A 115111-nucleotide genomic window follows, 5' to 3' on the forward strand; every position below is an offset into this window, starting at 1 on the left:
CCTTGCACTCCTCCCAAAGCAGATTTCACCTTGAGCGAGAGCGACACTATCCCGGTCGAATACGCCCTGTCCATGCTTTAACGTCACAGAAACGTGCATTGCGACCGTTGGTGCAATGCCTACGAACGATTATGTGATTGACGTATCTTGGAAGAAATGATCAATACAGAAAATTCAGATCATGGCCGTCTCCACTTGGAGAGCGTTTTTTAACGGTGCGTGGTCTTTGCTTTCCTAAACTTCCAGCGTGCCGCCCCCGCCGTGCGACAGTTCATCGCGCTGGCGGCTGATCAGCTTTCGGCAAACTTGTGCTGTCTATTGGGTTTCTGTGATGGAAAAGAATCTGTTTCGGTTTATCTGGCAGTACAGTTCGAGACAGCAACTGTTCATCCTCCTGATCACCATTCTGTCCTATCCCATCAGCTATGTGCTTCTGGAACTGCCCAAGCTGATCGTCAATGATGCCATTGAAGGGGATAATTTTCCTCGTGAGATCTCCGGCTTCGAGTTTGATCAGGTTTCTTATCTTGGTCTGCTGGCCTTTGCTTTTCTGGCTCTCGTGGTTCTGTCCAACGGCCTCAAGCTTTATCTGAACGTCTATAAGGGGCGGTTGGGTGAGCGCATGTTGCGCCGACTGCGCTTTGATCTGTTTCAGCGCGTGCTGCGTTTCCGCCTGCCGCATTTCAAGAAGATCAGTTCCAGCGAAATCATTCCGATGCTGACCTCGGAAGTTGAGGACGTTGGCACCTTCGTGGGAGAAGCCATCGCCTTGCCTGCCTATCAGGGCGGCATGCTTGTCGTGCAGATCGGCTTTATCTTCATGCAGAACCCGTGGTTGGGTCTGGCGGCGATTTCGTCTTATCCGGTGCAGGGTTATGTCATCCCGAAATTGCAAAGACAGGTCGTTCGCCTGTCGCGCGAGCGGGTGAAGAATGTGCGGTTGATCGCGGATAAGGTCGGCGAAAGCATCAATGGCATTTCCGAGATCCACGCCAATGACACCAGTGCCTGGCGATTCGGCAGAGGTATCCAGTCGCCTCTATACCAACTTCAAGATTCGCTATGAAATCTTCAACCGGAAGTATTTCATCAAGTTCTTGAACAACTTCATGAACCAGTTGACGCCGTTTCTGTTTTATCTGATCGGCGGCTATCTGGTGATTGAAGGCAACATGAGCATCGGGGCCTTGCTGGCCGTTGTGGCTGCCTACAAGGACTTGGCGGGGCCTTGGAAAGAGCTGCTGGCTTATTATCAGGCCGTTGCCGATGTCGATGTGAAGTACCAGACCGTCGTTGAAAATTTTGATCCGCCCGATCTTTATCCGCGCGATCGATTGGTTCGTGATGAAGATGTCGAATTGTCGGGCGATCTGAAGATTACGGATGTCTCCTTTTCCGGCGGGGCGGCCGGGCAGGATGTTTTCGATCTGTCCCTGGAGGTGCCGCAAGGCACAAGTCTCGCGGTCGTTGGACCGGATGGGTCTGGCCGCAGCGAGGTCTTGCAACTTGCCGCCGGACTTCTGTCCCCCGTCAGCGGTCGCGTTGAGGTGGGGGGGCACGATCTGGAACAAATGGCGGCATCCACCATTGGGCGCCAGATCGCCTACGTCAGCGCCGATGTACATATCTGGAGCGGCACCATCCGCGACAATCTCTATTACGGCCTGCGGCATCGCCCGCTGATGCCGCCCGAACGTAACGCCGAGCAACTGGCTGAATTTGAACGTCAGGTGCGGGAGGCTGAAATTACAGAGAATCCGGCCTATGATCTGGCGGCGATATGGGACGACCATAAGCAGGCCGGGCTGGAAGACAACGCGGCTTTGGATCGACGGGCACTCGACTTGTTGAATAAGCTGGGCCTGGAAGCGGACATCTATCGTCTCGGCTTGCAGTCGCATTTTGACCCGTCTATGCACGCGGACTTTGTCGATCAGATCCTGCAGGTGCGGGCCGAACTGAAGGAGCGCATTGCCGCCAGTGATGAACTGGCCGATCTGGTGGAACTCTGGGATATCAAACGCTTCAATGCCAGCGCCAGTCTGGCAGAAAATCTGTTCTTCGCGGTGCGCACCGACCCGGAGATGCCGCCGGAAGTGATCCTGGAGTTGGAGGAGGTACGAAGCTTCCTTCATGAAAGTGGTTTTGAGCGTAAACTCGAAGAAATCGGTCTCAAGATCGCGGAAACGATGATCGAGCTGTTCGCCAACTTGAGTTCGGACAGTGCGCTGCTGGGGACGTATTCCTTCCTGTCGCAGGACGAATTACCGGAATTTGAGCGTATTGTGCGTGTGGCACGTGATGTTCATGCAGCCAAGCGCAAGAAGCGCCGTCTGTCGAGTTCGCAGCGCGCCGATCTGGATCGCTTGATCCTTCTTGCCTTCCGGCTTGTGCCAGCACGGCATCGTCTGGGCGTGTTTGAGGATGGCTTTGAGGACGAAGTCGTTGAAGCCAGACCGGTTTTCCACGAAAAGGTTGTGAGCAAGTCGGAGTATTTCGACGCCATTGATCCGGACGTTTTTCTGGCGTCTCTGTCGATCGAAGACAATCTCCTGTTCGGACGTCCGCGCGTTGACCGTCGGGATGCACGACGGCGCATTGATGCTCTTGTCCGATCCGTGGTCGAGGAACGCAATTTGCGCGCGCCGGTTGTGCATGCGGGCTTCGGATACCATGTAGGAGTGGCAGGATCGCGCCTTTCAGGTACGCAAAAGCGCAAATTGGCGCTTGTTCGCGCCTTGTTGAAAAACGCTGCCATTACCATCATTGACGAAATCGGCGCGACCCCGAGCAGCGAGGACAAGGCGCTGCGCGAGTTCTTGCGTAAAGAACTTCATGGCAAGATGTTCCTGATCGGAACAACATTTGACTCGGTTGCCGCGGAATATGATTGTAAAATCAAGCTGGATCAGGGGCGTGTAAATCAAGAGTCTTCGTAAGGTCTCTTGAGCTTAGCCTGCCAAGATGTTTACTTGTCTATAAAAATAAAGATGGGGCCGTAACAAACGGACACTTTGGCTGTTGCTCAGGGAGGTTGATGTGAGTCTGGAAAAGGAAGTCGAAGCTCTCAGACGAGTGCCGCTGTTTCGTGGCATCGATCAGACCAAGCTGCGCCTGCTCGCCTTTATCAGCGAACGCATGACGTACCGGCCCGGCGAAAGGCTGTGTGCTCAGGGTGAGGAAGGAGACTGCGCCTTCATCATCCTTGATGGGGAGGCGGATGTTCAGATCAATACGCCGGACGGGGACCGTGATGTTGCGCACGTCGGGCATGGATCAATCGTCGGGGAGATCGCCATTCTGTGCGACGTGCCACGAACGGCAAGCGTGATCGCTGCCAGTGACATGGATGTATTGATGGTCTCTAAAGACGATTTTTTGAAGATGCTGAAAGAGTTCCCGGATATGTCGCTTGATGTTATGCGTACGCTGGCATTACGATTGGAACATACGACAAGTGATCTTGTTGCGATGCAATCCAAAGTGCCTTCTTAAGAGGTGAGTGTGAGTTCGACGTTTTCCCTTCGCTGTTGGGGTGTTCGCGGGTCGATACCGACCCCGGGGCCAGACACCCTGCAATATGGGGGCGAGACGACCTGCTTTGAAATTCGAGCGGGCGATCAACTTCTTATTGTTGATTGTGGCTCGGGTGTGCGCCGGTTGGGCAAGCAATTGTTTCAGCAAGGCCCGCAGGCCATGGACATTCTTTTCACCCACACGCATCTCGATCACATCTGTGGTCTGCCCTTCTTCAAGCCTGGATATGACCCCGAGTTTGATGTTGTGGCGTGGGCCGGGCATTTTCAGGACAACGCCTGCCTGTCACAGATTGTCGCCAAGATCATGTGTCCGCCGGTGTTTCCTGTTGCCGCAGAAACCTTGAAAGCCATCAAGTTCAAGCCGTTTGTGGCCGAGCAGGAATTTCCCAAAGATTTTGGTGATCTGCGCGTCAGCACGGTGCGCCTCAATCATCCAGGGGGCGCTTGTGGGTATCGCTTTGATTATCAGGGCCATTCCATATGCATCATTACGGATCACGAACATGGCGACCCGCATATTGATGCCAAGGTAGAGGCCTTTGTTCAGGATGCGGACGTGATGTTTTATGATGCCATGTTCACCGAGGGCGAATATGCCAGCCATTTTCGGGGTTGGGGTCATTCAACCTGGGAGAAGGCGATAGATCTGGCGCGCAAGACAAACGTCAAGGATTTACAGCTCTGCCATCACGGCCCTTATCGCACGGATGTCGAGCTGGACCAGATCGCGCGGGAAATATCTGCGGTTCTGCCTATTGCGCATGTGGCGCATGAGGGGCTTTTTCTTTCCTTTGGAGACGATGCCGAAGGTTGATCGTCGTATCGTCTTGGCGCCGGTCCGAAAGAGGGTCTCGAAGCCTGAGAAGGTCAGGAGCTGTCTACGGACCCGATCTTTTAACGGACTTTGAATGAACCTATCGCCCCGGGCTGTTGCTGTATCGATCCTCTCCTTGTTGAAGGCGGTTTTGCCGACCAAGGTGTCCACCCGGCTGCTTCCGGAGATTGAAAAGAACGAGGTGCGCGCCGAGCGTCTGATCGGTTGGGTGCAGCTTTTCATCATCGCCTGCTTTCAGGTTCTCTATATTCTGGTGCCCTCCAGTATCGATATGATTGGCTATGACGTCATCCCTTCGGTGCTGTCGGTGTATTTCGTCTTCACCCTGTTTCGGCTGGTGTTGTCCTACCGGATCATGCTGCCGGGCTGGTTCGTCTACCTGTCGATTGTCGTCGACATTTCCCTGCTGCTGTTTCTGATTTTCTCGCTCAAGCTCAACAGCCTTGGGCCGGAAGCGCTGTATCTGAAGACCCCCATTTTGCTCAATGTCTTCATCTTCATTTCCATCCGGGCGCTGCGCTTTGACCCCAAATACGTGATCGTCTGCGGCTTTCTGGCGACATTGGCATGGGGCGTCGTCATCGTCTATTCCATCACCGCGCCGTTCAATCCGCAATCGGCTGCTGAGGCCGGGGCCATTCTGTCTGCCAATCGCCTGTTGGTCAGCGTCGAGATCCACAAGGTCGCGGTGCTGGTGATGGTGACTGTTGTTCTTTCGCTGGTGCTCATGCGGGCGCGCAAGACGCTGTTTGAGGCGCTGGAAAGTCAGGCGGAAAAGACAGAGCTTGAGAGGTTCTTTGCACCTGAGGCCGCGCGCTCGATCACCAGTGCCGTGAGTGGTATGGCGCCGGGCGAGGCGGTCAGTCGCGATGTGGCGGTGCTTTACGTTGATATTCGCGGCTTCACGCGGACCAGTGAAGGTATTGAACCAACGAAGGTGCTGCGCATTCTGACACTTTATCAGGATCTTCTGGTGCGCACTGTTCAGCGGTGGGGCGGTCGGGTCGACAAGTTTCTCGGCGACGGCGCGCTGATTACATTTGGTGCCCTTTCAACTTCGCCAAGTTATGCAGCAGATTGCATGGCGGCAGTCTGCGAAATTCTGGAGGAAATTGAAAAGAGTGGTGACAAATTTCGGGCGGAAGGTTGGCCGGGTGCCTTTCGCGTGGGCGCTGCCGTTGCCACTGGAACAGTGTTGGTGGGAACGGTTGGGGGCGGTGGTCGTCTGGAATTCACCGTCATCGGCGCTGCCGTCAACAGAGCATCAAAGCTTGAGAAAGCCAACAAGCAGGAAAAAAGTCGTTTCGTGACAGATCCGCACAGTCTGCATGTGGCTCAGGATCAGGTCGCGAGCTTGAGCCAGCGTTCGCACGTCGAGCACTTGGCCCAAGATATGGATGACGTCGATGAACGCGGCGTTTTTCAAGAGGTCGATGACGAGGAGGGGCGCATGGCCAAGGGACATGCGACAGACCCACAGGCGCTCGCCCAAGCGCTTGAGACCTTGTCCCGATGCTTGCTTCGCCGCGATGGATGTAGCGTCGAAGGGCTTGGCAAAGATTTGTCGCTGCTGGTTCTGCCGTAGACGACCGGCTTTCCGCATTTTCCGCATTGCAAGGTGCTTGAGGCACAGACCCGTAAATGCGCTTCAAATTGCCAGGGCGATGGTTGTCTTGCGTCGCGACCTGCTGCCTGCGACGTACCTTGCCGGATCTGCTGCCTTCCATTTGCACGGCATTGCCGCCTCATCGAAAGCCGGCCTGAAACACTTTCCGTGTTGCGAGCATCGCTTGCCGATTTTCGGGTGTGGGAGATCTGTGTTGACAGTGTAAAACGAACGTTTTACATGTCGACTATGGATATCAAGACACGTCTCATTTCTGTCGCCGAGGGTCTCTTTGACCAAAACGGCTTCAACGCCACCGGCATGGACCGCCTGACGCAGGCTGCGGATCTTTCAAGCCGGACACTCTACAAACATGTCGGCAGCAAGACCGGTCTTATGGTGGAGGTGCTGAAAGCGCGTGAAAAGCGGTTCTTCGTCCAACTCGACGTCAACAGCATCGATGAAGCCTTTGTCGCGCTTGAGGACTGGATCCGGATCGAGGGGGCACGTGGCTGCTTGTTCCTGCGTACCCACAGCGAAACCGGTGGGGAAATACCCGAGATCTCGGAGCCCGTTCTGGCGCATAAAGAAACCATGCGGCTGCGTATCGAGGCTCTCGTGGCACGGGAAATGGGGGGCAAGACCACAGGGATGTGAGCGAACAGGTTCTTATTCTGTTTGAAGGAGCGATTGCGGCGGCGATTTACCGCGGACCGGCAGCAGCGGCGAGTGCCCGCCGAGCCGTTGCGGTTCTCATTGCCCAGGCAAGGGACGTGCCCTCATGAGCCCGGCGGTGCGTCTTGGAGCGGTCGGCTTTGCACTGATCGCGACCTGTTATGGTCTGGCTCGATTTGCCTTTGGTCTGTTTCTGCCGCAAATCGATGCGGACCTGGGGCTTGGCTCCAGCCTTTCCGGTGTTATTTCCGGCGGGTCCTTTGTAGGCTATTGTCTGGCCATTGTTCTCTCAGCCTATCTGACCGAGCATGTTGGCCCCCGCGTTGTTGCTGTTACTGCGGCGCTGGTGGCTGCGATTGGCATGCTGGGCATTGCCGTTGCACCAACCTCTCTCTGGCTTGCCGTTTCGGTGCTGGTTGCCGGCTCAAGCACCGGACTGGTATCTCCTCCGATGGCCGCGGCCATCGCCGTCACCGTTGCGCGGTCGCGGCAAGATGCGACCAACACCTTCATCAATGCCGGAACAAGCGCAGGGGTGGTGATCTCCGGGCCTTTCGCGTTGATCATTGGTGGACAGTGGCGACTGGCATTTGCGGTCTTCGCAGGCGTTGCGTTGTGCCTCGCCGGTTGGGCATTGCGCAGCCTGCCGGGCGCCAAACCGGATCGCGCCATACCTTCACAAGAGCGCGGCAATTTCACTTGGAGCCTGGCCCTTGTTCGCCTTGGTGGGGCGGCCTTTTTCATGGGGGGGCCAGCACGGCGCTTTGGTCGTTTGGCGGCAAGCTGGTGACATTGCACCTTGGTTGGGGACCGACAGGCTCCGGCTTGTTGTGGGTGATGATCGGCGTCGGGGGCGTTGGTGGTGCATGGGCCGGGCTGCTGGCTTCCCGTTACGGAATAGACCGCGTCCACCGGATCTTCCTTGGTATCATGGCTGCCAGCCTGTTGATCGTTGGAGCTGGGTGGTCGCCATCGGCTCTGGTTCTGGCTGGTGGCCTTCTGTTTGGAGGGGCCTACGTCATGTTGAGCGGCATCTATCTGGTCTGGGGCATTTCTGCCTTGCCACAAAGACCAGCCACCGGCTTGATGGTTGCCTTCCTGAGCATTGCGGTCGGACAGGCTGCGGGAGCGCCTCTGTTCGGGCTGCTTTTGAGCGATGTGGGGGCCGGAGCCGCTGTGGTGATCTTCACCTGTATCGGCCTGCTTGCCGGGGGAATACCGTCACAAAGGCGGGCCATGCTGACAGCCTGACACCAGTGCCTTTCGGGGCCTCAAACAAGCCCGCAGAAACGATGAAGGCCGCGCTCCTTCTTGGAGAGCGGCCTTCATGTCTTTATCAAAGGCACGTCGGCCTTTTCACGTCACGTTGTTACATGCGCGACAGCAGAGCCGGGGTCGGCCAGCCATCGGCAGGCATCCCGAGCTTCTCCTGCATGGCCTGCACGGCGTTGCGGGTGCCGGATCCAAGAATGCCGTCGATCTCACCAACGTCATGGCCTTGTGCTTCCAGCTTGCGCTGCAACTGCTTCATCTGGCTATCGCTCAAACCTGTGTCGGGATGACCGGCATCATAGACTGGAGCACCGGCCAAACGGGTCGCCAGATAGGCGGCCGTCGTGGTGTAGATGAAGGATTTGTTCCATTCCAGATAGACGCCATAGTTTGGATAGGCGAGGAAGGCCGGTCCATGACGGCCCTGCGGCAGGATGATCGAGGCTGGCAGGTTGCTGGCGATCTTGCCGAAGCGGGATCGCACGCCAAGGCGGGCCCAATCGGCACCACTCTTGGTGTGGTCGAGGCCCGTTTGAGCCCAAGGCAGATTGGAGGGAACCTTGACCTCTTGCAGCCACGGCTGTCCGGCTTTCCAGCCCAAATGCTTGATGAAGGCTGCCGCCGTCACGATTGCATCAGGAGAGCTGGTTTTCAGATGCACATGGCCATCGCCGTCGCCATCACGGCCCCAGGCGACAATATCTTTCGGCAACATCTGAACCTGACCGATTTCACCAGCCCATGCACCCGTTGTCTGGGTGGGATCAAGATCGCCGTGCTGCACCATTTCAAGGGCTGCCATCAACTGCGGGCGGAACAAGTCCGGACGACGGCAGTCATGCGACAGCGTGACCAGGGCGTTGATGGTGTTGAAATCACCCTGTACGGCGCCGAAATCGGTTTCCAGCGCCCAGAAGGCAGTGATGACAGGAGCCGGGACACCGTATTGCGACCGGGCTCGTTTGAAGACACTGGCGTATTTCGCCATGTTCGCCTTGCCGTGGCTCATTCTGTAGTTGGAAATGACACGCTTGGAAAAGGTCAGAAAGTCCAGTTTGAACACGCCCTGCGCCCTGTCCATCGACAGCACTTTACGATCAATCTGGGCATGGGCCAGCGCGCGATCTGCGGCACTTGCGGAAACGCCCATGGCAACCGCATCTCTTTTGACGCCTTGCAGAAACTGGTTGAGGTTGCCGCCACAGGCGGGGGCGGCGATGCCGGAGGCGGTCGAGGCCGCCAGTCCAAACAAGGCAAGGCTCGCGGATAGGGTGAGTGCTCGCAGCATGATGTCTCTCTTGGTCTCCAAGAATGTGCCTTACGGGAACAGGGTCTGTGACCCTGTGGTTGGCTCAGTTGAAAGCCACCAGTGCAGACAGGTCAAGCCTTGATACGGTTGTCGTTGACGCAAGGCCCGGCCTGTCACCGGGAAACACAAGATAAACGTCCCTTCGAGTGAAAGGGCTCATGAGGATTAACAAACAAGGGCGTGGCCGGTGAGGGGGCGAACGAGACAAACGACAGGGGACACCTTCGCTCGCAACCGGCCACGCCAAGGAGGGGCTGGTCAGAGCGCTGCGACAGGCTCTTCCTGCAATTGCTTCATCACGTCGGCGGCGATCTCAAACGACTTCAGGCGGGCTTTGGGATCGTGGATCTGGCCAGTCAGGATGACTTCATCCGGCTTGTAGCGTGTCAGAAGGTCACTGAGCTGATCCTTGACAGTCTCGGGAGACCCAACGGCAGTCACGGACAGCGCCTGCTCGACCCCCGCCAATTGCTGCGGCGGGAAATGCTGCTCAAGGTCTGTCATCGGGGCAGGCAACTTGCCCGGATTGCCACTGCGCAGCTTGAGGAAGGCCTGCTGCATGCTGGTGCGCAAATACGCCCCCATCTGGTCGCTTTCCGCAGCAAAAACGTTGATCGCCAGCATGAAATGCGGCTTCTGCAAATGTTCGGAGGGGCGGAAATAATGCCGGTAGATCTGAAGAGCATTTTCAAGTTCTGCCGGAGCAAAATGCGACGCAAACGCATAAGGCAAGCCGAAGTGCGCAGCCATCTGAGCACCGTAGGTGCTGGATCCCAAAACCCACACAGGCACCTTGGTACCCGCACCCGGCACTGCAATGAGCCGAGTACCCGGGGCCGGGTCTCCGAGGAAGCCAATCAACTCCATGACGTCTTGAGGGAAGTTGTCGGAATTGTTCAGCGTGCGGCGCAGGGCGCGGGCGGTCAACTGATCAGACCCCGGCGCACGTCCAAGGCCCAGATCAATGCGGTCAGGAAAAAGCTCCGCCAGCGTGCCGAATTGTTCTGCGATCACATAAGGCGAATGGTTGGGCAACATGACCCCGCCAGAGCCGATGCGCATGGTCTTGGTGGCAGCGGCCACCTGGCCAATCAGCACAGCGGTCGCCGCGCTGGCAATGCCGGACATGTTGTGATGTTCCGCCAGCCAGTAGCGCTTGTAGCCCCACTCCTCGGCATGGCGGGCCAGATCAATGGTATTGTGCAAGGCGTCGCGTACAGTGCTGCCCTCGGCGACCGGGGCCAGATCTAGAACGGAAAACGGAATCATGGCTGTTTCTCGTCTGCTCTCGTGTGGGACCCGTCTTGTCAAAGCAAGCGGGCAGTCTATCTTGAAACCAAAATAGGAATGCCCAGTCCAAAAAAGAACCCTTGAGAACACACGCGACCTTGTTTTTTGTCGAAGAAGGCCCAATATCGGCAGATATCCGTCATTTAATAAGGTTGGTTCATGCCCCTTCAGGTCGCAAAATCAGGCCCCGGACGCCCCAGATCCTTCAATGCGGAGGAGGTGCTTGGCGCTGCGCTCAATCTGTTTTGGGAGCAGGGCTTCGAAGCGACCTCGGTGGAAGATCTTACCCGAGTGATGGGGGTGTCCCGGTCCAGTTTCTATGCTGCCTTTAGCTCGAAACACGGGGTGCTGGTTGCAGCCCTTTCGCATTATTCTCAAGAGGCGCTGACCCGTCTTTTCCAGATTGCCCAACGACCGCGTGAAAGTGCGCTCGATGCCATTGTGCGTGCCATTGCGCTACCGGACGGGGATGAACCGCGTGGGTGCCTGCTGGTGAACTGTATTACAGAGCTTGCGCCCCATCATGAGGATATTGCCAAGATCGGCCGCAAGCACATCGAGCAAATGGAAACGATCATCGCGGCTGTCCCGGCGCCTGAAGCCCCTGATCAGGCGCGCGAAGTGGCGCGCGCGCTGACGGCGCTCGCCATTGGCTGTTTGACCCTGCGCAAGTCGGGTCTGCCGGACGCCCATGTCGAGGATGCGCTGTCACAAGCGCGTGTCTTGATTTCCGGTTTCCACGATCACACCTCTTAAAGCAATCGCGGACCTTGAGAGCGCTTCGTGTCGCGCAGGGTTGAATGTCGCAAGGCAATCTTTATTTAAATCTGGACTGACCGGTCCGAAATTGAAAAGGAATATCTGATGAGTACAGAAAAGCTGTTTGGCCCGATCAAGGTGGGCGATCTGGATCTGAGCAATCGCATCGTCATGGCACCGCTGACCCGAAACCGGGCTCGAGCGGAAGATGATGCGCCCATCGACATGCATGTCGAATATTATGCGCAGCGTGCCGACGCTGGTCTGATCATCACTGAAGCCTCACAGATTTCGCCGCAGGGCAAAGGCTATCGCCTGGACGCCGGGCATCTATTCCGACGCCCAGATCGAAGGCTGGAAGAAGGTGACTGATGCGGTTCACGCCAAGGGCGGCAAAATTGTCATCCAGCTCTGGCATGTCGGTCGTATCTCGCATCCTTCTTTGCAGATCGATAATGCTTTGCCGGTTGCGCCGTCCGCAATTGCAGCCGCGTCAAAGACTTTTGACGGCACCACTTTTGTCGATACGCCGACACCGCGCGCGCTTGAGCTCGGTGAACTTCCGGGCATTGTCGAAGACTATCGCAAGGCAGCGGCCAATGCCATCAAGGCAGGGTTCGACGGCGTAGAAGTTCATGCCGCCAATGGTTATCTGATTGACCAGTTTCTGCGTGATGGGTCCAACACGCGCGACGATGCCTATGGCGGCTCGATCGAGAACCGCTCACGGTTCCTGCGCGAAGTGCTGACTGCTGTTGTCGGTGAAATCGGCGCAGGCAAGACGGGCATTCGCTTGAGCCCGTTCTCCAATGCCAACGCCATCAGCGACAGCGATCCGGTGACGCTGTTCTCTCAGGTTGTCGATATGATCAATGACTTCAATCTGGCGTATATGCATCTGGTCGAAGGCCAGACTGGCGGATCGCGTGATTTGCCTGAGGGGGCAAGCCTCGATGATCTCTATGCACGCTTCGAAGGCGCTCATATGGGCAACAACGGCTATGACCGTGCGATGGCCATTTCTGCGGTTGAAGATGGCAAGCTGGATCTGGTCGCGTTCGGGCGTCCGTTCATCGCCAATCCGGATCTGGTGACACGCCTGAAGAAAGGGGCGCATTTGAACGAGGTGAATCCCGATACGCTTTATGGCGGTGGCCGTGAAGGGTACACGGACTATCCGACGCTGGAAGACGAAGCCACAGGTGTTGGTGGAACGCCGGGCGTTCGCGACTGATCAAAGCGCGTTCGCACCTTGGAAAACCTATCGGCGTAGCAGGAAACGGCTGCGCCGATCCTGTATTCGGTAGCGGGATGCGCCATTGTAGGCTGGGAAAAATTCACCAACCGTACCGGGGCGTACTGTTTTGAACCGTTCTGGTCTTTCGTTCTTTCGCAAAAGCTGACACAACAGAGGCAGAACGCTGGTTGCTGAGGAGAGTGACCAGTCTGGAGGACCTGTTGAGGTTGACGTTGCACGTCAGGACGGCAGCCCTTGTATCAGGATAAGAAGCCAAGAGGACGCAGAAAATGCCCCCGTATCGCTCTCGAACATCGACCCACGGCCGTAACATGGCGGGCGCGCGCGGCCTTTGGCGCGCCACCGGCATGCAGGACGATGATTTCGGCAAGCCGATCATCGCGATTGCCAACTCTTTCACGCAGTTCGTGCCGGGGCACGTCCATCTCAAGGACCTGGGCCAGCTCGTCGCGCGCGAAGTTGAAAAGGCTGGCGGTGTCGCCAAGGAATTCAACACCATTGCTGTAGACGATGGCATTGCCATGGGCCACGATGGCATGTTGTATTCTCTGCCGTCGCGCGAGATCATTGCCGATTCAGTCGAGTATATGGTCAATGGCCACTGCGCCGATGCGCTGGTCTGTATCTCCAACTGTGACAAGATCACGCCGGGCATGCTGAACGCGGCCATGCGCCTGAACATTCCGGTCGTCTTTGTGTCCGGTGGTCCGATGGAAGCAGGCAAGGTGGTGCTGGAAAATGGTGTCGCCAAGGCCGTCGATCTGGTGGATGCCATGGTTGCTGCTGCCGACGACAGCTTTTCAGATGCTGATGTCTTGCAGATGGAGCAGAACGCTTGCCCGACCTGTGGCTCCTGCTCGGGTATGTTTACCGCCAATTCGATGAACTGTCTGACGGAAGCGCTGGGCCTGTCGTTGCCAGGCAATGGTTCGACACTGGCCACCCACGCCGACCGCAAGCGTCTCTTTGTGGAAGCCGGGCATCTGATTGTCGATCTGGCCAAGCGCTACTACGAGCAGGACGATGAAAGCGCGCTGCCGCGCAACATTGCCACGTTCAGCGCCTTCCAGAACGCCATGACACTGGACATCTCCATGGGCGGTTCCACCAACACGGTGTTGCACCTGTTGGCGGCCTCGCATGAAGGCGAAGTCGGCTTCACCCAGGAGCACATCGACAAATTGTCACGTCAGGTGCCGGTGCTCTGCAAGGTCGCTCCGGCAATTGAAAATGTGCATATGGAAGACGTTCACCGGGCGGGGGGCATCTTCGGTATTCTAGGCGAACTGGACCGCGCAGGCCTGCTCGACAACACAGTGCCCACGGTCCATTCCAAGACGCTGAAGGAAGGTCTTTCCCGCTGGGATATCAAGCAGACCAATTCTGAAAGCGTGCAAACCTTCTTCCGCGCCGCTCCCGGTGGTGTGCGCACGCAGGAAGCTTTCAGTCAGGATCGTCGTTGGGACGAGCTTGATCTTGACCGCGAAAAAGGGGTTATCCGCTCCAAGGATCATGCCTATTCGCAGGATGGTGAGCCTGGCGGTTCTTTTCGGCAACATCGCCGAGGACGGCTGTATCGTGAAAACGGCCGGTGTCGATGATTCGATCCTGACCTTTTCCGGCCCGGCACGCATCTTCGAAAGTCAGGACAGTGCGGTCTCTGCGGTCTTGACCGGCAAGATCAAGGAAGGCGATGTCGTCCTGATCCGCTATGAGGGTCCGCGCGGCGGCCCGGGAATGCAGGAAATGCTCTATCCGACGAGCTATCTGAAGTCCAAGGGGCTCGGCAAGGTCTGTGCTCTGGTGACGGATGGTCGCTTCTCCGGTGGCTCGTCCGGCCTGTCGATCGGCCATGTTTCCCCTGAGGCGGCTGAAGGTGGTGCCATTGCACTGGTTGAGGAAGGCGATACGATCGTCATCGACATTCCCAACCGTGTCATGAAAGTAGACTTGCCGGATTCAGAACTTGCAGCGCGCCGTCTGGCGATGGAAGAGCGTGGCGAGGCGGCTTGGAAGCCGACAGAAAAGCGCAAGCGCAAGGTGTCGAAGGCGCTGAAAGCCTATGCTGCCTTGACCACATCAGCCTCCAAGGGCGCTGTCCGTCATATCGATTGATGCGAGCTCTGACGAACTTATGAAACACATGAAAAGGCGTGCCATCTGGTGCGCCTTTTTCTTTGGTGCAGCGTGGGAAAGTGTGATCAGGCGGCTGCCGGGGTTGGCAATGCATGAAAAATCGGTGATTGGAAACACGTTCGATCATGGTGCCCAATGTGCGTCTTTTCTTTGCGATATGGAGACAGACACTTGCAACTTCAGATGAAACGTGTCGGCGACAAGGCCGTGCTTTATGTCATGGCGGTTGATGCTGAGTATGGTGAAAAGCTGCGCGCGATGATTACTCCATTGATGACGGGCATTGGCCCCGTCGAAGCGGCTGTGGTTCTGTCAGCGGCGTTGTCACGTCTGGAGGCGCAAGGGTGCAAGCCTGATCTGGTGGTGTCTCTTGGTTCCGCCGGATCTGCGCGTCTTGAGCAGACGGAAGTCTATCAGGCGACGTCCCTCAGCTACCGGGATATGGATGCCAGTCCGCTGGGCTTTGAAAAGGGTCAGACGCCTCTGCTTGATCTGCCTGTCGTTGTGCCGTTGCCCCTGCGCATTACAGGCGTTGCCGAGGCCAGTCTCTCGACGGGCGGCAATATCGTGTCCGGTGCTGCTTATGATGCTATTGAAGCCGATATGGTGGACATGGAGAGTTTCGCGGTATTGCGCGCTTGTACCTTGCACGACGTCCCCATGATTGGTCTGCGTGGAATTTCCGATGGCAAGGAAGAGTTGAAGCACGTGGACGACTGGCGCGAATATCTTCACGTCGTCGATGAAAAACTTGCCGACGCCCTGATGCATCTGGAACGGGCTCTGCTCGACGGTGTGATCTGAGCTTGGCTGTTTTGCCTTTCTTGCAGCAAAACGAAAAGCGGGGCAGGTGTAACGCAGACCTGTCAGCGTTTTTAGCGTTGGCGCGTTGCCTGTCGGGTGGTGCGCACGCGTTGGCGAAATCTGGATCGTCTGATGGGCATTTGCCGTGCATCCTCATCGGCCAGCCATGCCAGGATCAGCAGAAACAGAATGAATGGCTGGGGCAATCCGCCCAGTGGTGACGTCGTGCCACCACAGCGTGAGGACATTTGCCGTCCCGATGCACGGTCACGCGATGCGGACATCATCGTCAAACTCCTGAAATCATATAAGTGAACAGGCCTTTGAACAGAAGGACGCCCGTGCCGGACGTTTGTGACACCGCTATCGCTTCCCCTTGTGCTTTCGGGCCGGATAACGCTCCTGTCGGGACTGGGACAAGCTCGCGTTATGGCGGCTTGCCCGCCGGATCAGGCGGCGAAAGGTCGGACATTCCATATGCGATGGGGCCTTGCAGTCGGCTACGTGACGTAGCGTGTCGCGCAGGACTGTCATGTCCTGAATTTGCCGGTCCAACTCATCGGCCCGTGCATGAAGGTCCGACCGGCGCAGATCCGGTTGGCCGTCCGGGGCAAACATGCGGGCAATCTCAGCAAGCGAGAAACCGGCCGTTCGGCCCAGCGAGATCAGTCGGAGTTGCAGCACCACGCTAGGCTCAAACTGGCGCCTCAGCCCATGGCGGGCAACTGAAGAGATCAGGTCGATCTCGTCGTAGTAGCGCAAGGTCGAAGTCGGTATTCCGAGTTTCTCCGAAACCTCGCCAATATCGAGCAGCTTCATGCTTGACCTCAAGTTGGCTTGAATTCGTAGCATGCTCCCTGACCGTGATTACGGAAAGGGAAAACCCAATGACATCTATCAATCCATCGGCAAAGGCTGTGTCTGATCCCATAAATGAGCCTCTACGCCACACATTGGGTTCAACGCCACACCAAAAGAAACCGGCCTTGCTGTGTCTGTCTCTGGCGATGCTTCTGGCATCGCTGGGAACAAGCATTGCGAATATTGCACTGCCTGCGCTGGCTCAAGCCTTCGGGGCGTCCTTTAGCGACGTCAAATGGGTCGTCGTGTCGTATCTGGCAGCCTTGACGGTCTGCACGGTTCTCACCGGGCGACTTGGAGACCGCTTTGGCAAGCGTCGAATGTTGATGGTCGGGCTTGCGGTGTTTTCTCTTGCCTCTGTGGTATGTGGTGTTGCGGCAGGGCTTTGGCTGTTGGTGGCCGCAAGAGCAATGCAGGGCGCCGGGGCTGCCTTCCTGATGACGCTGTCGATTGCGATCTTGCGTGACACGTCGGATGAAGAGCGTCTGGGACGCGCCATGGGATGGCTCGGCACCACGTCTGCTTTCGGAACGGCGCTGGGTCCATCATTGGGCGGCCTCCTGATCTCCTGGCTGGACTGGCGTGCCGTGTTCCTGGTTCTTGTGCCGCTTGGCGCAGGGGTCTTGGTGCTTGCAGGCTGGGCATTGCCACCACCCATGTTGCTCGGTGCAAACGGCAAGCCGCCAATGCTGCGTGTCTCGTCACTTGCCGTGGTGCGACAATCCGGCATTTCTACACGTTTGATCTGCAATCTTCTGGTCGCTACGGTGATGATGAGCACCTTGATCGTCGGCCCGTTTTTTCTTGCTCTGTCGTTTGGGCTGAAGGAGGCAATGGTCGGGCTGGTGATGACTGTTGGTCCGGTGATTTCGATTTTTAGCGGAGTGCCGTCCGGATGGCTTGTCGATCGCATAGGTGCAACAAAGGTCGTGCTTTTAGGGCTTCTGGCTCTGGCCATCGGATCTTTTGCACTCTGTGTTTTGCCACAGTCATTAGGGCTTGCTGGCTTCATCGGTGCTATCGCGCTTCTCACAGCCTGGCTATCAATTGTTTCAGGCCGCAAACACCACCAGTGTCATGAAGTCTGGGGCATCGGAGTGTCGAGGGACCCTGTCCGGACTGCTCGGTCTGTCCCGCAATCTGGGGCTGATGCTGGGAGCTTCGGTGATGGGAATGGTCTTTGCTTTCGGTGGTGGCAATGCCATGACAGCGACACCCGGCTCTGTGGCAGAGGGAATGCAATTGACGTTTCTTGTTGCGGGCTGTGCGATGCTGGTCGCCTTGGCGCTAATGGCGCGGAAAGTTCTGAGGCCGCCACCCGATCATGCCTGAGGCGCGAGTTTCTGCTCTGATGCGGGAACGCCGGGCGCAAAAATACCCTGCCCAACACAAGGTCGGGCAGGGTGCGAGGCCGTAGGGGAATGGCCTTTGGAGGAAAGCAAGAAAAACGGGTTATATTATGAACTGGGCGCGTCTGCTTTGGTTGCATTGTTGTTTGTGTCGTCGGTGTAGACGGTGGTTTCCACTGACATGCCTGGCACCAGTCGTTCAAAGGCTTGCTGGTTGGGGTCGATGGAAATGCGCACCGGAACACGCTGTGGCACCTTGGTAAAGTTGCCCGTCGCATTGTCGGCCTTGATGGCGGAGAACTGCGAGCCGGTGGCTGGCGAGAATCGTTCGATGCGCCCGGTGAAGCGTAGGCCGTTGAGTGCATCCACGGTGAAGGTTACTTTTTGACCGGTCTTCATGTGGCCGAGCTTGGTTTCCTTGTAGTTGGCAACCACCCATATGTTGACGGGCACCAGCGATGTCAGATGTGTTCCCGGTGACACATATTGGCCAAGCTGAACGCCAACAGACCCCAGAATGCCATCACGCGGCGCGGTGATCTCGGTGTTGTCCAGATTGATTTGCGCCAGTTTGAGTGCGGCCTGCGCCGATTCTACCTTGGCTCGCAGGGTTTCCTTCGTCGAGGTCAGCGAAATGACATTCTGCTTGGCCACATCGATCGCCGCCTTGGCGGCATTGACGGTTGCCTGCGCCTGATCCAGCGTTGATTTGCGCTGATCCCGGTCACTTTCGCTCATGACGCCTTTTGTAACGAGCGTGTTGATGCGTTTCCAATTGGTTTGAGCAACTTTGAATGCGGCGGCTGCTTTCTCAAGATCGGCGTTGCGTGCCTCGACCTGGGCCTTGGCGGTTTCGCGCTGGTTGGCCAGATTGTCGAGAGCTGCATTGGCAGAATCAAGCGCTGCCTTGGCCTGCGCAACCTTCTGGGCGTAGATCCGGTCATCGACCTTGGCGATCAACTGACCTTTTTTGACCTTCTGATAGTCCTGCACAGGAACTTTGACGATATAGCCTGAAACTTGCGGACTCAATGCTGTCACGTGACCCTGGATATAAGCGTCTGAGGTTTGTTGTGAGCCGGTGTGAAAGGGCGGCAGATCCCAGGCACTGAACACAAGGACAATACCTGCAATCCCGATGAGGGAGGCGACAATGGTCACCGTAGCTCTGATGTGTTTGGTCATGGGGGCTCCTCAGGTACGGGGTTGTTGCGATGGTGCAGCAACCGGACCTGACTCTTTTTCGTCTTTGGAACGGGTGTTGATCACGAAGTGAATGAGCGCACTGGCGCTCATGTAGACAATTGCGCCTAGGGAAATGAGACAGATCGTGAAGGCTGCGTCATTGTAGGCGAGAACGTTGGCTTGGGTTCGGATCTGGGCGGCCAGAAGCTGAAGGCCTTCTGCCTGCAGAAAGGACTTGTCAGTGGTTTGTCCGGCATAGGTCGCTGCATATTGTTGCACCCGCAAAGCCACGGCGGGGTCGGTCAACTGCGCTCCTTGCGTTAACTGGACCGAATGGAACTGCTCACGTAACTTGACGAAGCTGCCGTACAAGCCGCTACCCATGATGGCACCCATGCGTTGGGTTGTCAGAAATACGATGATGAAGTTCAAGATGTACTTGGGGCCACGAGGAACCACCATCATGAAGCCGCGGATCAGGATGGGCGGGAGAAAAATGCCGCTGGCAAAGGCCATCGTGAACTGGCTGTAGATGACATTGATTGGCCGCGTCTGGGCAGTGGCGTGGCTGTCCGCCCAGGTAGCGCCTGCGATCAAAAGTAGTGCCAGCAGATGGATCGCGGTTTCCCGCTTCGGATCGGCAATGAAAAGATTGGCGATGATGCCGATGATGGCTCCTAGAAGCATGGCAAGATAGTAGGGTGCCATTTGCTCGGTTCTCAGGCCAAGGGTGAAGAACATCATGCGCATGCCATAGGTCTGCTCGGACGTGAGCATACGAAAGCAGGTGAGTACCAATGCCATATTGAGGATTGGTCGCGAGGTGAACCAGGTCACATCGAAAAGCTGCTCTTCACGATGTGCTTCGAGAATGCAGAAGGCACACAGGCTGAGAATCCCGGCAATGGTAACCCAGCCGAGCCACGGCGCATCTGTCCACCAATAGAGCCTGCCCATGCCGAACAGCACGACGAAGCATCCGAGCCCCGCAGCCAGCAGACCGTAGGACAGGAGATCCATGGGAAATAGCATCCGCATCCGTTGGATGGGGCCAAGAGGCAGAAGATAAATTGCTGCGCCGCAGATCATTGCAAGCCCGGCTTCGGTAAGGAACATGGCATGCCAGCCGCCGGTATTCAGCAGGATGGGACTGACAAGCCCGGCCACGGCTGTTGGCATCGAGATGATGCCAAAGGCAATGGGGAGCCCGACCTTCAGGCGTTTGGGAGGCGGCAGCGCGTCGAACATGTAGAGAATCGACAGGGACGTCATGGATGAGGCGGCCAGTCCTGCAAAGAAGCGAGTGACCAGCGCACTTTCCACGTTATAGGCCCAAAGCTGGGTGAGGGATGCCAAAATGAACACGACGATGGACACTTCGGCAAAGTTGCGCAGGCCATATTGAACGCGCAATTTGTAAAGCAGGATCGTGAAGCTGACATTCGGGATCATGTAAGCCACAGTCAGCCAGCCGACGCCCTGATAGGTGGCACTCAAGGCACCCGCGAGATCTCGTGAATTGACGGATACAATGCTGAGGCCGAACCCCTGCGTCAGGCCTATGGTGACGGATGCTGCGATGTAGCAGGCTGCTAACCAGGCCGGACGCGGAATATAGGTCATGGCTCCGGGAGGTGGGCTTGGTGGTGCCTCGGCCTCGGCCTCGGCCTTGTCGCCTGTCTCCGCGTCTGACCCTGAACTGGATGCCTGATCGTTGGAATGTCTATCTGCCTGCGACGCTTCCTGTCTGTCAGCTGGCTTTTCATCTGGCATTGTCAGGCCATTTTGAGCTGTCTGTGGTGCCTTCGTGTCGGCGGGGTCCAGCGTTGTTTGGCGGGCACTTTTCTGATGGGCGGGGGTCTCTGTCTCAGTCATCAAAGCCTCCCGTCATCATCGACAAGGCATTTTTCGATACGGTGCCGAGTACGTCGACGGTTTTTTGCAGTTCAGCGTCCGTGATGCCGGAGAAAATCTCGGCGCGCAGCTCGGCTCCAAGCGTGGCCGCGATTTCTGCCTGTTCGTGTCCATAAGACGTCAGTCTTATGACCTTCGAGCGACGATCATTGGGATCGGGCATGCGTTCCACAAGGTCCAGTTCGGCCATGCGGTCGAGCAGACGCACCAGCGTTGGCTGTTCCAGCTCCAACTCACAGGCCAGTTCCTTTTGCGACATTTCGCCGTTGCGCCACAGGCGCAGAAGCGCCCGCGCCCGCGGATAGGTCAGGCCGATCTTGGTCACCCTTGCATTGAAAAGGGTTCTCATCCGCCGACCTACGGCCGTGAGCTCTTCAAGAAGCTGCGAGGAGATGTCGAAACGTTTATCCATAGGACCATATTAATTAGTGCGCTAAGTATTTTCTCCTGAAATAGATAGGGCACTACCTAAAAAGATACAAGTCTCTTTTTCGATCTAAAAACGCACATCAGGATCCCACTTGTGAGGTGCTTTCGCAAACCTGCTAGGAATGCCGTGGTTGGATGTGCGAGGGGACAAGCTGTGGTCGATGCCTGCGGCACCAAGCGAAAAAAAGCCACCGGAACAGGGCCGGTGGCTGTGTGAATTTCAGGGAAGAGAGAGGCTACTTCTCTGAGGCGGCTTTTTCCATTTCTTCCTTGGTCATGGCTGCAACGATGCCGCCATTCGACAGAGTGAATTGATCTGCAGGAATGACCAGCGACTTGGATCCGATCCCCAAAACACCGCCAACTTCAGCGGTGATGCTGACCACCTGTTTGTTATCGTCCAACTTGACCTTGGCGACACTGCCGATGTTCTCACCGTCCAGATCCATGATGTTCTGGCCGATCAGGTCTTCCGGTTTGATCACCGGCTTTACCTTGGGGGGATTGTTGCCCTCGACGATCGTGTTTGTGCCCGTGGCGCCGCGCTGTGCCGAAACATCGTTCTTGTTGGTCTTGGTATCTGCATCGCGCGCCGGGCCGTCGGCGTTTTTGACCTCGCCGGGTTTTGCTTGTGCAGTCCCGTTGGTGTCGGTCGCACTGCCCGCAGCGAATGCGGTGCTGGATCCGGCAAGAAGGGTCGACATGATCGCCGCAGCAACAAGGCGGGTGGTGACTGTCAGAGGCTTGCGCATTGTCTCGTCTCCTAGGGGTCTCCCGTCAGGCATTCCACCGGACATGATCCGCTGTGCCTGGACCGAGACCTGTTCGTTTGAGCAAAGGTCATTGTCAGGAAAATGCGTCAGGACAAGCGGAGTTGCATGACGGCTATGTCGCAGTGCGGCATGATGCTCACGTAAAAGAAAGGGCGAGCCTCGCGGCCCGCCCTTGAACAAGTGGTCTCATGATAATGTGTCGAAAGGTCGATCAGGCCGTTTTGGCCAGACGACGAACCTTCACCAGATGCGACACAACATTTTCGATAATCTTGTGCCCGGCATCCTGATTGAGCGACATGATGCTTTCCGGGTGGAACTGCACGGCAGCGATGGCTTCGTGCTTGTGCTCGATGGCCATGATGACGCCGTCCGCGGTTTCAGCCGTGATGCGGAAATCTTTCGGCAATTTGTCCTTGCGGGCATAAAGAGAGTGATAGCGCCCGATCACGGCAGGGGTTTCGATCCCGTCAAACAGCATGGAATTGCCCTCGATGCTGATCTCTGATGGCTTGCCGTGGACGGGCACGTCCAACTGGCCCAATTCGCCGCCAAAGCTTTCGGTTAGAGCCTGAAGGCCTAGACAAACACCGAAGATCGGCAATTCGCGTGAGCGAGCTCTGCCGATAGTGGCATCGCAATCGAAGTCTTTCGGGTTACCGGGACCGGGAGAAAGAACCACCAGATCCGGGTTCACGTCATGAAACACATGATCGGCCACCGGCGTGCGATATGTCACCACTTCCGCGCCGGTCTGGCGGAAATAGTTGGCCAGCGTATGCACAAAACTGTCTTCATGGTCGACAAGCAAGATCTTCAGACCAGCGTCAGAGCTTGGCTGCTTCCTGCGCCTTGATTTCCTTGTTGGCCAGTCCAGCTTCACGCACGGCAGCACGCATGGCTTCGGCCTTCAATTCGGTCTCTGCTTCTTCATCTTCGGGCACACTGTCGTAAAGCAGTGTTGCACCGGCACGAATTTGCGCCACACCGTCCTTGATGCGCACGGTGCGCAGGGTCAGGCCGGTGTTCATGTCGCCGTTGAACTGCATGGCACCGATGGCGCCGCCATGCCAGGCGCGTGGGCTCTTCTCATTGCTCTCGATGAATTCCATTGCCCAGCGTTTTGGCGCGCCAGTCACCGTGACGGCCCATGTGTGCGACAGGAATGCATCCAGTGCATCCATGTCATCGCGCAGGATACCCTCGATATGGTCAACCGTATGAATGAGGCGCGAGTACATCTCGATCTGTCGCCGCCCGATGACCCGCACGGAGCCGGGCACACAAACGCGGCTCTTGTCGTTGCGGTCCACATCGGAACACATCGTCAATTCGGCTTCATCCTTCTTGGAATTCAGCAGAATGCGGATCTGGTTTTCGTCCTCAATGGCATTCTTGCCACGGCGGATGGTGCCGGAGATCGGACAGGTCTCGACCCGGCGACCGCCGGTGACACGGACATACATCTCAGGGGATGCGCCGACCAGGTACTCGTCGTTGCCCAGATTGAAGAAGAAGGAATAGGGCGACGGGTTGATCTGCTGCAAGCGTCGCGACACCGCTGAGGGCGGATTGGGGCAGGGCTCGTAGAACGTCTGGCCCGGCACGACCTCAAACAGATCTCCCCGGCGAAAAGACTCTTTCGCTTTGTCCACCAGCTTCGCATATTCGCCGTGCTCATGATCCCCGCGGCCGGGTGCGTCGGTGGCAGGTACATACTCTGCGCTCTCACCAGTGCGTGGCAGGCCGCTGGTCGTCTTGCCGTCGACCGCGAAATCATATTCAAGCACATAGGCATTCTTGCCGTGGTGGTCGACGATGAGGATTTCATCCGGCAGATACAGCACCATATCGCGCTGGTCGGCGGGACGCTCCAGCTTCAGGTCAATCGGCTCGAACTGGAAGGCAATGTCGTAGCCGAAGGTGCCGTAAAGCCCAAGATGTTCGTCGTCTATGGCGAAGAGATCCTTCAGCGCACGGATAACTGAGAACGTTGACGCCTGACGCGAGCGATCTTCTTCGCGCACCTGTCCATCCGGCAACTTGACCGAAAGCTCAATGGCCCTCTCCGTCGCTTCAAACAGCGCGACATGGGGATGGTCTTTCAGGCAGGCGACAATCGTGGGCAGCAGCACAAGGCCGCGATCATTCAAAACCCGGATGCGCACGCGGCGATCTGTCGCCTCCAGCATCAGCGGTGGATTGACCAGCGCCATATCCCAGCGGGTGTAACGCCCCGGATATTCATAGGAAGAGGACAGCACAGCGCCACGCTCCCGATCCAGCCGGTCGATCCAGTCGCTGGTACCGGATTCATAGTTGGAAGCGCGTGAGGTGCGCGAGATGGTGATCCCGCTTTTCGTCTGGAACGTCTGGTCTGCCAAGGAGGGCATCTGCTTCATCTTCCCTTGTACGCATATCGGCCAACACGACACCGTAAATAGACCAAAGGCCGCCTGCGGTGTCCCGCGGCGGCCTTTGGTCTTTCAGTCCATCAAAACACGAAAGGGCATTGGCCGCCGATCAAGCGTCCCGCCACCACCAGTTTTGATGCATGTTCTTTTTCATGCGTCTTCCTTACCGGAACTCTCAAGGCGAGGCAAATAGTTTTGCGTCGAGGGGCGCTATCGCTTTGTCCTGTCTGACTGAACATTCGAACACAGTGTTCAATGAGGTGAGACAAAGAGCAGTTTAACCTCTCGCCTGAAGCGCTTAGATTAGCCGCAACAGTTGAACAGGCCGATTGGTCGGAAAAGTTTTCAGAAAGATGTGCGGGACGATGAGCAACCAACTTGAACTTGGCATGGATACCTTCGGCGATGTGACCGTCGACGCGGCAGGCAAGCGCCAGTCCGAAGCGCAGGTGCTGCGTGACATGCTGGAGCAGGCGGTGCTGGCCGATGAACTGGGCATCGACTTCATCGGAATTGGCGAGCATCACCGCGATGATTTTGCCGTGACTGCCCCAGAAATCCTGTTGGCGGCGATTGCTGCAAGGACCAACCGCATCAAGCTGGGAACGTCGGTCACCGTGTTGAGCTCGGACGACCCGATCCGTCTGTTCGAGCGATTTTCCACCCTGCATGCGCTGTCCAGCGGGCGGGCGGAGATCACGGTCGGGCGCGGCTCATTTACCGAGAGCTTTCCATTGTTTGGCTATGATCTCAGCCAATATGAAGTGTTGTTCGAGGAAAAGCTGGGTCTGCTGCGTGAGACTTTGAAGTCGGAGAAGGTTACCTGGTCGGGTCAATTGCGTCCGCCGCTGAAAAATCAGGCCTTGTTTCCGCGTGTTGAGGGCAACCCGATCACGTGTTGGGTGGGCGTGGGGGGCAGCCCGGAATCGGTGGTGCGCGTCGTCAAGCATGATCTGCAAATGATGTTGGCAATCATTGGCGGCGATCCAGATCGCTTCAAGCCGTTTGTCGACCTGTATCATCGCGCCTGTGATCAGATGGGCCGAGCTCATAAGCCGCTCGGTGTGCATTCGCCAGGTCATATTGGGGAAAGCGATCAGAGCGCCCGTGAAGAACTGTGGGAGCACTACCGGGCTTTCCACGACCGGCTTGGCCGCGAACGGGGCTGGGGTCCAATGACGCAGCAGGCGTTTGAAAACGAAATTCGTCATGGTTCGCTGTATGTCGGGTCACCTGAGACTGTGGCGCGCAAGATTGCCAAGACAGCGACATCGCTGGGGCTTTCGCGGTTCGACCTCAAATATGCCAATGGAACAGTGCCTCATGCCAACTTGATGAACAGCATTAAGCTTTACGCCACCGAGGTGAAGCCGATGGTGCTGGACATGCTGAAATAGGTCTGTGGCCATGGGCAGTGGATCTGCCACGTAAATGCGTGCAGGTCGCGCGGTATCTTTGAAGCGCGGCCTGTGTGTGTACACCCGTCTTGATTTTCGGCGCCCGATTATGCTTTTCACAACAGTTGTGAGATAACGTCGCCGTGAAATTCGGGACAGGTTGCCAGCGGTAGGGACTGATTAAAATATGGACCATTTTGATCTCATCGTGATCGGGAGTGGCCCGGCAGGGCGCCGTGCGGCTGTTCAGGCGGCCAAGCTTGGACGTGATGTGCTGGTTGTCGAAAAAGGACGTCGTGTTGGAGGCGTCTCTGTTCATACCGGAACCATCCCCTCGAAGACCTTGCGCGAAACTGCGCTCAACCTGTCTGGCTGGCGTGAACGTGGCTTTTATGGTCGCGCCTATCGCGTCAAGCAGGACATTTCCGCCGACGATCTGCGCGCCCGCCTGCACATTACTCTGGATCATGAAATCGAGGTTCTTGAGCATCAGTTTGCCCGCAATAAGGTGGTTACAGTGCGCGGCGAAGCATCTTTTTCCGATCCGCATACGCTCAAGGTCAAAGGCGATGCAGGGGAAGAACTGACGTTCACAGGCGACAGCTTTCTGATCGCTGTCGGCACCCGGCCATTCCGGCCTGAGTATGTGCCGTTTGATGGGGAATATGTTCTCGACAGTGATGATATTCTTGAACTGGCCGATCTGCCGCGTTCCATCGCCGTGATCGGCGCCGGGGTCATTGGCGTCGAATATGCCACGATCTTTTCCGCTCTCGATGTCCATGTGACGCTGGTCGAACCACGCAACAGTATGCTGGATTTCATCGACAGCGAATTGGTGGCCGATTTCACTCACGAACTGCGCGATCGGGGTGTTGCCCTGCGGTTTGGCGAGAAGGTCGACAAGATCACCAAGCACGGACCGGGGCAGTGTGAAATCGTGCTGGAAAATGGCCGGTCTGTGCGCTCCAATGTGGTGCTGTTTGCGGCAGGCCGCATGGGTTCGACGGACTCTCTCAATCTGGAAGCCTGTGGGCTTTCCGTCGATCATCGCGGGCGCATTTCCGTTGATCCGAAGACCTTCCGCACCGAGGTGGATCACATCTTTGCCGCTGGCGACGTTATCGGTTTTCCGAGCCTTGCGTCCACGTCAATGGAGCAGGGGCGCATTGCCGCCTGCCATGCGCTGGGCGAAAAGGCTCAGTTGCCGCCGGAGTATTTCCCTTATGGCATTTATGCCGTCCCGGAAATTTCCACCGTTGGTATGAGCGAGGAAGAAGTGAAAGAGCGTGGCATTCCTTATGAATGCGGCGTTGCCCGGTTCCGTGAAACATCACGTGGCCATATCATGGGCCTCAACAACGGCATGCTGAAGATGATCTTTTCGCTGAAGACGCGCCGTTTACTGGGCTGCCACATCGTTGGCGAAAACGCGACAGAACTGATCCACATCGGGCAGGCCGTGCTGAATTTGAAGGGAACACTGGACTATTTTGTTCAAAATACCTTCAACTACCCAACGCTTGCCGAAGCCTATAAGATTGCCGCCCTCGACGCCTGGAACCGCATGCCACGGTAATATCGTGAATTTCCAGATTTCAATGATCTTACTAAAAGGATTTAGAGGCGCTGGCGGAGAGGTTTCGTCCTCGGGTAGACGTTTCAAACTGCGGTGAAGTTTATGAAAACCATCGGTATTCTCTACATAGCAACGGGCAAATATATTGATTTCTGGCCGGGCTTTTTTGAAAGTTGCGAAACGTATTTTTTAGACAAGTCGGACTTCAGGAAGGAATATTTTGTCTTTACCGATGCCGATGAGGTGGCGTTTGAAGACAATGACCGTGTGCATCGTATTGGTCAGCCGCCATTGGGGTGGCCCTACATCACCCTACATCGCTTCAAAATCTTCCAGAAAGCACGGGCATCTCTGGAGCAGGTAGATTTCATCTATTTTTTCAACGCCAATATGGAGTTTGTCGCTCCCGTCGGCGAAGAATTGCTGCCAGATGTGGACAAGCCCCTCGTTTGCGTGACGCACCCCGCTTACCACGACAAACCTAGAGAGGAGTTCACATATGAGCGCAATCCTAAGTCTCTCGCCTATATCGGTGATACCGAGGGCATCTCATATTATATGGGTGGCCTCAATGGTGGTGCGCGGCTTGCTTACCTCGAGTTGATCGATGAGCTAGAACGTCGTGTGGATGAAGACGAGGCGAACGGTATCATTGCCGTTTGGCATGATGAATCTCATTTGAACCGCTATGTGTCCGAAAATCCATCAAGCGTGAAAGTGCTCTCGCCAGCCTACGGCTACGTTGAAAAATGGAAGCTCCCATTCGAGCAAAAGATTATCATCCGTGACAAACGCCGCTATGGTGGTCATGCGTTTCTGCGTGGCCAATCAAAAGACGCTAAGCCGGCAAAACAAAGATTTTTGTCGAATGTGAAATCATTTTTAAGAAAAGTGAATATTATTTTTAAATGATTTTATCATTTTATTGAATATTTTATCAATTTAAAGTATATTTTGAGAAATATATAATTAATATTTCTTCCGAAAATGCGATTAAAATGATTTTCTACTTTTGAATATTTGAAAATTCCTTTTATTTCTGAGATATTAGATCGAACTCTAGAAGGGTGTAATTCTGTGTCCTTAAGGGCAATTATCGATTGCTTTCGCAAATTGCGATCTACAATCGCCATATATGGTTTTTCTTGTCCATATTCTGACAATATTTTAATGAAATCTTTCAGTCGTCTCGTTTTTGAAGCGAAAGTGACTGTCTGTTTTTGCATTTGATTTGGGTGGTGTCGAATAGAAGTGAGCTCTTCATCAACAAAGTCGAAACGGGAAGACTTTGCAATTCTTAACCAGTAATCCCAGTCCGTGCCAATGCTCAAATCTTCACGGAAGAAACCTGCTCGGTTTATCGCATTTCTTGTAACAAGAACCGCTGACGCAGAGCCTGTTATATAATTTGCTCTTAATAAACCTTCAAATATATCTCCAGATAGAAACGGCCTAGACGTTTCCTTTGGCTGAAAAAGATTTCCATTTTCGTCGATATGGCTGCAATCGCAATAGATAGCATCGACTTCACCGTTTAGTTTCTCAAATAAACCTACTTGTTTTTCTATTTTGTAGGGGGCCCAAATGTCATCGCTATCAAGAAATGCGACGAAATGAGCTGTTGAATGTCGTAAGCCAAGATTTCTGGCTCCGCCTTCCCCTACATGAGAAGTGCGGATTAGCTTGACTCGATCTTCGTTTTTAAAAACCTGAGAAACAATGATTGCAGAAGAATCTGATGAAGCATCGTCAATAACGTAAATATTTTCTATTTTATATGTTTGGTTTAGGACCGACCGTATCGCTGTTGAAATGTATTTTTCAGTGTTGTGAAGCGGTATTATTACATCAACCGTGAGCGGATTTTCTTTTTTTGCTTTCTCCATGAGTGTTGGCCTATGCGAATGAACTATTGAAAAAGCCATATGTTTTTTCAATACCGTCTTCTAATGAGGTATTTGGCGCCCAGCCCATGGCTTTGAGGCGATCAGCACTCATCAGTTTGCGAGGTGTGCCGTCGGGTTTTGACAGATCATGAACGATTTCGCCCTTGAAACCGACGACCTTGCAGACAAGTTTCGTCAGATCGAGGATCGAGATGTCTTCGCCACTGCCAACGTTGACGTGTTCTGGCGCAGAGTGATGCTTCAGCAAATACACCAGCGCGTCGGCGCAGTCGTCGACATAGAGGAATTCGCGCAGAGGTGACCCCGTGCCCCAGACGGTCATTTGCGTGTCGCCGCGTTGCTTGGCTTCATGGGCCTTGCGGATCAGGGCGGGTAGGACGTGGCTGGAGGCGAGATCGAAGTTGTCTCCGGGGCCATAAAGATTGGTGGGCATGGCGGAAATATAATCGCAGCCGTATTGCTTGCGATAGGCCTGCGTCATCTTGATGCCCGCGATCTTGGCGATGGCATACCACTCATTGGTCGGCTCCAGGGGGCCGGTCAGCAAGGCATCTTCCCGGATCGGCTGTTCTGCGAGCTTCGGATAAATGCAGGAGGAGCCGAGGAACAGAAGCTTCTCGATGTCATTTTGACGCGAGGCTTCGATGATGTTGGCCTCGATCATCAGGTTTTCATACAAAAATTCCGCCGGCCGCGTGTCATTGGCCAGAATGCCGCCCACCTTCGCTGCAGCCAGGATCACCGCATCCGGGCGCTGCTTTGCAATCCAGTGTGCGGTGTCTGCCTGATTACACAGATCCACCTCAGAACGGGTACAGGTCAGAACCTCACAATTTTCGCTCCGCAGCCGTCGCACCAGCGCTGAGCCAACGAGACCGCGGTGACCGGCAACCCAAATGCGCTTGCCCTCAAGAGAGTAGGGGGACATCTCAGACTCCCTTTTCGATCGGCGCAGTCTGCATGATTTTCAGATCTGCGCGCACCATTTCGCTAACGAGATCCTTCAGGTCTGTTTCATGTGACCAGCCAAGTTTTTCGTGCGCCTTGGTTGGGTCTCCCATCAGAAGATCAACTTCGGTCGGACGGAAGTAGCGCGGGTCGACTTTGACAAGAACCTTGCCGGTTTCGGTATCAATGCCTTTTTCCTCAACGCCGTGGCCGTCCCACCGCAGGGTGATACCCACTTCGGCGAACGCCTGATCGACGAAAGTACGCACCATCGTCGTTTGGCCTGTCGCAAGCACGTAGTCGTCGGAGACATCCTGCTGCATCATCATCCACATGCCGCGCACATAATCTCGGGCATGGCCCCAGTCGCGCTTGGCATCAAGGTTGCCAAGATAAAGTGTGTCCTGCCGGCCAAGCTTGATGGCTGCCACAGCGCGGGTAATCTTGCGGGTCACGAAAGTCTCGCCGCGCAAGGGGCTTTCATGGTTGAACAGGATGCCATTGGACGCGTGCATGCCATAGGCCTCTCGGTAATTCACAACGATCCAATAGGCATAGAGCTTGGCTGCGGCATAGGGACTGCGCGGGTAAAACGGCGTGGTTTCCTTTTGAGGTGTTTCCTGCACCAAGCCATAGAGTTCAGAGGTGGAAGCCTGATAAAAGCGGCAGGTCTTTTCCAGACCAAGAATGCGGATGGCTTCCAGAAGGCGCAAGGTGCCCAGGGCATCGGAATTTGCCGTGTATTCCGGTGTTTCAAAGGAGACCTGCACATGGCTTTGGGCCGCCAGATTGTAGATTTCGTCAGGCTGGCATTCCTGCACAATCCGGATCAGGTTGGTCGCATCGGTCATGTCGCCGTAGTGCAGGATGAGGCGTGGATCGGTTTCATGCGGATCCTGATAAATGTCCTCAATGCGCCCGGTGTTGAAGGAGGACGAGCGACGCTTGATGCCGTGCACGACATAGCCCTTGTCGAGCAGAAGTCGGGCAAGATAGGCACCGTCCTTAGCCGGTGATGCCTGTAATCAAGGCTGTTTTGGTCTTGTCGCTCATTCCATCACTTTCATATCTTTGTCGTGCCGCTAGATACCCTAGCCCGGCGTGTCTTGCACCGGCAACTCAAGCCAGTTGTTTGCCACAGGATTGACCGCCTGTCCGCCTGTTGTTGAGCGCGGTCTTCACTCTTGCGTCAGGACCACAACCATGCCGCTCCACGGACACCAGAGCTGTCGCCATGCTTTGCCTTGCGGATTGGGACCTCGTACACGTCAGACATGATGTACGGGGCCATGGCCGCTGGCAGGTCCCTGTAAAGCTCGTCAATGTTGGACATGCCGCCACCCAGCACGAAGACGTCCGGGTCGAGCAAGTTGGCCGACATCGCAAGGGCACGCCCCAGATGGTCGACATAAGCCTCATAGGTCGCACGGGCCTTTGTATCTCCCTCGCGTGCCAGAGCCATGATTTCATGCCCCTTGAGGTCGATACCAGCGCGCTGCTTGTAATCATACTGAAACCCGGTACCAGAGCACCACAGATCGATCGCACCGCGGTGGCCGGTCCAGCTTTCGGGGCCGGGAAACTCATCTTCCCGCCGCCAGGGTTGCGCAATTGCGCCCCACTCGCCAGCAATGCCGTTGGCACCGCGATGCGCCTTGCCCTGAATGGCAATTCCAGATCCTGACCCGGTGCCGATAATGATGGCATGCACCAGAAACGCGCCAGCTCCTGCACCATCCGTTGCTTCTGAAACAGCCAGACAGTTGGCATCATTTTGAATGCGGACCGGGCGGTTGAGCAGTGATTCGAGATCGGTGTCGAGCGGCTTGCCATTCATCCAAACGGAATTGGCATTTTTGACGAGGCCTGTTGCGGGTGAAATGGATCCGGGAATGCCCAGCCCAACGGTTCCTGTTTCTCCTGTTTGCGTTTCTGCGGCCTGTACAAGGTCCGCAACGGCCTGCAAACAGCCCTGATAATCGTCTCTTGGCGTAGGCACTCGCTTGCGAAACAGCTCGTCGCCCGTGTCCGAAAGGGCGATGATTTCGATTTTTGTGCCGCCCCAGTCAATTCCCAGTTTCATTGCTTGACGTTCCCTGCCTTTTGGGGCGCAAACTAGCGTGTAGAGGCGGGTGGGGAAACCTCTAAGATTGCAGTTTGGGTTCAAAACGCCGGAGGTTTACACAGATGGCAGCAGACCCGCGGCCTGTAAACTTCTCCTAGGGGGAGGAACAGCCTGATCGGCGCCCGGCGAAGGAGCGTCCAAGGTTTATCCGGGCAGAGCGTCGCGCGTGGTGGCGGCGCGTCTTGCGCGGCTTGAGCCTTTCTGTGGCAATTCTGGGTCTCACAGCTCTGGCTTTTATCCTGTTTCGGCCAACCGTGCTGCATCCCACTGATCCTGCGTTGAAACTACGGCCTTTCGTCGTGCCTTGGGGGCTGGCGGGATTCTCTACCGGATCAGGAGAGAAGCAAGTTGACCTTCGTGGCAGGATATTTCGGGAGGCCTGAAAGTCTGTGTGCGCTGTTTGAGCCTGCGGGCTTCGATATGTCGAAATGGAGTTCAGCACCGATTGTGGATCGCCTCTGGCAGTGTGCCAGTGATCCGAAGACCATCACCCCGGCAACGCTCAATTATGGACGGGCGACACTTAAGGTACGCATTGAAGGCCCGTCACGGGTGCAGGTCTCGCGGTTACAACTGATTATCACCGAGCCGGATCCTGAGATGACAGGGGAGATTTCGCCTGTCATCACGCAATTGCTGCGTTCGCTTGAAAACCGCTATGGCTGGGATTTTCCGACGAGTTTTTGGCCGGCACTCTCCCAGTTCAAGCCGTATCGCCAGCAAAAGGGCGGCATTTCTCTGGAAATCCGCAGCGACACCGTGCGGGTCTTTGGGCAGAATTCTCTGGCTATTCGAAACTACGTCACAGCGTCGTTTCATCGGCCGCAGGCCGTGGTCCCGTCATGGCAGTTTGATCCCGCCAATGGCCGGGTCTTCAGCGCGTCGGTAAAGGAATGAAGTCTTCTTCATCGCCTTGGCACAATGTCGAAGCGACCTCGCCGCCAGTCTTCTTTCGCCTGCTCGATGCGCTCCTTCGAAGACGACACGAAATTCCACCAGATATAGCGGCGTTCACCAAGAGGCTCGCCGCCAAGCAAAATGAACCGTGCGATGTCCGGTCCTGTATTCTCGACAATGAGCGGGTCCGCGGGATGAAAAACAAGAAGGTGGCCCGGACCGTATGTCTGGCCCCCAACGCTGACCGAGCCTGAGAGCGTATAAAGTCCACGTTCGGCATAGGTTGCATCCAGGGGCAGTCTTGCGCCGGGGTGCAGTTCGGTGTCGGCAAAAAACAGATCGGAGTCGGTTTGTACGGGAGCGGTTTCACCATAAAACGACCCGGCGACCAGCCTCATTGACAGGCCCGTGTCTTCAAGCAGTGGCTGGTGGGCCACATCAACATGTTGAAAAGAGGCAGCATTGTCTTCGCGCTCTTTCGGCAACGCGACCCAGCTTTGCAGCCCGAAGAGAGGCCGCGGCGCTTGTTTGCGGGCATCATCTTCGCGCTCGGAATGCACGATGCCGCCGCCGGCCGACATCCAGTTGACGTCGCCGGGTTTGATCACCTGAGCGCTGCCCAGGCTGTCGCGGTGGAAGATTTCGCCCTGAAACAGATAGGTCAGTGTGGCGAGCCCAATATGTGGATGTGGGCGCACGTCCAGACCATTGCCCACCAGAAACTCTGTAGGGCCCATCTGGTCCAGAAAGACGAAGGGTCCAATCATGCGCTTTTGGAGGGAGGGCAGGGCACGGCGCACCTCAAAGCCGCCAATGTCACTGGTACGCGGCACAACGACGGTTTCGATGGCATCAACCGAAGCCCTGTCGCCGGGGATCGGGTCGGGAATATGAAACCGGCTCATGTGAGGTCTCCTATCGGGTCCACGAACATTTGCCGGTCACGGGCCACCAGTGTTTTCAGAAACTCAAGCACAACGGCGACATGACGCAACGATCGTGTGCTTTCATGTTGCACTGTCCAATAGGCACGCTGAATGCGCAAGTGTGGCAGCACATTGAGAAGTGACGTGGTGTTGCGGGCAATGAAGCCATGCAGGATGCCGATGCCCGCGCCCGCCTTGACGGCTTCCACCTGACCGAGCGCAGAGGCAATTTCAAACCGGGCCGACCAGTCCTTCCAGACCTCCTGGGCATAGTTCAGTCCCGGCGCATAGATCAGGTCGTCAACAGACCCGACAAGCTGATGCCGTGCCAGATCGGTCTCGCTCACTGGAACACCCGCGCGATCAAGATAGGCCTGACTGGCATAGAGCCCCAGATCATAGTCGATCAGCTTGCCTGCAATCAGACGACCGTGGTCGGGGCGCTCGATGGTGATGGCGAGATCGGCCTCGCGCCGTGACAGGGAAAATGATCGTGGCACCGGCACGAGCTGGATGGTCAGATCGGGGTGGACTCTGGTCAGCTCCGCCAGGCTGTGGCGCCAGATAGGCAACTCCGAAGCCGTCAGGCGCGCCAATGCGAACCGTGCCGGTGATGCTGGAAGGAGTGTTGCTGATGTCGGTCTGCACACGGGTCATTTCCTGCTCAATGCGCTCGGCGCTGGTCAGAAAGCGCTCGCCCTCCGTCGTCAGGATACAGCCGCTGGTCGAACGGTCGAACAGCTTCACGGTCATCTGATCTTCTAGCGCACTCAGGCGTCGAGCGACGGTCGCGTGATTGAGCCCTAATCGTCGCGCGGCGGCCAGGATCTGTCCAGCTCTGGCAACCGCCAGAAAGATGCGCGTATCATCCCAGTTCATGTGGAGGATCCTGTGACAGAGAGCTTACATTAAAATTTGCACAATGGATGCGCGCTTATTGCCATTGTTTAGCGCAAAAATAAAAGGCATGAAACAGGGTAGATAATTTCAAGCATCAAGGGAGATGGTGAGATGGAAACGATCGGTCATTTTATTGGCGGCAAGCGTGTCGACGGCACCTCCGGTCGGTTTGCGGATGTGTTCAATCCGGCGACGGGGGAAGTGCAGGTCAAACTGGCACTCGCCTCCGGCGCTGAACTGGATACGGCGATTGCCAATGCTGCTGATGCGCAAGTGGCCTGGGCTGCGGTCAATCCGCAGCGGCGCGCCCGCGTGATGATGAAGTTTGTCGATCTTCTCAACCGGGATATGGACAAGCTTGCTGAAGCCTTGTCGCGTGAGCATGGCAAGACCATCCCTGATGCACGCGGCGATGTGCAGCGCGGACTTGAAGTGGCGGAGTTCTGTATTGGCGCACCGCAGATGCTGAAGGGCGAGTTCTCGGAGGGAGCGGGCCCCGGCATCGACATGTATTCCGTGCGCCAGCCTCTTGGGGTTGTCGCTGGGATCACACCGTTCAACTTTCCGGCGATGATCCCGATGTGGAAGTTCTGCCCGGCCATTGCCTGTGGCAATGCGTTCATTTTGAAGCCATCGGAACGTGCGCCGACCGTGCCATTGATGTTGGCTGAACTGATGCTGGAAGCGGGCCTTCCCGCTGGTGTCCTCAACGTCGTCAATGGCGACAAGGAAACCGTTGATGGCTTGTTGGATCACGAGACGATCCAGAGCGTCGGCTTCGTTGGCTCTACTCCGATCGCGCAATATGTTTATGGCCGTGCCAGTGCATCCGGCAAGCGGGTGCAGTGTTTCGGTGGCGCCAAAAACCATATGGTCATCATGCCGGATGCCGATATGGATCAGTGCCGCCAATGCGTTGATTGGCGCAGGTTACGGCGCTGCCGGCGAACGCTGCATGGCTGTTTCGGTCGCAGTGCCAGTGGGCGAGGGAACGGCAGATGCATTGATTGAAAAGCTGGTGCCCAAGGTCGAAGCTCTGAAGATCGGGCCTTACACGGCAGGTGAGGATGTGGATTTCGGACCGGTGATCACGGCGGATGCTTTGAACCGTATCAAGGGTTTGGTGGCGCGCGGCGTCGAAGAAGGCGCAAAGCTGGTGATCGATGGACGTGGGTTCTCGATGCAGGGCTATGAGAATGGCTACTTCATGGGCGGCTGCCTGTTCGACAATGTCACGCGGGACATGGACATTTACAAGACAGAGATCTTCGGGCCGGTCTTGTCGGTGGTGCGTGCCAAGACATATGAGGATGCTCTCAGCCTTGTCATCGACAATGAGTATGGCAATGGCGTCGCGATCTTCACCCGTGACGGGGATGCTGCCCGCGACTTTACGTCGCGTGTGAACATCGGCATGGTCGGTGTGAATGTGCCGATCCCCGTGCCGCTGGCCTATCATACCTTTGGCGGCTGGAAGCGCTCATCTTTTGGCGATCTCAACCAGCATGGCGCGGATGGCTTCCGGTTCTATACGCGCACCAAGACAGTCACTGCGCGCTGGCCGTCTGGCATCAAGGATCAAGCCGAGTTTTCGATCCCGACGATGGGGTGATGCGTCCCACCAAATGAAAAAAGAGGCGGCGCTTTGCGCCGTTTCTTGGCCTGTATTTTATATCGTTGCAATTTTTTTCATGCAAATGCCGCAAATGCGCGTCAAGGTTGATTTGGCTGCGGAAGGGCAAAAAAAAGCCGGTGTAAACCGGCTTTTAAGTTTAGTGCGGGTGCCTCAATAAAGAGGACAAGAAGGATGTCCAATAGCGCCAAAATGAGACGCGTGACAGACCTTTGAAATGCTACGGCAATCAGTCTTAAAATATAACCTCGATCAACAAGTATATAATATACACAAATCTGCCACTTGTGTACCCCATTTATTGCGAAAAACGCCGTGCTGTTTTCTGTCATCGCCTTTTTTCTCAAGCGCGCAAGATGCTGCTCTCCCGTTTCGAGTTTAAATCTGACTAAAACATGCAAAACTACCACCCAAAATTAGTGGGGTCTTAGTTGAGCGGAAGAGAACCTCCAGCTTAAAACTGCATAATTTGCATGTCCTGCGCTGGTTGTGCTGCGTGCTTGGCGCCTTGGCAGATCTGCCAGTACGAGAATGCCTCGAAGTTATAACATGAACAAATTGTCACATAGTAGGGGGTGTTCATTTCCCGGTCTCGGCAGTATGACTTCTGACTTGAGAGAGGGCCGGTTGTATCGGTTTGCTACGCAGATACAGCAGGTTGGTATCAGCTTGACTGAAAAACGCGTCATTGTGTTTGGTGCATGGGCGATCGGGGATGCACCTTCAGGCACGGTAACCGGGCGTGAACCGTGCCCTTGGAAGCATCTGAATGACCGTGGAAAACTATGAGCGCCAGGCTAGAGATCGACAGCGACACCGCCGGACCCGAAATACCGGCTCGCCGAAAGACACGAACTGCAAAGCGGTCAAGGTCGAAATCCGCAGCACCTCTCCAGTTTGCCAGACTTGAAGATGCCGAGGCACGTCTATTGAAGCGTGCGGGCATGACAATGTCCTTGTCGGATCTTTTATGGATCCCGCAGGCGTGGCTTGTGGTGATGTGTTTTGCGCCTCTGATTGGCTCGCATACGGTCGATGTCCCGCTTGGTCCGCACACACTTGGCTATGAAGCGGCAGTCTACGCCGTCCTTTTTTTGGTGATCGCGGCCGTTCGTCTGGCCTTGAACCTGAAGGCCGGCACCTGGGCGCGCCAGACAGCGCGTGCCGCCAAGACTCGTTTGCGTGCCACACTTGTGCAGGCTATTGCCCGTCGCTCTCCCGCCAGTCCGTTGCCTGCCAGCGGCACAATGGCCTCGCAGATCGGTGAACAGATTGATGCGCTGGGGCCGTATTATTCCAATTTTCATCCGCAGATGTCGCGGCTCAAGATTGTTCCCATTGGCATCGTGCTGGTGACCTTCGCTGTAAGCTGGCTGGCTGGCATTATCTTGCTGGTCACCGGGCCGTTGATTCCGGTGTTCATGGCGTTGATCGGCTTCAAGGCGAAGGATGCCAGCGAGGCGCAGCAGGAAGAACTCAACCGCATGAGCGGCTTTCTGCTGGATAGGGTCAAAGGTCTGGAAACCCTGAAGCTTTTCGGTTCAATCGGGCGTACACGCAACGAAATTGAACTGGTCGGAAACCGCTTTCGCGAGGGCACTATGAAAGTGCTCAAGATCGCCTTTCTGTCCTCGACCGTGCTTGAACTGTTCAGTGCGCTGGGTATCGCTCTGGTGGCGGTTTTCGTTGGTTTCTCCCTGCTTGGCAAGGTCGATATCGGCATGTGGAGCGGTGACATGACCTACAAGATCGGCTTGTTTGTCCTGCTGCTGGCGCCGGAGTATTTCGCCCCCTTGCGTTCTTATGCAGCTGCCTATCATGACCGGGCAGCCGGGCTGGCCGCGGGCGAAGCGCTGGAGGCTCTCTATAAGGAGATCGACGCGGCTTCGGAGCAGCCAGCCGACACAGAGGTCTCATTCGGCACCATTTTAGAAGACGTTGCGCCGAACGCACACGCGCATCCCGGTCAGACCGCGCCTGCCGCTGGGCTGGCGCCAGTGAGCCTGCAATTCGATGATGTTTGCCTGACACTCGGTGAGCGGCAGGTGCTGCGTCATGTCAATCTGGAGATCCCTGCCGGGGAGACACTATTGCTCGTCGGCCCAAGTGGCGCGGGCAAATCCACGATGATTGATTGCTTGCTTGGCTTCCACCAGCCGGAGCAGGGCCGTGTACTGGTCGATGGACAAGACATTACCGGCATGAACCTGGACGCATGGCGAGCGCGTATTTCCTGGCTCGGCCAGACGCCGCGTCTGTTTCATGAGACATTGCAAGCCAATCTGAGACACGGCAACCTGCACGCCTGTGAAGATGAAATGATGGATGCGCTGGAGATGGCCGGAGCCCGTACGCTGGTGGAGCAATTGCCACGCGGCCTTGCGACACCTGTTGGCGAGGATGGTTTCGGCTTTTCTGTTGGCGAAATGCGGCGCATCGCATTGGCTCGGGCGGCCTTGCGCAAGGACGCAGGATTGATCGTTGCTGATGAGCCGACAGCGGGACTGGATGAAGAAACCGCGCACGACGTCATCAAGGGGCTTTCAAGGTTGGGGGGCGGACGAACTCTGGTGATCGCCACTCATGACCCGAGACTGATGGCGCAGGGCTGGCGGCAGGTCAGCGTTCCGGATCTCATGCACATGGAGGTCCCGGCATGAAAGCGCTTCGCTCTATCATCAAGTGGCAGTGGCAGCATCATCGTCGCGCCTTTCTTCTTGGCCTCTTGGCAGCACTCGTACCAGCCATCTCAGGTGTCGGTTTGCTGGCTGTCGCAGGATGGTTCATTACCGCCTCGGCCATCGCGGGCCTGACTGGTGTGCTGATCAATATTTTTCTGCCGAGTACGGTCATTCGCGGTTTGGCGATTTTCAGAACGCTTGGTCGCTATGCCGACCGGGTTGTGACACATGACGCGACTTTCCGGTTTCTGACGGATCTGCGCTGCAGGATTTTTGATGGGCAGGCAGCCCTGGCGGGCAATGGAACCCGCCAGCGCAGTGGGACCAGCCTCAATCGATTGACCTCGGATGTCTCTGCGCTTGATGGTGTCTATCTGCGCCTTGTGGTTCCGGGGGTCTTGTGTCTGGTGGTCGGCGGCATTGCGGTGGCTTTGATTGCAAGCCTGTCCCATGGCTGGCAGCACTTCCCGCCGCTTTTCTGCTCCTGCTGGCTCTCGGGGTTGGCGGCTATCTGCTGCGTCACCGTCAGGAAAAGGTCGTGCGCCGTCAGGCGGCGGCAGAAGAGGCCATGCGGTTGCGGGCGCTGGATCTCGTTGCGGGGCGGCGTGATCTGGCAATTTACGGCGGGCTGGAACCGGCGGCGCGCAAGATCATCGAGGCCGATGAACGCCTTGCTCAAAGCGAAGAGCAGGCCGAAGCGCGGCGGGCGCGTCTTTTGGCCTGGATGATGTTTGCAGGGCAGGTCGCCATCGCTGTCACGCTTGCCATTGTCTGCTGGCAGGTATCGGCAAGTCAGATGACGGTGGCCATGTCCGTTGCTGTTGTTCTTGCTGTGCTGGGTTTGCCTGAATTCTGGTCTGCGACCATTCCCGGTCTTGCTGTTGTTGGTCGGACGGCTCGGTCTGCTACCCGCGCGGTCGCAGGCGTGGAAGAGGGGACGGCCAGTCTCTTGCGTCCGGCTGCTCGCTCTGCCGCACCAGCCTTCACGGCAGCCCCCGCCAGATCTCCTGCCGTCGACATGCAAAGTGTGTCTTTTGGCTATCCGGGCGCGGAACGGCGCATCTTGTCACATTTTGATCTCTCGGTGGCTCCGGGCGAGTGGCTGGCTCTGACAGGCCGCAGCGGCTGCGGCAAATCGACGGTTTCGTCGCTTGTTGCCGGGCTTTTGACGCCGGACGCTGGTCAGATCTACCTGGGTGAAAATGCGCTGACCGACCTGCCGGAAGAAGAGGTGCGGCGTCGAATCACGGTTATTGGCCAACGGCCCTATTTGTTCAACGACACGGTTGCGGCAAACTTGCGCATCGCCAATCCGGATGCGACCGTCGAGCAATTGTGGGAAGCGCTGCGTGTTGCGTCACTGGAAACACGGATCCGCGAAAACGCTCTTGGTCTCAACACTGTGCTGGGAGAGGGCGGTATGGGACTGTCGGGTGGCGAACAGCGGCGTCTGGGTGTGGCACGGGCCTGTCTGACTGCGCCGGACCTCTGGATTCTTGACGAGTTCACAGAAGGTCTCGACGCAGATACCGCCGCGCTGGTGCAGGACGGCTTCAAACGCATCCGCGGCGACGCTGCGGTGCTGATGATTTCGCATAAAACCGAGGAGATTGCTCTGGCTGACCGCGAGGTGCGGCTTGACGCCACTGCGACACATTAGCGCCGTGGGACGCCTTGCCGCAGCCCCGCCTACTGGAAATTGTGGTGGGTCGGTCGTAACGTCATCCCAGCTCATGGGAGCGGATAGAGGATGTGTCACGGCCAAGTGACCGCGAGACCAGTTGGCCGATCCGATCATCCCGAGTAATGGAGGCTTTGTGCAGGTCATGCGCCTCAATCAGTCGGGCTGGTCACATTACAAACAGATGCCTTGATACCGCTTCCTAGCAGGTTCGCTCACACTTTGAGCGTTTTTGACTAGGGGTGACCAATGGAACTCGACGTCGTAAGTCTGTCGCGATTTCAATTCGCTGCGACAGCGCTTTACCATTTTTTATTCATACCGTTGACCTTGGGTCTGTCAATTCTACTGGCAACCATGGAAACGGTATATGTCATGACCGGGCGCGATATCTGGAAGCGCATGGTCAAATTCTGGGGTGTCCTGTTCGGGATCAATTTCGTCCTGGGCGTCTCCACCGGTCTGACCATGGAGTTCCAGTTCGGTATGAACTGGGCTTACTTCAGTCAGTATGTCGGTGATGTTTTCGGTGCGCCGCTGGCCATCGAAGGGTTGATGGCCTTTTTCCTGGAGGCAACTTTTGTCGGGTTGTTCTTCTTCGGTTGGGACCGCATGAGCCGCAGGGCGCATATGTCCGCAACCTGGCTGATGGCAATCGGAACGAATTTTTCCGCGCTTTGGATTTTGATCGCCAACGGCTGGATGCAGCATCCCGTCGGTTCGGTGTTCAATCCTGAAACCATGCGTATGGAAGTGACGAGCTTCTTCGATGTGATCTTCAATCCGGTCGCACAGGCCAAGTTCGTTCATACCGTATCTGCGGGTTACGTCACCGCTGCCATGTTCATGATCGGGGTGTCCTGCTGGTATGTGGTGCGCGGCCGTCATCTTGCGCTGGCATATCGCTCGATTGCGGTGGCTTCGGCCTTCGGTCTTTTGGCCTCCTTGTCCGTTGTCGTTCTTGGCGATGAAAGCGGCTATGAAGCCAATGCCAACCAGCAGATGAAACTCGCTGCCATGGAAGCCATGTGGCACACCGAAGAGGCACCGGCCAGTTTCAATCTTCTGGCGGTTCCCAATATGGTGGAGCACGACAACAGCTGGGACATCAAGGTGCCCTACATCATGGGTCTGATTGCGACACGCTCGCTGACCCAGCAGATCCCGGGCATCCATGAATTGGTTGATCAATCCAAGGACAAGATCCGCGATGGTGTGAAGGCCCTGACGGCACTGAACACAATCCGGGCGACCAAGGATGGCAAGGTCGCGCCTGATGTGCGTGCAACGTTCGACAAGTACAACAAGGATCTGGGCTACGCCTATCTTCTGTTGCCGTATTCCAAAAATCCGGCACAGGCGACAGACGCCGAAATCAGCGAGGCCGCATGGTCCGCAGTCCCCAATGTGTGGCCAATGTTCTATGGCTTCCGCATTATGGTCGCGATCGGTATCTTCCTGATTGCTTTCTTCCTGGGCTTCTTTCTGCTGTCGTCCACACGCAAGCTGGAACTTTGGAGAACCAAGCACCTGTGGGTGTTCCGACTGGCCGTCTGGGCCATTCCGCTGCCGTGGATTGCTTGCGAATTTGGCTGGCTTGTCGCTGAATATGGCCGCCAACCCTGGGTGATTGAGGGCATGTTGCCAACGGCACATGCAGTCTCCAACCTGACATCGTTGGATCTCCTGATCACCATTATCAGCTTCGTGACCCTGTATACCGTTTTGCTGGTCATCGAGATGAAGCTGATGCTGCGGGCGATCCGCAAGGGCCCGGTCGAAGACCATACGCCATCCGCTTCTCTTTCGTCGACTGCCGGTTCAACCGCAGTTCCAGCGGAGTAATGAGACATGATTCTTTATGAACTGATCGACTATTCGGTCCTCAAGGTCATCTGGTGGGTGCTGATGGGCGTCCTGCTGATTGGCTTTGCCGCCACTGACGGCTTCGACATGGGGGTTGGCACCATGCTGCCTTTTGTTGGTCGCACAGATATTGAACGCCGTGTTGCCATCAACTCCATTGCACCGACCTGGGAAGGAAACCAGGTCTGGTTCATCCTGGCAGGTGGAGCTCTTTTCGCGGCCTGGCCGCCGCTCTACGCCATCAGCTTCTCGGGCTTCTATCTGGCTATCTTCGTTGTTCTGGCAGCGATGATCTTGCGCCCGGTGTCGTTCAAGTATCGCTCCAAGGAGCCGGATCCCAGTTGGCGGGCTCGTTGGGACTGGGCACTTTTCACAGGCTCTTTCGTTCCGGTGCTGGTCTTCGGGGTTGCCGTCGGCAACGTCCTGCAGGGCGTTCCCTTCTCCATCAACAGCGAATTGCGCATGTCTTATGAAGGATCGTTCTTCGGTCTCTTCACACCCTTTACCCTGCTGTGCGGTCTTCTGTCGGTGGCCATGCTGGTGATGCATGGTGGCGCATGGCTCGGGCTGCGGGCCGATGGCATTGTTGCCCAGCGGGCGCGGCGCATCGGTGGTATCTCGGCTTTGCTGGCGATCGTCTTTTTTGCCCTCGGCGGGGTCATGATCGCGACAGGTTGGGTTGATGGCTATGCCATCACCTCGAAGATCGATCCGAATATGGAATCGAATCTTCTGGCGAAGACTGCCGTTGAGCAGGCCGGAGCCTGGATGACCAACTACAGCCTGCATCCGTGGATGATCATCGCGCCCATCCTTGGGTTCGGCGGGGCTTTGTTGGTGATGGTCGGTCTGCGGACCCGCTTTGAAGGCCTGACTTTCATTGCCTCAAAACTGTCGGTGGTCGGCATTATCTCGACGGTTGGTCTGTCGATGTTCCCGTTCATCCTGCCAAGTTCCATTCAGCCGGGCGCAAGTCTGACGGTCTGGGATTCCGGTTCAAGCCATTCGACCCTGTTCACCATGCTGGTTGCGACGGCGATCTTCCTGCCCCTGATTCTGCTTTACACGGCCTACGTCTATCGTGTGGTGTGGGGCAAGGTGGATGAGAAGACCGTCGAAAACAGCGATCACGCTTACTGAGGAAACAACACGATGTGGTATTTCGCTTGGCTCCTTGGCATGCCGTTGGCGTGCTGCTTCGCGGTCCTCAATTCCATGTGGCTTGAGTTTCGCGAAGAAGACGACGACCGCCGCGAGGTGCGTTGATCGTCGGATAAGCTTTGGATCGGCTGTGGCTGATCCTCTGTTCAGCATTGAAAGCCCGGTCGCTGCGACCGGGCTTTTTTCATGATCCGGACCTTTCTCCAAAGTCAGTCTGCGCTGTAGCTTTCGAGGATGTAATGCGCGGTCATCAGGTCCAGATGTGCGCCGCCACCATTCTTGAAAATGGTCACATCGTCGGGGGAGGTGCGACCGGCGCTGCCTGCCACCAGTTCGTAGAGGTCGGCACGAATATCGTCTGCCGTCAGAATACCACTCTCGATCGGCATGATCAGTTCGCCAATGTGGCCGAGTGTGGTGTCACGGCTGTCGACAAACAGTTTCCCCGTTGAAATGAGGGCATCATCGGCCTCTCGCATGTCCTTCTTGAAGGCTCCGATCAGGTCCACATGTGTGCCGGGTCTGATCCAGTCACCTTCCGGGACGGGCGTTCGCGCCATGGTGGCCGTAGATATAATGTCGGCCTGCCGGGCGGCGGCCTCAAGATCATCGGTCCGTGCCACTTTATAGCCGTCCGCGCTCATGTCGGTGATCAATCCGTCGAGGCGCTCCGGTGTGCGATTCCATAAAAGGATCTCGTCGAGATCGGGAAAGACTTCGGAATAAGCCCGCACCAGCGAGCGGGCGACGATGCCGGCACCAACGATCAGCAAGCGACGACTGTCTGGGCGAGCCAGAAGCTTGGCCCCGAAGACCGAATCGCCGGCAGTCTTCCATTCGGTGACAAGATCGCTCGCGATGATCGCCTGCACGTCACCAGTCTCTGCTCCGAACACCAGCATCGCGCCTTGCACCGAGGGCAGGTCCTTGGCCGCGTTTCCGGTAAACACGGTGACGGCCTTGACGCCGAACCCAAGCCCTTCAATGAAAGCGCCGCGATTGAGCAGTGTCTGGTCGCTTGAGCCCAGAAACATGTCGCCGATTTCAGGGGCTGCCCGACGGTGGCCTGCCGCCAGCGCATCACAGATACCCGTCCAGGACAACTTGTTCTGAACATCCGCTCTGTTGATCTGAAGAACCATGGTGACCTCGTGTTGGGGAATGAGAACGTCAGGATATTGGCAGATTTCGTATCATGTTGAACGGACAGGCGCAGCGGGGTCAACTGTGCTCGGGGTGGATTGAATAAAGACGCGCCTTGATGCGAACTGCGTTTTGCAGGTTTCGGAGGCTGGCAGCCTATGGCTGTTGTTGATTTCCACTCGCCTTTTTCAGCATTTTCGGTCATACAGGCGCCCTGATGTGTGGCCCCATCACTGTGTTTCGCGGAGTGCACTCCCGGCCTTGGGGCAATTGAGAGTGAATGAGCCTCGGTACGGCGCGAACAAAGCCGTTTGACCCTCGACGCTCCCGCCTCAAGCCACATGAATTGCCCGACCGAGTGGAAGTTGCTGGAATGACCGAGACGCTGGATTACAAGACTGTTCGTTTTGCCGTTGCCCCGATGATGGAGTGGACGGACCGCCACTGCCGTGCTTTCCATCGCCATTTGAGCCGAAATGCCCTGCTGTATACCGAGATGGTCACCACCGGGGCCGTGATCCATGGTGATCGCGACAAACTGCTCGGCTTTTCCGACATTGAGCATCCCATCGCCTGCCAACTTGGTGGGTCTGACCCGGAGGCGATGGCTCAGGCTGCGCGTATTGTTGAAGACTTTGGCTATGATGAGGTCAATATCAATGTGGGGTGTCCGTCCGATCGGGTTCAGTCCGGCAGCTTTGGTGCTTGTCTGATGCAGGAGCCGGAGTTGGTGGCAACCTGCGTCGCGGCGATGAAAGCCGAGGTGCGTATTCCGGTGACGGTCAAATGCCGCATTGGCGTTGATGAACAGGACCCGGAAGAGGCACTGGACGCCATGGCGGATGCGGTGCACGCCGCAGGTGTCGATGCGGTGTGGGTTCATGCTCGCAAGGCCTGGTTGAAAGGATTGAGCCCCAAGGAAAACCGCGATGTACCGCCACTGGATTATGACCGTGTGCTGCGTTTGAAAAAGAGGCTGCCGGGTCTTTTCATCGGCCTCAACGGCGGTCTGACGGATCTGGATGCGACCGGGCCGCTGCTGGATCATCTGGATGGTGTCATGCTGGGGCGGGCTGCCTATCACACGCCGGAAATCCTGGGGGCTGTCGATGCGCGTCTTTATGGCGATGAATGCGGCACTGGTGTCGCCTTGGGAGGCCGTGCGCGCCTATATGCCCTATCTGGAAGAGCAGGTCGCCAAAGGCACCAAGCTGTCGCATATGACAAGGCACATGCTGGGGCTGTTTCACGGTCGTCCCGGTGCGCGCGCCTGGCGCCGTATCCTGACGGTTGAAGCGATCAAGCCGAACGCTGGTTTGGAAGTGGTGGAACAAGCGCTGGCCGCCGTGTCGCCGCGCGACATGCAGTGCGATGACAACACACTGGAAGCCTCTGCGGCATTTTGCTAGACATGCCGCATAGCTGTCACTGCACTCGTTTTCATCAGGCGCTGTAGGGGGCATCAATCGTGCCTCCGGTGCAGCAAGCCCGTTTTTTGCTGTCTTGCCCTTACGAGGCATCCATGAAAGCAAGGAGAAAACGATGGACGTAGCGTCGCTGCTCGGCAATGTACCCTGGTCAGAAGTGCTGCCGCTGGTGATTGGCATGATCGGAGCCGGATTGATTGCCGGGTTTCTGTCAGGGTTGTTCGGCATCGGTGGTGGCGCTGTTCTCGTGCCGGTGCTGTACCAGATCATGACCGTGATCGACGTGGATCCGTCCATTCGTATGCAGGTGTCCGTTGGCACCTCCCTTGGGATCATCATTCCAACCAGCATCCGGTCATTTCGTGGTCATTATGCCCGTGGTGCGGTGGATATGAGCCTGTTGAAATCCTGGATCATCCCCATTCCTGTGGGCGTTATTGTGGCGTCTGCCATCGCGGCTTATTTGTCCAGCAACGAATTGAAGGCCATCTTTGCCGGCATCGCGTTTGTTCTGGGGTTGCGCATGTTGTTCAATCAGCCGCATTGGCGGTTGGGCGACGATATTCCGGGGAATCCGGCCCGAGCAATCATCGGTGGTCTGATTGGCTTTTTCTCGACGCTGATGGGCATTGGCGGTGGTGTCATGAACAACACCTTCATGACCTTGTTCAACCGTCCGATCCATCAGGCCGTTGCCACATCATCCGGGGCAGGCCTGCTGATCTCCATTCCGGGCACCATTGGCATGATCGTCGCCGGGTGGGGGGCAACGGGCTTGCCGCCCTTGTCGCTGGGGTTTGTCAATGTGCTGGGCGTGTTGCTGATCATCCCGATGACACTGTTTGCCAGCCCTTTTGGCGTCAAGGTGGCGCACACCCTGTCAAAACGAAAGATGGAAGTGTGGTTCGGCATCTTCCTGCTGATCGTGGCAGCACGCTTTATTTTCAGTCTCACTGGCTGGATCTGATCGCCAGATCGATAAGTTGAGGCAGACCGATTTTTGAAACGTGCGCTACCGAAGTGCCGCGAGAGCCAGGAAGCGTCAGGGGGTCAGCGTCAGTTGATCCCCCTGGATTTTCCAGGAGGTCAGCCTGTCGAGGGCACTCATGCCCAGAAGACTGATTTCCAGAACATTTTTTTGCGCCACAAAGGCCCGTACATTGCTCAGGTTGATATGTCCGATGGTCAGGCGTCGGATATGCACCGGCGCAACTTTGGAGCTGCCATTAGCCGTTTTGACGGGGATGGAAAAGACGAACTGGTCAGGGACAAAGCCAGCGCGTAGCGCGTCCGCATAAGTCAGCACCACGGCGCTGGCACCTGAATCCAGCAGCAGGTTCATGTCGGTGCCATTGACGCGGGAATTGACGCGAAAGTGGCCGGATGTATCGCGCACCACCAGCACATTGCCATTGTCTTGTGTTACTGGCCGCCCCGGTGACAATGCTCCAAGCGTTCGATAGCCCACCTGAATCAGTTCGTTGCGATTGGCGTATCCCGCCACCAGAATGACGCCCAAAAGCCCCCAAAAGACGGTGCCTTGCAGAATGTCACGGGCACGAGGCTGGCCGAACAACAAGCTCGCCAGAAAGACAAAAGCCAGCACCGACAAGCTGACCAGACGTGGCGTGATCTGATCGCTTTTCAGCAACGGCTGAGTGTTTGTCAAATGCGAAAAATCAATCCACCCGGCACCGTGCAGCACCGCGATGATCATGATCAGAAGCAGAATGGCAAAGGCGATGCCCCGGAACGCCCGCATCGGCTGACCTCGGTTTTCGTGCAAAAGCGGCCATGTGACCGTTCTCGGGCCGACATGCGACAGATCCCCTGATTTTCGCCAGTCTGGGCGAGGATGTAAAGGAGTGAGACTAAAACCTGTCGCTCGCGTGATCAGTGCTGTTGATAGGGCGGGAAAAGGCAAGCAGTCCATGCTCTTCGCTTCAGGAGATTGCGCAGATTCCCAGAAGAAACGCCATGTCTGCGACCTGTTGGGCGGCGCCCAGAACATCACCCGTCGACCCGCCGATCTTGGCGCGGGCAAGCCGTCCAACAAGCCCGACACAGAAGGCCGCCACGACAAGCCCGCAGATCAGCGCTGAGAATGGGGCGCCAAAGGCTGCCGGAATCTGGCAGATCAGGGCGACAAGCAGCGTTTGAAAGGCAAGCCATGACCCCGGTTGTCCGAACCTGTGGCCCAGCCCATCGGGTCGGGCCGAGGGCAGATCGGCCCATTGCCAGACCATCAATCCGCGACTGAAGGCGGCTGAGGACAAGACGAGGAGCATGGCGATGAAGCCGTCGAAGCGGGCAAGAAGTGCTCCGATCAGAACGGCACGCAATCCAATGCTGATGACAAGGGCAATGCCGCCAAACGCACCAATGCGGCTGTCCTTCATGATTGCCAGCCGCCGTTCCCGCGTAGCCCCACCAAAAAAACCGTCGATGACATCGCTGAGGCCATCCTCATGCAAGGCCCCTGTCACCGCCACTTGTGCCATCACCACAAGAAGGGCGACGGCCAGCGATGGGAGATGTGTTTGTGCAAGCAGCAAGCCGAGGAGGCAGGCTGGAAAAGAGATGATGACGCCAGCCAGCGGTGTGGCCCGGGCGATGCGCGTGAAATCGGGCAGGGCCGTCGGGTCGTCTTTTGGTCCCAGAACCGGGCAGGGAATGCGCGATAGAAAGCGGATACAGGCGGCGGTTTCAGCCAATAGGGTTTGAGCGAACGCCAGCAGCGTTGACGAACGGCCCTTAGAAGTCGTGTGGGTGTCCTGCATGGTGTCGTTGTGCCCTGACCTTGTGTTTTCCCGTATGAGGGTTATAGATCGCCCAAACTGACAGTCCAAGACATGTCAGACATATCATAACGTCTTTGGAGACCAACCTCATGTCGATGTCCGACTCCGCCCTCCCATTCGATGATATTCGCAATCTGGTCAAGCAGATGCCCGGACCTGACGAGGAAGCCGTCGCTGCGGTGCGTGCTCGTGATGCACAATTGACCAAGCCGGCAGGATCGCTTGGGCGGTTGGAAGAGATTGCTGAATGGGTTGCGGCATGGTCTGGCCGCCCGCAGCCGACGGTCAGCCGTCCGCTTGTCGCGATCTTTGCAGCCAGCCACGGCATTACAGCCAAGGGCGTTTCGCTGTTTCCGCCGGAAGTGAACCAGCAGATGCTGGAGAATTTTGCGGCAGGCGGGGCGGCGATCAACCAGATCTGTCGCGCTTATGACATTGGCCTCAAGGTTTTTGATCTGGCTGTCGACATGCCGACGCCGTCGATTACGGATGAAGATGCGTTGGATGAAGCCAATTGCGCCGCCACCATGGCCTACGGCATGGAAGCGCTGGCGGGCGGTATTGACCTGGTGTGTCTTGGCGAAATGGGCATTGGCAACACGACGATTGCGGCTGCCGTTTTCCATGCGCTTTTTGGTGGCGCGGCAGAAGATTGGGTCGGACGCGGCACGGGTGTGGATGATGCCGGTCTGGCGCGCAAGCGCGATGCGGTTCATCAGGCCGTGACACGTATTGCCGGGGAAACCGATCCACTGGAAATCCTGCGCCGTGTCGGCGGCCGTGAAATCGCTGCCATGACGGGGTTGATTATTGCGGCCCGTTTGCAGCGTGTTCCGCTGGTGGTCGACGGCTTTGTCACGACGGCCGCCGCTGCCGTCGCCTATGCCATGGATCCACGGGCGCTCGATCACTGCCTGTTCTCGCATTGCTCTGCCGAAGGCGCGCATCGCCATGCCCTGCGCATCATGGGCAAGGAACCGCTGCTGGATTTGGGCTTGCGTCTTGGAGAAGGCACAGGTGCTGCCATGGCTACCGGCGTCATCAAGGCTGCTTTGGAAACCCACAACTCCATGGCCACCTTTGAACAGGCCGGTGTGAGCGTCGGAAAGAACTGAGCCGGCAGAGTGACATCGTGAACAGATGCGTCCGCCTTCCTGAGGCGGACGTGCTCAGTCTGGCGACGTTTGGTGCCGAAGGGAGAGCGCCAGACAAAATAGAGCGAGAGCGGAGCAACCTGATGCTTCGCCGTTTCGCTCGCATCCGTCTCCCGTCGCGATCGGGCGGTCAGGCGATCTTGCGCATACGCGTTGGTTTGCGAGGGGCCGTTGTGGGCGTATCGTACATTGGCATTTGCTCCATAACGCGGGAGCGAGGCAGGGAGAAGGACACGCGGGTGCCTTCACGCAGCTTGGATGTCAGCTCAAAAGTTCCACCGTGCATCTTGACCAGAGCACTGGACGATGGACAAGCCAAGACCTGTGCCCGGTTCGGCGCTTTGCACAGCAACAGATCCCTGACCAAAAGCCTGTAATACCAGGGGAATTTCCTCTTCCGGAATGCCTGGGCCTGTGTCTTGCACGGAAAGGACACGGCCCCCATCGGGTGTTGCGACAATCTCTATTTGCACCTGACCACCCACGGGGGTGAATTTCACTGCATTGGACAGGATGTTCAACAGCACCTGACGCAGGGCACGGCGGTCGGCCCAGATTCTGCTCGGGCGTGTCCGCTGGCATCACCGTGATGCCAATGTCCTTTGAGTTTGCGCGGATCGTCATCATGTTGCGGCATTCGTCGATCAGATCGCTGAGGATGATTGCTTCTTCCTGCAACTCATGACGTCCGGCTTCAATGCGGGAAAGGTCGAGAATTTCATTGATAAGGTGCAGAAGATGCGCGCCTGAAGAATGAATATCCGCAGCATATGACTTGTAGCCGGCATTGTGCATCGGCCCCATGATCTCGTCTTTCATCACCTCGGAAAAGCCAAGGATGGCGTTCAGCGGGGTGCGTAATTCATGGCTCATCGTGGCCAGAAAGCGGGACTTCGCCAGATTGGCTTCTTCGGCGCGGCGCCGGGCTTCGTCCGACATGCTTTTTGCGGTTTCCAGTTCGGCAATGAGATGGTCTTTCTCAGCGCGATACTCCAGCATCGTGCAGGCATTCTTGAGCAACTGATTGCCAAGAATGAAGAAAAAGCCCTGAGCTCCAAGTGTCATCGCTGATAGAATATATTCGAGGTATCCGGGCTGATGCAGAAATGACAAGGCCAACGTGAAGGAGATTGGCAGCGTGCCTGCCATCAGGGTGCGCGGCAGAGTGGCATTTTGCATCGTCGTGACGGCAATCACGATAAGCATGGTCGAAAATTCAAAGACCAGAAATCCCTGCCGGTTGATTTCGGCATGCGGCAGCAAAAAGAAGATGGCCCAGCTCAGGCTGTAAAGCAGATCACCGAGAACAAAGCGGCGTAGCCATTTGCGATCGACTTGCGCGGTTTTCTCCGCGCGTTCATAGGCCTTGCAGGTCGCGACGGTCAGTCCATGGATGCAAACGTTGAACACCAGCCAGATGCCCAGCAGGATCGGGTCGACCCAAAGGCTGGAGATGACGCAGATGATCAGCGACAGAAGCGGCATCGCAAAGGCCGCATTCAGACGGGCTGCTGCAAACAAATGCACCCGGGCGGCTTCAAAAATACCGGAGACCGCTCTTTTGATCCGATCTGAGCCCGGGCATCACGCACAGTGCGCGCCAGCTCACGTCGACGAACAGCACGTTGCCGATTGATCGTGGTTCTGTCTGCGGTGGTGCGTGGTCTTGCTTCAGCCATGTGGCTGACGGCCCCCTGTTGCTATCTCTCCCTTTCTTTGTGCAGCAGAAATTCTTAAGATGGTCCTCAGCAGGATAGTAAACAAAACGTAAGGCGAAACAAATAGTTGTCCGCAAAAGACGATAAAATGCAACAGCATCTGGCCGAGGTTGACGCCTTGGCTCGCGATATTTCGCACTGCCGGATTTGTGTCGAAAATCCGATCGGTAAACCATTGCCACATGAGCCGAGGCCTGTGGTTCAATTGTCTGCGACAGCGCGCATTTGCATTTGCGGGCAGGCGCCGGGAACCCGCGTTCATGCAAGCGGACAGCCTTTCACGGATGCCTCTGGCGATCGTCTGCGGGACTGGCTGGGGATTGGCGCAGATATTTTTTATGATCCGGCGCGTATCGCTATTGTGCCGATGGGGTTCTGTTTCCCCGGACTGGATGCCAAAGGAGGCGATCTTCCTCCACGACGGGAATGCCGGAAGACATGGCATGACCGGGTGTTTGCCGCGATGCCGCAGCTCGAGCTGCTGTTGGTCATTGGCCAATATGCGCAGGCCTATCACATGGGCGATACGCGCGACAAAACTCTGACGCAGACGGTTGGCAACTGGCGCAACCATCTGTTTGGCAATCGTGAGGGACCAAGCATCCTGCCAATGCCGCATCCTTCTTGGCGCAACACTGCGTGGTTGCGCAAGAATCCGTGGTTTGAAGCCGAGGTGTTGCCTGTGCTCAAACAAAAAGTCGCCCGGCTCGTGTAAGCCGGACAACTTTTATCGTGTTTTTGGGCCTGAAATTTTGGGGTCTGGTGACGGTCAGTCTCAGTCGGCCTGCTTGCTCATCGGCAGCTTTTTGTCCTGACTCCAGCCTACCATGCTGTCATCATACAGCGTGACGTTCTTCTCGCCGACGATCTTCGACAGGACGAACCAGTTATTCGCAGCCCAGTGACCGGTGTTGCAGTAAGACACCACCTGGCCTTTCGGCTGCTTCAGGTCGGATGGGAGCTGCGCCTTGATGTCTTCGACGGACTTCAGCTTATGTGTTTTGTCGTCGTAGAAGTTGCCCTGAAAATAGTTTACGGCGCCAGGGATATGGCCGAACCGAGTGGCTTTCGGATGCTTTTCTTCACCAATGAACTGCGCTTTCGGGCGGCCATCCAGCAGAACCTTGTTGCTCTTGCCCAGATCATTCTGCACATCCTTGGTCGAGACCAGCAGTGCCGGATTGATATGAGCTTCGAATTTGGCCGGTGTTGGTGTCACGATTGCGGTTTGGAGCGGCTGCTGTGCAGCTTTCCAGGCGCGTGTTCCACCGTTCAGGATCGTGTTATTGTCATGGCCGAGATAGGACAGCGTCCAGAACACGCGCGCCGCAGCACTGAAATCAGAACTGGACGTTCCCGCCGGAACGATCACGACGTTTGTCTTGCTGGTGATGCCGAGCTTGGAAATATCCTGAACGATCTGTTCGACAGTGGGCAGTTCGCCGACAATGCCGTTGCGAGTGGTGCGCCAGATGCTCGGGTACGTGGCGCTGAGGGCCCCCGGGATATGACCGCTGACATAGGCGTCATCGCCTTCGCGGGTCTTGCGAATATCGAGGATGACGACATTCTTGCTGTCGAGATGCTTGGCGACCCACTGCACATCAACCAGGGGCTTGAGGCTGGTCTGCGCCATGGCCGCGGTTGTGCCAACGGGGATCAGAACCAGCAGAGCTGCGGCGATTTTCGTCAAGGCATTGCGCATGATTGTCCTCACTCGTCGTTTTCCTCCGCGTCACAAAAGGCTGCGGAATTTTTTTCTAAAATTTTCTTGCAATTGCCATTGCGATTGGAAATTATCAAGCGGTTTATGGGATTTATTGAAAAGAAAAATTCAATTTTCTCGTGAGATCACAGGTTGCAGAAAGTCTTTGCCGTTTAGGGCTTTCGTGCCGAAACAGAATCTACCGGATATGTGGATGCGCGCCTGAAATGGGCGCCGAGAAAACTGGACAAGACTGATGATAGATCGCATCGACCGCCGCATTCTCGCAATTCTTCAGGAAGATTGCACAGTTCCCGTTGCCGAAATCGGCCGTCAGGTGGGGCTGTCGACCACGCCGTGCTGGCGTCGCATTCAGAAAATGGAAGAAGAAGGCGTCATCACCGGGCGCGTTGCGTTGTTGGATGCGGCCAAGGTCAACACCAAGGTGACGGCTTTCATGGCGATCACCACCAATCAGCATACGGAGGACTGGCTGAAGAAATTTGCTGACGTCATCAAGGCGTTTCCTGAGGTGGTCGAGTTTTACCGCATGGCGGGCAATGTGGATTATCTGCTGCGTGTGTCGGTGCCCGACATTGATGCCTATGACAAGTTTTACAAGCAGTTGATCTCGAAAATCGCCATTGCTGATATTTCGACGACTTTCGCTATGGAGCAGATCAAATACACGACCGAATTGCCGCTGAGCTACGTTCAGACGGACAAGTCAAAATCGGATTGATCCTGAGGCTCTCGTTTTTGACGATGATGTTGTTGTCCCGCAGCTGATGCACTGGCTTTCCCCTTGAGAGGGTGCGCATCAGCTACGGGACTGTTTTTCATCACGCCGTTGCTGTCGGCGAGACTGGTGGCGGAGGGGGCGGTTCAAGAGGTGCAGGGCTCGCTCACCGTCTCTGGGCAGGATTTAGCCTGCCTGCGAGGATGCCCGGCTGTGACCAAAGCGTGCCAAAGCTGGGCCACGCCGGACAGAAGCAAGCTGTCTTTCCCAAAGAGAGGGTGCGCGGTGTGCTGACCCTGACCGGGTGAGACAACACCAAGATCCTGTTTTTCGTCACATGTCAGGCGCGCATTGAATGCTGCGTTCGGCAGCGGGTAGCGATCACCGGGGCGCGGCTCAGGCAAGGGGCGGGTGAAGGGCGTCATCCGGGTTGCCTCGAACATTGCTTTTGCCAATGGATCTAACATCATTCAGTCCTTTCATCGGGGTTGCTATGCTTGCAGCGTGGCGCAAGTTGTGTTTCCGTACGAGTCAGGAAGTTTTCTGTCATGTTAGATGGATTTACATATGGACTGGACGCAATTGCCCTCTGTCTCTGCGCTGAAGGCGTTTCATGCGGTGGTCGAGACCAACAGTTTTTCCGGCGCTGGACGCGTGTTGAACGTTACTCATGCCGCTGTCAGCCAACAGGTGCGCGCGCTTGAGCAGTGGTTTGGTGTGGCGCTGGTGCAGCGTGACGGGCGTGGCTTGCGGTTGACGTCGGAAGGCCGCGTTCTGGGGGAGGCGGTTCAGGCGGGCTTTGCGCGTATTCAGGATGCCGTCGAGCTGCTGCGTGCCGATGATGCCGCACGACCTTTGCACATCACCACGACACCTGCCTTTGCCACCAATTGGCTTGCCACCCGCATTGCCGATTTCAAACGCCTGAACCCGGAGGTTGATCTGTCCCTCAATCCCACCGGTGATGTGCTGGAGTTGGCTCCCGGCGGCGTGGATCTGGCGATCCGGTTTGGGCAGGGCAGCTGGCCGGGACTGGAGGCGGAATTGCTGTTGCCGTCCGATCATGTGGTCGTTGCGGCCGAGCGGCTGCTGGCGGGTCAAGATGTGAGTGGGCCAGAAGACTTGCTGGCTTTCACCTGGCTACAGGAACTCGGCACCAATGAGCTTGTCGACTGGGCGCAGGCGCAAGGACTGGATCTGAGCCGCCACAAGCCGAATGTCATGAACGTGCCGGGCTATATGGTGCTGGAAGGCCTGCGGCGTGGTGAGGGTATTACCAGCTGTGGCCGTGTTTTCGTTGAGCCGGAAATTTCAGCCGGAACAGTGCGCGTGCTTTTCGAGCAGGTTGGCGGCGAGAACTCCGGATATTTCCTGGTCACCCGCCCCGGAGTCCCGCGGCCACCTCTCAAGGCCTTTCTGACCTGGATCCGGCACGTTGCGCGGGAAGCCGCGGACAGGGCCAGTCAGTGTCAGTAAATGAAACTGGGGTGCGGCTGATCTGAGGCCTGTTCATATGCCTCGTCTTTCCCTGCCTGGAGATGCCTCAATCCGGCAGTCCATCGAGAGCCTGATCCAGATCTGCGATCAACAGCAACGGATCTTCAACGCCAATGGAAAGTCGCAACAAGGTTTCAGGGATGCTGTCCTCGCCTTCGTCAATGGAGGCGCGGTGTTCGACGAGACTTTCCACGCCCCTCAGGGATGTGGCCCGGCGAAAGCGTTGCAAGCGCTGTGTCAGATCCAGTGCATCTTGGCGGGTGCCTTCGGTGATCACCGACAGAAGGGGGCCGTACCCCCCGCTCATTTGGCGGCGGGCCTGCCTCTCGGACGGATGTCCACCAAGGCCGGGGTAGAGCACGGTTCGAATTTTGGCATGGTCTTCGAGAAAAAGCGCCACCTTGAAGGCCGTTGCATTCATACGTGCGATGCGGCGCCCGAGCGTTTGCAGCCCTTGAAACAGAAATGCTGCCGTGGCCGTGGAAAGACCGGCGTCACTCTGGCTGCGCTCGTGTATCAAAGCGCGCCAGAGCGGGCGGGTCGTGTCGTGGGTCACGATCACACCCCCCAAATCCTCGGAGCGGCCATTCAGTGCCTGAATGGAGGAATGTACGACAAAATCGGCACCAAATTCGAGCGGTCGGAGAACAAGCGGCGTTGCAGCAGTGGAATCAACCACCAGCGTGCAGTCCGCCTGATGCGCGAGATGCGCCACCGAGGCGATGTCTGCCACCTGCAGAAAGGGATTGCTTGGCACTTCCAGAAAGATCAGCGTTGGTTTGTGCTGGCGAAGGGTTTCGGCGAAAGACGCCTTGTCGGTCGGGTCCCGTTCCAGAAGGATGATCCCCGCACGGGCACAGGCTCGGCGGAAGAACAGCGATGTTCCCCAGTAGGCCCCGGTTTGCAAGATCATGGTTTGACCCGGTTGGAGCGTTGCCAGCAGGGCAGCCAGTGCCGCCATGCCGGAGGCAAAGAGCAGACTGTCTGCACCGCCTTCAAGCTTGGCAATCAGCCCTTCGCTTTGGCGGATGGGATCGCTCGCCGAGTGTCCCCCCGCCAGATTGCTGGCCGCATAAGCCTGTGCGCCTGCGAGCGCGACCATTGCAGCGGGCGCCAGGATTGCGCAGAAGATGTGTCCAGAGCCGCGGCCAGCTCACTTGCCCTAGCGGATGCAGATCCATTGTCCGATGCATCGACATCGCTTTCGAGGGGCTGCACAAGGCGGTCTGGCGTCACGGTCTTGACCTGCTGGCGGGAACGAATGCCAGGATGCTGGACTGATGTTGGTGAACTGTCAAATACTTCGCACCTGAAAGGCCTGTGTCCTGATCGGCGCGAGAGCTAAAAAAGGCGGCCACAAATCTGGCCGCCCTGTTGCGTTTTGGAATGAAGCTGGTCTTTGATCAGCGTGCCAGATGGCGAGTGAGGCGCATTTCAAAGCGCTCCCACACCTGACGGATCACTTCGACTACGATCAGATAGGCCACGGCGGCCCAGATATAGGCCTGAAAATCGAATGTGCGCGAGTAGGCACGTCGTGTGACGCCCATGACATCAAAGATCGTGACCAATGCGGCGATCGCCGAACTTTTCAGCATCAGGATCAGTTCGTTGCCATAGGGGCGCAGGGCCACCATCATGGCTTGTGGCAGAACGATCTTCCAGAAGATGATCGGTTTGCGCAGGCCAAGCGCCTGAGCGCCTTCCCATTGGCCAGCCGGAATGCTGGCGATTGCCCCGCGGATGATCTCTGCCTGATAGGCGGCGGTGTTCATCGAGAACGTCAGCACGATGCAGAACCACGCATCGCGGAAAAACCCCCACAGACCAATGTCGGAAAGTTCATGCTGAAACGAGCCGGAGCCATAGTAGCACAGATAGGTCTGGGCCAGCAGCGGTGTGCCGCGGAAGAAGCCGATGTAGACACCAGCCAGCCAGCGCAGCACCTTGAAACGGCACGCGCGGGCCGCTGCGATCGGCAGTGACAAGGCTGCGCCAATCACCATGGCGGTGGCAATCAGCTCAATGGTGACGATCATGCCCTGCACGTATTTGTAGAAATACTGCTGAACGAAGGGACCGAAAATATTTTGTCCCAGATAGATCAGAAGACCACCTGCCGCGACGATCCACAGTGCCATCAGAACGTGGCCGAGAATGCGCTGGTTTGTCCAATGCATCTTGGGGGAGGGCGGTGGTGTTTGGGGCTGAATGAACTCCGGGGCGACAAAGGCATCAGACGGCTTCATGTGCGCTGCTCCCCACGGTTGGTCCAGCGCTCGACGCGCGTCTGTCCCGCACTGATGATCAGCGTCAGCGCGATGTAGATGCCGCAGGCCACGGCGTAGAAGAAGAACGGTTCCTTGGTGACACGCACCGCAATGCTGGTCTCGCGCAAGAGGTCGCTCAGGCTGATGACCGAGATCAGCGATGTATCCTTCAGCAAAATCAGAATGAGATTGCCAAGCGCGGGCAGCGCGAGACGCAGAAGCTGCGGCAGAATGACGAAGCGCAGCGTGTTGCCAGAAGACAGACCGAGAGAATAGGCTCCTTCATACTGGCCTTTGTCGATGCCGCGAAAGGCTGACAGGAACGCCTCAGAGGCATAGGACGAGAAGACGAGTGCGAGCGCCACAACGCCTGCGCCAAAGGCATTGACCTCGATATACATGTCGAGACCAAGAAGGCGGATGCCCTTTTGCAGCAGTGTCTGCACACCGTAATAGACTAGAAAGATCGTCAGAAGTTCAGGCAGGCCACGAAAGATTGTGGTGTAGATGTCGGCTGCCAGGCATGGAGTGTCTTTTCGCTCGATTGCTTGGCAAGCGCCAGCAGCAGGCCGAGGATCAGGCCAATCGGCAGGGTCACCAGTGTCAGCGTGACCGTGATGAAAACGCCGTGGAGGAGTTCATCACCCCATCCAGCGTTTCCGTAGGACAGGAGTTTAAGGTTTTCTAGCATGAGCGCCGCTGCTGTCGTTCCAAAAACGGTAGGAACGCGCGGGGGTGTCCCGCGCGTTCCCGATTGGCGAGCCTGAGAAGCTCTTATTTGCCGTAAACGTCGAAGTCGAAGTACTTGTCGTTGATCTTCTTGTAGACGCCATTTTTGCGGATCGCGATGATCGCATCGTTGAACATCTTTTTCAGATCGTCAGAGCCCTTGCGCAGACCGATGCCAGCACCAACGCCATTGATCTTTTCGTCGATCGGCAGGCGTGCCAGGATCTTGCAGCAATCGCCATTCTTGCTCTTGACCCATTCGCCAAGAACGACACTGTCGTCGATCACGGCGTCAAGACGACCGGCAATCAGGTCCTGCTTGTACTCGTCAGATGTCGGGTAAAGCTTCAGTGTTGCATCCGGGAAGTGAGCTTCCGCATAGTTGGAATGCGTCGTGGAGGACTGAGCACCCAGCAGAGCGCCGTCAAGATCCTTGTCCGTCGCACCCTTGAGCTTGCTGTCCTTCGGGACGGCAATTGCTGGCGGGGTGTTGTAGTACTTGTTGGTGAAGTCGATCTTCTTTTCGCGCTCTGGCGTGATGGACATGGACGCGATGATAGCGTCGAACTTGCCAGCCTGAAGGGCCGGGATCATGCCATCCCAATCCTGAGCGACCAGGGTGCACTTGACCTTCATTTGGTCGCAAAGCGCCTTGGCGATATCAACGTCGAAGCCTGCCAGCTTGCCAGCAGAGGTCAGATAGTTGAACGGAGGGTAGGCCCCTTCCGTTCCGATCCGTACGGTCTTCCATTCTTTGGCCTGTGCCCCAGTGACGGCGGCCACAACGGCAACAGCAGCTACAGCTGCCAGACGCATAATACCCATGATCTGTTCCCCTCGCATTTGAAGCAAAGTTTTCTTGTAGGTTCGATCAAAGCGATTAGCGTTTTCAGTTTCAAGTGTAAATGCACAAATTTCGTTCAGCTATGCTGCGTTGCGCAAAACAAGTGCGAATGCATTGAATTTGCGCAGGATTAAGCCTGTTTCGGTGCCAAAAGCGTGGGGATATTTCAAGGGTTTGCTCCGGCTGTGTGTGAGCGCCCTTCGTCGTTTTGTCGCTTAAGCCAGACTGTTTTGACTGAAACCCGGCGACGCCGTTCCGCTCGTCGGGCCGGAAATCAGTTCTGAAGTGATGTCCCAAGGCTCGTTTTGAAGAGGGAAAAAAGGTGGTGTGGAGCGCTCGGACGCATGACGAAGTTAAACGGCTCCGGCCAATACCGCGTCGCATCATGGACGGGGTTGAAAACACCTGCCAACAGGAGCGAAGCTGGGGCGCTTGGACAAATGATTGACGGGTCTTGTCGTTCAACCTTCAGAAAAAAGGCTCGACTCAGAGCCGCTCGGGCGACACCACGGCATTGGCCCGCGCCAAATCTTCGGGATGATTGGCGTTGAAAAACGGGTCAAGCCCGGTCGCGGGGTCGACGTCAAATGTCACCTCGACACTGTCATGCTCATCCACCCAGGCCAACACCTTGCCGGTCTTTCCTGCCTCCAGCCAATGCCAGAGGTGGTCTGCCAATGTGACAGGCCACAGGCCAAAGACAGGGTGCAGGCGGTCGAGGGAGCAGGCCAGCGCAATGACTGATTGATCGAGCGGAGCAGTCTGAGCCAGACGCACGGCCAGATCTTCGGGGAAAAACGGGCTGTCGGAGGCCACCGTCAGGACATGGCTGACGTGGGGATGATGCTCGCGAGCATATGTCATGCCTGCTAGAATACCCGCCAAAGGACCGGCATATTGACCAACGGGATCAGGCACGACGGGCAGACCGAATTCGGAGAATCTGCCGGACGACCCGTTTGCATTGATGATGACGGTATCCGTCTGCGTTCCAAGCCGATCCAGAACATGTGCCAGCATCGGCTTTTCGCCAAGGGGCAAAAGGGTCTTGTCGCCACCACCCATACGCCTCGATTGCCCCCCGCTAAAACACATCCAAGCGTCCGGCTGGCAATCGCAAGCTGACTTTCAAACTGCACGCGACACTCCGTTGATTATCGGGGTTTCAAAGGCAATGACATTCGATAACGCACAGGCTTGAACAAAGCTTGAAGTCGCGGCAAAACTGAGGCCGCAGTGAAAAAGCACCATGTTTCGACCTAAAGCCGCGTTTCTGGTCAATCGCGGGGACGTTCAAGCTCCCATTCAAGATGGAGACGCACCGCAGGCCATTCGGTTGCAATGATCGAATAGACGGCGGTATCGCGTAGCGATCCATCGGCCAGTTGCTGATGCGAGCGCAGAATACCGTCCAGCTTTGCGCCGAGACGTTCAATGGCCTTGCGCGATTGCTGGTTCATGAAATGCGTGCGGAATTCCACGGCAATGCAATCAAGATCTTCAAAGGCGTGGCGTAGCAAGAGCAATTTGCATTCGGTGTTGAAAGGCGAGCGTTGCACTGCCTTGCGATACCAGGTGCTGCCAATTTCGACACGCCGGTTCAGCGCGTCAATGTGCATGTAGGTGGTCATGCCGATGGCCTTGCCGCTGTTGGTGCCGAGGATCGCGAAGGGAAGCATGCTGCCCTCCTTCTGCAAATTCAGCCGTCGTTCAATCTCAGAGGGGACGGCACTGGGCGCAGGCACGCTGGTGTACCAGAGATTGTGCAGATTGCCGTCAGCGGCAGCTTCCGCCAGATCCTTGGCGTGATCCTGAGTAAGGGGAACGAGGGTGACATAGCGTCCGCGTATACAGAACGGGGCAGGCCAACACATGGGAGCAGCATCCAAGAGAATCAGGGTTTAATCTGTCAAAAGCGTAAGATGAACCTGAAGCGAGCGTCCAGCCGCAAAACTGTTCAGGTTACCCGTTTTGTTTCTGCTCTGCGCAGGGCAGCTCACAGATGCATCCGATAGGTAAAAAAGCCGGTTTCGCCAGGGCCGACGCCTTCAATCCGAAGGCCTGTCAATTCAATCAGGCTGGCGAGATGTTGGTGCGCGCCGGCACCCGTTTCAAACAGCACTGAGGTGTCGTTGATTGGCTTGAACCGCCAGTTGCCATCTGCGGTCGGGTTGATTGTACCCTGCTCGACGATGTGACGCACGAGAACATCACGGTTGCTGTCCGGCGCCACGATCACGACTTTCCCGGGCGTAAGACCGGGGAAGTTGCCGCCGCCACCCGCGCGGTAATTGTTGGTCGCGACAATAAAGCGATCCGTGTCCTCTACAGGGTCGCCGTCGCGTCTCAGGTTGACAATCCGGGTCGTCTGCGGATGAAGCAGCTCTCCGGTCTCACTGTAGCGCGGCGGGCAGGTAAGATCTATTTCATAGCTGACGCCATCCAGCACATCAAAATCGAAACTGGCAAATTTCGGATTGATCAGCGGCTGATCCCCAATGCCGGGCGTGACTTGCAGGAACATTCCCGCAGCCATATCCAGCCAGTCGCGCAGCGTAGCCCCATCGACCAGAATGCCACGAACCGTATTGGGATAAAGATAGAGATCCGCGACGTTGCGAATGGCAATGTCTCCGGCAGGCACGTCGGTATAATTTTCTGGACCGCCACGGCCTCCCGCCTTGAAGGGAGCTGCCGCCGATAGAACAGGCAAGCTTTCAAACTCGGTGCCTTTGATCAGCCTTTGCATGTAGTGGATCTGAGCATTGGCCACCACCTGGATGCTGGGATCATCTGCCACCAGCGAGAAATACGAATGCAATGGCGCCAGACTGTGTCCAACCGGACGGCGCACATAGGCAAGGGTCGCTTCATGGTCATCGCGCACGGCTTCGACGACGGCGCTGTCGCTTTCGACCAGGGCTGTGACCTCGGTTCCCTCCTGCCGATAGATTGGAAGAGCGCGTGACTGGGTTTTGCAGACCTGCCAACGCCGCGCTGTGTTCTTCTGGGGGGCGTAGCCGGTTACGGTCTCTGTTGGAGCAAGCCACAGGTCGATCACGCCCAGATGCGATCCCCAGAAGCCGGGCATAACAGCTGGAACGCCGTGGAGCGTACCTGCTGCACTGTCAGCGCCGGCAACCTCGGCATAGTCCGGACCGGGAAACAGCCGGTGCTGATGGCCGGTGCAGATGGCATCAATGCCGTCTACCTGCGCCAGCAAAAGGGAGGCGTTTTCCAGTGCGTCTTCATCGTGTGCATCATCGACCAGGTCACTCCCCACGCCGGAGTGAGACAGGGCAATCACCACGTCACAGCCGTCCGCGCGCATCTTGGGAACGAAAGCCCGGGCTGTCGCCAGAATGCCACGCGCATTGACCTTGCCGGTCAGGGTTTCGCGGTCCCAATTCATGATCTGCGGCGGCAGAAAGCCGATGATGCCGATGCGCAGCGGAACCTTTGCGCCCGTTGCGTCGCTCATCTGCTTGTCGAGAATGATGTAAGGCGGCAGGAAAAGTGTGTCATTCAGCGGCGTGTCGCTCAGATCTCCCTTGACCAGATTGGCACAAACGAATGGAAACTTCGCGCCGCGCAGAACCTTGTCGAGAAAATCGAGGCCATAGTTGAATTCGTGATTGCCGAGCGTTCCGGCATCGACCTCAAGGCAGTTCAAGGCTTTGATGACGGGGTGAACATCCCCCTTCTGCAGCCCACGTTCATTGGCTATATAGTCGCCCATCGGGTTGCCTTGCAGAAAATCACCATTCTCTACCAGGATCACATTGTCGGCGGTCTCTCGCATCTGGCGAATGAGGCTCGCGGTACGCGCAAGACCTGCCGTATCGATCTGCCTGTCGGCGTAATAGTCATAGGGCATGACATGCGCGTGCAGATCGGTTGTTTCCAGGATGCGCAGGTGAAGCAACGCGGCAGTGTCGCGGGCAGGGCTGGAGACCATAGGGAGCTGGAACCTGAAATACTGGCTTTCGGGGTAGGGCTGAAAGCGCCAAGGACAACATGCTGGCTCAGATGATGTCCGAGCCATTCGTCGACACCCTATGGGGGAGATGTTTCTGCGGCAAGGTCTTGTTACAAATCGCCAAGTCGAGGTTGAGACCGCTCGTCAATAGGGCGTGCCGTCGACATGGGTATAGGTATAACGCCCGGTCTCGTCGCCCACGGCCTTCAGATCTTCACCCGGATAACTCACCACATCGTTTGGCGAGCGGTCGCCAATTTCCAAATACAGGCAATCCTCAGAAGATGTGTTGATCAGCATGTGGGCGTCACCGCCTTTCGCGAAGCCTGCAAACATGCCTTTGGTCAGCACGCGCTCCTGATCGCCCACCCGCAGTACCGCCTATGGCCCTCCAGAATGAAGACGAATTCATCCCTGGCGTGAATGCGTATGGAAGATCGTTGAACCGCTTCCAGGCGTGAGACGCGCATAATTCACGCCGAAATTGCTCAGGCCAAACAGGTTGCCGAGAGGGGCCGTTTCACGACCGGTGACCCGCGTGGCAAGGTCGCCGGGATAGGTCGCAGGCAGCTTGCGCAAAACAACATCGTCGAGGCTGGCAGCAATCGGGACAGGGCTTTTGGGTATGTTATCGGTCATTCTCTGGCTCTCGGTCACAAGTGTTGACAGGTGGAAAACGAAATTTAGAGGTCTCTTGCGGCTGGCCAAAGACAAGAGGCGTTACCGCCACAATTCGTCAGAGGATGGGGAGGAGGTCGTGGGCGCAGAGAAAACCAGATTGACCTTGCTTCATGAAGTCTTACCTTGAGCGCAATATTTTGGATGCGGGGCTGGTGTGCTCGCCGGTGTCCGGCAAGTCTGACAGGAAGAATTTATGAGTGAAGCAATCAAGCGGACCGTTCAGGAGCGCCTTGCAACCATCAAGGGGCCGGATCTGGAAGGCAATCTGATTTCTCGCGGGCTGGTCTCCGACATTTTCGTGTCTGATGGCCGGGTTGCGTTTTCGATCACTGTGCCCGCCGAGCGGGCTCAGGAACTGGAGCCAATGCGCCAGGCTGCGGAAAAGATCGTCAGCGACATCGAGGGTGTTGAAGCGGTGATGGTGGCATTGACGGCAGAACGTGCGCCCGGCAGCAAGCCCGCCGCAGCACCGGCCACTTCTCCGGCGACAGCTCCCCACACCGCCCCTGCCGCTTCACGCGGCGGCGCACCGACAGAAAAACCGAGCGGCAAGCCCGGTGTTCCCGGCGTCAAGCGCATCATCGCAGTGGCGTCGGGCAAGGGCGGCGTTGGCAAGTCCACCACCACTGCCAATCTGGCGCTGGGCATGAAGGCCAATGGCTGGAATGTCGGTGTGCTGGATGCGGACATCTATGGGCCGTCCATTCCGCGCTTGTTTAACGTTTCAGGCCGCCCTGAGCCGGTTTCTGGACGGGTGATGAAGCCGCTGGAAGGTCATGGCATCAAGGTCATGTCCATGGGCTTCATGGTGGAAGAGGAAACGCCGATGATCTGGCGCGGGCCGATGGTGATTTCTGCCCTGACGCAGATGTTGCGCGAAGTTGCGTGGGGGGATCTCGATTGCCTTGTGGTCGATATGCCACCGGGAACCGGAGACGCCCAGTTGACCATGGCGCAGCAGGTGCCGCTGGCCGGTTCTGTCATCGTCTCGACACCTCAGGATCTGGCGTTGATCGATGCACGCAAGGGGCTCAACATGTTCCGTCGTGTTGAAGTGCCTGTGCTCGGTATCGTCGAAAACATGAGCTATTTTCTGTGCCCTGATTGCGGCTCGCGGCACAATATTTTCGGACATGGCGGTGCACGCAAGGAAGCTGAAAAACTCGACGTGCCGTTCCTCGGCGAGGTGCCGCTCGACATGTCGATCCGTGAGACGTCTGATGCCGGAACGCCGATTGTGGTGTCTGATCCAACCAGCATCCACGCCCAGATCTATCGGGATCTGGCCCGTAAGGTCATGGAACACCTCGAACGCGACGAGGCTGGCGCAGGACGCCAAGCCCCGAACATCGTCATTGAGTAATGATGTCTCTCGCGGCTTTTTCAAAGCTTGATCATCTTCGGCTTGGCCGGGGATGACGCGTGGCGGGGTGTCATCGAAACACGTGAGCAATCATCTGCGCGGGGAAGGGCTTATCCGCCAGTAACGCTCATGTGGCGGGACACGGCGGGGGCGGAGCGGTCCCGATCAATGATGAAGTCATGTCCCTTGGGCTTGCGTCCTATGGCTTCGTCAATGGCGGCGGACAAGAGGTCATTGCCTTCTGAGGCTCGCAGCGCCGCGCGCAGGTCGGAGCTGTCGTCCTGCCCCAGACACATATAGAGCATACCAGTGCAGGTGACGCGCACCCGGTTGCAGCTCTCGCAGAAATTATGGGTCATCGGCGTGATGAAGCCGAGACGTCCGCCGGTTTCCTTCACCGTGACATACCGGGCCGGTCCGCCGGTCTTGTAAGGAATGTCTTCCAGAGTGAAGTCTTTTGCGAGAGTCGCGCGTACGGTCGACAGCGGCAGATATTGGTCGGTCCGGTCGCCTTCAATGTCGCCCAGAGGCATGGTTTCGATCAGCGTCAGATCATGGCCATGCTGATGTGCCCACTCCATCATGGGAACGATCTCATCGCCATTGACGCCCTTGAGCGCGACCATGTTGATCTTCAGTTTCAGTCCGGCTTCCTGTGCAGCCTGAATGCCTTCCATCACCTTGCCCAGTTGTCCCCAGCGCGTCACGGTCTTGAACTGCTCAGGGTCAAGAGTGTCGAGCGAGACATTCACCCGGCGCACGCCGTGTGCGTAGAGATCGTCGGCATAGCGGGCCAGTTGCGAGCCATTGGTGGTCAGGGTCAGTTCTTCAAGCGCACCGCTGTCGAGATGACGAGACAGATCCTTGATCAGCTGCATGATGTTCTTGCGCACCAGCGGTTCACCACCCGTGAGGCGCAACTTGCGCACCCCCTTGTCGATGAAAGCCGTGCACAGCCGATCAAGCTCTTCGAGAGACAGAACGTCCTTTTTGGGCAAAAAGGTCATGTTCTCCGACATGCAATAGACACAGCGAAAATCACATCTGTCCGTGACCGACACACGCAGATAGGACACCGTACGTCCGAAAGGGTCGATCATGGGGGCAGATGGCATGAGAACTCCTGAAACCAGCGACACAAACCCATCGCCGCAACAGGCGGCTCATGTCTGTTTGTTGTCATAAGATATAAAGAGTGGAAATACGGTTGTTCAAGGGCAAGTGGGGAAAAGCCTTGCGATCCTGACGATTTGAGCGAACCGGAAAAGGGCAAATACGTTTTTAGAGTGATCTTTCGAAACCTCTGTTGCGTAGGCAGACCGTATTCTGATCGCAAGAAGTTAAGGACGCCCTGTGACGCACATAGTCTGGTTCCGTCAGGATTTGAGAATTTCCGATAATCCCGCCCTGTTGCAGGCAGTGGAAAAAGGCAAGGTGCTGCCGGTCTATATTCTCGATGATACAGGAGATGAAGACTGTCCTCAGTATCTGGGCGGGGCCAGCCGCTGGTGGCTGCACCACAGTCTGGCGGCGTTGCAGAAAAGCCTTGGCGGATTGTTGATCCTGCGCGGTGATCCGCGCCATCTGATCCCGCATGTGCTGGAAATGAGCGGGGCAGAGGGCGTCTACTGGAACCGGTGTTATGAGCCGCAGGCAATAGCGCGCGATTCGGATCTGAAGGCAGAGCTGAAAGAGCGCGATGTTGACGTTCAGAGTTTCAATGCGGCGTTATTGTTTGAACCTTGGGAAGTGCAAACGCAAAATGGGGATCCCTACAAGGTCTATTCACCGTTCTGGCGCATGGCCAGTGCCAAGGCCGTTGCCGAGCCGTTCAATGCCCCGACCAATGTGATCATCGCTCGGTCCGCTCTCGCAGATCTGGACGAAGGTGGACTTGAGGCCTTGAAGCTTTTGCCGCTCAAGCCGAATTGGGCTGCAGGCTGGGACAGGCTGTGGACGCCGGGAGAGGCGGGGGGCAGAGGTGTTTGAGCGCCTTCTTAAAAGAGGGGCTGGATGGATACGGCAGTATGCGCGACCGTCCTGACAAGGATCAGACGTCGCATCTGTCGCCACATTTGCATTTCGGCGAGATTTCGCCGCGTCAGATTTGGGCGGCAACCCGTGAGGCGCAAGCGAAAGATGGTTCTCTGGACAAGGATGCCAACAAGTTTCTGGCCGAGGTCGGCTGGCGCGAATTCTCGCATCATCTGCTGTATCATTTCCCTGCCATCGTCACGGATAACTGGAAGCCAGAGTTTGACGCCTACCCGTGGAGGGACGATCCGCAGGTACTCGCTGTTTGGCAGCAGGGGAGTACGGGCTACCCGATTGTGGATGCCGGAATGCGGGAACTCTGGCAAACCGGCTATATGCACAACCGTGTGCGCATGATCGTGGCGAGTTTCCTGATCAAGCATCTTGGTCAGCATTGGGCCAACGGTGAAAAGTGGTTTCGCGATACGCTGGTCGATGCGGATATGGCCAACAATTGCGCCAGTTGGCAGTGGGTGGCAGGCAGCGGCGCCGATGCTGCGCCATATTTTCGTATTTTCAACCCGATGACACAGGGCGTCAGATTTGATCCTGATGGAGACTATGTGCGCCGCTGGGTTCCTGAACTTGCCGATTTGAAAAGCGACCACATCCATGCACCGTTTGACGCGCCGGCCGATGTTCTGGAGAAGGCGGGTGTTTATCTTGGCAAAACCTACCCACATCCTATTGTCGACCATAAGCGGGCGCGCGAAGCAGCTTTGGCGGGCTATGAAGAGGTCAAGCAAGCCAAACAGGATGGGGCCTGATCCGCGAATGTGATTGCTTGATCTCGCAAGACTCAGCGCTATGCTCGCGTCGATCTTCAGGAGTAGCAATGTGTCTTCCAAAAATGACGTCTGGCCAACGGAAATCCGTCTGAAACCCAGCAAGCGTGAGCTTGTCGTGAGTTTCGATAACGGTGAAACTCATGAGTATGCTGCGGAGTATCTGCGTGTTTGCTCGCCTTCCGCAGAGGTGCAGGGCCATTCACCGACGCAGAAGAAGACGGTTCCGGGCAAGCGCGAGGTCGGGATCATGCGGATTGAGCCCGTCGGAAATTATGCGGTACGCATTCATTTCGATGATATGCACCAGTCCGGTATCTATTCTTGGGCTTATTTTCAAGAACTCGCCCATGAGCGCGATAAGCATTGGGGTGGCTATCTGAGCGAGCTTGAAGAAAAAGGTCTCAGCCGGGATCTGTAAGGGTGCAGATGCAGGCGGCTGTTGGCCTTTGAATAAAAAAAGCCGGCGGTCAGCCGGCTTTTTGGATTTTGCGATCTGTGGAAGATGTTAGCGTTGGACGACGATCTTGTCGCCAACGTTGACCGTCTTGTAGAGGTCGATCACATCGTCATTGGCAAGACGAATACAGCCAGAGGATACGGCCGTGCCAATGGTCTGCGGCTCAGTCGTGCCATGAATACGATACAAGGTGGAGCCGATATAGATGGCACGCGCACCGAGCGGGTTGTTGATTCCGCCCTTCATGTGGGCGGGCAGGTGCCGGCCACGGGCGCGTTCGCGCTTGACCATCTGCGGCGGCGGCGTCCAGCCCGGCCATTCTGCCTTGCGGGTCACACGATGTACACCGGACCACTGGAAACCGGCCTTGCCGACGCCAATGCCGTATTTCATCGCAGTACGGCCACCCGACAGCACGTGATAAAGGCGACGCTCTTTCGTGTTCACGATGATGGTGCCTGCACTGTAAGTTCCGTCATAGCGGACTTTCTGGCGCTTGATCGGAGACACATTTCCGCGTGTTTCACCATACGTCTGCCAAGTCTTGCTGTTCGGATCAAAAAACTTGTTGGTCGGTGCAGCGAAAGCGCTTGTGCTGGCTACGAAGCTGGCCAGAGCGGTAATTGCCAGTCCCGCCTTGAAAAATCCAAATTTCCCCATCGGTATCCCCAGAACGTCTGAAACTAAAAAAGTGCGATTAACAGTATTAATTACATCTCTCAGGTTGCGAAGTGCTTAATTTGTCAGTCTCTGGTTGCCGGTCCCCCACAGAAACAATGTGCAGGCTTGATCGGCATCGCAACACTTGAAATCATCCGTGTCAAAGCAGCGCCCTGGAGGCATTATGATTCTGCACCCGATCTCCCCGATTTGCCCCCCGCATGTCCGCGATGGTCAGTGTCGGTTTTGTTCTGTCAGCTGTTCTGGGCACGCCTGCCGCACATGCTGCGTCTTTGTCCTCTTGTGTTGCAGGACTGCGCCAGAAGGCCGAAGCCTCGGGGATTCATCAGGCGACCGTCGATGCCATGTTATCGGATGTCGCTTATGATGAGCGGGTGGTGCGGTTTTCCAGGTCGCAGCCAGAACACAAAACACCGATCTGGGACTATATGGCGTTTCTCGTTGACCAGAAGCGGATTGTGGACGGGAAGCAGCGCTATCACACCTATCGCAAGGAATTGGCGCAGATCGAGCGCAAGTATGGCGTAAGTGGCAAGGTCGTTTTGGCTGTCTGGGGTATTGAAAGCGATTATGGCCAGTTTCAAGGAGACTTTTATACCCCGCATGCGCTGGCCAACCTGATTTGCGGTGATGTGCGTCGCGCATCCTATTTCACCGGTGAATTGATGAAGACACTGAAGATCGCCGACGATGGCGATTTGCGACCAAAGGATTTCGTTGGTTCCTGGGCCGGTGCATTTGGCCAGACGCAGTTCATGCCCAGCACCTATTTACGGCTTGCGGTCGATGGCGATCATGATGGGCGCAAGGATCTGGTCAATTCCGTACCGGATGCGTTGGCCTCGACGGCCAATTTTTTGAAATCTGCTGGCTGGCAGCACGGTTTGCCCTGGGGGTATGAAGTTCAGGTGCCTGATGGTTATTCAGGCCCAAGCGGCCGCACCCGTCGTGCATCGCTGTCTACCTGGGAACACGCGGCCTGCGCAAGATTTCTGGCGCACGACTGACCGGTAGTGTGCAGGCAGGGCTTGTTCAACCGGCAGGGGTACATGGTCCGGCTTTTCTGGTGACGCGCAATTTCGATGCCTTGCGGTCTTATAATGCGTCGACGGCTTATGGTCTGGCCATCGTGCTGCTGTCGCAATTGGTTGTTGACGGCAAGCCCTTCATGACGCCGTGGCCGACGGACAATCCGGGCTTGTCACGTGCGCAACGCCTGCACCTGCAAATTTTGCTCAATGCGCATGGCTTTTCCGTCGGTAAGCCAGATGGCAAGGTTGGTCCACAAACGCAGGCCGCGATCCGGGATGCGCAAAAGAATTACGGCCTTCCTGTAACGGGGCGCCCCGCGATGCATCTTTATCAGAAACTGTCTGCCAACTGATTTTTGAGTCCATCTCCTCGTTGGACGGAATGTGAAGACGGGTTTAGGGTGGAGGTACATCAATGCGCCTTACCGGCAGGAAAATCTGCTCCGACCATTTGAAACGCATTTATTGGGGCCACACCCTCAGACATTTAAAGCTGAAGCCGCAGGGCTCATGGCAAAACGGGCAAGCTGGAGACGCATATTATGGTCGGACGCATCGTAACGGTGACGCAGCAAAAGGGCGGGTCGGGCAAGACAACCATTGCAGCTCATCTTGCTCTCGCTCTTGCCCAACTCACGGGCGAGCCGGTTGCGTTGGTGGATGTGGATCCTCAAGGTTCGCTCGGCACCTGGTTCGAGCGACGGGAAGATGTGTTCGGTGACAAGGATCCGGGGCTGGCCTTCCGCACAGCCTCAGGCTGGGGCGCGCGCAGAGAGGCCCGATCGCTCGCCCGGTCGCATGGCTTTGTCATTCTTGATACGCCGCCGAAGGTTGATGTAGAGGCCCGTCCGGCGATTGATGCCGCCGATCTTGTCCTTATCCCTGTGCAGCCAAGCCCCGTCGATCTTTGGGCAACCGAGCAGACGGTGGACCTGGCAGAACGGGAAGGCACTCCTGCGGTCCTCGTGCTGAACCGGGTGCCGGCCCGAGCCAGCCTGACCCGTGACATGCAGGACGCGATCCACCAGACTGGCCGTCATATTCTTGAGGCGTCACTTGGAAACCGGACCGGCTTTCCCTCCGCCATGGGGGAGGGCTATGTGCTGCAAGAGCGCGAACCCCGCAGCAAAGGTGCGTTGGAAGTGATGGCCCTGGCGCAGGAACTGCAAGCGCAGCTCTCTCAGTCGTGAGTTTAGAGTTGACGGGGGGCAAGTCTCGTCTGCTCGACACATTCTGATCTGGCTTTAAAGAGGCTGTCTAACTCTGACGCCTCGATATGTTTTTCCACCACACGACTGAAGATTTTCAGCACCGCCGTCTGATTACCCTTGTGACGATTGGCGATTTGCGCCGTTTGAGTGATGCAGCCTGCTGTTGCACATCAGCCTTGCTGTGGCTCTGCAAGCACCAACTCCCTTGATTCGCGACGAAACCGCTCAAATCACGCCTCTCCGTCCTTTGGATTGCAGGGGGAAGTGCGCTGATTCAAGGCCGCCGATATCTTCAAGACCCATAAACAGTTCCAAGTGTGACGCGGTCGCATGTCTTGATGGCATTCGGACGGGGCAGTCAATTCTGATCATAAAGCTTCGATTATTGAAATCTTTTCGGAAATTTACTGCGGCTTATCAGCTGATGGAATTGCATCAATTAAAATTACTCTTGGTTATTTTTATGCATTTATATGTATTTTAGTTATGTGAGCGTGTTTTTCATTATCGCGCCGCATTCTATTTTAAAATTTCATCAAAAAATGCTTTTGAATAACTTTTATGAATGCTTGTTATTTTTAGTAATCAAAAAATGGCTGAAAACAGCCGTGTGATAAAAATAACACGGGCGTGTCCTATTGGTTGCTATGACGCTTTTTGAGCGTTGATGTGAAAATGGAAGCTGGCTACTAAGGTTGTGCGAGAGCGAAACAACGGCACTTACATTCCTTCTGGTTATGCAGATAGAGCGGTGCTGAAGTCTTGCGAATTTCGTGGGGAAAAAGACAAGGCGCCCGTTGGGTGGTCTGGTCATCAAAGTTTGACTTTAGGAGGTCAGAAATGAACTTTAAGAGCCTGATGCTCGCAGCTGCTGGTGTTTCCGCTGCTGCTACCGCTGCACACGCTGCCGATCTTCCGGTTGCTCCGGAGCCCGTCAACTACGTTCGCGTTTGTGACGCTTACGGCGCGCGCTTCTTCTACATCCCAGGCACAGACACATGTCTGCGTGTTGGTGGCCGTATCCGCGTGAACTACACGTCCGGTAACGCTTCTGACAACGGTGACTTCGGTCGCGCTGGCAACAACTACGGCACCGAAATCCGTAGCTACGTTTACCTCGACGCTCGCACGAACACCGAATTCGGTCTGCTGCGCGCTTACTCGTCGATCTACGCTCGTAACCAGAGCGGCGCAAACGACGCAGTTGTTGACTCCGCTTACATCCAGTTTGGCGGCTTCACCTTCGGTCGTGCAACGTCCATGTTCGACTTCTTCACGGGCGGCACCTGGATGGGTGTTGTTGGTCGTAACTGGTCGGATAACACGCAGAACCTTGCTGCTTACACCGCTGCATTCGGCAACGGCTTCTCGGCAACGATCTCGCTTGAAGATGGCGAACAGCGTCAGGTTGAAGCTTCTGACGACTTTGGCGGCGTTGGTGCAGGCGGCACCTACGGCGGTTCTTTCCTCCCGGATCTCGTTGCTAACCTGCGCGTTGACCAGGGTTGGGGTTCTGCACAGTTGATGGGTGCACTGCATGCAGTTCGCACCGATGCATCTGACGTTGATGGCACCACCGGTTTCGCAGTTGGCGGCGGCGTGACATTCAACCTGCCGATGCTGGCTTCCGGTTCGAAGCTGACGTTCCAGGCAATCTATGCTGATGGCGCTCTCGACTACATCGGTGCTGGTGGCGATTACGCTTACGACTTCGCAGCAGCAAATGGCGACACTTCGACGGGTTATGGTCTGTCCGCAGGCGTCTACCACCAGCTGACGCAGACTGTTGGCCTGACTCTGGAAGGTTCTTACGCTTCCATCGACCTTAGCAAACACGAACGACGATGTTGACCGTTTCGCAATCGACGGTTCTGCAAAGTGGTCGCCGGTTGACGGCTTCGGTATCGGTGCAGACGTTGGCTACGCAAAGACCAACTTCGACGACAGCAGCGACGTCGACACTCTGAAGTTCGGTGTTCGCGTACAGCGCACATTCTAATCTTCGGATTAGACACAAGAATCTGATTGTTGGTTTCTGACCTCCAGTCAGTCATGCGGCCCGGTGGCGTCCAACCCACCGGGCCGTCCCCTTTTTAAAAGGGTGATTCTTCCCGTATTGCCGGATCAGCACAGGTCCGGCGTGGAAAACCCAACGTCATTTGGCCTCGTTTCTTACCTGTTTGCTAAGATCTGAGGTGTTTTTGTGCTATTTTTGTAACAGCGTGACCTCAAAGCAAGGGTCCGCACGCCTTCAACGCATTTTCAGAATTGCGCCCTCCAAAACCTTGGCTATGGTCAGTCCTGCGAGCAGCGACATGCTGCGCCTCTTTTTCGAACCGGATTTCCAACCTTCGGAGATTCGAAACTGAGATTTTTTCGCGGGGATCGATGATTTGCCAAGGCAATGATGCCGCTCGGGCAAGTCGTTTGGACATGACTGATTTGGAGGTCAGAAATGAAACTTAAGAGCTTGATGCTCGGCGCTGCAGGTATCGCTGCTGCTGCCACCACCGCACACGCAGCCGATCTTCCGGTTGCTCCGGAGCCGGTTGATTACGTTCGCGTCTGCGACGCTTACGGCGCAACATTCTATTACATCCCAGGGACAGACACCTGCCTGAAGGTCGGTGGTCGTCTGCGCGTTCAGTACGTAACTGGCGATGCTGCTGATGATGGCGATTTTGGCCGTGCGAACGACGATTACGATTTCCTGTCGCGCGCTTATCTCTACCTTGATGCTCGCACAAACACCGAATTCGGTCTTCTTCGTGCGTATGCATCCATGATGATGACATCTGCTACTGATGACACTGAAGATGGTGCAGAGCTCGACAAGGGTTATATCCAGTTCGGCGGCTTCACCTTCGGTCATGCTACGTCGATGTTCGACTTCTTCACCGGCGGCGCTTTCATCGGTGTTCTTGGTCGTAACTGGTCGGATAACACAACTGACCTTGCTGCTTACACCGCTGCTTTCGGCAACGGCTTCTCGGCAACGATCTCGATCGAAGATGCCAACAACCGTCAGGTTCAGACGCCTTCGGGTGATTTTGCTGACGCGCTTACACTCGCTGGTATCACAACGGACTCTTATGCCGGCGTTTCCATGCCTGACATTGTTGCCAACCTGCGTGTTGATCAGGGCTGGGGGTCGGCTCAGATCATGGGTGCCTTGCATTCAGTACGTAGCGATGTTTCCACGGCTGATGGCACGATGGGCTTCGCAGTTGGCGGTGGCGTGACATTCAACCTGCCGATGTTGGCACAGGGTTCGAACATCACCTTCCAGGCTGAATATGCTGATGGTGCAATGAGCTATCTCGGTGGTTCCGGCAGCTATGTCTACGACTTCGGTCTTGATGGCAACGGCGATGTTGACACAACGACCGGTTACTCTTTGAACGCAGCAATTTACCACCAGATGACGTCGACCGTTGGTCTGGCTCTGGAAGGCACATATGCTTCGTTCGACCTGGGCGGTTCTTCCAACGATGTTAAGCGTTGGGTGATTGATGGTTCGGTTACTTGGACACCGGTTTCCGGCATGAGCCTCGGCCTCGATGCTGGTTATGCAAATGTTGATTACGACACTGCAGCTCTCGACGACAACAACGACTTCAAGGTTGGTTTCCGCGTACAGCGCGACTTCTAAGCCCAGCTTTTCAAGTTGACTAAGGAGGGCCCGGCAGAAATGCCGGGCCTTTTCTGTGTTTGGTATTCCCTGTCTCCTGAAACAGTGGAGGATATGTCGCGCAGGCGCTCTGTCCCAGCCGGCCGCGCTAGCCATTGGAAGTTCATTCTGACGTTATGTCTCTTCCCTGGTTGAGAAAAGGTCCTCAGTCACTTGCAGCGATTGACGAAATCCGCGATCGCGGTTTGTGTCGTGCTATCCCACAGCAATGGCGTGTGACCTTCATTGGGAATGGTCATCGCCTGCATCGTCGGGTGGCGCTCTTGCATCCCTGCGAAGGTCTCGTTGCTCAAGAGGTCAGAATTCTCACCACGCAGCGCGAGTAGGGGATACCGTTTCAGGGTGTCGAACAAAGGCCAAAGATCCGGCGTTGGCAGAAGGTGATCGCTTCCCTCATCTGCAGGTTGCAGCGTGTTGCCGAGGGCCGGGTCATAATCCAGCACGAAGCCTTTGCCAGTCGTATGTCCCAATTGTTGGGCTAGTCTTTGCCAATCCGCGCTCTGCAGTGTCGTAAATTGTGTTCCGAGCGCCGTTTCAAGTCCACGTGCATAGCTTTCCAGGCTGTCGAAGCGCATGGTAACGCCAATGGTTTTTGCCAGTCTCGCCAGAGATTTAGCTTCGATAACCGGGCCAATATCATTCAAGATAATGCCGCACATCCGCTCGGGACCATACTTTTGAGCCATCGCCATGGCATGCAGTCCACCGCGTGATGAGCCAAGGACAATAAATTTCTCGAGTTCCAGGGTCGTCACGGCCGCGTCGATATCACGGCCCTCGACATCAATGGAATAATTTCGCCAGTTGCTATCCCATTGGCTGCCGCCGCGGCCACGGTAGTCGAGCGCAATCACCTGTTGGTTTTGGCTTTGAAGTGCTTTCGCCAGCACTGCGAAATCTCTTGTATTGCGCGACAACCCCGGCAGACAGACAAGAGGTGGGGCCTTGGATGTTTCCGTGGTCATCGGGCGCCAGGCCCTGGCCGGAAAGCGCCAATCCGTCGGGACTTTCCCATGTGAAGGTTGAGGTCCGGGTGATCGGGTCCTTACTGGATCGCATCTCTATGCTTGTCATGTTTGTCTCCCGGGATTTGGTAATGGTTGCTTTGAATCCTAGCCCCAAATGAGGATCGTGGGGGACGAAATCCATTTCAGCAACTTGAAACTGTCGGGAAATCGTGCCGCACAGGTGTTAGTCATTGCCCCGGTGAAACGGGCGGATTATGTTGCCGCTCAGGCAGGTCAACCCCTGTCGAATTTGTACTTGTCAATGTAAGGAAACTGAAATGTTTAGAGGCTCGATTCCTGCGCTTGTGACCCCGTTCAAGGACGGAGCGCTTGACGAGAAAGGCTTTCAGGACTTCGTTGACTGGCAGATAAAACAGGGGTCCCACGGCGTCGTGCCAGTGGGAACCACCGGGGAAACGCCAACTCTCAGCCATGATGAACACAAGCGCTTGTTGAAGCTGTGTGTCGAGGCGGCGGGTGGGCGTGTTCCGGTCATTGCTGGCGCCGGGTCCAACAACACGACGGAAGCCATCGATTTGGCGCAGGCGGCTCAATCGGCCGGCGCCGATGCCGTGCTGGTGGTGACGCCCTATTACAACAAGCCGAACCAGGCTGGGTTGAAAGCGCATTTTCGGGCGATTGATCAGGCGATTGATATTCCGATCATCATCTACAATATCCCAGGGCGGTCCGTTATTGACATGCTGCCGGAAACGATGGCTGACCTGTTCAAGACGTGCCGTAACATCAAGGGGGTCAAGGACGCTACGGCAAACCTTGCAAAAGCGTCGATGCAGCGCCATCTGTGTGGACCTGATTTCATTCAGTTGTCGGGCGAGGATATTACGGCGCTGGGGTTCAACGCTCATGGTGGAACGGGCTGTATCTCGGTGACTGCGAATGTCGCTCCGGCGCTGTGCTCGCAGTTTCAGGACGCTTGTGCGGCAGGCGATTTTGCCAAGGCATTGGAATTTCAGGACCGATTGGCCCCCTTGCACCGGGCGCTGTTTCTGGAACCCAACCCCACAGGCGCAAAATATGCACTGTCAGCGCTTGGAAAAATGACAAATGAAGTGCGCTTGCCCCTTGTTCCCGTCACCGCTGAAACGGCACGGGAAATAGATGCAGCGCTTGAACATGCCGGCCTTTGAACCACGTGCTCTGATGCGCGTTGGATCAGGTAGCATACTTCACAAGTGACAAAAGCCGGGACAGCAGAGATGCTGTCCCGGGGAAAAGGAAGACACATGGCCTCAAAACGGGGGGCGCCTCCGGGCCAGAAAATCATTTCCGACAATCGCCGGGCACGCTTCAACTTCGAGATTGAAGACGTGATTGAGGCAGGGATTGAGTTGCAGGGCACTGAAGTGAAGTCGCTGCGCAACGGTAAGGCGAATATTGCAGAGTCTTATGCCGCAGAGTATCGCGGCGAAATGTGGATCTATAATCTCTATATTCCAGAATATGTGCAGGCGAACCGCTTTAATCACGAGCCACGGCGGCCGCGTAAGCTGCTTTTGCATAAACGCGAAATCGGTAAGTTTTCCGGTGGTGTGCAGAAAGACGGCAAGACCATCGTGCCATTGAAGATCTACTTCAATGACGATGGCCGCGCCAAGCTTGAGATAGCACTGGCCCGGGGCAAGAAGCTGCACGACAAGCGCGAGACGGAAAAGAAACGCGACTGGAATCGCGAAAAAGCACGGGTGTTGAAAAATTTCGGATAAGCCGTGCACTGTCGGTGGGTTTTCCGTGACAGGCCCGTCGCTGCGCCTTGAGTTATGCGATGGTTTTGCGCAAGAGATCCACAGAACGGTCCTTCACTACGGCGACGCTTTCTTCGACTGGATAGTCAGTTGGCTTGGGCGCGCAGGATCATTGTCGATTCTGTGTTGGCCGAGATTTCTTTGCAGATCAGTTGGCTAAGTGTCGCGTTAATATATGGGTTTCGCTGTGCTCACCATGCTTGAAGCCTAAGCGTTGCATGGTCGTAGCCCGGGGCATGGGAGTTTTTTCTGTGTTCTCCCGGAGAAAAGCGCAAGGCCTCGCGCTTTTCAACAGGTCTACTTGAGTTGTCATGGTTATGACATGTGTGATGATGCATCAGTTTCATGACAAAATGGGCAGGGCTTGGAAAACAATCGAGGGTATGATCCGTTTCGCTTGCGCGCTGGACCTGTACCAGTCTCTACGTCGTGAGACGCGTCCACTTGCAAGAATGTACGATTTGTCTGTCACTTGAAGAGTTTTGCGGATTACGCGTGCATCTTGGCACCCTTGGTGATCTTGTCGGCAATCTTCTTGTCGGTGTGCAGCGCAAGGCCAACGAGTTTCGCTGTTTCAGGGGTGAACTGACCAAAGACCTCGCGGTTTGCCGCATCATGGCCGGTTGAAAACATCTCTTCGATATAGGTCGATGTGATGACATCGCGCGTGAAAGCACGCTGCTGGATCTTCGCCAAGGTTGCTGCGTCCGCGCTCAGGACAATGATTGGTTGGACACTCATTGCATTGTAGACATTGCCCGCGCCATCCCGGTAGGCTTCGCCGATAATGTCAGGCTTGCTGGCGGTGATGCCGCTGGAGAGGAATGCCGTGACATTGAGTTTTTGCCAAACGGCGAGATCCTCTCGAATGACAATAACGAATTTGGTTTCAAACATGGATGGAAATTCCCTTCGCGGCTTTTGCGGTGATGAAACAGCGCGCAAACTATCTGCGGAGGGAGGTTTGGATATAGAACGTTTGTGCAGCCGCGGAAACGCTTTGCGTATCGCGCCCGGGACTGACGGGCTGGAGCGGATAGAGGCGCAGTTGCTTGGAAACGGCTATGAACCTCATCGGCACGATACCTACGCGCTGGGGCTGACACTGCGCGGCGTGCAGACCTTCCACTATCGCGGCAGCAGCCGGTTTTCCATGCCGGGGCAGATCCTTGTCTTGCACCCTGATGAGCTGCACGATGGCGGGGCAGGAACGGATGCTGGTCTGCGCTATCGTATGATCTATGTGCCCCCTGAACTTTTGCGGGGCGCGCTAGGCACTGGTTTGCACACCTTGCCATTCGTTCGGGACCCGATCCTGACGGACCCGATGCTCAGACAAAGTCTATGTGAAGCTCTGGCAGATCTGGACGTCGATTTTGAGCCGCTCTGGCTGGAAGGGTTCTTAAGCGATGTTGTCATGCGATTGACGCAACATGCAGGTGGTCTGGCGTCTGGGCGCAGCAGTGAGACGGCGTTGGACCTTCCAGCGTTGACGCGGTGTAGTTCGTTTTTGCGCGACAATCTTGCGAAGTCTGTGCGCTCGCCCGATCTTGAGGCGGTCACTGGAATGGATCGCTATACGCTGTCACGTCAATTTAAGGCATGTTTCGGCACCAGCCCGCACCGGTATCAGATTATGCGTCGCCTGGAGCGGGTCAAACACCTTCTGTTGAGAGGTGTCGAGCTTGCGTCTGCCGCCAGCGAGGCGGGGTTCTCCGATCAAAGCCATATGACGCGGCACTTCCGCCGCGCGTTCGGCATGCCCCCCGGTGCCTGGATGAGGCTGCATCTGGCTGGGTGCGTGTGAGATTGATTTAAACGTCCCTAGCCAAATTTTCGCGCCACTCGCCTGACACGTTTAAGGAGTGAGCGCTTCATCCGCTGTGGGAAGGTCTTCGCGCGTTTGGGCTGGTTCGGATCGTCGACATGTTGCCCACCGCCGATATGTTCGCAGGCTCCTGGATCCAGAAAGGCGACCATCAGCCCGTCTCGTTTCATCACCATGGAGATCCGTTCTTCCGTCTTGTGTTGGGCGTAGGGGCCGTATGTCTCCCAAAGGCTCTTGCGTGTCATGCCAGGATTAAAGGAAAAACTAAGCCATTCCGGGTGAATATCGACAGGCATCAGAGCATAGTTGATGCCATCGATTTCCTTGCGAATGCAATTGGCTTGAAACTGCTTTTGCAGGTCCGACAGCTTGCGAACGCAGACCACGCTGACCTTGGGTTCCGCTTCGAGCACTTTCAAGCAGGCGGGAACAGTGTCGCCTCGCTCGAAAAGCCAATCGTCTTCCCCGTGAAAAATCAGATCGGAGGTAACGCGAGCATACATTTTGTCGATGGCTCGCATTTGCCCCAGTTGAGGCGCGTTCAATATGGTTTCGACTTTTGGATAGTTGGTTTCAAGCCAGGTTTTGACGTCCTGAGATCCAGCGTCATCAATGACAAGCATTTGTGCAAAGTGATGCGCATGATCAGGGAGAAAGCTGTCGAGTGTTCTTTCCAACAGGTCTGCCCGGCCGCAACTCGTGATGCAGAGGCTGATAGTGTGTTGTTGCAGCACTTCACTCATGAAAACTTAGCCTTTTCCTCTGTTTCACTTTTTGAAGTCATTGATTTTCGAGCCATTTGTACCGATATGAGACCAATAAACAATGATAATCAGAGCTTTTTCAAATGGTGGCGAAACCGGCCCCTCTTTCTGTTTTGATCCGTACTCTGAATGAGGGAGATCGAATAGCCAGAACACTCGAGATCAGTCAAAGATCTTGGGCGAGAGATTGTCGTCATCGATTCAGGGTCCGTCGATAACACGATTGAGATTGCACGGAGTTATGGCGCTCGGATCATAGAGCATCCTTGGTCTGGATTCGGGCCACAACGCAGTTTCGGTGAAGCTCAGTGTCGCAATCATTGGATTTTTTATATCGATGCCGATGAGGTGGTGACGCCGGAATTACGGGATGAAATTCTGACGCTCTTTGAAATGGGAGAGCCGGGAGCAGCCTGTTTTCTCGTGCGCAACACGATGGTGCTCCCCGGAGATCAGAAGCCTCGTCTTTTCGCGGATTATCGCAAGGTCCCAAGACTGTATGACCTTGACCATTCCAGAGTGAAACTTGAGCCCTCTTACGACCGGGTTGAGGTGGATGAGGGTTATGAGACTGGTGTACTGAAATCCCGCCAGTTTCATTATTCCTTCAGAAGCTGGGCGCATGCGATATCCAAGCTCAACTATACATCTGATCTTGCAGCCTCGACACAAGATGAGAAATCTCTCTGGACCCTGTACTTGCGGCTGGTCACAGAACTGCCGGTCGAGATGTTCAAATACCTCATCGTTCGCCGGTTCATCTTTGCGGGGTGGAAAGGCTTTGCTTTTGCCACGACCCGGGCTTTTTCTCGATTTTTGCGGATTCTGAAAATGCTGGAGAAGCGCAGTCAGTCCGGTAGAACACTCCTGATGGAAGTACCGGTTGGTTCGTACCCGTCACCAGTTAAATATCATCTTGTTCTGGCGATCTGTACACGTGGGCGGTCGGCGATGTTGCGCCAGTGCACTGGCGTCTCTTGCCGACATGGTGCTGGTGCCTGAGTTCCGGCTCTCCCTTATTATTTGCGACAATAACGAAGTGGCTTTTGAAGAGACGGAGCGAGCAAAGCTTTCGCAACTCGTCGCACCGCATATCTCTGTAACGCATGTACATCAGCCCAAGGCGGGTATTCCTTATGCGCGGAACACAGCGCTTGAAGCAGCCCTTCAGAAAAGAGCCGACTGGATTGGCTTCATTGATGATGATGAAGAAGTTGATGCCAGCCTGGCTTGAGCAGATGGCCGTTGCATGTCGGCGATGGCCGGCAGATGTCTATCACGGGTGGACCCAATCCAGCCCCGCGGATGGGGCAAAGTTGGCATGGGTTTTTGAAGGTCCTCGCAATAAGCGTGCAGCCGGCAGCAGGATGACGTCTGCTGGAACAGATAATGTTGTTTTCAACGCAAATTTGGTCAATGGCGTGCGCTCCAGTCTGCGGTTCAATGAAGCAATGCGCTTCAGTGGGGGCACTGACTATGGAGTTCTTTCATCGGGTGACGGATGGTGGGGGCAAGATTGTTTGGGTCCCCGACGCCGTGACGCGAGAGACGGTTCCAGACAGCCGACTGACGTTGTCCTATCAAATCAAGCGGGCTCAGGCGGTTGCCGCGGCTCAGGCTTATATCGGCCGCCAAAGGTTCGGACGGGAGAAGGCTTTTGTTCGCCTCCTACCAAAGGTGGCTGGTCGTCTTTTGGGCGGAATGGCAGGGCTTGTGCTCGGCAGCGCTGTTTGGCTGGTCAGTCCTCGGAAAGGCCGCAAGACGATCCTGAAAGCGTGCAAGAAACTGTTTTTTTGTCTCGGGTCTGTGCAAGGCTTTACCCGCATGATGCCGAAGCTCTATGAACAGATCCACGGGAGTTAGGATCGTCAACCCGATGTGTGCAGGAAAGCATTTCACGTCGTGACTGACAAGATTCTTTAGATCTTCATTGCATGAAAAGGGAGGCTATTGCCTCTCTTTTCAGAATGTTGGTGTGCCGAATTTGTTGGTGCGAGGGAAGCCGGAAGGGGGAGGCGGCCTGCCTGTCCGCGGTCACCTTGCCAATCGGCCAGATCTGTCATGGAACGATTGAAGGTTCTGCCGGAGCTGTCCACCCAGGTCAGACCCTCGTCTGCCTTGAAAACCCTCAAGTCAGAGACATTGCCATCCCGGTAGCGTTGCATGCGCACGCCGCGCCCGCGTGACATCTGTTGCACCTGCGCCAGAGGGAAAACCAACAGCTTGCGATTTTCGCCGATGATGGCAACAGTATCCCCTTCAGCGGGCACGCAGATCGCCGCCTCGGCTGGCGTTGTCAGGTTCAGCGCCTGCTTGCCCTTGCGGGTGTTGGCGATGACATCATCTTCCGGGATCAGGAAGCCACGTGCCTCGTTGCTGGCGATCACCAGCATCCGGCCCGCCTTATGGACGAAGGCATTGACGATGTCCTGAGCTTCGTCCATCTCGATCATCAGACGCAAGGGCTCACCGTGGCCGCGCCCACCGGGCAACCGGTCGGCGCCCAGTGTGAAGAACCGTCCGCCAGACGATAACAGCAACAACTTATCGGTTGTCTCGGCGTGGAATGCGAACTTCAGCGCATCCCCTTGCTTGAACGACAGGCTGGCAAGATCAGCTTGATGCCCTTTGAGCGCACGAATCCAGCCTTTTTCAGAAATGATAACCGTGATCGGCTCTTTTTCGATCATCGCCTGATGAATGTCTTGCAGATCATGTTCGGGCGCTTCGATCAGGTCGGTCCGCCGTTTGCCAATCTCTGTTTCAGGGCCGTAGGCTTTGGCAATGTCGGCAATTTCCTTGCCAATGCGTGTCCACTGGCGCCGATCGGAGCCAAGCAATTGCAAGAGCTTCTCCTTTTCCTCGGAGAGCTTGTCGTGTTCCTTGCGGATTTCCATTTCTTCGAGCTTGCGTAAGGAGCGCAGGCGCATGTTCAATACGGCTTCGGCCTGAACATCACTCAGCTCGAACGTTCGGATTAGTTCCTGCTTTGGGTGATCCTCTTCGCGGATGATGCGGATCACTTCGTCAAGATTGAGATAAGCGACCAGATACCCGGCCAGCACTTCCAGCCGGTGGTTGATCTGATCCAGACGGTATTGAGACCGTCGCACCAGAACGACCTTGCGATGATCAAGCCATTCACGCAGCACTTGCTTGACACCCATGACCATCGGCACCTGGCCGCCGGACAGGACATTCATGTTCAGTGAAAAGCGGTTCTCGAGATCAGTGAGCTTATAGAGCGATTCCATCAGCAACGCTGGATCGACATTGCGCGAGCGCGGCACGAGGACGACACGAATGTCCTCGGCGGATTCATCGCGGATGTCTTCCAGAAGCGGCAACTTGCGCGCGATCAGCAGTTCGGCGATCTTTTCGATCAACCGTGACTTGGCGACTTGATAGGGAATCTCGGTGACGACGACGACCCATTGGCCGCGACCCAGATCCTCGACTTCCCAGCGCGCGCGAACGCGGAAACTGCCGCGCCCCGTGGCGTAGGCTTCGCGGATGCTGCCTTGATCCGACACCAAAAGCCCGCCTGTCGGGAAATCCGGTCCCTTGATGAACTCAAGCAGATCGTTGCCGTCGCAGTCAGGATTGTCGATGATGTGCTGCGAGGCGAGGCAGAGTTCATGCACATTATGCGGGGGAATGGACGTTGCCATGCCCACAGCAATGCCGGAAGAACCGTTGGCGAGCAAATTTGGAAAGCCCGCAGGAAGAACGATCGGCTCCTTGTCTTCGCCGTCATAGGTCTCGCGGAAGTCGACAGCGTTCTCGTCCAGACCGTCCAGCAGGCGGCGCGCCGTATCTGTCATGCGAGCTTCAGTGTACCGCATGGCGGCGGCACTGTCGCCGTCGACATTGCCGAAATTGCCCTGTCCTTCGATCAGGGTATAGCGCTGCGCAAAATCCTGCGCCAGCCGGACGAGGGCGTCATAAACGGCCACGTCGCCATGCGGGTGATACTTACCAATAACGTCGCCGACGACGCGGGCGCACTTCTTGAAGCCGGATCCGGGGTCCAGTTTCAACAGACGCATGGCATACAGCAGCCGACGATGGACGGGTTTCAGTCCGTCACGGACATCCGGCAAGGCGCGGTGCATGATCGTCGAAAGCGCGTAGGCGAGGTAGCGCTCCTCAAGAGCGTCACGAAGGTTGATGCCTTCAACCCCACCGGGTGGTATCAGATCTTTTCCCATGACTCCTTGCTATTCTTTTTCGCGGCACAAAACAATTGCCTGCCACATTCATGCCTCGAAAACCCTAGGATTTTCCACGATTTGAAGAATAGGAAACGGGGCTGAAAAAGTTCCGAAAAAACTTCGAAATAAACTTGACAAAAAACCCTTGAGATGAATGTCCGTTCGACCCAAATGAGGGAGTGCCGGCGATGATCGGCAGTTAAAACCAAAAAAACGGAGGTACATCATGACCTTTAAGACAAAGACTGCAGCCCTCGCAATGGTTGGTGCACTTATCGCAGCCCCAGCGTCCGCTTTCGCAGCCAATGGGAACTTCATTGGCCAGCAACGCGATCACAACGGTGTTGTTGTAACCACGCCTCAGTCCAACATTCAGGCGCCTGAAGCAGGCGCCATGGGAATGAAGGGCAATCGTGGTCTCTATGTCAATCAGGAACGCGATGCCGATGGAGTGGTGTTCGTGAAGCCAGGCCGTCGAATTGATACGCCCAAGGCCAGCAAGGTCAACATGACCCGCGACAGTCGGACTTCAGTGTTTATCAATCAGCAGCGTGACCACGACGGTGTTATCGTGCAGCGTCCGGGCACCGTGATCGATGCTCCGATTGCCAACTGAGTGGCGTCTCGTGACGCGGGTGGCTTAAGCCACCCGGATCACGTTGCCATATCACGTTGATTGAAAAGGGGATGCCACTCTGCGGCTCCCCTTTTTCTGTGTCCATCTGTCCGGACATCGTCTTATCGCGATGCCATATGGCCGCAAGGCGAATGTTCAAGCTGTCTCTTCGTCGATGAAATCCCACGGCTGATGCGCGCGAAAGTGCTTTTGCAGACTTTTCAAAAGCGTCTCTCGCAGGTCTTGCAAGGATGAAGGGACTTGCGGTGTCGAAGCCAGTGGGGCGTGTTGCTGTTGGAAGAGATCGAGAAAATAACCGGTCATGCGAAATCCGTCCGCAATTTCTCGAAAACTGATTTCCCCGCCCGCCTGTCGCTGGCCTTCGGCGAGAAAATCGGGCAGGGGCAGAAGCTTGTCCTTATAGGGTTCTCCAGCCTCGCGACTGACTGCCCGCCCGGAGCGGGGCGAGACATACGTCAGATCATCCTGACGCCCGGTGGCTGCACAGGTGCTCAAGTCCAGTCCAAAGCCTAAATCCGCCAGTATCTGCATCTCGAAATGCACCAGAAGCGGCGCAACGATCAAGGGGTCATGCAGGTTGGTCTGCACGATCTTCAGGGCGTGATAGAGCTTGGGGTGTGGGTCGCGCTCGGGCAATTGACGCAGCAGACTGGCTGCATGTTGAAAGCCGTTCAATGCGACGGGAGAAGCGAACATATCCGAGGCATTCAGCGTCAGCGCTTCGAGGCGAAAGGTGCCCAATTGATCGGCAAGGCGGGCATACCAAGTGGCGGCTACTTCATTTCCCGGTTGAAGCAAGGCTGCATTGCGCCGTGATCTTGCGCTGCGCACAAGACCGAGCGTGCGCCCGTGATGTTCTGTCATCACATCAGCGATGCTGTCGCGCTCACCATGGCGGCGCAGACCCAGAAGAATACCGTTTTCTGTCCACTCCATAGGTGATCATAGCCCGGTGAATGCGAAAGGCGGAGCGCCTATTTCGGAAATTCCAGACCCATCTCGCGATACCGCTCCGGATCATCGGCCCAGTTCTCACGCACCTTCACGAAGAGGAACAGATGCACAGGAGCGCCAACGATGTCAGTCAATTCGCTGCGAGAGGCCTGAGAGATATGCTTGATCGTCTGGCCACCTTTGCCCAGCACGATGCTCTTCTGGCTGTCACGCTCGACATAGATTGTCTGCTCAATGCGGACTGAGCCGTTTTTACGCTGCTCCCAACGTTCGGTCTCGACGGTGGAGATATACGGCAATTCCTGGTGCAGGCGCTCGAACAGTTTTTCACGGGTGATTTCTGCCGCCAGAATACGCATTGGCAAATCGGAAGGCTGGTCTTCCGGGTAAAGCCAAGGGCCTTCGGGAACCTTGGTGGAAAAATAGTCCAGCACCTGCTGGGTGCCGTCCCCGGACAGGGCGGAAATCATGAACGTCTCTTCAAAGGCGACGATTTCATTGGCATCGCGGGCCAGATTGAGAAGCTTGTCACGCTTGGCGACATCGGTCTTGTTGAGAACAAGAACCTTGGGCGTGTTGATGTCGCGCAGACGTTCCATGATCTGGCGCGTTTCATCATCCAGACCCTTGCGTGCGTCGACCAGAAGAGCGATTGCGTCACCATCTCGCGCACCACCCGAGGCGGTGTCGACCATGGCACGATCAAGACGGCGCTTGGGCGTAAAGATCCCTGGTGTGTCGACGAAGACAAGCTGTGATGTTCCATGCATCGCGACGCCACGAATGATGGACCGCGTTGTCTGCACCTTGTGCGTGACAATGGAAACCTTGAGACCGACAAGTTGGTTGATCAGCGTCGATTTGCCTGCATTGGGCGCACCGATCAGTGCAATGAAGCCTGCGCGGGTATTCTCCGGCATGTCGCTTAACGGGGCAGGCAGAGGCATATCGAAGCGTGGCTTGCCAACGATCATGTCATCGTCTTCAAGATCGTCTGCGTCTGCACCGGCATCCCCCGCGCCAGCGTCATCTGTGGCAATCTCGTTGCGATCATCCAAAGCAGCGCTGTCGTTGTCAGCAGTCTTGGCTTGGGTTTCGTCGTGAGTGTCGAGCGGGCGCGACGTGCTCTCGCCGTCCGCAAGCGTCGTCAGATCGTGCGCGTCGTCTCGTGTCTCGTGCGTGTTGTCGTTCAAGTCAGGTCCTATTGATTCCAAACGCCTTCACGGCGCAAAACAGTTTCTGCCGCGTTTTGTTCGGCCAGTCGTTTCGATCCGCCTTCACCAACGCCCTGCGTCAGGCCAAGCACTGTCACACCGACAGAAAACTGGGGCGCATGGTCGGGGCCGTCGCGGCTGATGACATCATAACGTGGCGTGGGCAGGCCGCGGGACTGAGCCCATTCCTGCAAAGTTGTCTTCGCATCGCGCAGCGGACCGCTCCACGATAGCATACGTGGCTCCCACAGCCGCTTCACGAATTCTTCGGCAGCGGCAAAACCACCATCGAGGTAAATGGCGGCAATGACGGATTCGCAAATATCGGCCAGAAGCGCACCCTTTTGGCGTCCTCCGGTTTGCGCTTCGCTCTGGCCGATGCGCATGGCTTCGCCGATTTGCAGTTCGATGGCGATTTCCGCACAGGTCTCCCGCTTCACCATGTGGTTGAAGCGGCGGGCCAGTTCGCCTTCATCGGCCTTGGGAAAGTGATCATGTAGCATGGTGGCAACAACGAGGCCCAGAACACGGTCGCCGAGAAACTCAAGGCGCTGATAGCTTTCAGCGACATTTTGAGACGGGTCCAGGGCACTCGCGTGCGTCAGGGCCATGATCAGCAGGTCCGGGTCGTTGAACCGGTAAGCCAGCCTGGTTTGCAGGTTGGCAAACACGGTATCGCTGCTCCGACGAGACATGAGTAAGGTCCTTGATTCCAAAAAGTCGTGTGGTCAGAGCGTTTTAAAGATGCGATCCCAGCGGACCGTCCATGGCCACTCCCAGAACATCCACGCAGGCTTGCCATCACGAACCGAGAAGAACAGGATGTCTGCCTTGCCAATCAGGTTCTGATAGGGAACATAACCAACTTCGCTGAGAACACGGCTGTCGGTCGAGTTGTCGCGGTTGTCGCCCATAAAGAAGTAATGTCCTGCCGGAACCTTGTAGACGCGGGTATTGTCCAGCATGCCGTGGTCGGTCAGGTTGAGCGTATCATAGGACACGCCGTTTGGCAGTGTTTCACGATAGCGCTCGACGCGGCGTACGCCATAGGGTGTTTCCTCGACGAAATCGTCGATGCGCTTGCGCGGCAGAGCCTTGTCATTGAGATAAACCACGCCATCCTTGACCTGGATCGTGTCGCCCGGAAGGCCGATCAGACGCTTGATGTAGTCGGTCTTGTTGTCCTTCGGCAACTTGAACACGATCACGTCGCCACGCTTTGGCTGCGAGCCGAAGATGCGGCCCGAGAAGGGCGCCATGCCGAAGGGGAAGGAATACTTGGAATAGCCGTAGCTGAACTTGGAGACGAACAGATAGTCACCGACCAGCAATGTGTCCTTCATCGAGCCCGATGGGATGTTGAACGGTTGAAAGAGAAAGGTACGAACGACCAGCGCCAGAATAAGGGCCTGAACGATAACCTTGATGGTTTCGTAAAGACCGCCATCGTTGTTCTTCTTGGTAGTTTTCACGCTTTGTACGTCCTTGTCTTAAACCTAGTCAGCGCTCGTGCGCTCGGTCAGCAGTTCAATGTCCAGCCTGTTTGTGACGGTGAAAACACAGGCGCACGCAAGCGGGGCAGCGTCTGAAGTGTCAACGGGCTTTGGGCAACTCTTATAGACTTGTGTCGAGGCTTGCAATTGTGCAAACCCGACTTGTTCGCGGCTCATTGTATTGTCAAAAACACGATTGTCAGGGCAGCATGGGCGGATCGGGCCAATCGACCGGCCTTGCGCTGATGACGACGAAGGCCTGCGCCAATGGATAATCATCGGTAATTGTCAGATCGATCACGACCTTGAAACCGTCCGGCGTCATTGCTTCCAGCCGTTTGGCAGCCTTCTCGGTCAGGGCCATAGTCGGTTTTCCAGATGGCAGGTTGACCACGCCCATGGAGCGTCAGGCGGTGCCCATGCTCAAGCCGGTCCCCAAAGCCTTGGAGCAGGCCTCCTTGGCGGCAAACCGTTTGGCGTAAGAGGCGGCGCGCTCTTTGCGCCGTTCCGAGCGTGCGCGTTCCACGTCGGTGAAGACCCGGTTGATGAAGCGCTCGCCGAACCGGTCCAATGTCTTCTCGATCCGTCGAATGTCTATCAAGTCGCTGCCGATACCAAGGATCATCAGACTGTCTTCCGCTCTCGTGCAGGCAATGGATGATGACACGATGCGCCAGCAGGGGGCACTGGCGTATGCTTGTCAGGAGTTATGCGGCTCGTTGAAAGTCATATTTGTGGCAGCATTACGTTTGCCAGTCAGGGTTTTCTTGCGCCGCTGTTGGTACATCTGCACGCTCTTGTAAATTACCACATAGCAAATGGTCCCGACCACCAGCCCGATGGGGATTGCTCCGACGACCATCGGCTTGATCAGCGGAATGATCGTATCAAGCGAGCGTGTCAGAAGCTGGTCTTTGATGTGATGGCTGGCCCCTTCCGGAATGCTCCCGGCCTCACCGCGCAGGATGAGACTGCCGACCTTATAAGTCGCAGCCCAAATGAGGGGAAATGTCAGCGGGTTGCCGACAGATGTTCCAAGAGCCGAGGCAATCAGATTGCCGCCAATCAGATAGGCGAGGCCAAAGCCGATTAGAAAATGAAAGCCGATGAAGGGCGTAAACGACGCAAACGCACCTGTCGCAAACCCCAGAGCAATGGCATGGGGAGTGGCAGTCAGGCGCAACACGCGCTTGGAATAGTAGCGCGTCGTGCGGCTCCAGCCCCGACGAGGCCATACGGCAATCCGCATGCGTTCTAAGGGAGAGGGTGGGGTGCGGCGGCGGAAGAGCATAAGGAACGCTTTGAACTTGAAAGACCGGGAGTGATCGGATCTTCTGGGTTGAACTTGAGTGCTAAACAGCTCGGCAAGCCCCTTGCGAGCCGGAATGACATCCTCAGGAACCTTGCAGGATATGTATGAGGAAACCATTGCTCCTTCAAGGAAATACACCCCGTGAGGTTAAGTCTCCCTTGAGCAGTGTTCGCCTCAGGTCGTGTCCGTCTGCCGTGTGTATCCGCAGTCAACGCGAGATTGCCCGGAGAAGGCTTATGGGAGCGATCTCGACAAGCCTTTGTCGTTCAGTTCGTCCTGAACCCGATAGGTTGCAGGCCTACCCGTTAACACGCGAAACATCCGAAACATTCGGCTTCGATCTCAGAAGGTTGATGATCCGATTGAGGTGTTTCAGATCCCAGACTTCCAAGTCGATAAGCATCTCATGGAAATCAGGCGCTTTTCGGTTCATCTTGAGATTATCGATGTTGCCGCTGCTTTCGCTGATGACCTGGGCGATCATTGCCAGAGACCCAGGTTCATTGAGCACGGAAACGGCAATACGGGCCGGGAAACGTTGCGGATTGTCGACGTCAATGTCCCAGCGAACATCAATCCAGCGTTCGCCCTGGTCTTCAAAGTCGCGCAAGGCAGGGGCTTGGATTGGATAAATCGTCAGGCCTTCGGTCGGGGTCAGAATGCCGACGATGCGATCCCCGGGACCGCTCCGCCATCGGGGGCGAAGGTCACCGGCACATCGCCGCTCAGGCCACGGATGGGCAGAGCATTATGGGCCGTTGTCTCATCATGTTCAGGCAGGTCGGTGATCGGAATACGGAACTTGAGGCCGGAGGCTTTCTGAAGACCGAACCAGCCCTCTTCCGGCGCGGGACCAAGGTGGAGCGCGCGCTCGTCCTGATAATCCGGATGCACAGACTTGAGCACCGCGTGGGCGCTCAGATCGCCTTGGCCGACGGCTGCCTGCAATTCCTTGACGGAGGCTTGTTTGAACTCATCAAGAGCGGCGTGCAGCAGATCGTCTGAATAAGGCTTGTCGGCACGCGCAAAGGCGCGTTTGAGAATATGCTCGCCCAAAGCGCTGTATTGCTTGCGCACAGATTCGCGCGAGGCACGACGGATGGCCGCACGCGCCTTGCCGGTCACCGCGATGGCTTCCCATGCAGGTGGGGGGTTTGAGCAGGCGAGCGGATAATCTCGACTTCGTCGCCATTCTTCAAAGCGGCAACAAGCGGCGTGATCTTGCCGTTGACCTTGCAGCCAACGCAGGTATTGCCCACGGTCGTATGCACGGAATAGGCAAAGTCGATCGGCGTTGCCCCGCGCGGCAGCGCAATCAGGCGCCCCTTGGGCGTAAAGCAGAACACCTGATCGTGGAACAGCTCAAGCTTGGTATTTTCCAGGAACTCTTCCGGCGTGTCGCCTTCAGACAAAAGGTCGATGGTCCGGCGCAGCCAACCATAGGCGTGCAGAATCGTCCGTGTGCTTGGCGATGTTGCGACCGCCGGTTTCGCCGTCCTTGTAGAGAGCATGCGCGGCGATGCCGAGTTCCGCCACCCGGTCCATGTCTTTTGTGCGGATTTGCAGCTCGACGCGCTGGCGCGAGGGGCCGACCACCGTGGTGTGGATCGAGCGATAATCGTTCTGCTTGGGTGTGGAGATGTAATCCTTGAAGCGTCCGGGAACTGTTGGTAAGGTGGTGTGGATGACGCCCAGAACCCGGTAACAGGCTTCTATCGTGCCGGTTGTGATGCGGAACCCGTAAATATCGGAGAGCTGCTCGAACGCAATCGACTTTTGCTGCATCTTTCGGAAGATCGAGTAGGGCCGTTTTTCACGCCCCTTGACGATCGCCGCCATGCCTTTTTGCTGCAAAAGCTCGGTGAGCTTGTTCTCAATATCGTTGATGAGTTCCTTGTTGTTGTCGCGCAATTCGGTCAGGCGCGTGGTGATCGTCTCATAGGCTTCCGGATACAGATTGCGAAAGGCGAGCGCTTCAAGCTCTTCACGCATGTCCTGCATGCCCATGCGTCCGGCGAGCGGCGCATAGATTTCCATCGTTTCTTCGGAAATACGGCCACGCTTGTGCTCCGGCATATAATGCAGGGTGCGCATGTTGTGCAGCCGGTCTGCCAGTTTGACGAGCAGCACGCGCACATCATCGGAGACGGCCAGCAGGAGTTTGCGGAAATTCTCGGCTTGTTTGGCCTTGCGAGACTGAAGGTCCAGCCGCTTGATCTTGGTCAGCCCCTCGACAAGCTTGCCGATCTCATCACCGAAGAGGCTGTCGATCTCGGAGCGGGTCGCATCTGTATCCTCGATCGTGTCGTGCAGCAGAGCAACGGCAACCGTGGCGTCATCAAGACGCATGTCGGTCAGAATGCCGGCAACTTCGAGAGGATGGGAGAAGTAGGGGTCACCGGACGCGCGTGTCTGAAGGCCATGCTTCTGCATACCATAGACATAGGCCTTGTTGAGGAGGGCCTCGTCAGCATTCGGATTGTACCGCGTAACTCGTTCAACGAGTTCGTATTGGCGCATCATGGCCGGTGGCGACTCACAGGCGAGCTTTCAACCCTGGCAGGCAGTGGTTTTATGAATGAGAAAACGCAGGAAGTATCAGGGCTGTGCCAGCTCGACAGGAGCACAGCCCTGATGATTTGATCAAACGTCGTCCGACCGCTCTGGTGGGACAAGGCCTTCAAGGCCACGCAAAAGATCTTCCTCGGTCATACGGTCGAATTCGACTTGATTGTCGTCAACCTGATTGACCTGCGTTGCGTTCTGCGAGCCGGAAGACGGCATCAACGGAACGGCTTCCATTTCAGGTTCATCAACTTCCACATACTTTTGCAGTGAGTGGATGAGATCTTCTTTCAGATCTTCGGGATTTACCGTTTGCTCGGCGATCTCACGAAGAGCAACAACCGGGTTCTTGTCATTGTCACGGTCGATAGTCAGCGGCGAACCGCTTGAGATCATGCGAGCGCGATGAGCAGCTAGAAGAACCAGCTCAAACCGGTTTTCGACCTTGTCGATGCAATCCTCGACAGTCACACGCGCCATACGACGTCTCCATAAAATAGGGATCCTTGTTGATCAGCATATACTGGGCGTATATTGTCAAAGCAACCCTGAAAGCGATCAATTCAAGCGCAGTTTCGTTATTTTCACGAAGAAGGCGTATTGTTTATGTAGGAAAATCGTGACTTGGCAAGGCGCACTGCTGCAAAGTGGCGTGAATGCATTGCCGGGAAGCGAATTTGTCATTATATGACTGCGATGGCCCCTAATAATAAGAACCGGGGCTTGCGGGTGAAATTAGCGTAGCTTTTACAAGAATAGAAACGAGAAATCCTGTCAGCCTTTTCTGCGGCAAGGTTTTGTCACTTAGAATCAGCTTTGAAGTCAGGCTGATTAAACGTTTCAACAGGCTGCGTACATGATAAAGATTATAAGAAAGGTCCCTTGAGGATGTTTGATGCGCGGGAAAAGGTTGCTTTATTTATCGATGGGGCGAACTTGTATTCGACGGCGAAGGCAATTGGTTTCGACATAGACTACAAGCGGCTTCTGAAGGAATTTCAGGGACAGGCCTATCTGATGCGGGCCTATTATTATACGGCACTGATCGAAGATCAGGAATATTCGTCCATTCGTCCGCTGATCGATTGGCTCGATTACAACGGCTATAAAGTCGTGACCAAGCCTGTCAAGGAATTCGTTGATTCTGCTGGTCGCCGTAAGGTGAAGGGCAACATGGACATCGAACTGGCTGTGGATGCAATGGAATTGGTGGATCATGTAGATCACATCGTTCTGTTCTCGGGCGATGGCGATTTCCGGTCGCTGGTCGAAGCGCTTCAGCGCAAAGGCCGCAAGGTCTCGGTCGTCTCAACGCTGAAGACTCAGCCGCCGATGATTGCCGACGATCTGCGTCGTCAGGCTGACCATTTCATTGATCTGGCAAGCCTGTCCAACAAGGTCGGCCGCGATCCGTCCGAACGTCCGGCCCGTCCGGCTCCGGTCGACAATGATGCTGATGACGACGACGATAACTACTAAGTCGTGTCTGATCGCTTGAAAGACTTTCCGGTTGATCCGCCACTGGATTGTAATTGGTGCCCGAGGCTCGTCGCGCTGCGCGACGAGCTGAATGAAGCCCATCCGGATTGGTTCAATGCCCCGGTGCCAACCTTCAAGCCGATAACGTCAGATGTGCGTTTGCTGGTAGTCGGTCTTGCTCCGGGCATGAAGGGAGCGAACCGCACGGGGCGTCCCTTTACCGGCGACTACGCTGGCGATCTTCTTTACGAAACCATGATTGATTTCGGCTTTGCGCAAGGCGATTATCAGGCACATCCGCGCGATGGACTTGAATTGCGCCATGCGATGATCGCCAATGCGGTGCGCTGTCTGCCACCTCAGAACAAGCCAACCGGTGATGAGATCAAAACCTGTCGGCCGTTCCTGCTGTCAACGTTGGATGCCAATCCGACGATTCAGGTAGTGCTGTCTCTTGGCCGTATTGCGCATGAGACTTTCTTGACCGCAGTCGGTGCACGGCGGGCTGCCTTCAAGTTCGCTCACGGTGCACGTCATGATCTCGGCATGCGCAATCTGATCATGTATGACAGCTATCACTGCTCTCGCTACAACACCAACACAGGCCGCCTGACGCGCGAAATGTTTCGCGACGTCTTTGCGTCGATCCAGGAAGAACTCGGCGCTTGAAGTCTGGGGCCGAAGTTGGTTCCTCCTGACATGAAGCAATCAATCCATCGGCCGAGAGCTCCAGCCCGTCGGGCCGAGATACTCCTGTGGCTGAAACCCTGGCCTTGTAGGCCATCTTGTCTGAGCCAGCGACCCAATATCCCAGATAGACATAGGGCAGTCCCATCTGACGAGCCCGCTCGATGTGTTCCAGAATGATGTAGGTGCCAAGACTGACATCCTTCACCTCTGGATCAAAGAACGAGTAGACCATCGACAGGCCATCTGACAGCACATCTGTCAAGGCGACACCTAGCAGTGGGCCATCACCTTTGCTATTGATCATGGTGTCAGCTCCGCGGCGGCGATATTCGACCACCATCGTCTCGACATGCGTGTCTTCCACCATCATGGCGTAGTCCAGAACGCTCATGTCGGTCATGCCGCCATCCTCATGGCGTGTACTCAGATAAGCTCGAAACAGATCATATTGCTCGGACGATGGCATAGCGGGCAGGCGCTCGCCAATCAGGCGCGAAGCCTTCTTCCATTGACGGCGAAATGACTTTGTCCACGTGAAGTCGGCAACCCGGACACGCACGGAAATGCACGCACGACAGGCTTCACACGCCGGACGGTAGGCGATGTTCTGGCTGCGCCGGAAGCCACCTTGCGTCAACACGTCATTCAGGGCCGGAGCTTGCACGCCAATAAGGTGGGTGAAGACCTTGCGCTCTTGCCTGTCAGCCAGATACGGGCAGGGGGCGGGCGCCGTCAGATAGAATTGTGGTTGGTCTGTGGGGTGCCGCGTCACGTGGTCTTGTCGCCTTTATTGATCCGTCACAATCCATAATACCATGGAGCGACCAGTGAGAAGGTCAACCACAAAATAATGGCGAGTGGCGTCCCGGCGCGCAGGAAGTCGGAGAAGCGGTAATGTCCCGGACCCATGACGATGAGGTTGGTCTGATAGCCGATTGGCGTTGCGAATGAGCTGTTTGCCGCAAAAATGAGACAGACCAGAAACGCTTCGGGAGAGTGTCCTGTCTGTTTCGCGATGTCGATGGCGATTGGCGTGAAGAGCACCGCGGCTGCGTTGTTCGATAAAAAGTTCGTGAGAATCATGACAATCAGATACAGCGCCGACAGCAAGATGGGCGTTGGCTGATTGTCGAAGAGATGCACCATCCCTTGCGCGATAAATTCGGCGCCTCCAGTCTGCGTCAAAGCGACGGCCCCGGCGAGGGAGGATCCCACCAGCATGAAGATGCGGCTGTCGATAGCGCGGATGGCCTGGTGAATGTTGAGACATCCGGACACGAGCATGGCGAAGACGCCGACCACGGACGCCACAACGATGGGCAGGACACCAAAGGCCGAGGCGATAACGACCGCACCAAAAATGGCAATGGCACGCGGTGCCAGCCGGCGGCGTGGCAGTTCCGCAGCCGACCAGTCCAGCAACAACACATCGCGATTGCCGCGCAGGCGAGCAATCTGTTCAGCCCCCCGGCAATCAGCAGTACGTCTCCCGCTTCCAGACGAATATCGCTCATGGCCATGCGGGGCATGCGACTGCGGCGCTGAATGCCCAGCACCAGACATCCGGTTTCAGCGTGAAAGCCGGATTGCGGCAGCGTGCGGCCCATGAGGCGCGAGGCCGGTGCGACGACGGCTTCGGCGAGTGTCATGGATGGCGGCGAGGATCCATTGGTGTCCTGGGCGGCCGAGGCTTCGGCGCCTTCGGCATCCAGAATGGGATTGCGCTGCGACAATGCCTTGGCAAGCGCGTTGCGGGTTGCGGCAACGATGACAGTATCGCCATGCTTCAGCTTGACGTTTTCAAAGGGAGGCAGGAACGGTTTTTCTCCGCGCTGCACCAGCCGGACTGTCATGTCTTTCAGTTCGGGGAACATGCCGGACACAGATTCAACCCCCACGAGCGGGTGATCGTGTGTGATGTTGATTTCGGCGATGAACTGCTTGCCCGATCCGCTTTTCATCTCGTCCGCCATCGTCTTGCGGATTTTGAGCAGGCGCGGCATCAGTGTGAGCACATAAACACTGCCGACGGAGGCAATGATCACACCGATGACGGTAAAGCTGAAGAACCCGAGCTTCACGTCGGTGGACTGAGCCGCAACATTGGCAACCAGAAGGTTGGTGGAAGAGCCAATCAGCGTGGTCATGCCGCCAAGGATCGCCATGAACGACAAGGGCATGAGAACCCGTGCGGGCGAACGCCCGAGGGTGGCGGCCACGGTGCTGAGAATCGGCAGGAACATCACCACAATCGGGGTATTGTTCAAAAAGGCACTGAGAACGGCGACGGTAATGAGGACGGGAATGCTGGCCAGTTGCGAGCGCCCGCGACTCCATCGCACGATCAATTGCGCCGGTTTTTCCAGCGCATCGGTGTGGAACAGTCCCTGGCCGATGATCAGCAGGCAGATAACGGTCACAAGGGCAGGGTTGGCAAAGCCTGCCAGAAGCTTGAACGGCGTGATTTCATTGTCGCCGGTGCCTGTCGGAAAGACAGTGAAGATGACCATGAAGGTGACAACGGATCCCAACGAGACCAGCTCGATCGGATACTTTTCCCAAGCATACAGAACGACAGTCGACGCCAGCACGAGGAAGGTCAACGTCATTGGAATATCGATTGCTTGCATTTACCCGCCCGTGATGGAGAACCGTCGCGCCCGTTGCGGGCCACCTCGACGAACTTAAATTATGCAGCGTCTGGATAAAACGGGAAAAAACACTCTGCGCGCATGTATCCCTTGGTTGTCTGGCTAAGGTCATCGCAGATGGCATGATCTGCAGAGAAATCATGCGTGAGAGAGCGGACTTGCATTGTTATCAGGTAAGGCTGAAGCCGTTGAAAGGACCAAAAGATATGAGGGGACAGTCGAGTGCGCTTCGCGGCTCAGACAGCGTCCGCGTTGACGACAACGGACCCAAGCAGCAGATCCTGCAAGAGACGCTTGCGATTGCTGAAAAGCGACACGAGCAGCACAAGAGGCGTTAGCAGCGATACGGAAAACCAGAACAGCAGGGCATGAACTGCCGCCAGCAGCGGGTAGGGACGTTGTCCATTGGTCAGCCGCATTGTCAGGCCCATGGCGCGCATGCCCGGCGTTGCAGAATGGATGCCACCCAATGAGAAGGCCGTGTAGAGCAGGGCAACCGCTTGCCACAGAAAGGCATAGAAGATCCAGGCCAGCCCAAGGGTGAAGATGCCGAGGAAGAACACAACGAGCCCGGCGGCCAATGTTAGCAAGGCAATGGCGATGACATCCATGAAAAAGGCAAAGATACGCCGTGTACGCACCCCATCATAGGCGCGTGGATTGTCATAAGGGTCGGTGTTGTCACGGCTGGCGGATCGTACTGTGTACACGTCAGTCATGGTTTTCTCCTGTGGCGTCACGCGTCTGCGCCGCTTTCATCCCGGAAATATAAGGATTCATGGGCTACAAGCCAATGGTCTCGCAGATTTTGACCTGAGACCCGATCCTCTTCCACTTTAGCGTGGAGGCCTTTGGTTGATTTTGGTCTCATGCGGACTGTGTTTGCAAAGTCATTTTCAATGCGAATTCATAAGGTGTGAGATTACCTAGGGATGAGCGAGGTCTGTTTCGGTTGTCGTTGTCCTTCCATGCGGTGATTTGAGACCGGTCTCCTGACACCACTTGAGAACGGCAATGGTGATGATATCAGCCCATGGCCTGAGCAACATCCAGGACGTGGACCGTGTAGCCCTTGATTTCCAGAGCCTGAACAATCTGGCGTCCGTGTTCGCGGCTGAAGGCTTCAAAAGTGACGTCCAGCGTCGCTCCTTTGGCGGGTACATTCAGGAACAGTCGGTGATGGGCCACATCGACAACATTGCCCTGCATATCACCGACAATGGTGGCGATGTCTCCGAGGACCCCCGGTCGATCAGGTGTGTCTACGCGGATCGAAACGATGCGCCCATCGCGGGAGAGTTCGCGTACGACGATCTTTGAAATCAGCCGCGGATCAATGTTGCCACCGCACAGCACCAGCCCGACACGCTTACCCTCGAAGCGTTTAGGATCGGTTAGAAGACCTGCCAGACCCGCCGCACCAGCACCTTCGGCAATGGTGCGTTGCAGGGTCAGATAGGCGTTGATGGCACGCTCCAGCGTGCTTTCTTCCGCCAGAATGATATCGTCCACCCGGTCCTTGACGACTTCCGGGTCAAAAGGCCAACGTCTCGCACGGCAATGCCTTCGGCAATTGTCGGCCCTTCACACCGCACCGTCTGGTTGTTGAACGCACCCCACATGCCCGGATACAGCACGGTTTCCACGCCAATGATTTCGAGGTCCGGCTTCATCGCCTTGGCAGCGGTTGCCATACCGGAAATCAGGCCGCCACCGCCCACCGAGATCACCATGGCGTCAAGATCCGGCTGGGTCTCGAGCATTTCCTTGGCAATCGTGCCCTGTCCGTGGATCACATGCGGGTCATCATAAGGGTGCACCCAGACCAGGCCACGCTCTGCCGCCAATCGGTCGGCTTCTTCCTTGGCTTCCGCCAGCGTGTCACCGATGACCACGACTTCCGCGCCGAAGTCGCGAGTGCTGGAAATCTTTACGAAAGGCGTCAGAGCAGGCATGACGATGGTCGCCGGGATGCCGAGGCGGCTGGCGTGATAGGCAACACCTTGCGCATGGTTGCCAGCCGAAACGGCGATGACGCCCCGCTTGCGCTCTTCCTCGGTCAGGCTTGCCAGCTTGACCAGGGCGCCTCGCTCCTTGAATGAGCCGGTGACTTGCATGTTCTCGTATTTGACGAAAACGTCTGCACCCGTCAGGCGGGACAGGCGTGGCGCTGGCAGACAGGGCGTCTTGATGACGGCACCATCCAATATCCTTGCGGCCTTCTCAATTCCCTCAAAGGTGATCTGGGCAGGGTCGGGACGGGTGGTGCTGTCAGTGGTCATGGTGCGGTGTCCAGTTTTTAAAAATGCTTGGCCAGCAAGGTGGCAACGCGAGGGGCAAAATAAGTCAGGATGCCGTCGGCTCCAGCACGCTTGAAGGCCATCAGACTTTCGAGCATTGCCTTGTCACCGTCGATCCAGCCATTGGCATGGGCCGCCTCGATCATCGCGTATTCGCCCGATACCTGATAGGCGTAGGTGGGGACCGCAAAGGTGTCCTTGATGCGCGACAGCACATCGAGATAGGGCAGGCCGGGCTTGACCATGACCATGTCGGCGCCTTCGGCAATGTCCAGCTCTGTTTCGCGCAGCGCTTCGTCCGTGTTGGCGTAGTCCATCTGATAGGTGCGCTTGTCACCTTTCAAGGCGCCGCGTGTGCCAATGGCATCCCGGAAGGGTCCATAGTAGGCAGACGCATATTTGGCAGAATATGACATGATCTGCTTTGAATGCAGGTCATGTTCGTCAAGCACCATGCGGATAGCGGCAACACGCCCGTCCATCATATCCGACGGCGCGATGATGTCGGCCCCCGCTTGCGCAAAATTGAGGGCCTGAAGCACAAGCTGATTGACACTCTCGTCATTCAAAATGGTGTTGCCATCCATCAACCCGTCATGGCCATGCGAGGTATAGGGATCAAGCGCCACATCGACGATGATCCCGATGTTGAGTTTTTCTGCGGAAATGGCGGCGCAGGCGCGGCAGATGATATTCTTGTCATTGACGGCTTCAGAGCCGACTGCATCGCGCAGATCATTGTCGATATAAGGAAACAACGTGATCGCCGGAATGCCGAGTTCTGCGGCCTTTGTGGCCTCGCGCACGGCTTCATCAATTGACAGACGGAACACGCCGGGCATGGAGGCAACAGGCTGGCGAACGCCGGTGCCCTCGACGATGAAGATCGGCCAGATCAGATCGTCTACCGTCAGCGTGGTCTCCTTGACCATGCGGCGTGACCAGTCCGTGGCGCGTGTTCTGCGCATACGGCGCCCGCCCAGAATACCGTCCATGGTTGCCGTGGAGATTTCTGGCTTCCGGCTCGAATCTGGCATGACCTAGTTCCTTGTAGATTTTGTTGACGCCTTCAGGTTCTGAATATCTGTCCTGAAGCTGTGTCTGCAAGAGGGCAGGTCTGTGCCTGACTTCAAATCTGGTCTTAAAGACGTCCGCTCTGCATTGCATCGCTTTTTTTATAATGCACCGATGAAACAGGTCGCGCATTGCTCCATGGTGGTGCATGTGCAACCGGCCTGACTTGATTCTGTATCAAGCGCCGAGCACGCTGAAGTGCTAAGGCAAGCAAAGCGGTCGCGGGAGAATGATGTGGCAGATACAAATGGGGCCCTCCCTGAAACAACACGGGGCGTGCGCTTTGAAACCAAGGCAAAGGCCGGAGTGATCATCCTTGATCGGCCGCGTGCACTGAACGCGCTGGATCATGCCATGGTGCGACACATTGCCGCTCGGTTGGCAATATGGGCCAGGGATGCCGCAATTGAACGCGTCATTATATGCGGCGCAGGCGAGCGAGCGTTCTGTTCGGGGGGCGATGTCAAAAGCATCTATGAAATGAAGCAGGCAGGGCGTCAGGCTGACGGTGTCGCCTTCTTCCGCGATGAATACACTCTCAATGCCGCCATCAAGGCATTTCCCAAACCATATATCGCCCTGATCGACGGCATTGCCATGGGCGGTGGGCTGGGGGTATCCGTGCATGGCAGTCATCGGGTGGGAACGGAATTCGCCCGCCTTGCCATGCCTGAGGCAACGATCGGGTTCTTTCCCGATGTTGGAGCCAGCCACTTTCTCAGCCATGCAAACCATCGCCTTGGTGCCTATTGCGCGTTGACAGCGCAAAGTCTGGACCAGCCAGACGCCTTGAGGGCGGGTCTTCTGACACATGCCGTCATGCGGAGGGATTTGACGCCTTTCTTCGAGGCCCTGTGTACGTGTGATGATGTAGAGGGGTGTCTGACCGATCATGCGAGCGAGCCTGCCAAGGGCGCATTGGCTGATCATTATGAGATGATTGAGGCAGCCTTCTCCGCAGTCTCGGTCGAAGCGATTCTCACGCGGCTCGACAAGGCGCGTGATCCCTGGGCCGATGAGACCGCTGCCCTGATGCGTTCGAGGTCGCCGACAAGTCTTCTGTTGACCTACGAGCTTTTGGCGCGTGCGCAGCGCATGTCATTTGCGCAATGCATCAAAACCGACTATCGCATCGCCTGTCACATGCTGGGGGAACATGACTTTTACGAAGGGGTGCGCGCGGCGCTGGTCGACAAGGACCGCAAGCCGCGCTGGATCCCGTCGGCGCTGACAGAGGTCACGCCCTCCCGGATCGAAGCGTATTTTCAAGTGCCTGCGGATGGTGATTTGCAGCTTGCATAAGGAGGCCCCGATGAACGCCCTGGTCAAGGATCTGCTGAATACGCGCTGGCCGTGGACTGATATTCTCAAACTGTACTTGCGGTTTATCGCAGTGCTTTTGATCATCAGCGGGCTGGTGCATTGGGCAAGGCTTATCGGTCTGGTGCCCTGGCAGGGGCAGTGGTTCTGGAACATGCCCGTCGATTGGCAGACTGCGACCGTCTATTTCGGCGTGCTTGATCTTGTCGCGGCGGTGGGGCTGTGGCTGGGTGTGTCCTGGGGTGCCGTCATGTGGGTTTTGCGGGTCGTGAGCCAGATCACCTTGCATTCGGCCTTTGCCCAGAGCTACGGCCGACGGCCGTTGGAGATCACCATATATGTGCTTATGCTGCTGATTTTCGCCGGGCTTTATTATCTGAGTTATCGTCAATTCCACCAAAAGCGGAAATAACAGGCGAAAATCACGATTCGGCGAAGTTGTCGGGCCGTTCGATTTTTCTGAGATTTTTAATGGGCGCCGTAACCAAGGCGCCCATTTTTCGTCGGCGACCGGGCCTTCAGACCCTAAAGTTTCCAAAAATGGGTCACTTCGAACAGACATTGGTGACCACGTGAGAGTCGAATGTATGAACTAAGTATTTTTATCCACACAGAGGTGAACGATAGGTAAGATTAACAATCTCTAAGCAGCAGAAAAACAAGGCGGAATTCTGCGCTTTTCAAGCTGTTCGGGGTGATGAATGGAATCTTTCTAGAGTCATGAGAAAGCCAAAAGCCAATTTAACTTCTGATTTAGCGTGTCTCTTAAGCGGATTTTAGAAACGACCCCGTAATGTTGTTTGCAAGGTGGGAAGATAACCACATAAACGACAGTAAAAACGAGGCGAAGACAATGATCACCGCAAATCGGGCAGTTGATGCAGTGGTTTCCAACGAAGACGAAACGGAAATCAAGCCGCTTTATCTTGAAGCTCTTACATTGGTCGAGCGACTGCATCGTCGCTTGCTTGATGTCATCAAAGACGAATTTGACCGTATGGGCCGTTCGGACGTCAACAGCGTTCAGGCACTCCTGTTGTTCAACATCGGCGATGCTGAGCTGACAGCTGGCGAGCTTCGCAGCCGCGGTTACTATCTCGGGTCTAACGTGTCGTACAATCTGAAGAAGCTTGTCGACATGGGCTACATTCATCATCAGCGCTCCAGAATGGACCGCCGCTCGGTGCGTGTCAGCCTGACCGAAAAGGGCAAGGATATTGCCCATATCATCAATGACCTCTACGAGCGTCACATGTTCTCGGTCGAGCAGGTTGGTGAAATTGGTCCTGAGGACTTCGTCGTGATGAACAAGAGCCTGCGTCGCCTGGAGCGTTTCTGGACCGATCAGATCCTTTATCGCCTCTGAAGCAGCGATCATATCCGGATGACAAAACGCCGTCCTGCCTGTGCAGGACGGCGTTTGCTGTTTCTGGCGTCGAAATTGGTTTTTGCGACGTGTTTTTCGGGCCTGTGCCTTGGTTTGATCGCAAAATCGTGGCATGACCATTGAAAAAGGGCAGTTGCCCTAGCGTGACGATACATTCTTTCCGATGCTGCATCATCCCGTTCTGCCTTGCGACCGTGTGGTGGATGAGCGCATCAAACAGATTGGTTGTGTGGTGGGTGTGTTGCCACTTTTGGGACCAAATTGGGAACTTATGCGTCGTCTCGCGATTTTGTAGTTCATATGAGTGTTGAAGATCTTCACGTTCAAGAAGCTGAAAGACGATTGGTGACCTGCCAAATGACAGAAACGAACCTTGCTGCAGGCGTTGTGAGCCGCGCGGTCAAAAAGATGCGCCTTTTGGGCATGGCTGTGGGCGCAACGGCGATGACAAGCGCCATGCTCCTTGGTGCCGTCTATCCGGCCTATGCCGGCGACAGTCCTCTGGATGCGACACGTCAGTATAACCAGCACCTCGAATGGGCTGACAAGTTCGATCAGACTTTGGAATCCTTGCGTGCTTTGCAGGGCAACCAGCCGACCCTGTCTCCGGATGCTGCCAATTATATCTCTGCCGCGATGGATCATTTCCGCGCGATCGTCAACAATGGCGGTTGGCCGGTTGTGCCTGAGGGCCCGTCGATCCGCATCGGAGCGACCGATCCGCGCGTTGCGATCCTGCGCCAGCGACTGGCTATGTCCGGCGATCTGAAGCAGAGCGCAGGGCAGCCGAATGTGTTCGATTCCTATGTTGATGCAGCGTTGCGCCGTTTCCAGATGCGTCATGGCCTCAAGGCCGACGGGGTTCTGGACAAGGGCACGCTGGAGCCGATGAACGTCCCGGCTCAGGTGCGTTTGAAACAGCTTGAGATCAACTTTGTTCGCCTCAAGGCGATCTCCAGTGACTTGCCCGAGCGCTTCGTGATGGTGAACATTCCAGCAGCCGAAATCGAAGCTGTACAGAACGGCGTTGTCCATTCGCGTCACACTGCCGTTGTCGGGCGTATTGACCGTCAGACCCCGATCCTGAATTCCAAGATCTATCAGCTCAACTTCAACCCGTACTGGACAGTGCCGGTCTCGATCATCCGCAAGGATCTGATCCCGAAAATGAAGAAGGACCCGCAGTATCTGACGCGCAACCACATCCGGATCTTTGATTGGCACGGCAAGGAACTGCGCTGGCAGGACATTGACTGGAACACGGAAGAGGCCACCAAGTACCGCTTCCGTCAGGATCCGGGCTCGGACAACTCTCTGGGCACGGTGCGGATCAATTTCCACAACACCCATCAGGTGTATCTGCATGACACGCCATCGAAGAGCTTGTTCTCCAAGGACTATCGCTTCGATTCTTCAGGCTGCGTTCGCGTGCAGAACGTGCGCGAGCTGGCCACCTGGTTGCTACAGTCGACCACGCCGGACTGGAACCGGGAGCGCGTTGATCAGATCATCCAGAGTGGTGATCGTGATGATGTCGATCTGAATCAGAAGATCCCGCTTTACATCACCTACATTACGGCTTGGGTAAACTCGGATGGTGTCGTTCATTTCCGTCCCGACATCTATAATCGGGATGACCTGCAAAATGCGACAGAAGATAACACCACAGCGCAGGCGAACCTTTAAGACGCGCCATGGTGCGTTGTGACAGACGGCGGGCGTGATCGTCGGTTCTGGTTGTCCGCAGCGCATGTGATGGATTAAGATCATGCCACGAGCTTCGGCTCGTGGCATTTTTGTATGACCTGCAGCGGTGAAAGAAAACCATGGCATCTGGCAAGGATACGGGCCGCGAAGTGTATCTTGAGTTCCATCCGGTCGGGGCTCAGGTCAAGGTTGTGGCCATTGACGCCACAACGGGCATCGAGGTCAGTGTCTTCGGCCCCGCGCGCACCTCGCAGGCCCATCTGAAACAGCTTGTCATGCGCAAGCTGCGTCGCCGTTTGCTTGGAGATGTCGAGGAAGAGGTCGCCGAAAGTCCGCGCTCCGAAGGCCGTCTCTACTAGCGGGCAGTCCCATATGTGCGCCTTCGTCCTGCCAATGAAATTTGCCGGGGCAGACGCTATTTACGTGCTCATCCGGGCATGTATGGAGCCAATGCAGGCGAGTGCGGCGGTAAAGCCTCGCAAGTTACACGATTGTGCTTTGCTGCTTCATCGTGCCTCTTGGTTCCTCAAGAGCGTTATGCTACTCCGCTTTCCAACATAAAAACCGTTGCCACAGCTGCGGCCCTGCAAAAGCGCTTGTAAGGCACCTGCTTGAATTGAAAGGATGTCGCCGATGGGTTCTTCGATGAATCAGTCTTCCGTTTCCCAGTTCTTCAGCCAGTCTCTCGAAGAGGCCGACAGCGAGATCTTTGACGCCATTGGCAAGGAACTTGGTCGCCAGCAGCATGAAATCGAGTTGATTGCCTCGGAAAACATCGTTTCGCAGGCCGTGCTGGAAGCGCAAGGGTCGATTTTTACCAATAAATACGCCGAAGGCTATCCGGGCAAGCGCTACTACGGCGGCTGTGAGTATGCCGATGTGGTTGAAACGCTGGCCATCGAGCGCGCCAAGAAATTGTTCGATTGCGGCTTTGCCAATGTGCAGCCAAACTCGGGCAGCCAGATGAACCAGGCCGTGTTTCTGGCGCTGCTTCAGCCGGGCGACACGTTTATGGGCCTTGATCTCAACTCGGGTGGTCACCTGACGCATGGCTCGCCGGTCAATATGTCGGGCAAATGGTTTGACGTTGTGTCTTACGGCGTACGTGAAGACGATCACCAGATCGACATGGATGCCGTCGAACGTCTGGCCAAGGAGCACAAGCCGAAGCTGATCCTGGCTGGTGGAACAGCCTACTCGCGCATCTGGGACTGGAAGAAGTTCCGCGAGATTGCAGATTCCATTGGCGCTTATCTGATGGTCGACATGGCTCATATTGCCGGTCTGGTTGCCGCAGGCGTCCATCCTTCGCCTGTGCCACATGCGCATGTCGTCACAACCACGACGCATAAGTCTTTGCGCGGCCCGCGTGGCGGCATGATCCTGACAAACGACGAAGCGCTTGCCAAGAAGTTCAACTCGGCTGTCTTCCCGGGTCTTCAGGGGGGCCGCTGATGCATGTCATCGCAGCCAAGGCTGTTGCCTTCAAGGAAGCATTGCATCCTGACTTCAAGATCTACGCCAAAGCTGTCGTCGACAATGCCAAGGCCTTGGCAGAATCGCTCAAGGCCAATGGTCTGGACATTGTGTCGGGTGGCACGGACAATCACTCCATGCTGGTTGATCTGCGTCCCAAGAATGCCACTGGCAAAATGGCGGAAGCTGCTCTTGGCCGTGCCAACATCACCTGCAACAAGAACGGCATCCCGTTTGACCCGGAAAAGCCATTCGTCACCTCTGGCGTGCGTCTTGGGACACCTGCTGGCACGACCCGCGGCTTCGGCGTCGAGGAGTTCCGCGAAATTGGCGCGATGATCTCCGAAGTGCTTGATGGTCTGAAGGCGGCCAACAGCGAAGAGGGCAACGCTGCCGTCGAAGCTGCTGTGAAGCAGAAGGTCATTGAACTGACCAGCCGCTTCCCGATCTACGAGCGTTGAGGCGCAGGCGACAAGAAAGAGGGAATAGCTGATGCGGTGTCCCTACTGCGGGGGTGATGATACCCAGGTGAAGGACTCGCGTCCCACCGAGGACAATACGGCTATCCGCCGGCGCCGGGTGTGCAGCACGTGCGCCGGCCGTTTTACGACGTTTGAGCGCGTGCAATTGCGCGAGCTTCAGGTTTTGAAACGCGCTGGACGTCGTGTTCCCTTCGATCGGGAAAAGCTGATGCGCTCGGTTCAGATCGCGGTGCGCAAGCGCCCAGTCGACCCTGAGCGCATTGAGCGAATGGTCAGTGGCATCGTGCGCCAGCTTGAAAGCTCGGGTGAGAGCGACATCACTGCCGAGGAAATCGGCAATCACGTCATGGAAGGTCTCAAGGTCATTGATGACGTGGCCTACGTCCGCTTTGCCTCTGTTTACAAGAACTTCAGAGAAGCCAAGGATTTCGAGGCTCTTCTGGACGAGTTGAGCGGACCCGATGGCAAGCCGTTGATTGATCTGTGATCGTTCCAGGGCCATGCAAACAGTTTCTCCCATGACAGCGATGTCGTCGGCACAGCAGGCGGCAATCGACCAGCGTTTCATGCAGGCTGCGGTGCGGCTGTCGCGGCGAGGGCTTGGATATGTCTGGCCGAACCCCTCCGTTGGTGCGCTGATTGTGCAGCCGGATGCGGCGGGCGGCCTGCCTGTCATCGTCGGGCGCGGCGTGACCGCGCGTCCAGGCAGTGCCCATGCCGAGGTCAATGCCCTGCGTCAGGCCGGAGAATTGGCGCGCGGAGCAACTTGTTACGTGACGCTTGAACCGTGTTCCCATTTCGGCCGAACGCCGCCCTGTGCTCTGGCCTTGAAGGAGGCGGGCGTTACCCGCGTCGTCGTTGGCTTGCGTGATCCCAATCCGCGCGTGGCCGGTCGCGGCATCGCCATACTTCGCGAAGCCGGGATCGAGGTCGTCGACGGTGTGGAGACGGCGGCCTGTCTCGATGCTAATCTGGGGTTCGTCCGTCGCATGACGCGGATGCAGCCGATGGTTTTTTTGAAACTGGCAGTCTCACCCGACGGAGCCATTGGCGCCAAAGGACAGGGGCAGGTTGCGATTACCGGGCCAGAAGCCAAGCGTATGGTGTACAGCCAGAGAGCAAGCTACGACGCCATTCTCATCGGCATTGGTACGGCGGTGGCAGATGATCCGGAACTGACATGTCGTTTGCCAGGGCTGGAGGGACGTTCGCCGGTGCGCGTTGTGCTGGACACAGAGGCGCGATTGCCGCTGGACAGCAAGTTGGTGCGTACGGCACGTGAGACACCGGTATGGTGCATCGTCTCCAATGGTGCATCCGCGAAGCGCACGGGGCCGCTGCAAAAGGCCGGTGTGGAGATCATTCGCGTCATGGAGTTGTCTGATGGGTTGGCGCCGGACGCTGTTTTGTCAGCGCTTGGCTTTCGGGGGGTCACCCGGTTGATGCTTGAAGGGGGCGCGCATGTCGCAGCCTCTTTCTGGAAGGCTAATCTGGTGGATGAACTCTGCCTGCTTCATGGCAACAAGGCGTTGGGCGCGGATGGGGTTCCGGCATTTGCCGACCTGCCACTTGAGCTTGTGCGATCAAACCCCATGTATCGCATCAAGGAAACAGGTCGGGCGGGCGCCAACCGATTTGAAATTCTGACCCGGCGCGGAGTGTGATTGCCTATGTTTACCGGCATTGTAACAGATCAGGGCAAGATCCTGAAAATCGAGAAGATTCCGGCCGGGCAGCGCACGCGCATCGCCACCGCCTATGATGTTGATGGCATTGATATTGGGGCCTCCATCGCCTGCGGTGGTCCATGCCACACGGTTACGGCCAAGGGCCATCTTGACGATGGGCAGGCGTGGTTCGAAATTGAATCGGCCAGTGAAACGCTGAAGTTGACCACTGTTGGCTCTTGGAAGGAAGGCGAAACGCTGAACCTGGAGCGATCACTGACGATGGGAGCGGAACTCGGCGGGCATCTGGTGCTTGGCCATGTGGACGGAATGGCCAAACTGGTCAAGCGGGTCGAGCATCCCGACAGTGTCTATTTGCAGTTTGAAGCGCCACGTGCACTGGCCCCCTTTATTGCCAAGAAGGGCTCTGTCGCCCTGGATGGAACATCGCTGACGGTCAACGAGGCCGAAGGGACCTTGTTCTCGGTTTTTCTGATTCCGCACACCCTGTCGGTTACCACCTGTGGGGCAGCGTGGGGAAGGCGATCTGATCAATCTGGAAGTCGACATGATGGCTCGTTACGTATCTAGGCTTGCGGAGTTTGCCCACGAGGCTTAACTGATACGGAAAGCTTGATTGCTTCTGTTTTGGGAAGCGCATTTACCAGACAAACATTTTCTCCCCAGCCGCGGCGGGGACGAAGCAAAACCTGCTGGACAAATGGTCGGCGGCATGTTTCCTGTCGCCTTCCCAACCAAAGAGATAAACCATGACCTCAGCTGCGAAGATACTGATTATCGAAGCGCGCTTTTACGGTGATATTGCCGATGCCCTCGCAGAGGGTGCGATTGAGGTTCTGGAGGAGGCGGGAGCCTCTTATGATCGCATTGAGGTGCCCGGCGTTCTGGAAATTCCGGCGGCGCTGTCGATGGCCCTCACGGCGATGGAAAACGATGGCACGCTGTATGATGGGTATGTGCTTTTGGGTTGCGTCATTCGCGGCGAAACCAGCCATTACGATATTGTGGCCAATGAATCGGCTCGCGTCATCATGGACCTGATCGTTGATGCGGACCTGGCCGTCGGCAATGGCATTCAGACCGTCGAGAACAGTGTTCAGGCATGGGCGCGTGCCAACAAGACCGACAAGAACAAAGGTGGCCAAGCCGCGCAGACCGCGCTGCACATGGTTGCCTTGAAAGAAAAGCTTGGAGTGTAACCAGCCATGACCGAGAAGGTCGATCGCCAGCGCGAGGGCGGACAGACTGTGCGTCCTGCCAACAAACGCGGAGTTGCCCGCCTTGGTGCCGTTCAGGCATTGTATCAGATGGACGTTGGAGAAGCGGCTCTGGACGATGTCATCGGTGAGTTCACAGCCTTCCGTCTTGGCAAGGAGTTGGATGGCGAGCAGTACCGCGAAGCTGATGAGCAGTGGTTCAAGGACATCGTGCGTGGAGTCGTGGAAGATCAGCGGTTGATTGACCCCTTCATTCACAAGGCGCTGGCCGAAGACTGGCCCTTGCGCCGCATCGACAGCCTGTTGCGTGCCGTTCTGCGTTCGGGAGCCTTTGAGCTTCTGCGCCGCAAGGATGTTCCGCCACGTGTGATTATTTCCGAATACATCGACGTGACCAAAGCCTTTTTTGAGGGCGATGAACCGGGTCTGGTCAATGGGGTTCTCGACAGGCTGGCGCATGACCTTCGCAGTCAGGAGCTGGGAACCACCGAGGCGGCCAAGTCTGGTGGAGACTGACCATGGCCGACACACGGCCGGGTGAGTTTGAACTGATCGGGCGTTTTCTGGCGCCCTTGGCAAGTGATCCGGGCAGCGTTGGCCTCAAGGATGATGCCACCGTCTATACGCCGACGGAAGGCTGCGAGCTGGTTCTGACCAAGGACATGCTCGCTGCCGACGTTCATTTCTTTTCGGATGATCCCCCTGAAGCGATCGCTGCCAAGGCGTTGCGTGTCAATCTGTCGGATCTTGCCGCCAAGGGCGCGCGTCCGCGTGCCTATTTGCTGGGGCTGGGGCTTGCCGATGACTGGACCAGCGAATGGGTCGAGCGCTTTTGCTGTGGCCTCAAGGGTGATCAGGCAGCTTTTGATGTGGTGCTCGTGGGAGGAGATACGATCCGCTCCGGGCAGAACATGCAGATTTCCCTCACAGCCCTGGGCGAGGTTCCCAAAGGCCAAGCCGTGCGCCGCGGTGGCGCGCGCATTGGCGACCGGATCTATGTGTCTGGAACCATAGGCGATGCCGCGCTCGGATTGAAACTACGCCTTGATTTGAGACTTGCAGAAGAGCTGGGCTTGAGCGAGGTGGAAAGCCGTCATGCTCTCGATCGCTATCTGTTGCCTGCGCCCAAGGTTAATCTTGCACCGGCGTTGCGTGATCATGCCAACGCGGCCATGGATGTATCGGATGGGCTTGTGGCCGATGCCCGACATATGGCCGAAGCCTCAGGTGCAGATGTGGAAATCGACCTGGCAAGCGTACCGCTCTCGGCTGCGATGCAGCACCTCAAGGACCTGGATCTCTCGCTGTTTCGCCAATGCCTCACAGGTGGTGATGACTATGAGATCCTTGCGAGTATCCCTGAGAACGCCTGCGCTGCATTTGAAGCTGCCGCACAACAGATGCGATGCCCGGTCGTGCGGATTGGCGCCGTGGTTGAAGGCGAGGGCGTGGTTCGCCTGCTCGAAGACGGCAAGCCTCTGCCAGCGGAGAGCCTCAAAGGGTTTACGCATTTCTGAGTTTTGGTTTGGCGGTTTGACCCGTGTCTTTGGACCGCTCTGAATACTAAAAAAGGACGTCACTTCAGGAGAAATGACGTCCTTTTTTGTGCTTGCAGAGATGTAGTGAGCTTACAGGCCCATCGTCGGCTTGGTCGCGCCCTTGAGGATCTGCGACAGGAAGCCGTAATCCTGACCGCCGGTGCGGGTCTTGCGGTCGATGTAATCGAAGACCTTGCCGTCTTTCAGGCCATAGTTGGCGATATTCTTTACGAAGCCCTTGTCGTCGAAGTAGATGGCAACAACGCGCTGCTCGACGATTTTCGGCTTGAGGAAGGCGGTCGTCTCGCTTTTCTGCGAGATATAATAATAGGCATCACCGCCCAGAGTGGACGTCGTCGACGGTGATCCGAGCACCAGTTCGATCTGTTCTTTGCTGGATCCGACCTCGACCTGAGAGAGCATGTCCTGCGTGATGATATGCCCATGCGTGTATGACGTGGTGAAACAGCCACCCAGCGGCAGGGCGAGAAGAAGCGGAATAAGAACGGCTTGCGTCTTGAGTTTCATGCGTATCTTCCTGTGTGGCCGCGAGACTGTTCGGCCTTTAGACAATATCATTCCTTGGCAAATTCCCTATCGTGGGATACGCCTCAAGGCAATACCAAGTGTGAGGGAGAGGCAATGGTATTCCGTCTGTTTCGGCGTAAATCACGAAAGAACGAGTATGCGATCTATACGCAAATCGTGACTCAGGCGCGGCAACCTCAATTTTATCAAATTCTTGGTGTCCCTGACACGCTTGATGGTCGCTTCGACATGATCGTGGCGCATGCCATCGTTTTTTTTGCGCGTCTCAGGGGAGAAACGCGGCAGATGGCAGAGTTTGGTCAGCAGGTTTTTGATCTTTTCTTCCATGATATGGACGCAAGCCTGCGCCAGATGGGCGTCAGTGATGTCGGTGTCCCCAAGAAGATCAAAGTTATGGGAGAGGTCTTTTACGGACGTGCCGATGCCTATATGACGGCGATTGATGCCAATGACCGTGAGGCCCTTGCGCAAGCCATGAAACGGAATGTCTTTGCAGACGTTGAAGGAATGGATGGCCCTCAGGCACTTGCCGACTATCTGATGAAAGCGCAAAAGTGTTTGCAGGACCAGCCGAGTGAGGCGATTTGCAAAGGTATACTGACTTTCCCCGAGCCGCCTGCAACAGTGCAGGCATGATGCGACGAGGACAATAAACAGAAGAAAATGACGAAAGCAGCTTTTCCATACAAACATATTCTTCGTGCCACATCAGTCGGCAATCAGCCGTTGGACGTGACCTTGAAGCCAGACGCAGAAACGCTTGAGCGTATCGCGCAGGCCTATCAGGTCGATGGCGTTGAAACGCTGGTCGCGGACCTTGAAATCACGCCCTGGCGTAAGGACGGCTTGCGCGTCAAGGGAACGCTGAACGTGATCCTGCGCCAGATCTGCATCGTCACGCTTGAGCCGTTTTCACAGTCCTTTACTGATGAGATAGATCGCACGTTCGAGCCTTATTCAACCCGCCGTCGCCAGCCCAGGGATATTAATGACGAAGGCGAGATCGAGATCGAATTGGAATCGCTTGATCCGCCCGATGTCATTGTCGACAACCAGCTGGATCTGGGGGGCGTGGTGTGTGAACAGCTCGCGCTGAACATTGACCTCTTTCCCCGCAAGCCGGGCGTCGAATTTGCAGATCACATCGAGAGTGATGGCGAAGAAGAGCTTGAAAGTGGCGAAGAAAGCCCCTTTGCAGCGCTTTCCCGGTTGAAAGACACGTCGAAAGATTAAAAGAGTCACATGTTTGATGAAAACGGTTGTTTCAAAGAGTGGACGCGCTATGTTCGCCACCTGTTTCAATCGGCAGTTTGGCCCCGGAAAACAGACCGGGAACTCAGCAAACAGTGGCTAAGGCAAGGGACTTCTTAAAGACCTCTCTATGGCGAAAACCATTTCAATTTCTCTCGATGTGATGGGCGGCGACTACGGCGCGGAGGTTGTTCTCCCCGGCGCCGAAATTGCTTTGATCCGTCATCCGGATATCCACTTCCTGCTCTTCGGCAAGGAAGATGTCGTGAAACCGCTTCTGGACAAATATCCTCGGGTGCGCGATGCCTCGACGTTCGAACATTGTGAAGTGTCGATCGGGATGGATGCCAAGCCGAGTGCAGGCTGTTGCGCTAGGGCCGCAAGCACTCCAGCATGTGGCGTGCGGTGCAGGCTGTCCGCGACGAAGAGGCCATGGTTGCCGTGTCTGCGGGCAATACTGGTGCACTGATGGCCATGTCGAAATTCTGCCTGCGCA

97 protein-coding genes and 18 pseudogenes (1 of these 115 running past the window's edge) are annotated in these 115111 nt (G+C 56.3%); 63 read left to right on the forward strand and 52 right to left on the reverse strand.

Going from position 1 to position 115111, the window contains the following annotated elements:
• The first annotated feature begins 331 nt into the window (after window positions 1-331).
• From AC0L7U_RS17330 to AC0L7U_RS17365, 8 genes are all read left to right on the forward strand, one after another.
• Complete coding sequence (locus AC0L7U_RS17330) at window positions 332-1066, forward strand: ABC transporter transmembrane domain-containing protein (RefSeq protein ID WP_473692466.1); 735 nt, start codon at window positions 332-334, stop codon at window positions 1064-1066.
• Complete coding sequence (locus AC0L7U_RS17335) at window positions 996-2939, forward strand: ATP-binding cassette domain-containing protein (protein WP_473692468.1); 1944 nt, start codon at window positions 996-998, stop codon at window positions 2937-2939. Before AC0L7U_RS17330 ends, AC0L7U_RS17335 begins: the two co-directional genes overlap by 71 nt.
• A gap of 100 nt (window positions 2940-3039) precedes the next feature.
• Entirely contained in the window at window positions 3040-3495 is a 456-nt protein-coding gene (locus AC0L7U_RS17340) for a cyclic nucleotide-binding domain-containing protein (protein ID WP_473692470.1), read from the forward strand.
• A gap of 9 nt (window positions 3496-3504) precedes the next feature.
• Entirely contained in the window at window positions 3505-4353 is an 849-nt protein-coding gene (locus AC0L7U_RS17345) for an MBL fold metallo-hydrolase (RefSeq protein WP_473692472.1), read from the forward strand.
• 94 nt (window positions 4354-4447) lie between these two features.
• Window positions 4448-5959: an adenylate/guanylate cyclase domain-containing protein gene (locus AC0L7U_RS17350; protein ID WP_473692474.1), complete on the forward strand. Its 1512-nt coding sequence runs from the start codon at window positions 4448-4450 to the stop codon at window positions 5957-5959.
• 261 nt (window positions 5960-6220) lie between these two features.
• Window positions 6221-6637, forward strand: a complete 417-nt coding sequence (locus tag AC0L7U_RS17355) for a TetR/AcrR family transcriptional regulator (RefSeq protein ID WP_473692476.1) — start codon at window positions 6221-6223, stop codon at window positions 6635-6637.
• A 124-nt stretch (window positions 6638-6761) separates the two neighbouring features.
• Window positions 6762-7445, forward strand: a complete 684-nt coding sequence (locus AC0L7U_RS17360; RefSeq protein ID WP_473692478.1) for an MFS transporter — start codon at window positions 6762-6764, stop codon at window positions 7443-7445.
• The gene (locus AC0L7U_RS17365) at window positions 7442-7906 is read left to right on the forward strand and encodes a hypothetical protein (RefSeq protein WP_473692480.1); all 465 of its coding nucleotides are present in this window, start codon (window positions 7442-7444) and stop codon (window positions 7904-7906) included. The genes AC0L7U_RS17360 and AC0L7U_RS17365 overlap by 4 nt, the downstream gene beginning before the upstream one ends.
• Before the next feature lie 118 nt (window positions 7907-8024).
• Here AC0L7U_RS17365 and AC0L7U_RS17370 read toward each other — a convergent pair whose 3' ends face one another.
• Together AC0L7U_RS17370 and AC0L7U_RS17375 are read right to left on the reverse strand one after the other, a co-directional pair.
• The gene (locus AC0L7U_RS17370) at window positions 8025-9215 is read right to left on the reverse strand and encodes a lytic murein transglycosylase (RefSeq protein WP_473692482.1); all 1191 of its coding nucleotides are present in this window, start codon (window positions 9213-9215) and stop codon (window positions 8025-8027) included.
• A 279-nt stretch (window positions 9216-9494) separates the two neighbouring features.
• Window positions 9495-10505 (reverse strand): LLM class flavin-dependent oxidoreductase, encoded by a 1011-nt coding sequence (locus AC0L7U_RS17375; protein ID WP_473692484.1) that lies wholly within the window; start codon window positions 10503-10505, stop codon window positions 9495-9497.
• A gap of 180 nt (window positions 10506-10685) precedes the next feature.
• Between AC0L7U_RS17375 and AC0L7U_RS17380 the strand changes: the two genes are divergently transcribed.
• From AC0L7U_RS17380 to AC0L7U_RS17395, 4 genes and pseudogenes are all read left to right on the forward strand, one after another.
• Window positions 10686-11282 carry a TetR/AcrR family transcriptional regulator gene (locus tag AC0L7U_RS17380; RefSeq protein WP_473692486.1) on the forward strand — a complete coding sequence of 199 codons (597 nt, stop codon included), beginning with the start codon at window positions 10686-10688 and terminating at the stop codon, window positions 11280-11282.
• A 108-nt stretch (window positions 11283-11390) separates the two neighbouring features.
• A pseudogene (locus AC0L7U_RS17385) lies at window positions 11391-12519 on the forward strand (alkene reductase).
• Between the two features lie 293 nt (window positions 12520-12812).
• Window positions 12813-14658: pseudogene (gene ilvD / locus AC0L7U_RS17390) on the forward strand (dihydroxy-acid dehydratase).
• Between the two features lie 204 nt (window positions 14659-14862).
• A complete protein-coding gene (locus AC0L7U_RS17395) occupies window positions 14863-15483 on the forward strand; it encodes a 5'-methylthioadenosine/S-adenosylhomocysteine nucleosidase (protein WP_473695880.1) in 621 nt (206 codons plus the stop codon).
• A gap of 71 nt (window positions 15484-15554) precedes the next feature.
• On the opposite strand, the gene AC0L7U_RS17400 is transcribed toward AC0L7U_RS17395, so the two are convergent.
• Both AC0L7U_RS17400 and AC0L7U_RS17405 read right to left on the reverse strand, forming a co-directional pair.
• A complete protein-coding gene (locus AC0L7U_RS17400) occupies window positions 15555-15770 on the reverse strand; it encodes a hypothetical protein (protein WP_473692488.1) in 216 nt (71 codons plus the stop codon).
• A gap of 76 nt (window positions 15771-15846) precedes the next feature.
• The gene (locus AC0L7U_RS17405; protein ID WP_473692490.1) at window positions 15847-16302 is read right to left on the reverse strand and encodes a helix-turn-helix domain-containing protein; all 456 of its coding nucleotides are present in this window, start codon (window positions 16300-16302) and stop codon (window positions 15847-15849) included.
• Between the two features lie 68 nt (window positions 16303-16370).
• On the opposite strand from AC0L7U_RS17405, the gene AC0L7U_RS17410 reads away from it, so the two are divergent.
• On the forward strand, window positions 16371-17696 hold the full coding sequence (locus tag AC0L7U_RS17410) for an MFS transporter (RefSeq protein WP_473692492.1): 1326 nt from the start codon (window positions 16371-16373) through the stop codon (window positions 17694-17696).
• Window positions 17697-17801: 105 nt separating this feature from the next.
• Here the strand turns inward: AC0L7U_RS17410 and AC0L7U_RS17415 are convergent, their stop codons facing one another.
• From AC0L7U_RS17415 to AC0L7U_RS17435, 5 genes and pseudogenes are all read right to left on the reverse strand, one after another.
• Window positions 17802-18878, reverse strand: coding sequence for an HlyD family secretion protein (locus tag AC0L7U_RS17415; protein WP_473692494.1), 1077 nt, complete (start codon window positions 18876-18878; stop codon window positions 17802-17804).
• 9 nt (window positions 18879-18887) lie between these two features.
• Complete coding sequence (locus AC0L7U_RS17420) at window positions 18888-20753, reverse strand: MFS transporter (RefSeq protein WP_473692496.1); 1866 nt, start codon at window positions 20751-20753, stop codon at window positions 18888-18890.
• A complete protein-coding gene (locus tag AC0L7U_RS17425) occupies window positions 20746-21141 on the reverse strand; it encodes a MarR family winged helix-turn-helix transcriptional regulator (RefSeq protein ID WP_473692498.1) in 396 nt (131 codons plus the stop codon). The genes AC0L7U_RS17420 and AC0L7U_RS17425 overlap by 8 nt, the downstream gene beginning before the upstream one ends.
• Window positions 21142-21457: 316 nt before the next feature.
• A complete protein-coding gene (locus AC0L7U_RS17430) occupies window positions 21458-21973 on the reverse strand; it encodes a PRC-barrel domain-containing protein (RefSeq protein WP_473692500.1) in 516 nt (171 codons plus the stop codon).
• Window positions 21974-22205: 232 nt separating this feature from the next.
• Window positions 22206-24387, reverse strand: a pseudogene (locus tag AC0L7U_RS17435) (anthranilate synthase component I).
• A 386-nt stretch (window positions 24388-24773) separates the two neighbouring features.
• Here AC0L7U_RS17435 and AC0L7U_RS17440 point away from each other — a divergent pair.
• The 3 genes from AC0L7U_RS17440 (at window position 24774) to AC0L7U_RS17450 (ending at window position 28296) form a co-directional block, all read left to right on the forward strand.
• The gene (locus AC0L7U_RS17440; RefSeq protein WP_473692502.1) at window positions 24774-25805 is read left to right on the forward strand and encodes an LLM class flavin-dependent oxidoreductase; all 1032 of its coding nucleotides are present in this window, start codon (window positions 24774-24776) and stop codon (window positions 25803-25805) included.
• Between the two features lie 187 nt (window positions 25806-25992).
• Window positions 25993-27384 carry a Si-specific NAD(P)(+) transhydrogenase gene (gene sthA / locus AC0L7U_RS17445; RefSeq protein WP_473692504.1) on the forward strand — a complete coding sequence of 464 codons (1392 nt, stop codon included), beginning with the start codon at window positions 25993-25995 and terminating at the stop codon, window positions 27382-27384.
• Between the two features lie 102 nt (window positions 27385-27486).
• A complete protein-coding gene (locus AC0L7U_RS17450; RefSeq protein WP_473692506.1) occupies window positions 27487-28296 on the forward strand; it encodes a family 6 glucosyltransferase in 810 nt (269 codons plus the stop codon).
• A gap of 5 nt (window positions 28297-28301) precedes the next feature.
• Here AC0L7U_RS17450 and AC0L7U_RS17455 read toward each other — a convergent pair whose 3' ends face one another.
• From AC0L7U_RS17455 to AC0L7U_RS17470, 4 genes and pseudogenes are all read right to left on the reverse strand, one after another.
• Window positions 28302-29270, reverse strand: coding sequence for a glycosyltransferase family 2 protein (locus AC0L7U_RS17455; RefSeq protein ID WP_473692508.1), 969 nt, complete (start codon window positions 29268-29270; stop codon window positions 28302-28304).
• Window positions 29271-29280: 10 nt separating this feature from the next.
• Window positions 29281-30219, reverse strand: a complete 939-nt coding sequence (gene fcl, locus AC0L7U_RS17460) for a GDP-L-fucose synthase (RefSeq protein ID WP_473692510.1) — start codon at window positions 30217-30219, stop codon at window positions 29281-29283.
• 1 nt (window position 30220) lies between these two features.
• A pseudogene (gene gmd / locus AC0L7U_RS17465) lies at window positions 30221-31292 on the reverse strand (GDP-mannose 4,6-dehydratase).
• A 136-nt stretch (window positions 31293-31428) separates the two neighbouring features.
• Window positions 31429-32322, reverse strand: coding sequence for an ROK family protein (locus AC0L7U_RS17470; protein WP_473692512.1), 894 nt, complete (start codon window positions 32320-32322; stop codon window positions 31429-31431).
• Between the two features lie 399 nt (window positions 32323-32721).
• On the opposite strand from AC0L7U_RS17470, the gene AC0L7U_RS17475 reads away from it, so the two are divergent.
• The gene (locus AC0L7U_RS17475; RefSeq protein WP_473695882.1) at window positions 32722-33261 is read left to right on the forward strand and encodes a DUF6030 family protein; all 540 of its coding nucleotides are present in this window, start codon (window positions 32722-32724) and stop codon (window positions 33259-33261) included.
• On the opposite strand, the pseudogene AC0L7U_RS17480 reads toward AC0L7U_RS17475, so the two are convergent.
• Together AC0L7U_RS17480 and AC0L7U_RS17485 are read right to left on the reverse strand one after the other, a co-directional pair.
• Window positions 33239-34166 (reverse strand): annotated as a pseudogene (locus tag AC0L7U_RS17480) (pirin family protein). The gene AC0L7U_RS17475 and the pseudogene AC0L7U_RS17480 overlap by 23 nt on opposite strands.
• Window positions 34163-35066, reverse strand: a pseudogene (locus tag AC0L7U_RS17485) (LysR family transcriptional regulator). Before AC0L7U_RS17485 ends, AC0L7U_RS17480 begins: the two co-directional pseudogenes overlap by 4 nt.
• A 132-nt stretch (window positions 35067-35198) precedes the next feature.
• Here AC0L7U_RS17485 and AC0L7U_RS17490 point away from each other — a divergent pair.
• From AC0L7U_RS17490 to cydX, 7 genes and pseudogenes are all read left to right on the forward strand, one after another.
• Window positions 35199-36699, forward strand: a pseudogene (locus tag AC0L7U_RS17490) (CoA-acylating methylmalonate-semialdehyde dehydrogenase).
• A gap of 13 nt (window positions 36700-36712) precedes the next feature.
• Window positions 36713-36880 carry a hypothetical protein gene (locus AC0L7U_RS17495; RefSeq protein WP_473692514.1) on the forward strand — a complete coding sequence of 56 codons (168 nt, stop codon included), beginning with the start codon at window positions 36713-36715 and terminating at the stop codon, window positions 36878-36880.
• A gap of 625 nt (window positions 36881-37505) precedes the next feature.
• Window positions 37506-39380, forward strand: coding sequence for a thiol reductant ABC exporter subunit CydD (cydD, locus tag AC0L7U_RS17500; RefSeq protein WP_473692516.1), 1875 nt, complete (start codon window positions 37506-37508; stop codon window positions 39378-39380).
• A gap of 421 nt (window positions 39381-39801) precedes the next feature.
• Window positions 39802-41061: an ATP-binding cassette domain-containing protein gene (locus tag AC0L7U_RS17505; protein WP_473692518.1), complete on the forward strand. Its 1260-nt coding sequence runs from the start codon at window positions 39802-39804 to the stop codon at window positions 41059-41061.
• Window positions 41062-41331: 270 nt separating this feature from the next.
• Window positions 41332-42927 (forward strand): cytochrome ubiquinol oxidase subunit I, encoded by a 1596-nt coding sequence (locus AC0L7U_RS17510; RefSeq protein ID WP_473692520.1) that lies wholly within the window; start codon window positions 41332-41334, stop codon window positions 42925-42927.
• 6 nt (window positions 42928-42933) lie between these two features.
• Entirely contained in the window at window positions 42934-44088 is a 1155-nt protein-coding gene (gene cydB, locus AC0L7U_RS17515; protein WP_473692521.1) for a cytochrome d ubiquinol oxidase subunit II, read from the forward strand.
• Window positions 44089-44100: 12 nt separating this feature from the next.
• Window positions 44101-44214 carry a cytochrome bd-I oxidase subunit CydX gene (cydX, locus tag AC0L7U_RS17520; RefSeq protein ID WP_473692523.1) on the forward strand — a complete coding sequence of 38 codons (114 nt, stop codon included), beginning with the start codon at window positions 44101-44103 and terminating at the stop codon, window positions 44212-44214.
• Between the two features lie 104 nt (window positions 44215-44318).
• Here the strand turns inward: cydX and AC0L7U_RS17525 are convergent, their stop codons facing one another.
• Window positions 44319-45251, reverse strand: coding sequence for an ornithine cyclodeaminase family protein (locus AC0L7U_RS17525; RefSeq protein WP_473692525.1), 933 nt, complete (start codon window positions 45249-45251; stop codon window positions 44319-44321).
• Window positions 45252-45625: 374 nt separating this feature from the next.
• Between AC0L7U_RS17525 and dusA the strand changes: the two are divergent.
• A pseudogene (dusA, locus tag AC0L7U_RS17530) lies at window positions 45626-46661 on the forward strand (tRNA dihydrouridine(20/20a) synthase DusA).
• Between the two features lie 133 nt (window positions 46662-46794).
• Window positions 46795-47646, forward strand: coding sequence for a sulfite exporter TauE/SafE family protein (locus AC0L7U_RS17535; protein ID WP_473692527.1), 852 nt, complete (start codon window positions 46795-46797; stop codon window positions 47644-47646).
• 75 nt (window positions 47647-47721) lie between these two features.
• Here the strand turns inward: AC0L7U_RS17535 and AC0L7U_RS17540 are convergent, their stop codons facing one another.
• Together AC0L7U_RS17540 and AC0L7U_RS17545 are read right to left on the reverse strand one after the other, a co-directional pair.
• Window positions 47722-48441, reverse strand: coding sequence for a retropepsin-like aspartic protease family protein (locus AC0L7U_RS17540; protein ID WP_473692529.1), 720 nt, complete (start codon window positions 48439-48441; stop codon window positions 47722-47724).
• A gap of 181 nt (window positions 48442-48622) precedes the next feature.
• On the reverse strand, window positions 48623-49459 hold the full coding sequence (locus AC0L7U_RS17545) for an adenosylcobinamide-GDP ribazoletransferase (protein WP_473692531.1): 837 nt from the start codon (window positions 49457-49459) through the stop codon (window positions 48623-48625).
• Between the two features lie 110 nt (window positions 49460-49569).
• Here AC0L7U_RS17545 and cobT point away from each other — a divergent pair, with 110 nt between their 5' ends.
• Window positions 49570-50595, forward strand: a complete 1026-nt coding sequence (gene cobT / locus AC0L7U_RS17550) for a nicotinate-nucleotide--dimethylbenzimidazole phosphoribosyltransferase (RefSeq protein WP_473692533.1) — start codon at window positions 49570-49572, stop codon at window positions 50593-50595.
• Window positions 50596-50895: 300 nt separating this feature from the next.
• Here the strand turns inward: cobT and AC0L7U_RS17555 are convergent, their stop codons facing one another.
• Entirely contained in the window at window positions 50896-52161 is a 1266-nt protein-coding gene (locus AC0L7U_RS17555) for a sensor histidine kinase (protein WP_473692535.1), read from the reverse strand.
• 279 nt (window positions 52162-52440) lie between these two features.
• Between AC0L7U_RS17555 and AC0L7U_RS17560 the strand changes: the two genes are divergently transcribed.
• Window positions 52441-53067 carry a uracil-DNA glycosylase family protein gene (locus AC0L7U_RS17560; RefSeq protein WP_473692537.1) on the forward strand — a complete coding sequence of 209 codons (627 nt, stop codon included), beginning with the start codon at window positions 52441-52443 and terminating at the stop codon, window positions 53065-53067.
• A gap of 60 nt (window positions 53068-53127) precedes the next feature.
• Here AC0L7U_RS17560 and AC0L7U_RS17565 read toward each other — a convergent pair whose 3' ends face one another.
• The gene (locus tag AC0L7U_RS17565; protein WP_473692538.1) at window positions 53128-54069 is read right to left on the reverse strand and encodes a sulfurtransferase; all 942 of its coding nucleotides are present in this window, start codon (window positions 54067-54069) and stop codon (window positions 53128-53130) included.
• Window positions 54070-54316: 247 nt separating this feature from the next.
• On the opposite strand from AC0L7U_RS17565, the gene AC0L7U_RS17570 reads away from it, so the two are divergent.
• Window positions 54317-54799 (forward strand): Lrp/AsnC family transcriptional regulator, encoded by a 483-nt coding sequence (locus AC0L7U_RS17570; RefSeq protein ID WP_473695884.1) that lies wholly within the window; start codon window positions 54317-54319, stop codon window positions 54797-54799.
• 143 nt (window positions 54800-54942) lie between these two features.
• Here the strand turns inward: AC0L7U_RS17570 and AC0L7U_RS17575 are convergent, their stop codons facing one another.
• Window positions 54943-55266 (reverse strand): hypothetical protein, encoded by a 324-nt coding sequence (locus AC0L7U_RS17575; protein WP_473692540.1) that lies wholly within the window; start codon window positions 55264-55266, stop codon window positions 54943-54945.
• A gap of 97 nt (window positions 55267-55363) precedes the next feature.
• On the opposite strand from AC0L7U_RS17575, the gene AC0L7U_RS17580 reads away from it, so the two are divergent.
• Window positions 55364-56272 (forward strand): LysR family transcriptional regulator, encoded by a 909-nt coding sequence (locus AC0L7U_RS17580; RefSeq protein WP_473692542.1) that lies wholly within the window; start codon window positions 55364-55366, stop codon window positions 56270-56272.
• A 67-nt stretch (window positions 56273-56339) separates the two neighbouring features.
• Here AC0L7U_RS17580 and AC0L7U_RS17585 read toward each other — a convergent pair whose 3' ends face one another.
• From AC0L7U_RS17585 to AC0L7U_RS17625, 9 genes and pseudogenes are all read right to left on the reverse strand, one after another.
• Entirely contained in the window at window positions 56340-57395 is a 1056-nt protein-coding gene (locus AC0L7U_RS17585) for a trans-sulfuration enzyme family protein (protein ID WP_473692544.1), read from the reverse strand.
• A gap of 301 nt (window positions 57396-57696) precedes the next feature.
• Entirely contained in the window at window positions 57697-58542 is an 846-nt protein-coding gene (locus AC0L7U_RS17590; RefSeq protein WP_473692546.1) for an ABC transporter permease, read from the reverse strand.
• A pseudogene (locus AC0L7U_RS17595) lies at window positions 58539-59254 on the reverse strand (ABC transporter permease). The gene AC0L7U_RS17590 and the pseudogene AC0L7U_RS17595 overlap by 4 nt, the downstream one beginning before the upstream one ends.
• 83 nt (window positions 59255-59337) lie before the next feature.
• Window positions 59338-60117, reverse strand: coding sequence for an ABC transporter substrate-binding protein (locus AC0L7U_RS17600; RefSeq protein ID WP_473692548.1), 780 nt, complete (start codon window positions 60115-60117; stop codon window positions 59338-59340).
• Between the two features lie 505 nt (window positions 60118-60622).
• Complete coding sequence (gene mobA, locus AC0L7U_RS17605) at window positions 60623-61231, reverse strand: molybdenum cofactor guanylyltransferase MobA (protein ID WP_473692550.1); 609 nt, start codon at window positions 61229-61231, stop codon at window positions 60623-60625.
• A 182-nt stretch (window positions 61232-61413) separates the two neighbouring features.
• Window positions 61414-62010 (reverse strand): GNAT family N-acetyltransferase, encoded by a 597-nt coding sequence (locus AC0L7U_RS17610; protein WP_473692552.1) that lies wholly within the window; start codon window positions 62008-62010, stop codon window positions 61414-61416.
• A gap of 122 nt (window positions 62011-62132) precedes the next feature.
• The gene (locus AC0L7U_RS17615) at window positions 62133-64094 is read right to left on the reverse strand and encodes a bifunctional 2',3'-cyclic-nucleotide 2'-phosphodiesterase/3'-nucleotidase (protein ID WP_473692554.1); all 1962 of its coding nucleotides are present in this window, start codon (window positions 64092-64094) and stop codon (window positions 62133-62135) included.
• A gap of 165 nt (window positions 64095-64259) precedes the next feature.
• Window positions 64260-64484 carry a cupin domain-containing protein gene (locus AC0L7U_RS17620; protein ID WP_473692556.1) on the reverse strand — a complete coding sequence of 75 codons (225 nt, stop codon included), beginning with the start codon at window positions 64482-64484 and terminating at the stop codon, window positions 64260-64262.
• A gap of 39 nt (window positions 64485-64523) precedes the next feature.
• Window positions 64524-64754: a cupin domain-containing protein gene (locus tag AC0L7U_RS17625; protein WP_473692558.1), complete on the reverse strand. Its 231-nt coding sequence runs from the start codon at window positions 64752-64754 to the stop codon at window positions 64524-64526.
• A gap of 235 nt (window positions 64755-64989) precedes the next feature.
• On the opposite strand from AC0L7U_RS17625, the gene apbC reads away from it, so the two are divergent.
• Window positions 64990-66159, forward strand: coding sequence for an iron-sulfur cluster carrier protein ApbC (gene apbC / locus AC0L7U_RS17630; protein ID WP_473692560.1), 1170 nt, complete (start codon window positions 64990-64992; stop codon window positions 66157-66159).
• 110 nt (window positions 66160-66269) lie between these two features.
• Here apbC and moaA read toward each other — a convergent pair whose 3' ends face one another.
• Complete coding sequence (gene moaA / locus AC0L7U_RS17635) at window positions 66270-67274, reverse strand: GTP 3',8-cyclase MoaA (RefSeq protein WP_473692562.1); 1005 nt, start codon at window positions 67272-67274, stop codon at window positions 66270-66272.
• A gap of 238 nt (window positions 67275-67512) precedes the next feature.
• Between moaA and AC0L7U_RS17640 the strand changes: the two genes are divergently transcribed.
• The 3 genes from AC0L7U_RS17640 (at window position 67513) to AC0L7U_RS17650 (ending at window position 69399) form a co-directional block, all read left to right on the forward strand.
• Window positions 67513-68148, forward strand: a complete 636-nt coding sequence (locus AC0L7U_RS17640) for a deoxyribodipyrimidine photo-lyase (protein ID WP_473692564.1) — start codon at window positions 67513-67515, stop codon at window positions 68146-68148.
• A gap of 38 nt (window positions 68149-68186) precedes the next feature.
• On the forward strand, window positions 68187-68960 hold the full coding sequence (locus AC0L7U_RS17645) for a cryptochrome/photolyase family protein (RefSeq protein ID WP_473692566.1): 774 nt from the start codon (window positions 68187-68189) through the stop codon (window positions 68958-68960).
• 70 nt (window positions 68961-69030) lie between these two features.
• Window positions 69031-69399: a gamma-butyrobetaine hydroxylase family protein gene (locus AC0L7U_RS17650; protein WP_473692568.1), complete on the forward strand. Its 369-nt coding sequence runs from the start codon at window positions 69031-69033 to the stop codon at window positions 69397-69399.
• Window positions 69400-69486: 87 nt separating this feature from the next.
• On the opposite strand, the gene AC0L7U_RS17655 is transcribed toward AC0L7U_RS17650, so the two are convergent.
• Complete coding sequence (locus AC0L7U_RS17655; RefSeq protein WP_473692570.1) at window positions 69487-70098, reverse strand: L,D-transpeptidase; 612 nt, start codon at window positions 70096-70098, stop codon at window positions 69487-69489.
• Between the two features lie 230 nt (window positions 70099-70328).
• Between AC0L7U_RS17655 and AC0L7U_RS17660 the strand changes: the two are divergent.
• The 5 genes and pseudogenes from AC0L7U_RS17660 to AC0L7U_RS17680 all read left to right on the forward strand — a co-directional run.
• A pseudogene (locus AC0L7U_RS17660) lies at window positions 70329-71203 on the forward strand (lytic murein transglycosylase); the annotation flags it as partial.
• Window positions 71204-71287: 84 nt separating this feature from the next.
• Window positions 71288-71503, forward strand: a complete 216-nt coding sequence (locus tag AC0L7U_RS17665) for a peptidoglycan-binding domain-containing protein (RefSeq protein WP_473695886.1) — start codon at window positions 71288-71290, stop codon at window positions 71501-71503.
• 189 nt (window positions 71504-71692) lie between these two features.
• Entirely contained in the window at window positions 71693-72340 is a 648-nt protein-coding gene (gene parA, locus AC0L7U_RS17670; RefSeq protein WP_473692572.1) for a ParA family partition ATPase, read from the forward strand.
• Window positions 72341-73201: 861 nt separating this feature from the next.
• Complete coding sequence (locus tag AC0L7U_RS17675) at window positions 73202-74212, forward strand: porin (protein WP_473692574.1); 1011 nt, start codon at window positions 73202-73204, stop codon at window positions 74210-74212.
• Between the two features lie 604 nt (window positions 74213-74816).
• Window positions 74817-76013: a porin gene (locus tag AC0L7U_RS17680; protein ID WP_473692576.1), complete on the forward strand. Its 1197-nt coding sequence runs from the start codon at window positions 74817-74819 to the stop codon at window positions 76011-76013.
• A gap of 188 nt (window positions 76014-76201) precedes the next feature.
• Here AC0L7U_RS17680 and AC0L7U_RS17685 read toward each other — a convergent pair whose 3' ends face one another.
• Window positions 76202-76942 (reverse strand): alpha/beta fold hydrolase, encoded by a 741-nt coding sequence (locus tag AC0L7U_RS17685; protein ID WP_473692577.1) that lies wholly within the window; start codon window positions 76940-76942, stop codon window positions 76202-76204.
• Between the two features lie 395 nt (window positions 76943-77337).
• On the opposite strand from AC0L7U_RS17685, the gene dapA reads away from it, so the two are divergent.
• Together dapA and smpB are read left to right on the forward strand one after the other, a co-directional pair.
• Window positions 77338-78210 (forward strand): 4-hydroxy-tetrahydrodipicolinate synthase, encoded by an 873-nt coding sequence (dapA, locus tag AC0L7U_RS17690; RefSeq protein ID WP_473692579.1) that lies wholly within the window; start codon window positions 77338-77340, stop codon window positions 78208-78210.
• Window positions 78211-78306: 96 nt separating this feature from the next.
• Window positions 78307-78786, forward strand: a complete 480-nt coding sequence (gene smpB, locus AC0L7U_RS17695; protein WP_473692581.1) for an SsrA-binding protein SmpB — start codon at window positions 78307-78309, stop codon at window positions 78784-78786.
• A 528-nt stretch (window positions 78787-79314) separates the two neighbouring features.
• Here the strand turns inward: smpB and AC0L7U_RS17700 are convergent.
• The gene (locus tag AC0L7U_RS17700; RefSeq protein WP_473692583.1) at window positions 79315-79722 is read right to left on the reverse strand and encodes a DUF2000 family protein; all 408 of its coding nucleotides are present in this window, start codon (window positions 79720-79722) and stop codon (window positions 79315-79317) included.
• Between the two features lie 103 nt (window positions 79723-79825).
• Here AC0L7U_RS17700 and AC0L7U_RS17705 point away from each other — a divergent pair, with 103 nt between their 5' ends.
• Window positions 79826-80632: an AraC family transcriptional regulator gene (locus AC0L7U_RS17705; protein WP_473692585.1), complete on the forward strand. Its 807-nt coding sequence runs from the start codon at window positions 79826-79828 to the stop codon at window positions 80630-80632.
• Window positions 80633-80649: 17 nt separating this feature from the next.
• Here the strand turns inward: AC0L7U_RS17705 and AC0L7U_RS17710 are convergent, their stop codons facing one another.
• Complete coding sequence (locus tag AC0L7U_RS17710) at window positions 80650-81396, reverse strand: glycosyltransferase (RefSeq protein WP_473692587.1); 747 nt, start codon at window positions 81394-81396, stop codon at window positions 80650-80652.
• A gap of 249 nt (window positions 81397-81645) precedes the next feature.
• Here AC0L7U_RS17710 and AC0L7U_RS17715 point away from each other — a divergent pair, with 249 nt between their 5' ends.
• The 3 genes from AC0L7U_RS17715 (at window position 81646) to AC0L7U_RS17725 (ending at window position 83280) form a co-directional block, all read left to right on the forward strand.
• Entirely contained in the window at window positions 81646-82419 is a 774-nt protein-coding gene (locus AC0L7U_RS17715; RefSeq protein ID WP_473695888.1) for a glycosyltransferase family 2 protein, read from the forward strand.
• On the forward strand, window positions 82403-82651 hold the full coding sequence (locus AC0L7U_RS17720) for a glycosyltransferase (protein WP_473692589.1): 249 nt from the start codon (window positions 82403-82405) through the stop codon (window positions 82649-82651). The genes AC0L7U_RS17715 and AC0L7U_RS17720 overlap by 17 nt, the downstream gene beginning before the upstream one ends.
• 242 nt (window positions 82652-82893) lie before the next feature.
• Window positions 82894-83280, forward strand: a complete 387-nt coding sequence (locus AC0L7U_RS17725; protein ID WP_473692591.1) for a hypothetical protein — start codon at window positions 82894-82896, stop codon at window positions 83278-83280.
• 99 nt (window positions 83281-83379) lie between these two features.
• On the opposite strand, the pseudogene parC reads toward AC0L7U_RS17725, so the two are convergent.
• Window positions 83380-85628 (reverse strand): annotated as a pseudogene (parC, locus tag AC0L7U_RS17730) (DNA topoisomerase IV subunit A).
• Window positions 85629-85857: 229 nt separating this feature from the next.
• Here parC and AC0L7U_RS17735 point away from each other — a divergent pair.
• Complete coding sequence (locus AC0L7U_RS17735) at window positions 85858-86247, forward strand: hypothetical protein (protein ID WP_473692592.1); 390 nt, start codon at window positions 85858-85860, stop codon at window positions 86245-86247.
• Between the two features lie 156 nt (window positions 86248-86403).
• Here AC0L7U_RS17735 and recO read toward each other — a convergent pair whose 3' ends face one another.
• The 8 genes and pseudogenes from recO to rpoZ all read right to left on the reverse strand — a co-directional run bounded on the left by recO (window position 86404) and on the right by rpoZ (window position 94286).
• Complete coding sequence (gene recO, locus AC0L7U_RS17740; RefSeq protein ID WP_473692595.1) at window positions 86404-87204, reverse strand: DNA repair protein RecO; 801 nt, start codon at window positions 87202-87204, stop codon at window positions 86404-86406.
• 38 nt (window positions 87205-87242) lie between these two features.
• On the reverse strand, window positions 87243-88169 hold the full coding sequence (era, locus tag AC0L7U_RS17745; protein WP_473695890.1) for a GTPase Era: 927 nt from the start codon (window positions 88167-88169) through the stop codon (window positions 87243-87245).
• A 254-nt stretch (window positions 88170-88423) separates the two neighbouring features.
• Entirely contained in the window at window positions 88424-89131 is a 708-nt protein-coding gene (rnc, locus tag AC0L7U_RS17750) for a ribonuclease III (protein ID WP_473692597.1), read from the reverse strand.
• Window positions 89132-89164: 33 nt separating this feature from the next.
• The gene (gene lepB / locus AC0L7U_RS17755) at window positions 89165-89908 is read right to left on the reverse strand and encodes a signal peptidase I (RefSeq protein ID WP_473692599.1); all 744 of its coding nucleotides are present in this window, start codon (window positions 89906-89908) and stop codon (window positions 89165-89167) included.
• Window positions 89909-90128: 220 nt separating this feature from the next.
• A pseudogene (gene acpS, locus AC0L7U_RS17760) lies at window positions 90129-90554 on the reverse strand (holo-ACP synthase).
• A gap of 75 nt (window positions 90555-90629) precedes the next feature.
• Complete coding sequence (locus AC0L7U_RS17765) at window positions 90630-91178, reverse strand: DUF2062 domain-containing protein (protein WP_473692601.1); 549 nt, start codon at window positions 91176-91178, stop codon at window positions 90630-90632.
• Between the two features lie 361 nt (window positions 91179-91539).
• Window positions 91540-93764: pseudogene (locus AC0L7U_RS17770) on the reverse strand (RelA/SpoT family protein).
• A 120-nt stretch (window positions 93765-93884) separates the two neighbouring features.
• Window positions 93885-94286, reverse strand: coding sequence for a DNA-directed RNA polymerase subunit omega (gene rpoZ, locus AC0L7U_RS17775; RefSeq protein ID WP_473692603.1), 402 nt, complete (start codon window positions 94284-94286; stop codon window positions 93885-93887).
• A 408-nt stretch (window positions 94287-94694) separates the two neighbouring features.
• Here rpoZ and AC0L7U_RS17780 point away from each other — a divergent pair, with 408 nt between their 5' ends.
• Together AC0L7U_RS17780 and AC0L7U_RS17785 are read left to right on the forward strand one after the other, a co-directional pair.
• On the forward strand, window positions 94695-95285 hold the full coding sequence (locus AC0L7U_RS17780; protein ID WP_473695892.1) for a LabA-like NYN domain-containing protein: 591 nt from the start codon (window positions 94695-94697) through the stop codon (window positions 95283-95285).
• Between the two features lie 3 nt (window positions 95286-95288).
• A complete protein-coding gene (locus AC0L7U_RS17785) occupies window positions 95289-95954 on the forward strand; it encodes a uracil-DNA glycosylase (RefSeq protein WP_473692605.1) in 666 nt (221 codons plus the stop codon).
• 39 nt (window positions 95955-95993) lie between these two features.
• Here the strand turns inward: AC0L7U_RS17785 and AC0L7U_RS17790 are convergent.
• The 7 genes and pseudogenes from AC0L7U_RS17790 to hemB all read right to left on the reverse strand — a co-directional run bounded on the left by AC0L7U_RS17790 (window position 95994) and on the right by hemB (window position 101963).
• Window positions 95994-96747, reverse strand: a pseudogene (locus AC0L7U_RS17790) (arginyltransferase).
• A gap of 26 nt (window positions 96748-96773) precedes the next feature.
• Window positions 96774-97538, reverse strand: coding sequence for an SLC13 family permease (locus AC0L7U_RS17795; RefSeq protein WP_473692607.1), 765 nt, complete (start codon window positions 97536-97538; stop codon window positions 96774-96776).
• Window positions 97490-98605, reverse strand: a pseudogene (locus AC0L7U_RS17800) (SLC13 family permease); the annotation flags it as partial. The pseudogene AC0L7U_RS17800 and the gene AC0L7U_RS17795, both read right to left, overlap by 49 nt.
• Window positions 98606-98862: 257 nt before the next feature.
• Window positions 98863-99345: an RDD family protein gene (locus tag AC0L7U_RS17805; RefSeq protein ID WP_473692609.1), complete on the reverse strand. Its 483-nt coding sequence runs from the start codon at window positions 99343-99345 to the stop codon at window positions 98863-98865.
• Between the two features lie 307 nt (window positions 99346-99652).
• On the reverse strand, window positions 99653-100138 hold the full coding sequence (locus AC0L7U_RS17810) for an ACT domain-containing protein (RefSeq protein ID WP_473692611.1): 486 nt from the start codon (window positions 100136-100138) through the stop codon (window positions 99653-99655).
• Window positions 100078-100908 carry a pyridoxal-phosphate dependent enzyme gene (locus AC0L7U_RS17815; RefSeq protein ID WP_473692613.1) on the reverse strand — a complete coding sequence of 277 codons (831 nt, stop codon included), beginning with the start codon at window positions 100906-100908 and terminating at the stop codon, window positions 100078-100080. The genes AC0L7U_RS17810 and AC0L7U_RS17815 overlap by 61 nt, the downstream gene beginning before the upstream one ends.
• A 17-nt stretch (window positions 100909-100925) precedes the next feature.
• Window positions 100926-101963, reverse strand: coding sequence for a porphobilinogen synthase (gene hemB, locus AC0L7U_RS17820; RefSeq protein ID WP_473692615.1), 1038 nt, complete (start codon window positions 101961-101963; stop codon window positions 100926-100928).
• A 271-nt stretch (window positions 101964-102234) separates the two neighbouring features.
• Between hemB and AC0L7U_RS17825 the strand changes: the two genes are divergently transcribed.
• The 12 genes and pseudogenes from AC0L7U_RS17825 (at window position 102235) to thiL (ending at window position 112794) form a co-directional block, all read left to right on the forward strand.
• Window positions 102235-103302 (forward strand): enoyl-CoA hydratase/isomerase family protein, encoded by a 1068-nt coding sequence (locus AC0L7U_RS17825; protein WP_473692617.1) that lies wholly within the window; start codon window positions 102235-102237, stop codon window positions 103300-103302.
• Window positions 103303-103312: 10 nt separating this feature from the next.
• Complete coding sequence (locus AC0L7U_RS17830; RefSeq protein WP_473692619.1) at window positions 103313-103732, forward strand: DUF6163 family protein; 420 nt, start codon at window positions 103313-103315, stop codon at window positions 103730-103732.
• A 441-nt stretch (window positions 103733-104173) separates the two neighbouring features.
• Complete coding sequence (gene ldtR, locus AC0L7U_RS17835; protein WP_473692621.1) at window positions 104174-104686, forward strand: transcriptional regulator LdtR; 513 nt, start codon at window positions 104174-104176, stop codon at window positions 104684-104686.
• A gap of 378 nt (window positions 104687-105064) precedes the next feature.
• On the forward strand, window positions 105065-106393 hold the full coding sequence (locus tag AC0L7U_RS17840) for a L,D-transpeptidase family protein (protein WP_473692623.1): 1329 nt from the start codon (window positions 105065-105067) through the stop codon (window positions 106391-106393).
• Window positions 106394-106533: 140 nt separating this feature from the next.
• Window positions 106534-106773 (forward strand): DUF6898 family protein, encoded by a 240-nt coding sequence (locus tag AC0L7U_RS17845; RefSeq protein ID WP_473692625.1) that lies wholly within the window; start codon window positions 106534-106536, stop codon window positions 106771-106773.
• 286 nt (window positions 106774-107059) lie between these two features.
• Window positions 107060-108351, forward strand: a pseudogene (gene glyA, locus AC0L7U_RS17850) (serine hydroxymethyltransferase).
• A gap of 31 nt (window positions 108352-108382) precedes the next feature.
• Window positions 108383-108859, forward strand: a complete 477-nt coding sequence (gene nrdR / locus AC0L7U_RS17855) for a transcriptional regulator NrdR (protein ID WP_473692626.1) — start codon at window positions 108383-108385, stop codon at window positions 108857-108859.
• Window positions 108860-108890: 31 nt separating this feature from the next.
• A complete protein-coding gene (gene ribD, locus AC0L7U_RS17860) occupies window positions 108891-110036 on the forward strand; it encodes a bifunctional diaminohydroxyphosphoribosylaminopyrimidine deaminase/5-amino-6-(5-phosphoribosylamino)uracil reductase RibD (RefSeq protein WP_473692628.1) in 1146 nt (381 codons plus the stop codon).
• Between the two features lie 6 nt (window positions 110037-110042).
• Window positions 110043-110658: pseudogene (locus AC0L7U_RS17865) on the forward strand (riboflavin synthase).
• A 151-nt stretch (window positions 110659-110809) separates the two neighbouring features.
• On the forward strand, window positions 110810-111259 hold the full coding sequence (ribH, locus tag AC0L7U_RS17870; RefSeq protein WP_473692630.1) for a 6,7-dimethyl-8-ribityllumazine synthase: 450 nt from the start codon (window positions 110810-110812) through the stop codon (window positions 111257-111259).
• A 6-nt stretch (window positions 111260-111265) separates the two neighbouring features.
• A complete protein-coding gene (nusB, locus tag AC0L7U_RS17875) occupies window positions 111266-111793 on the forward strand; it encodes a transcription antitermination factor NusB (protein WP_473692632.1) in 528 nt (175 codons plus the stop codon).
• Window positions 111794-111795: 2 nt separating this feature from the next.
• Complete coding sequence (gene thiL, locus AC0L7U_RS17880) at window positions 111796-112794, forward strand: thiamine-phosphate kinase (protein ID WP_473692634.1); 999 nt, start codon at window positions 111796-111798, stop codon at window positions 112792-112794.
• A gap of 111 nt (window positions 112795-112905) precedes the next feature.
• On the opposite strand, the gene AC0L7U_RS17885 is transcribed toward thiL, so the two are convergent.
• Complete coding sequence (locus AC0L7U_RS17885) at window positions 112906-113343, reverse strand: outer membrane protein assembly factor BamE (protein WP_473692636.1); 438 nt, start codon at window positions 113341-113343, stop codon at window positions 112906-112908.
• A 114-nt stretch (window positions 113344-113457) separates the two neighbouring features.
• Here AC0L7U_RS17885 and AC0L7U_RS17890 point away from each other — a divergent pair, with 114 nt between their 5' ends.
• The 3 genes and pseudogenes from AC0L7U_RS17890 to plsX all read left to right on the forward strand — a co-directional run.
• On the forward strand, window positions 113458-114000 hold the full coding sequence (locus AC0L7U_RS17890) for a ubiquinol-cytochrome C chaperone family protein (RefSeq protein WP_473692638.1): 543 nt from the start codon (window positions 113458-113460) through the stop codon (window positions 113998-114000).
• Window positions 114001-114027: 27 nt separating this feature from the next.
• Entirely contained in the window at window positions 114028-114597 is a 570-nt protein-coding gene (locus AC0L7U_RS17895; RefSeq protein ID WP_473692640.1) for a YceD family protein, read from the forward strand.
• Window positions 114598-114745: 148 nt separating this feature from the next.
• A pseudogene (plsX, locus tag AC0L7U_RS17900) lies at window positions 114746-115111 on the forward strand (phosphate acyltransferase PlsX); it runs 695 nt beyond the window's last position.

The organism is Roseibium sp. 10G30-5 (genome assembly GCF_055809635.1).

Coding starts and splice junctions, on each gene's coding strand:
- AC0L7U_RS17330 (WP_473692466.1), top strand. CDS start 332: ATGGAAAAGAATCTGTTTCGGTTTATCTGGCAGTACAGTTCGAGACAG.
- AC0L7U_RS17335 (WP_473692468.1), top strand. CDS start 996: ATGACACCAGTGCCTGGCGATTCGGCAGAGGTATCCAGTCGCCTCTAT.
- AC0L7U_RS17350 (WP_473692474.1), top strand. CDS start 4,448: ATGAACCTATCGCCCCGGGCTGTTGCTGTATCGATCCTCTCCTTGTTG.
- AC0L7U_RS17355 (WP_473692476.1), top strand. CDS start 6,221: ATGTCGACTATGGATATCAAGACACGTCTCATTTCTGTCGCCGAGGGT.
- AC0L7U_RS17360 (WP_473692478.1), top strand. CDS start 6,762: ATGAGCCCGGCGGTGCGTCTTGGAGCGGTCGGCTTTGCACTGATCGCG.
- AC0L7U_RS17370 (WP_473692482.1), bottom strand. CDS start 9,215: ATGCTGCGAGCACTCACCCTATCCGCGAGCCTTGCCTTGTTTGGACTG.
- AC0L7U_RS17375 (WP_473692484.1), bottom strand. CDS start 10,505: ATGATTCCGTTTTCCGTTCTAGATCTGGCCCCGGTCGCCGAGGGCAGC.
- AC0L7U_RS17380 (WP_473692486.1), top strand. CDS start 10,686: ATGCCCCTTCAGGTCGCAAAATCAGGCCCCGGACGCCCCAGATCCTTC.
- AC0L7U_RS17395 (WP_473695880.1), top strand. CDS start 14,863: ATGAAACGTGTCGGCGACAAGGCCGTGCTTTATGTCATGGCGGTTGAT.
- AC0L7U_RS17400 (WP_473692488.1), bottom strand. CDS start 15,770: ATGATGTCCGCATCGCGTGACCGTGCATCGGGACGGCAAATGTCCTCA.
- AC0L7U_RS17405 (WP_473692490.1), bottom strand. CDS start 16,302: ATGAAGCTGCTCGATATTGGCGAGGTTTCGGAGAAACTCGGAATACCG.
- AC0L7U_RS17410 (WP_473692492.1), top strand. CDS start 16,371: ATGACATCTATCAATCCATCGGCAAAGGCTGTGTCTGATCCCATAAAT.
- AC0L7U_RS17415 (WP_473692494.1), bottom strand. CDS start 18,878: ATGACCAAACACATCAGAGCTACGGTGACCATTGTCGCCTCCCTCATC.
- AC0L7U_RS17420 (WP_473692496.1), bottom strand. CDS start 20,753: ATGACTGAGACAGAGACCCCCGCCCATCAGAAAAGTGCCCGCCAAACA.
- AC0L7U_RS17425 (WP_473692498.1), bottom strand. CDS start 21,141: ATGAGAACCCTTTTCAATGCAAGGGTGACCAAGATCGGCCTGACCTAT.
- AC0L7U_RS17430 (WP_473692500.1), bottom strand. CDS start 21,973: ATGCGCAAGCCTCTGACAGTCACCACCCGCCTTGTTGCTGCGGCGATC.
- AC0L7U_RS17440 (WP_473692502.1), top strand. CDS start 24,774: ATGAGCAACCAACTTGAACTTGGCATGGATACCTTCGGCGATGTGACC.
- sthA (WP_473692504.1), top strand. CDS start 25,993: ATGGACCATTTTGATCTCATCGTGATCGGGAGTGGCCCGGCAGGGCGC.
- AC0L7U_RS17450 (WP_473692506.1), top strand. CDS start 27,487: ATGAAAACCATCGGTATTCTCTACATAGCAACGGGCAAATATATTGAT.
- AC0L7U_RS17455 (WP_473692508.1), bottom strand. CDS start 29,270: ATGGAGAAAGCAAAAAAAGAAAATCCGCTCACGGTTGATGTAATAATA.
- fcl (WP_473692510.1), bottom strand. CDS start 30,219: ATGTCCCCCTACTCTCTTGAGGGCAAGCGCATTTGGGTTGCCGGTCAC.
- AC0L7U_RS17470 (WP_473692512.1), bottom strand. CDS start 32,322: ATGAAACTGGGAATTGACTGGGGCGGCACAAAAATCGAAATCATCGCC.
- AC0L7U_RS17495 (WP_473692514.1), top strand. CDS start 36,713: ATGAAAAAAGAGGCGGCGCTTTGCGCCGTTTCTTGGCCTGTATTTTAT.
- cydD (WP_473692516.1), top strand. CDS start 37,506: ATGAGCGCCAGGCTAGAGATCGACAGCGACACCGCCGGACCCGAAATA.
- AC0L7U_RS17510 (WP_473692520.1), top strand. CDS start 41,332: ATGGAACTCGACGTCGTAAGTCTGTCGCGATTTCAATTCGCTGCGACA.
- cydB (WP_473692521.1), top strand. CDS start 42,934: ATGATTCTTTATGAACTGATCGACTATTCGGTCCTCAAGGTCATCTGG.
- cydX (WP_473692523.1), top strand. CDS start 44,101: ATGTGGTATTTCGCTTGGCTCCTTGGCATGCCGTTGGCGTGCTGCTTC.
- AC0L7U_RS17525 (WP_473692525.1), bottom strand. CDS start 45,251: ATGGTTCTTCAGATCAACAGAGCGGATGTTCAGAACAAGTTGTCCTGG.
- AC0L7U_RS17535 (WP_473692527.1), top strand. CDS start 46,795: ATGGACGTAGCGTCGCTGCTCGGCAATGTACCCTGGTCAGAAGTGCTG.
- AC0L7U_RS17540 (WP_473692529.1), bottom strand. CDS start 48,441: ATGCGGGCGTTCCGGGGCATCGCCTTTGCCATTCTGCTTCTGATCATG.
- AC0L7U_RS17545 (WP_473692531.1), bottom strand. CDS start 49,459: ATGCAGGACACCCACACGACTTCTAAGGGCCGTTCGTCAACGCTGCTG.
- cobT (WP_473692533.1), top strand. CDS start 49,570: ATGTCGATGTCCGACTCCGCCCTCCCATTCGATGATATTCGCAATCTG.
- AC0L7U_RS17560 (WP_473692537.1), top strand. CDS start 52,441: ATGCAACAGCATCTGGCCGAGGTTGACGCCTTGGCTCGCGATATTTCG.
- AC0L7U_RS17575 (WP_473692540.1), bottom strand. CDS start 55,266: ATGATGTTAGATCCATTGGCAAAAGCAATGTTCGAGGCAACCCGGATG.
- AC0L7U_RS17580 (WP_473692542.1), top strand. CDS start 55,364: ATGGACTGGACGCAATTGCCCTCTGTCTCTGCGCTGAAGGCGTTTCAT.
- AC0L7U_RS17585 (WP_473692544.1), bottom strand. CDS start 57,395: ATGGTCGCGCTCGCAGGCGCACAGGCTTATGCGGCCAGCAATCTGGCG.
- AC0L7U_RS17590 (WP_473692546.1), bottom strand. CDS start 58,542: ATGAAGCCGTCTGATGCCTTTGTCGCCCCGGAGTTCATTCAGCCCCAA.
- AC0L7U_RS17600 (WP_473692548.1), bottom strand. CDS start 60,117: ATGGGTATTATGCGTCTGGCAGCTGTAGCTGCTGTTGCCGTTGTGGCC.
- mobA (WP_473692550.1), bottom strand. CDS start 61,231: ATGTGTTTTAGCGGGGGGCAATCGAGGCGTATGGGTGGTGGCGACAAG.
- AC0L7U_RS17610 (WP_473692552.1), bottom strand. CDS start 62,010: ATGTGTTGGCCTGCCCCGTTCTGTATACGCGGACGCTATGTCACCCTC.
- AC0L7U_RS17615 (WP_473692554.1), bottom strand. CDS start 64,094: ATGGTCTCCAGCCCTGCCCGCGACACTGCCGCGTTGCTTCACCTGCGC.
- AC0L7U_RS17625 (WP_473692558.1), bottom strand. CDS start 64,754: ATGACCGATAACATACCCAAAAGCCCTGTCCCGATTGCTGCCAGCCTC.
- apbC (WP_473692560.1), top strand. CDS start 64,990: ATGAGTGAAGCAATCAAGCGGACCGTTCAGGAGCGCCTTGCAACCATC.
- moaA (WP_473692562.1), bottom strand. CDS start 67,274: ATGCCATCTGCCCCCATGATCGACCCTTTCGGACGTACGGTGTCCTAT.
- AC0L7U_RS17645 (WP_473692566.1), top strand. CDS start 68,187: ATGCGCGACCGTCCTGACAAGGATCAGACGTCGCATCTGTCGCCACAT.
- AC0L7U_RS17655 (WP_473692570.1), bottom strand. CDS start 70,098: ATGGGGAAATTTGGATTTTTCAAGGCGGGACTGGCAATTACCGCTCTG.
- AC0L7U_RS17665 (WP_473695886.1), top strand. CDS start 71,288: ATGACGCCGTGGCCGACGGACAATCCGGGCTTGTCACGTGCGCAACGC.
- parA (WP_473692572.1), top strand. CDS start 71,693: ATGGTCGGACGCATCGTAACGGTGACGCAGCAAAAGGGCGGGTCGGGC.
- AC0L7U_RS17675 (WP_473692574.1), top strand. CDS start 73,202: ATGAACTTTAAGAGCCTGATGCTCGCAGCTGCTGGTGTTTCCGCTGCT.
- AC0L7U_RS17680 (WP_473692576.1), top strand. CDS start 74,817: ATGAAACTTAAGAGCTTGATGCTCGGCGCTGCAGGTATCGCTGCTGCT.
- dapA (WP_473692579.1), top strand. CDS start 77,338: ATGTTTAGAGGCTCGATTCCTGCGCTTGTGACCCCGTTCAAGGACGGA.
- smpB (WP_473692581.1), top strand. CDS start 78,307: ATGGCCTCAAAACGGGGGGCGCCTCCGGGCCAGAAAATCATTTCCGAC.
- AC0L7U_RS17700 (WP_473692583.1), bottom strand. CDS start 79,722: ATGTTTGAAACCAAATTCGTTATTGTCATTCGAGAGGATCTCGCCGTT.
- AC0L7U_RS17710 (WP_473692587.1), bottom strand. CDS start 81,396: ATGAGTGAAGTGCTGCAACAACACACTATCAGCCTCTGCATCACGAGT.
- AC0L7U_RS17720 (WP_473692589.1), top strand. CDS start 82,403: ATGGTGCTGGTGCCTGAGTTCCGGCTCTCCCTTATTATTTGCGACAAT.
- AC0L7U_RS17725 (WP_473692591.1), top strand. CDS start 82,894: ATGGAGTTCTTTCATCGGGTGACGGATGGTGGGGGCAAGATTGTTTGG.
- AC0L7U_RS17735 (WP_473692592.1), top strand. CDS start 85,858: ATGACCTTTAAGACAAAGACTGCAGCCCTCGCAATGGTTGGTGCACTT.
- recO (WP_473692595.1), bottom strand. CDS start 87,204: ATGGAGTGGACAGAAAACGGTATTCTTCTGGGTCTGCGCCGCCATGGT.
- era (WP_473695890.1), bottom strand. CDS start 88,169: ATGCCTCTGCCTGCCCCGTTAAGCGACATGCCGGAGAATACCCGCGCA.
- rnc (WP_473692597.1), bottom strand. CDS start 89,131: ATGTCTCGTCGGAGCAGCGATACCGTGTTTGCCAACCTGCAAACCAGG.
- AC0L7U_RS17765 (WP_473692601.1), bottom strand. CDS start 91,178: ATGCGGATTGCCGTATGGCCTCGTCGGGGCTGGAGCCGCACGACGCGC.
- rpoZ (WP_473692603.1), bottom strand. CDS start 94,286: ATGGCGCGTGTGACTGTCGAGGATTGCATCGACAAGGTCGAAAACCGG.
- AC0L7U_RS17780 (WP_473695892.1), top strand. CDS start 94,695: ATGTTTGATGCGCGGGAAAAGGTTGCTTTATTTATCGATGGGGCGAAC.
- AC0L7U_RS17795 (WP_473692607.1), bottom strand. CDS start 97,538: ATGTCTGGTGCTGGGCATTCAGCGCCGCAGTCGCATGCCCCGCATGGC.
- AC0L7U_RS17805 (WP_473692609.1), bottom strand. CDS start 99,345: ATGACTGACGTGTACACAGTACGATCCGCCAGCCGTGACAACACCGAC.
- AC0L7U_RS17815 (WP_473692613.1), bottom strand. CDS start 100,908: ATGACCACTGACAGCACCACCCGTCCCGACCCTGCCCAGATCACCTTT.
- hemB (WP_473692615.1), bottom strand. CDS start 101,963: ATGCCAGATTCGAGCCGGAAGCCAGAAATCTCCACGGCAACCATGGAC.
- AC0L7U_RS17830 (WP_473692619.1), top strand. CDS start 103,313: ATGAACGCCCTGGTCAAGGATCTGCTGAATACGCGCTGGCCGTGGACT.
- ldtR (WP_473692621.1), top strand. CDS start 104,174: ATGATCACCGCAAATCGGGCAGTTGATGCAGTGGTTTCCAACGAAGAC.
- AC0L7U_RS17840 (WP_473692623.1), top strand. CDS start 105,065: ATGACAGAAACGAACCTTGCTGCAGGCGTTGTGAGCCGCGCGGTCAAA.
- AC0L7U_RS17845 (WP_473692625.1), top strand. CDS start 106,534: ATGGCATCTGGCAAGGATACGGGCCGCGAAGTGTATCTTGAGTTCCAT.
- nrdR (WP_473692626.1), top strand. CDS start 108,383: ATGCGGTGTCCCTACTGCGGGGGTGATGATACCCAGGTGAAGGACTCG.
- ribD (WP_473692628.1), top strand. CDS start 108,891: ATGACAGCGATGTCGTCGGCACAGCAGGCGGCAATCGACCAGCGTTTC.
- ribH (WP_473692630.1), top strand. CDS start 110,810: ATGACCTCAGCTGCGAAGATACTGATTATCGAAGCGCGCTTTTACGGT.
- nusB (WP_473692632.1), top strand. CDS start 111,266: ATGACCGAGAAGGTCGATCGCCAGCGCGAGGGCGGACAGACTGTGCGT.
- thiL (WP_473692634.1), top strand. CDS start 111,796: ATGGCCGACACACGGCCGGGTGAGTTTGAACTGATCGGGCGTTTTCTG.
- AC0L7U_RS17885 (WP_473692636.1), bottom strand. CDS start 113,343: ATGAAACTCAAGACGCAAGCCGTTCTTATTCCGCTTCTTCTCGCCCTG.
- AC0L7U_RS17890 (WP_473692638.1), top strand. CDS start 113,458: ATGGTATTCCGTCTGTTTCGGCGTAAATCACGAAAGAACGAGTATGCG.
- AC0L7U_RS17895 (WP_473692640.1), top strand. CDS start 114,028: ATGACGAAAGCAGCTTTTCCATACAAACATATTCTTCGTGCCACATCA.